Origin of the sequence: Halosimplex litoreum, from assembly GCF_016065055.1 — an archaeon.
Classification (GTDB): domain Archaea; phylum Halobacteriota; class Halobacteria; order Halobacteriales; family Haloarculaceae; genus Halosimplex; species Halosimplex litoreum.
In genome coordinates, this window is record NZ_CP065856.1 from 1,730,607 (window position 1) to 1,842,695 (window position 112,089).

Annotated in this window: 108 protein-coding genes and 1 tRNA gene (2 of these 109 running past the window's edge); 47 read left to right on the forward strand and 62 right to left on the reverse strand. The window is 70.0% G+C overall.

Annotation, left to right across the window (positions count from 1 at the left end):
• Positions 1-987, reverse strand: the 5' portion of a protein-coding gene (locus tag I7X12_RS08615; protein WP_198063416.1) for an inorganic phosphate transporter. 219 nt of this gene lie to the left of the window's left edge; only the first 987 of its 1,206 coding nucleotides appear in the window; its start codon is at positions 985-987; its stop codon lies beyond the left edge, outside the window.
• Positions 988-1,322: 335 nt separating this feature from the next.
• Here I7X12_RS08615 and I7X12_RS08620 point away from each other — a divergent pair, with 335 nt between their 5' ends.
• Positions 1,323-3,557 carry a hypothetical protein gene (locus I7X12_RS08620; RefSeq protein WP_198063417.1) on the forward strand — a complete coding sequence of 745 codons (2,235 nt, stop codon included), beginning with the start codon at positions 1,323-1,325 and terminating at the stop codon, positions 3,555-3,557.
• 18 nt (positions 3,558-3,575) lie between these two features.
• Here I7X12_RS08620 and I7X12_RS08625 read toward each other — a convergent pair whose 3' ends face one another.
• From I7X12_RS08625 to I7X12_RS08635, 3 genes are read right to left on the reverse strand one after another with little or no spacing between them, the layout of a single operon-like run.
• On the reverse strand, positions 3,576-4,889 hold the full coding sequence (locus I7X12_RS08625; RefSeq protein ID WP_198063418.1) for a DUF362 domain-containing protein: 1,314 nt from the start codon (positions 4,887-4,889) through the stop codon (positions 3,576-3,578).
• The gene (gene pdxA / locus I7X12_RS08630) at positions 4,889-5,983 is read right to left on the reverse strand and encodes a 4-hydroxythreonine-4-phosphate dehydrogenase PdxA (protein ID WP_198063419.1); all 1,095 of its coding nucleotides are present in this window, start codon (positions 5,981-5,983) and stop codon (positions 4,889-4,891) included. The genes I7X12_RS08625 and pdxA overlap by 1 nt, the downstream gene beginning before the upstream one ends.
• 1 nt (position 5,984) lies before the next feature.
• Positions 5,985-7,238 carry a four-carbon acid sugar kinase family protein gene (locus I7X12_RS08635; protein ID WP_198063420.1) on the reverse strand — a complete coding sequence of 418 codons (1,254 nt, stop codon included), beginning with the start codon at positions 7,236-7,238 and terminating at the stop codon, positions 5,985-5,987.
• A 135-nt stretch (positions 7,239-7,373) separates the two neighbouring features.
• Between I7X12_RS08635 and I7X12_RS08640 the strand changes: the two genes are divergently transcribed.
• Together I7X12_RS08640 and I7X12_RS08645 are read left to right on the forward strand one after the other, a co-directional pair.
• Positions 7,374-7,943 (forward strand): hypothetical protein, encoded by a 570-nt coding sequence (locus tag I7X12_RS08640; RefSeq protein WP_198063421.1) that lies wholly within the window; start codon positions 7,374-7,376, stop codon positions 7,941-7,943.
• 102 nt (positions 7,944-8,045) lie between these two features.
• Positions 8,046-9,002: a mannonate dehydratase gene (locus I7X12_RS08645; RefSeq protein ID WP_198063422.1), complete on the forward strand. Its 957-nt coding sequence runs from the start codon at positions 8,046-8,048 to the stop codon at positions 9,000-9,002.
• Between the two features lie 26 nt (positions 9,003-9,028).
• Here I7X12_RS08645 and I7X12_RS08650 read toward each other — a convergent pair whose 3' ends face one another.
• The 4 genes from I7X12_RS08650 to I7X12_RS08665 all read right to left on the reverse strand — a co-directional run bounded on the left by I7X12_RS08650 (position 9,029) and on the right by I7X12_RS08665 (position 11,567).
• Positions 9,029-9,505: a type II toxin-antitoxin system VapC family toxin gene (locus tag I7X12_RS08650; protein WP_198063423.1), complete on the reverse strand. Its 477-nt coding sequence runs from the start codon at positions 9,503-9,505 to the stop codon at positions 9,029-9,031.
• On the reverse strand, positions 9,502-9,801 hold the full coding sequence (locus I7X12_RS08655) for an AbrB/MazE/SpoVT family DNA-binding domain-containing protein (protein WP_198063424.1): 300 nt from the start codon (positions 9,799-9,801) through the stop codon (positions 9,502-9,504). The genes I7X12_RS08650 and I7X12_RS08655 overlap by 4 nt, the downstream gene beginning before the upstream one ends.
• 85 nt (positions 9,802-9,886) lie before the next feature.
• Positions 9,887-10,303, reverse strand: a complete 417-nt coding sequence (locus I7X12_RS08660) for a hypothetical protein (RefSeq protein WP_198063425.1) — start codon at positions 10,301-10,303, stop codon at positions 9,887-9,889.
• A 76-nt stretch (positions 10,304-10,379) separates the two neighbouring features.
• Positions 10,380-11,567 carry a mandelate racemase/muconate lactonizing enzyme family protein gene (locus tag I7X12_RS08665; RefSeq protein ID WP_198063426.1) on the reverse strand — a complete coding sequence of 396 codons (1,188 nt, stop codon included), beginning with the start codon at positions 11,565-11,567 and terminating at the stop codon, positions 10,380-10,382.
• A 509-nt stretch (positions 11,568-12,076) separates the two neighbouring features.
• On the opposite strand from I7X12_RS08665, the gene I7X12_RS08670 reads away from it, so the two are divergent.
• The 3 genes from I7X12_RS08670 to I7X12_RS08680 are packed head-to-tail and all read left to right on the forward strand — an operon-like array spanning position 12,077 to position 13,516.
• A complete protein-coding gene (locus I7X12_RS08670; RefSeq protein WP_006882236.1) occupies positions 12,077-12,256 on the forward strand; it encodes a DUF5786 family protein in 180 nt (59 codons plus the stop codon).
• Positions 12,253-12,867: an endonuclease dU gene (locus I7X12_RS08675; protein ID WP_198063427.1), complete on the forward strand. Its 615-nt coding sequence runs from the start codon at positions 12,253-12,255 to the stop codon at positions 12,865-12,867. Before I7X12_RS08670 ends, I7X12_RS08675 begins: the two co-directional genes overlap by 4 nt.
• 55 nt (positions 12,868-12,922) lie before the next feature.
• Positions 12,923-13,516, forward strand: a complete 594-nt coding sequence (locus tag I7X12_RS08680; protein ID WP_198063428.1) for a uracil-DNA glycosylase — start codon at positions 12,923-12,925, stop codon at positions 13,514-13,516.
• 12 nt (positions 13,517-13,528) lie between these two features.
• Here I7X12_RS08680 and I7X12_RS08685 read toward each other — a convergent pair whose 3' ends face one another.
• Positions 13,529-14,563, reverse strand: a complete 1,035-nt coding sequence (locus I7X12_RS08685) for a PhnD/SsuA/transferrin family substrate-binding protein (protein WP_198063429.1) — start codon at positions 14,561-14,563, stop codon at positions 13,529-13,531.
• A 145-nt stretch (positions 14,564-14,708) separates the two neighbouring features.
• Here I7X12_RS08685 and hisH point away from each other — a divergent pair, with 145 nt between their 5' ends.
• The 3 genes from hisH (at position 14,709) to I7X12_RS08700 (ending at position 16,437) form a co-directional block, all read left to right on the forward strand.
• A complete protein-coding gene (gene hisH, locus I7X12_RS08690; RefSeq protein WP_198063430.1) occupies positions 14,709-15,359 on the forward strand; it encodes an imidazole glycerol phosphate synthase subunit HisH in 651 nt (216 codons plus the stop codon).
• A gap of 88 nt (positions 15,360-15,447) precedes the next feature.
• Positions 15,448-15,957 (forward strand): hypothetical protein, encoded by a 510-nt coding sequence (locus I7X12_RS08695; RefSeq protein ID WP_198063431.1) that lies wholly within the window; start codon positions 15,448-15,450, stop codon positions 15,955-15,957.
• An 87-nt stretch (positions 15,958-16,044) separates the two neighbouring features.
• Entirely contained in the window at positions 16,045-16,437 is a 393-nt protein-coding gene (locus tag I7X12_RS08700) for a hypothetical protein (RefSeq protein ID WP_198063432.1), read from the forward strand.
• Here the strand turns inward: I7X12_RS08700 and I7X12_RS08705 are convergent.
• The 5 genes from I7X12_RS08705 to I7X12_RS08725 form a co-directional block, all read right to left on the reverse strand.
• A complete protein-coding gene (locus I7X12_RS08705) occupies positions 16,422-18,167 on the reverse strand; it encodes a histidine kinase N-terminal 7TM domain-containing protein (RefSeq protein ID WP_198063433.1) in 1,746 nt (581 codons plus the stop codon). The genes I7X12_RS08700 and I7X12_RS08705 overlap by 16 nt on opposite strands.
• Before the next feature lie 75 nt (positions 18,168-18,242).
• Positions 18,243-18,650 (reverse strand): pyridoxamine 5'-phosphate oxidase family protein, encoded by a 408-nt coding sequence (locus I7X12_RS08710; protein WP_198063434.1) that lies wholly within the window; start codon positions 18,648-18,650, stop codon positions 18,243-18,245.
• Between the two features lie 41 nt (positions 18,651-18,691).
• On the reverse strand, positions 18,692-19,303 hold the full coding sequence (locus I7X12_RS08715) for a zinc metalloprotease (protein WP_198063827.1): 612 nt from the start codon (positions 19,301-19,303) through the stop codon (positions 18,692-18,694).
• A gap of 77 nt (positions 19,304-19,380) precedes the next feature.
• Positions 19,381-21,180 (reverse strand): TraB/GumN family protein, encoded by a 1,800-nt coding sequence (locus I7X12_RS08720; protein ID WP_198063435.1) that lies wholly within the window; start codon positions 21,178-21,180, stop codon positions 19,381-19,383.
• A 98-nt stretch (positions 21,181-21,278) separates the two neighbouring features.
• Positions 21,279-22,022 (reverse strand): DNA polymerase sliding clamp, encoded by a 744-nt coding sequence (locus tag I7X12_RS08725; protein ID WP_198063436.1) that lies wholly within the window; start codon positions 22,020-22,022, stop codon positions 21,279-21,281.
• Between the two features lie 312 nt (positions 22,023-22,334).
• Between I7X12_RS08725 and I7X12_RS08730 the strand changes: the two genes are divergently transcribed.
• The gene (locus I7X12_RS08730; RefSeq protein ID WP_198063437.1) at positions 22,335-23,069 is read left to right on the forward strand and encodes a sporulation protein; all 735 of its coding nucleotides are present in this window, start codon (positions 22,335-22,337) and stop codon (positions 23,067-23,069) included.
• 32 nt (positions 23,070-23,101) lie between these two features.
• Here the strand turns inward: I7X12_RS08730 and I7X12_RS08735 are convergent, their stop codons facing one another.
• From I7X12_RS08735 to I7X12_RS08745, 3 genes are all read right to left on the reverse strand, one after another.
• Positions 23,102-23,881 (reverse strand): SDR family oxidoreductase, encoded by a 780-nt coding sequence (locus I7X12_RS08735; protein WP_198063438.1) that lies wholly within the window; start codon positions 23,879-23,881, stop codon positions 23,102-23,104.
• Complete coding sequence (locus tag I7X12_RS08740) at positions 23,878-24,585, reverse strand: NAD-dependent epimerase/dehydratase family protein (RefSeq protein ID WP_198063439.1); 708 nt, start codon at positions 24,583-24,585, stop codon at positions 23,878-23,880. The genes I7X12_RS08735 and I7X12_RS08740 overlap by 4 nt, the downstream gene beginning before the upstream one ends.
• Positions 24,586-24,679: 94 nt before the next feature.
• Positions 24,680-25,447, reverse strand: a complete 768-nt coding sequence (locus I7X12_RS08745) for a hypothetical protein (RefSeq protein WP_198063440.1) — start codon at positions 25,445-25,447, stop codon at positions 24,680-24,682.
• 110 nt (positions 25,448-25,557) lie between these two features.
• Between I7X12_RS08745 and I7X12_RS08750 the strand changes: the two genes are divergently transcribed.
• Together I7X12_RS08750 and I7X12_RS08755 are read left to right on the forward strand one after the other, a co-directional pair.
• On the forward strand, positions 25,558-25,938 hold the full coding sequence (locus tag I7X12_RS08750; RefSeq protein WP_232343127.1) for a hypothetical protein: 381 nt from the start codon (positions 25,558-25,560) through the stop codon (positions 25,936-25,938).
• A gap of 56 nt (positions 25,939-25,994) precedes the next feature.
• The gene (locus I7X12_RS08755) at positions 25,995-26,456 is read left to right on the forward strand and encodes a hypothetical protein (protein WP_198063441.1); all 462 of its coding nucleotides are present in this window, start codon (positions 25,995-25,997) and stop codon (positions 26,454-26,456) included.
• Between the two features lie 32 nt (positions 26,457-26,488).
• Here I7X12_RS08755 and I7X12_RS08760 read toward each other — a convergent pair whose 3' ends face one another.
• From I7X12_RS08760 to I7X12_RS20680, 3 genes are read right to left on the reverse strand one after another with little or no spacing between them, the layout of a single operon-like run.
• Positions 26,489-27,088, reverse strand: coding sequence for an SGNH/GDSL hydrolase family protein (locus tag I7X12_RS08760; RefSeq protein ID WP_198063442.1), 600 nt, complete (start codon positions 27,086-27,088; stop codon positions 26,489-26,491).
• A 26-nt stretch (positions 27,089-27,114) separates the two neighbouring features.
• Entirely contained in the window at positions 27,115-27,894 is a 780-nt protein-coding gene (locus I7X12_RS08765) for an NAD(P)-binding oxidoreductase (protein ID WP_198063443.1), read from the reverse strand.
• A gap of 44 nt (positions 27,895-27,938) precedes the next feature.
• Positions 27,939-28,067 carry a hypothetical protein gene (locus tag I7X12_RS20680; protein WP_269750356.1) on the reverse strand — a complete coding sequence of 43 codons (129 nt, stop codon included), beginning with the start codon at positions 28,065-28,067 and terminating at the stop codon, positions 27,939-27,941.
• Positions 28,068-28,081: 14 nt separating this feature from the next.
• Between I7X12_RS20680 and I7X12_RS08770 the strand changes: the two genes are divergently transcribed.
• Positions 28,082-28,732, forward strand: coding sequence for a hypothetical protein (locus tag I7X12_RS08770; protein ID WP_198063444.1), 651 nt, complete (start codon positions 28,082-28,084; stop codon positions 28,730-28,732).
• A 42-nt stretch (positions 28,733-28,774) separates the two neighbouring features.
• Here the strand turns inward: I7X12_RS08770 and I7X12_RS08775 are convergent, their stop codons facing one another.
• Positions 28,775-29,686 (reverse strand): NmrA/HSCARG family protein, encoded by a 912-nt coding sequence (locus tag I7X12_RS08775; RefSeq protein ID WP_198063445.1) that lies wholly within the window; start codon positions 29,684-29,686, stop codon positions 28,775-28,777.
• A 177-nt stretch (positions 29,687-29,863) separates the two neighbouring features.
• Here I7X12_RS08775 and I7X12_RS08780 point away from each other — a divergent pair, with 177 nt between their 5' ends.
• The 3 genes from I7X12_RS08780 to I7X12_RS08790 all read left to right on the forward strand — a co-directional run bounded on the left by I7X12_RS08780 (position 29,864) and on the right by I7X12_RS08790 (position 33,798).
• Positions 29,864-30,649, forward strand: a complete 786-nt coding sequence (locus tag I7X12_RS08780) for a 23S rRNA (uridine(2552)-2'-O)-methyltransferase (protein WP_198063829.1) — start codon at positions 29,864-29,866, stop codon at positions 30,647-30,649.
• An 87-nt stretch (positions 30,650-30,736) separates the two neighbouring features.
• Positions 30,737-32,011 carry an outer membrane protein assembly factor BamB family protein gene (locus I7X12_RS08785; RefSeq protein WP_198063446.1) on the forward strand — a complete coding sequence of 425 codons (1,275 nt, stop codon included), beginning with the start codon at positions 30,737-30,739 and terminating at the stop codon, positions 32,009-32,011.
• The gene (locus I7X12_RS08790; protein WP_198063447.1) at positions 32,008-33,798 is read left to right on the forward strand and encodes a PQQ-binding-like beta-propeller repeat protein; all 1,791 of its coding nucleotides are present in this window, start codon (positions 32,008-32,010) and stop codon (positions 33,796-33,798) included. The genes I7X12_RS08785 and I7X12_RS08790 overlap by 4 nt, the downstream gene beginning before the upstream one ends.
• 45 nt (positions 33,799-33,843) lie before the next feature.
• On the opposite strand, the gene I7X12_RS08795 is transcribed toward I7X12_RS08790, so the two are convergent.
• From I7X12_RS08795 to I7X12_RS08825, 7 genes are all read right to left on the reverse strand, one after another.
• Positions 33,844-37,113, reverse strand: coding sequence for a PKD domain-containing protein (locus I7X12_RS08795; protein WP_198063448.1), 3,270 nt, complete (start codon positions 37,111-37,113; stop codon positions 33,844-33,846).
• Between the two features lie 280 nt (positions 37,114-37,393).
• Positions 37,394-38,248 carry a serine/threonine-protein kinase Rio1 gene (gene rio1 / locus I7X12_RS08800; protein ID WP_198063449.1) on the reverse strand — a complete coding sequence of 285 codons (855 nt, stop codon included), beginning with the start codon at positions 38,246-38,248 and terminating at the stop codon, positions 37,394-37,396.
• A gap of 72 nt (positions 38,249-38,320) precedes the next feature.
• A complete protein-coding gene (eif1A, locus tag I7X12_RS08805; protein ID WP_135364749.1) occupies positions 38,321-38,608 on the reverse strand; it encodes a translation initiation factor eIF-1A in 288 nt (95 codons plus the stop codon).
• Between the two features lie 74 nt (positions 38,609-38,682).
• On the reverse strand, positions 38,683-39,603 hold the full coding sequence (locus tag I7X12_RS08810; RefSeq protein WP_198063450.1) for a metal-dependent hydrolase: 921 nt from the start codon (positions 39,601-39,603) through the stop codon (positions 38,683-38,685).
• 86 nt (positions 39,604-39,689) lie between these two features.
• Positions 39,690-40,022, reverse strand: a complete 333-nt coding sequence (locus I7X12_RS08815; RefSeq protein ID WP_198063451.1) for a DUF5783 family protein — start codon at positions 40,020-40,022, stop codon at positions 39,690-39,692.
• Positions 40,023-40,107: 85 nt separating this feature from the next.
• On the reverse strand, positions 40,108-40,389 hold the full coding sequence (locus I7X12_RS08820; RefSeq protein WP_198063452.1) for a hypothetical protein: 282 nt from the start codon (positions 40,387-40,389) through the stop codon (positions 40,108-40,110).
• A 181-nt stretch (positions 40,390-40,570) separates the two neighbouring features.
• Positions 40,571-40,792, reverse strand: a complete 222-nt coding sequence (locus tag I7X12_RS08825) for a hypothetical protein (protein WP_198063453.1) — start codon at positions 40,790-40,792, stop codon at positions 40,571-40,573.
• A gap of 104 nt (positions 40,793-40,896) precedes the next feature.
• On the opposite strand from I7X12_RS08825, the gene I7X12_RS08830 reads away from it, so the two are divergent.
• Entirely contained in the window at positions 40,897-41,757 is an 861-nt protein-coding gene (locus tag I7X12_RS08830; protein ID WP_198063454.1) for a DUF7551 domain-containing protein, read from the forward strand.
• A gap of 179 nt (positions 41,758-41,936) precedes the next feature.
• Here the strand turns inward: I7X12_RS08830 and I7X12_RS08835 are convergent, their stop codons facing one another.
• Positions 41,937-43,364: a single-stranded-DNA-specific exonuclease RecJ gene (locus tag I7X12_RS08835; protein WP_198063455.1), complete on the reverse strand. Its 1,428-nt coding sequence runs from the start codon at positions 43,362-43,364 to the stop codon at positions 41,937-41,939.
• A gap of 171 nt (positions 43,365-43,535) precedes the next feature.
• Here I7X12_RS08835 and I7X12_RS08840 point away from each other — a divergent pair, with 171 nt between their 5' ends.
• A complete protein-coding gene (locus tag I7X12_RS08840) occupies positions 43,536-43,883 on the forward strand; it encodes a hypothetical protein (protein WP_198063456.1) in 348 nt (115 codons plus the stop codon).
• Positions 43,884-44,231: 348 nt separating this feature from the next.
• Complete coding sequence (locus I7X12_RS08845) at positions 44,232-44,594, forward strand: hypothetical protein (protein ID WP_198063457.1); 363 nt, start codon at positions 44,232-44,234, stop codon at positions 44,592-44,594.
• Position 44,595: 1 nt separating this feature from the next.
• Here the strand turns inward: I7X12_RS08845 and I7X12_RS08850 are convergent, their stop codons facing one another.
• Together I7X12_RS08850 and I7X12_RS08855 are read right to left on the reverse strand one after the other, a co-directional pair.
• Entirely contained in the window at positions 44,596-45,573 is a 978-nt protein-coding gene (locus tag I7X12_RS08850) for a DUF7544 domain-containing protein (RefSeq protein ID WP_198063458.1), read from the reverse strand.
• A gap of 116 nt (positions 45,574-45,689) precedes the next feature.
• Complete coding sequence (locus I7X12_RS08855) at positions 45,690-46,076, reverse strand: hypothetical protein (protein WP_198063459.1); 387 nt, start codon at positions 46,074-46,076, stop codon at positions 45,690-45,692.
• A gap of 249 nt (positions 46,077-46,325) precedes the next feature.
• Here I7X12_RS08855 and I7X12_RS08860 point away from each other — a divergent pair, with 249 nt between their 5' ends.
• From I7X12_RS08860 to I7X12_RS08875, 4 genes are all read left to right on the forward strand, one after another.
• A complete protein-coding gene (locus I7X12_RS08860; protein ID WP_198063460.1) occupies positions 46,326-47,330 on the forward strand; it encodes a formylglycine-generating enzyme family protein in 1,005 nt (334 codons plus the stop codon).
• Between the two features lie 107 nt (positions 47,331-47,437).
• Entirely contained in the window at positions 47,438-48,952 is a 1,515-nt protein-coding gene (locus I7X12_RS08865) for an alpha/beta hydrolase (protein ID WP_198063461.1), read from the forward strand.
• A gap of 124 nt (positions 48,953-49,076) precedes the next feature.
• Positions 49,077-50,129 (forward strand): winged helix-turn-helix domain-containing protein, encoded by a 1,053-nt coding sequence (locus I7X12_RS08870; protein ID WP_232343128.1) that lies wholly within the window; start codon positions 49,077-49,079, stop codon positions 50,127-50,129.
• A gap of 63 nt (positions 50,130-50,192) precedes the next feature.
• Entirely contained in the window at positions 50,193-50,447 is a 255-nt protein-coding gene (locus tag I7X12_RS08875; protein WP_198063462.1) for a hypothetical protein, read from the forward strand.
• Between the two features lie 120 nt (positions 50,448-50,567).
• Here the strand turns inward: I7X12_RS08875 and lpdA are convergent, their stop codons facing one another.
• Positions 50,568-51,992 (reverse strand): dihydrolipoyl dehydrogenase, encoded by a 1,425-nt coding sequence (lpdA, locus tag I7X12_RS08880; protein ID WP_198063463.1) that lies wholly within the window; start codon positions 51,990-51,992, stop codon positions 50,568-50,570.
• 282 nt (positions 51,993-52,274) lie between these two features.
• Between lpdA and I7X12_RS08885 the strand changes: the two genes are divergently transcribed.
• On the forward strand, positions 52,275-52,907 hold the full coding sequence (locus tag I7X12_RS08885; protein ID WP_198063464.1) for a hypothetical protein: 633 nt from the start codon (positions 52,275-52,277) through the stop codon (positions 52,905-52,907).
• A gap of 1 nt (position 52,908) precedes the next feature.
• Here the strand turns inward: I7X12_RS08885 and I7X12_RS08890 are convergent, their stop codons facing one another.
• From I7X12_RS08890 to pdhA, 3 genes are read right to left on the reverse strand one after another with little or no spacing between them, the layout of a single operon-like run.
• The gene (locus tag I7X12_RS08890) at positions 52,909-54,582 is read right to left on the reverse strand and encodes a dihydrolipoamide acetyltransferase family protein (RefSeq protein WP_198063465.1); all 1,674 of its coding nucleotides are present in this window, start codon (positions 54,580-54,582) and stop codon (positions 52,909-52,911) included.
• A 3-nt stretch (positions 54,583-54,585) separates the two neighbouring features.
• Positions 54,586-55,623, reverse strand: coding sequence for an alpha-ketoacid dehydrogenase subunit beta (locus tag I7X12_RS08895; protein ID WP_198063466.1), 1,038 nt, complete (start codon positions 55,621-55,623; stop codon positions 54,586-54,588).
• A gap of 3 nt (positions 55,624-55,626) precedes the next feature.
• Complete coding sequence (pdhA, locus tag I7X12_RS08900; protein ID WP_198063467.1) at positions 55,627-56,730, reverse strand: pyruvate dehydrogenase (acetyl-transferring) E1 component subunit alpha; 1,104 nt, start codon at positions 56,728-56,730, stop codon at positions 55,627-55,629.
• A gap of 356 nt (positions 56,731-57,086) precedes the next feature.
• On the opposite strand from pdhA, the gene I7X12_RS08905 reads away from it, so the two are divergent.
• From I7X12_RS08905 to I7X12_RS08915, 3 genes are read left to right on the forward strand one after another with little or no spacing between them, the layout of a single operon-like run.
• On the forward strand, positions 57,087-57,950 hold the full coding sequence (locus I7X12_RS08905; protein WP_232343129.1) for a hypothetical protein: 864 nt from the start codon (positions 57,087-57,089) through the stop codon (positions 57,948-57,950).
• A gap of 18 nt (positions 57,951-57,968) precedes the next feature.
• Positions 57,969-59,774 carry an ABC transporter ATP-binding protein gene (locus I7X12_RS08910; protein WP_198063468.1) on the forward strand — a complete coding sequence of 602 codons (1,806 nt, stop codon included), beginning with the start codon at positions 57,969-57,971 and terminating at the stop codon, positions 59,772-59,774.
• Complete coding sequence (locus I7X12_RS08915; RefSeq protein WP_198063469.1) at positions 59,771-60,730, forward strand: energy-coupling factor transporter transmembrane component T family protein; 960 nt, start codon at positions 59,771-59,773, stop codon at positions 60,728-60,730. The genes I7X12_RS08910 and I7X12_RS08915 overlap by 4 nt, the downstream gene beginning before the upstream one ends.
• 39 nt (positions 60,731-60,769) lie before the next feature.
• On the opposite strand, the gene I7X12_RS08920 is transcribed toward I7X12_RS08915, so the two are convergent.
• The 5 genes from I7X12_RS08920 to I7X12_RS08940 all read right to left on the reverse strand — a co-directional run bounded on the left by I7X12_RS08920 (position 60,770) and on the right by I7X12_RS08940 (position 65,037).
• Complete coding sequence (locus I7X12_RS08920) at positions 60,770-61,546, reverse strand: PHP domain-containing protein (RefSeq protein ID WP_198063470.1); 777 nt, start codon at positions 61,544-61,546, stop codon at positions 60,770-60,772.
• The gene (locus I7X12_RS08925) at positions 61,546-62,283 is read right to left on the reverse strand and encodes a 2-phosphosulfolactate phosphatase (RefSeq protein ID WP_198063471.1); all 738 of its coding nucleotides are present in this window, start codon (positions 62,281-62,283) and stop codon (positions 61,546-61,548) included. Before I7X12_RS08925 ends, I7X12_RS08920 begins: the two co-directional genes overlap by 1 nt.
• A gap of 109 nt (positions 62,284-62,392) precedes the next feature.
• Positions 62,393-63,322, reverse strand: coding sequence for a lipoyl synthase (gene lipA, locus I7X12_RS08930; protein WP_198063472.1), 930 nt, complete (start codon positions 63,320-63,322; stop codon positions 62,393-62,395).
• Positions 63,323-63,396: 74 nt separating this feature from the next.
• Positions 63,397-64,230 (reverse strand): class I SAM-dependent methyltransferase, encoded by an 834-nt coding sequence (locus tag I7X12_RS08935; protein ID WP_198063473.1) that lies wholly within the window; start codon positions 64,228-64,230, stop codon positions 63,397-63,399.
• Between the two features lie 66 nt (positions 64,231-64,296).
• Entirely contained in the window at positions 64,297-65,037 is a 741-nt protein-coding gene (locus tag I7X12_RS08940; RefSeq protein WP_232343130.1) for a potassium channel family protein, read from the reverse strand.
• A gap of 529 nt (positions 65,038-65,566) precedes the next feature.
• On the opposite strand from I7X12_RS08940, the gene I7X12_RS08945 reads away from it, so the two are divergent.
• The 4 genes from I7X12_RS08945 (at position 65,567) to I7X12_RS08960 (ending at position 70,922) form a co-directional block, all read left to right on the forward strand.
• Positions 65,567-66,958 (forward strand): MATE family efflux transporter, encoded by a 1,392-nt coding sequence (locus I7X12_RS08945; protein WP_198063474.1) that lies wholly within the window; start codon positions 65,567-65,569, stop codon positions 66,956-66,958.
• Positions 66,959-67,100: 142 nt separating this feature from the next.
• Positions 67,101-69,449, forward strand: coding sequence for a DEAD/DEAH box helicase (locus I7X12_RS08950; protein WP_198063833.1), 2,349 nt, complete (start codon positions 67,101-67,103; stop codon positions 69,447-69,449).
• 311 nt (positions 69,450-69,760) lie between these two features.
• The gene (locus I7X12_RS08955; RefSeq protein ID WP_198063954.1) at positions 69,761-70,009 is read left to right on the forward strand and encodes a hypothetical protein; all 249 of its coding nucleotides are present in this window, start codon (positions 69,761-69,763) and stop codon (positions 70,007-70,009) included.
• A 193-nt stretch (positions 70,010-70,202) separates the two neighbouring features.
• Positions 70,203-70,922, forward strand: coding sequence for an endonuclease NucS domain-containing protein (locus I7X12_RS08960; protein WP_198063475.1), 720 nt, complete (start codon positions 70,203-70,205; stop codon positions 70,920-70,922).
• Positions 70,923-70,954: 32 nt separating this feature from the next.
• Here the strand turns inward: I7X12_RS08960 and I7X12_RS08965 are convergent, their stop codons facing one another.
• The gene (locus I7X12_RS08965) at positions 70,955-71,602 is read right to left on the reverse strand and encodes an HAD family hydrolase (RefSeq protein ID WP_198063476.1); all 648 of its coding nucleotides are present in this window, start codon (positions 71,600-71,602) and stop codon (positions 70,955-70,957) included.
• A gap of 93 nt (positions 71,603-71,695) precedes the next feature.
• On the opposite strand from I7X12_RS08965, the gene endA reads away from it, so the two are divergent.
• Positions 71,696-72,775: a tRNA-intron lyase gene (gene endA, locus I7X12_RS08970; protein WP_198063477.1), complete on the forward strand. Its 1,080-nt coding sequence runs from the start codon at positions 71,696-71,698 to the stop codon at positions 72,773-72,775.
• 362 nt (positions 72,776-73,137) lie between these two features.
• Here endA and I7X12_RS08975 read toward each other — a convergent pair whose 3' ends face one another.
• Positions 73,138-73,842, reverse strand: a complete 705-nt coding sequence (locus tag I7X12_RS08975; protein ID WP_198063478.1) for a class I SAM-dependent methyltransferase — start codon at positions 73,840-73,842, stop codon at positions 73,138-73,140.
• A 491-nt stretch (positions 73,843-74,333) separates the two neighbouring features.
• Here I7X12_RS08975 and I7X12_RS08980 point away from each other — a divergent pair, with 491 nt between their 5' ends.
• From I7X12_RS08980 to I7X12_RS08990, 3 genes are all read left to right on the forward strand, one after another.
• A complete protein-coding gene (locus tag I7X12_RS08980; protein WP_198063479.1) occupies positions 74,334-75,572 on the forward strand; it encodes a Gfo/Idh/MocA family protein in 1,239 nt (412 codons plus the stop codon).
• A gap of 88 nt (positions 75,573-75,660) precedes the next feature.
• The gene (locus I7X12_RS08985; RefSeq protein ID WP_198063480.1) at positions 75,661-77,286 is read left to right on the forward strand and encodes a tryptophan--tRNA ligase; all 1,626 of its coding nucleotides are present in this window, start codon (positions 75,661-75,663) and stop codon (positions 77,284-77,286) included.
• A 257-nt stretch (positions 77,287-77,543) separates the two neighbouring features.
• A complete protein-coding gene (locus tag I7X12_RS08990; protein ID WP_232343131.1) occupies positions 77,544-78,725 on the forward strand; it encodes a hypothetical protein in 1,182 nt (393 codons plus the stop codon).
• Positions 78,726-78,766: 41 nt separating this feature from the next.
• Here I7X12_RS08990 and I7X12_RS08995 read toward each other — a convergent pair whose 3' ends face one another.
• The gene (locus tag I7X12_RS08995) at positions 78,767-78,982 is read right to left on the reverse strand and encodes a hypothetical protein (RefSeq protein ID WP_198063482.1); all 216 of its coding nucleotides are present in this window, start codon (positions 78,980-78,982) and stop codon (positions 78,767-78,769) included.
• A gap of 511 nt (positions 78,983-79,493) precedes the next feature.
• Here I7X12_RS08995 and pheS point away from each other — a divergent pair.
• Positions 79,494-81,017, forward strand: coding sequence for a phenylalanine--tRNA ligase subunit alpha (pheS, locus tag I7X12_RS09000; protein ID WP_198063483.1), 1,524 nt, complete (start codon positions 79,494-79,496; stop codon positions 81,015-81,017).
• Complete coding sequence (locus I7X12_RS09005; protein WP_198063484.1) at positions 81,017-82,816, forward strand: phenylalanine--tRNA ligase beta subunit-related protein; 1,800 nt, start codon at positions 81,017-81,019, stop codon at positions 82,814-82,816. Before pheS ends, I7X12_RS09005 begins: the two co-directional genes overlap by 1 nt.
• A gap of 295 nt (positions 82,817-83,111) precedes the next feature.
• On the opposite strand, the gene I7X12_RS09010 is transcribed toward I7X12_RS09005, so the two are convergent.
• Together I7X12_RS09010 and I7X12_RS09015 are read right to left on the reverse strand one after the other, a co-directional pair.
• Positions 83,112-83,414 carry a MazG nucleotide pyrophosphohydrolase domain-containing protein gene (locus tag I7X12_RS09010; RefSeq protein WP_198063485.1) on the reverse strand — a complete coding sequence of 101 codons (303 nt, stop codon included), beginning with the start codon at positions 83,412-83,414 and terminating at the stop codon, positions 83,112-83,114.
• A gap of 86 nt (positions 83,415-83,500) precedes the next feature.
• Positions 83,501-83,932: a universal stress protein gene (locus tag I7X12_RS09015; RefSeq protein WP_198063486.1), complete on the reverse strand. Its 432-nt coding sequence runs from the start codon at positions 83,930-83,932 to the stop codon at positions 83,501-83,503.
• 128 nt (positions 83,933-84,060) lie between these two features.
• Here I7X12_RS09015 and I7X12_RS09020 point away from each other — a divergent pair, with 128 nt between their 5' ends.
• Positions 84,061-85,068 carry an alcohol dehydrogenase catalytic domain-containing protein gene (locus I7X12_RS09020; protein ID WP_198063487.1) on the forward strand — a complete coding sequence of 336 codons (1,008 nt, stop codon included), beginning with the start codon at positions 84,061-84,063 and terminating at the stop codon, positions 85,066-85,068.
• Positions 85,069-85,111: 43 nt separating this feature from the next.
• On the opposite strand, the gene I7X12_RS09025 is transcribed toward I7X12_RS09020, so the two are convergent.
• The 3 genes from I7X12_RS09025 to larE form a co-directional block, all read right to left on the reverse strand.
• Positions 85,112-85,184, reverse strand: a tRNA-Gln gene (locus I7X12_RS09025).
• Positions 85,185-85,240: 56 nt separating this feature from the next.
• A complete protein-coding gene (locus I7X12_RS09030; RefSeq protein ID WP_198063488.1) occupies positions 85,241-86,104 on the reverse strand; it encodes a homing endonuclease associated repeat-containing protein in 864 nt (287 codons plus the stop codon).
• A gap of 112 nt (positions 86,105-86,216) precedes the next feature.
• Positions 86,217-87,125, reverse strand: a complete 909-nt coding sequence (gene larE / locus I7X12_RS09035; RefSeq protein WP_198063489.1) for an ATP-dependent sacrificial sulfur transferase LarE — start codon at positions 87,123-87,125, stop codon at positions 86,217-86,219.
• 215 nt (positions 87,126-87,340) lie between these two features.
• Here larE and I7X12_RS09040 point away from each other — a divergent pair, with 215 nt between their 5' ends.
• Both I7X12_RS09040 and I7X12_RS09045 read left to right on the forward strand, forming a co-directional pair.
• Entirely contained in the window at positions 87,341-88,324 is a 984-nt protein-coding gene (locus I7X12_RS09040; protein WP_198063490.1) for a hypothetical protein, read from the forward strand.
• A 71-nt stretch (positions 88,325-88,395) separates the two neighbouring features.
• Entirely contained in the window at positions 88,396-90,378 is a 1,983-nt protein-coding gene (locus tag I7X12_RS09045; protein ID WP_198063491.1) for a MutS-related protein, read from the forward strand.
• A 105-nt stretch (positions 90,379-90,483) separates the two neighbouring features.
• On the opposite strand, the gene I7X12_RS09050 is transcribed toward I7X12_RS09045, so the two are convergent.
• Both I7X12_RS09050 and I7X12_RS09055 read right to left on the reverse strand, forming a co-directional pair.
• Positions 90,484-91,197 (reverse strand): queuosine precursor transporter, encoded by a 714-nt coding sequence (locus tag I7X12_RS09050; RefSeq protein ID WP_198063492.1) that lies wholly within the window; start codon positions 91,195-91,197, stop codon positions 90,484-90,486.
• Entirely contained in the window at positions 91,194-91,370 is a 177-nt protein-coding gene (locus tag I7X12_RS09055; RefSeq protein WP_006882309.1) for a ribbon-helix-helix domain-containing protein, read from the reverse strand. Before I7X12_RS09055 ends, I7X12_RS09050 begins: the two co-directional genes overlap by 4 nt.
• A gap of 122 nt (positions 91,371-91,492) precedes the next feature.
• Here I7X12_RS09055 and I7X12_RS09060 point away from each other — a divergent pair, with 122 nt between their 5' ends.
• A complete protein-coding gene (locus tag I7X12_RS09060; protein WP_198063493.1) occupies positions 91,493-93,361 on the forward strand; it encodes a sensor histidine kinase in 1,869 nt (622 codons plus the stop codon).
• Positions 93,362-93,478: 117 nt separating this feature from the next.
• Complete coding sequence (locus tag I7X12_RS09065; RefSeq protein WP_198063494.1) at positions 93,479-95,497, forward strand: sensor histidine kinase; 2,019 nt, start codon at positions 93,479-93,481, stop codon at positions 95,495-95,497.
• A 422-nt stretch (positions 95,498-95,919) separates the two neighbouring features.
• Here the strand turns inward: I7X12_RS09065 and I7X12_RS09070 are convergent, their stop codons facing one another.
• Positions 95,920-98,118 (reverse strand): twin-arginine translocase subunit TatC, encoded by a 2,199-nt coding sequence (locus I7X12_RS09070; RefSeq protein ID WP_198063495.1) that lies wholly within the window; start codon positions 98,116-98,118, stop codon positions 95,920-95,922.
• Between the two features lie 161 nt (positions 98,119-98,279).
• On the opposite strand from I7X12_RS09070, the gene I7X12_RS09075 reads away from it, so the two are divergent.
• A complete protein-coding gene (locus I7X12_RS09075) occupies positions 98,280-100,070 on the forward strand; it encodes a twin-arginine translocase subunit TatC (protein WP_232343132.1) in 1,791 nt (596 codons plus the stop codon).
• Positions 100,071-100,083: 13 nt separating this feature from the next.
• A complete protein-coding gene (locus I7X12_RS09080) occupies positions 100,084-100,704 on the forward strand; it encodes a histidine phosphatase family protein (RefSeq protein ID WP_198063496.1) in 621 nt (206 codons plus the stop codon).
• A 206-nt stretch (positions 100,705-100,910) separates the two neighbouring features.
• Here I7X12_RS09080 and I7X12_RS09085 read toward each other — a convergent pair whose 3' ends face one another.
• From I7X12_RS09085 to I7X12_RS09110, 6 genes are all read right to left on the reverse strand, one after another.
• Positions 100,911-101,462 (reverse strand): GTP-dependent dephospho-CoA kinase family protein, encoded by a 552-nt coding sequence (locus I7X12_RS09085; RefSeq protein WP_198063497.1) that lies wholly within the window; start codon positions 101,460-101,462, stop codon positions 100,911-100,913.
• A gap of 1 nt (position 101,463) precedes the next feature.
• Positions 101,464-101,664 carry a transcription elongation factor subunit Spt4 gene (gene spt4 / locus I7X12_RS09090; protein WP_049929968.1) on the reverse strand — a complete coding sequence of 67 codons (201 nt, stop codon included), beginning with the start codon at positions 101,662-101,664 and terminating at the stop codon, positions 101,464-101,466.
• Positions 101,661-102,239: a DNA-directed RNA polymerase gene (locus I7X12_RS09095; protein ID WP_198063498.1), complete on the reverse strand. Its 579-nt coding sequence runs from the start codon at positions 102,237-102,239 to the stop codon at positions 101,661-101,663. The genes spt4 and I7X12_RS09095 overlap by 4 nt, the downstream gene beginning before the upstream one ends.
• A gap of 1 nt (position 102,240) precedes the next feature.
• The gene (locus I7X12_RS09100) at positions 102,241-102,621 is read right to left on the reverse strand and encodes a twitching motility protein PilT (protein ID WP_198063499.1); all 381 of its coding nucleotides are present in this window, start codon (positions 102,619-102,621) and stop codon (positions 102,241-102,243) included.
• Complete coding sequence (locus I7X12_RS09105) at positions 102,618-103,850, reverse strand: translation initiation factor IF-2 subunit gamma (protein WP_198063500.1); 1,233 nt, start codon at positions 103,848-103,850, stop codon at positions 102,618-102,620. The genes I7X12_RS09100 and I7X12_RS09105 overlap by 4 nt, the downstream gene beginning before the upstream one ends.
• 107 nt (positions 103,851-103,957) lie before the next feature.
• Positions 103,958-104,377, reverse strand: coding sequence for a response regulator (locus I7X12_RS09110; RefSeq protein WP_198063501.1), 420 nt, complete (start codon positions 104,375-104,377; stop codon positions 103,958-103,960).
• A gap of 140 nt (positions 104,378-104,517) precedes the next feature.
• On the opposite strand from I7X12_RS09110, the gene I7X12_RS09115 reads away from it, so the two are divergent.
• On the forward strand, positions 104,518-105,417 hold the full coding sequence (locus I7X12_RS09115; RefSeq protein ID WP_198063502.1) for a winged helix-turn-helix domain-containing protein: 900 nt from the start codon (positions 104,518-104,520) through the stop codon (positions 105,415-105,417).
• A gap of 193 nt (positions 105,418-105,610) precedes the next feature.
• On the forward strand, positions 105,611-107,788 hold the full coding sequence (locus tag I7X12_RS09120; RefSeq protein ID WP_449272344.1) for a polymer-forming cytoskeletal protein: 2,178 nt from the start codon (positions 105,611-105,613) through the stop codon (positions 107,786-107,788).
• An 86-nt stretch (positions 107,789-107,874) separates the two neighbouring features.
• Here the strand turns inward: I7X12_RS09120 and I7X12_RS09125 are convergent, their stop codons facing one another.
• From I7X12_RS09125 to I7X12_RS09145, 5 genes are read right to left on the reverse strand one after another with little or no spacing between them, the layout of a single operon-like run.
• Positions 107,875-108,678 carry a DUF7289 family protein gene (locus I7X12_RS09125; protein WP_198063504.1) on the reverse strand — a complete coding sequence of 268 codons (804 nt, stop codon included), beginning with the start codon at positions 108,676-108,678 and terminating at the stop codon, positions 107,875-107,877.
• On the reverse strand, positions 108,671-109,129 hold the full coding sequence (locus tag I7X12_RS09130; RefSeq protein WP_198063505.1) for a DUF7266 family protein: 459 nt from the start codon (positions 109,127-109,129) through the stop codon (positions 108,671-108,673). Before I7X12_RS09130 ends, I7X12_RS09125 begins: the two co-directional genes overlap by 8 nt.
• A complete protein-coding gene (locus I7X12_RS09135; protein ID WP_198063506.1) occupies positions 109,129-110,115 on the reverse strand; it encodes a DUF7261 family protein in 987 nt (328 codons plus the stop codon). The genes I7X12_RS09130 and I7X12_RS09135 overlap by 1 nt, the downstream gene beginning before the upstream one ends.
• Positions 110,103-110,669, reverse strand: a complete 567-nt coding sequence (locus I7X12_RS09140) for a DUF7288 family protein (RefSeq protein ID WP_198063507.1) — start codon at positions 110,667-110,669, stop codon at positions 110,103-110,105. The genes I7X12_RS09135 and I7X12_RS09140 overlap by 13 nt, the downstream gene beginning before the upstream one ends.
• A gap of 1 nt (position 110,670) precedes the next feature.
• On the reverse strand, positions 110,671-111,228 hold the full coding sequence (locus I7X12_RS09145) for a DUF7287 family protein (protein WP_198063508.1): 558 nt from the start codon (positions 111,226-111,228) through the stop codon (positions 110,671-110,673).
• Positions 111,229-111,489: 261 nt separating this feature from the next.
• Here I7X12_RS09145 and I7X12_RS09150 point away from each other — a divergent pair, with 261 nt between their 5' ends.
• Positions 111,490-112,089, forward strand: the 5' portion of a protein-coding gene (locus I7X12_RS09150) for a DUF5787 family protein (protein ID WP_198063509.1). The gene runs 420 nt beyond the window's last position; 600 of the gene's 1,020 nt are visible here — the first part of the coding sequence; its start codon is at positions 111,490-111,492; its stop codon lies off the right edge, out of view.

A 112,089-nucleotide genomic window follows, 5' to 3' on the forward strand; every position in this document is an offset into this window, starting at 1 on the left:
GCCGGGAACGAGCGCGGCGATCGACCGGCGGATGCCCAGCGAGGCGTACTCGCGGGAGGTCGCCTGCAGCAGGCGCGGTGCGCCCATCCACGCCCCGCCGAGGATGCCGACAGCCCCGATGGCGAGCAGGACGATGCCCGGCAGGTTGAGTTGGGCGCTGTAGAGGTTCTCCAGGGGACCGGTGGCAAGCCCGACCTGACTCCCGCCGCTGGAGAAGGCGACGACGCTGCCGAGGACGACGAGGAACGTCCGGATCCCCTTGTCGACGGAGTCCTGCGTCCGCTGTCGGATGAACTGAAAGCTCAGCACGGCGAACGCGACCGTCACGACGGCGACCATCGGGTCGACGCCGGCGACGGGCGACAGGTCGACGATGTCCGCACCGAGCCCGGCCAGGGAGTTCTGCGTGGCGTCGGGGCCGGAGGGGATGACGCTCAGCTGGACGTTGGCGACGATGGCGCCGACGACGGCCGCCAGCAGGGGGACGCCGACGGTCTCGGGGATGTCGTCCCGGCGGAGCACCGTCGCGGTCAGGTAGGCGAGTCCACCCGAAACGGGGGGCACGAGCACCCAGAACGTCGCGATCCGGCGGTAGGTGTCGAAGGCGGGGTCGCCGCCCAGCGAGAGGCCGACCCCGACCATCGCGCCCGTCGTCGCGAAGGCGGCGGGGACGGGATAGCCGGAGTAGACTCCGAAGGCCATGAACGCGGTGGCGGTGAGCAGACCGGCCGTGGCGGCCTGCGACGTGATGACGACGCCGTCGATGAGGCCCGCGCCGACGGTCTCGGAGATGGACCCTCCTTGCGTGAGCGCGCCGGCGGCGGCGAGGATGCCGATGAGGAAGGCCGCCCGCATCGTCGAGATGGCGTTGGCGCCGATGGCGGGGGCGAACGGTGGGGAGTTGCTGTTGGCGCCCAGCGCCCACGCGGTGCCGAGGCTCACCAGCGTCGCGAGGACGACCAGCGCCCAGGAGCCGACGGCGACCACGCTACGACCCCCCGTCGACGCCGGACGGCCACTCGTCGACCGCGGACGACCACTCGTCCGCGCCGCACGGCCCGCTATCGGCGGGACGTCCCCCATCGTCGACGCGCGACTCGAACATGGGCGACACGTTGTATCGGCCGGCGAATAAACGTTCGCGCCGCGGGGGGGTCGGGCCGGTCGACGGACGTCGCGACCGACGGGCCTCGGGCGCGTCACAAGGCATTTCCGCCGACGCCCGAATACCCGGCAATGCGATTCTCGGATGGGGTTGGACCGAGCCGACGGGCGGTGAGGCGTCGACCGTCGACGGCCGGGCAGGTTCGGACGGTGAGACGGTGACGGGGGAACGACCGACCGGCGAGGGCTCGGAGCGGTCGCCGGGGGGCGGCCCCGCCGTGACTCGCCGGACGCTGCTGGGGTCGATCGCCGCCGGGGCTGCGCTGGCCGGCTGTGGCGCCTTCGAGCGCGGTGCCGACGGGACGACCACGCCGGTGGCCGACGACCGCGCCCGCGAGCTGGCCGAGCGGTTCGCGCCCGCGCTCTACTTCGACGCCGCCGAGCGGTGGTTCCCGACCGACCCCCGCCCGTACGAGCGCGAGCGCGACGGCGAGACGGTCGTCGACGGCTTCGCGGCGCTCGACGGCTACACCGACCGGTTCGACCCCGAGTCCCCGCCCGACCCCGCGGTCTTCTACAACGCCGTCGCCTACGAGGACTCCCCGCTGGCGGTCGTCCAGTACTGGTTCTACGGCGCCTTCGACCAGTTCACGACGAACTTCCACTGGCACGACTGGGAGGTGTTGCACGTCTACGTCGACACCGAGACCGGTGATCCACAGCTCTACGTCGCCAGCTCCCACTCGCGGTCGGTGCCGAACAACGAGTACCTCGACCCAGACCCCGACCGGCGGCCGGCGGTCCTCTCTGAGCTGGGCTCCCATTCCAGCGCGCTGTCGACCAACGACGCCGTCGACGAGTTCCAGCGCTTCTCGGTCGAGGATCTGCTCGCCGACATCACCAACAGCGCCATCGAGGGGATCGAGGACGTAGCGGAACTCCCGCTGGCCTACGGGCTCCCCCGCGACGAGGGCGGCCGACTCCCGTTCGTCGTCCCCGAACTCGACGGCGCCCCGATCTACGAACACGATCGGCTCCCTTCCGTCGAGCGGTCGGATCTGCTCCCGCCCGAACACACGATCCGGTCGTACGACGCGCTGTCGACGCCGCCCGGCGAGGTGCCCGAGCGCTCGACCGGCCTCGTGTTCGGGCCCGAGACCGAGGCCGACGTCCCGGGTCCCGCCGCCGACCCGGACGTGCCCTACGACCTCGCGCCGACCGCCGACCTCGAACACCTCGCGGCCTTTACCGGCCCGCAACTGAGCTTCGAGTTCGCGGTCCCGCAGGCCGTCGAGGACGCCGTCGCCAGCCACCTCACGGCGCCCGAGGCCCCCTGGGAGCAACCCCGCTACGAGAACCCCGCGAACGACATCTCCGACCCGACCCACCGGCGGGCGCTCGCCGACCGCTACGACGCCGTCGGCGACCCCGCACCGGTCAACACGCTGCTCGCGCGGGCCGTCGAGGCGGTGCCCGACCCCGACGCTCCCGACGGGAAGGGCGTGACCACCACCGAGTCCCGCGTCGAAGCGGTCGCGCTCGTCGAGAGCGACCCCGTCGCAGTCCCGACCTTCGGCGGCGTCGCCGCCGTGACCGACCTGCCCGCCGGCGAGCACCGACTCACCGTCAACGGCGCCGGTCTCGCGCCCCACAGCGAGACGGTCAGCGTGGGGGACGCGGCCACCGAGACCGCGACGACCGGGAGCGACGAGGTCGCCGCCTCCGGAACCGACGGGGCCGCCCCACCGGGTGTGACGCTGGCGGGCGCCGACGGTTCGGTCGCACTGGTCGCCCGCGAAGACGCGACGAAACTCGCCGTCGACCCGGCCGACAGCGAGGCGGAGCTGACGGACCTCGCCGTCGAAGACGACTTCGGGGGACGGCTCTACGACGCCCCGCTGTCCGGGTCCGACGCCGTCTACGTCCACCGCGGGGGCGCCTACACGGCGGAGGTCAGGGACGCCGACGACGCCGTCGGCGCCGTCCGGGTGGTCCCCGACGCCGCGGACGGGACCGACGAACGGGTCGGCGTCGAGGGCCCCGAGACCGGGAAGGCCTCGCTGGCTCGCTACGTCGCCGAAGTCGCCGCCGAGACCCGCGACGAAGTGGCCGCCGAACTCGACGACGACAGCGACGGCGACGACGATGCGCCGGGCAACGGCAACGGCGGCGGGAACGACGGCGGCGCGCCCGGCAACTCCCTGCGCGGGTTCGTCCAGGTCCTCGAAGCCATCGCCGATGGCGCCCGGAGAGCCGCCGAACAGGCGGAATCGGGCAACGGAGAGGGCGCCGACGCGCGGATCGACGCCGTCGCGATGCGGCTCGCGCGGGCGACCGAGCGGCTCGAAGCCGCTCGCGACGGCCTGCCGCCCGGCCTCGCCGACGCCGCCGAGAACCGCTTCGCACAGCTCGACCGGCGCGCGAAACAGGCCAGACGCTCCGAGAAGCTCTGAACCGGCCGCTGACCGCGGTCAGCGGTAGGGGTCCGCGGCCAGCGTCCGGTCGGACAGGTCCAGCGGTTCGAGCGGCCCGACGGTCACGTCGTCCCGCTCGCGCAGTTCGGCTGCGACCGGCTCGGAGACGACCAGCGAGTCGGGGTCCATCGTACTCGGAACGCGCGCGATCCGCAGCTCGGCGGGGTCGGCGACGCCCGTGGTCGAGGCGGCGAGCAGGAGTGCGGTCGCGTCGTCGGGCACCACGAACGGGAGCTTCGCTCGCCGGGGCTCGCCGCTGGTGACGATGTTCACGTAGGTGTCCGCGAAGTCCACGTCCGCGACGAGATCCCGGTGGACGAAGTCCGCCAGGCCGACCCCGAGGGCGTTGCCGTGGGAGGGGTCGGTCAGCGAGCGGGCGTAGACGCGAGTGATCGACGGCTCGTCGGGCTCGGCTTCGCCGTGGAAGTCGTAGCGGCCGAGGACGTTCGTGTCCATCCCGGTTCCGGACTTGTCCTTGCCCATCTCGTCGACGACCAGCAGGTCCAGGTCGTCGACGGGGAGCGTGGCGAGGTGCTCGCGAGCGAGCGCGAGCAGTTCGGGTTCGCGGTCGAGGACGGCGGCCGCCTCGACCCCCTCGATCCGCGCGGCGCGGTGGTGGGCGTTCTCGACGAGTGCGACCCCGCCGAGGATCGGCGCCTCGCGGCGCAACACCTCGTAGCGGTCGGCGATCACGTCGGAAAAGTCCGTGGCGATAGCGGCGTTGTGCAGCGATTCCGCGCCGCGGTGCTTGCCGAGGCCGACCACGGCCATCTTCGCCAGCCCGCTCTCCACGTCGCCCCTGAAGTCGGTGTGTGGCTTGACGCGGTTGGCCAGCAGGACCGCGTCCGCGTCGAGGGCGTCGACGGCGGCGTAGACGGGCCGACCCAGGTCGTCCTCGCCGACGGCCTCGACGGCCATCGACGAGCGGATCGGACAGCCGAGCGTCTCCTCGGTGATCCCCAGCGCCGCGAGCGTCTCCCGTTGCCCGTCGGCGGTCGCGCCGCCGTGGCTCCCCATCGCCGGGACCACGAACGGCTCGAACCCCCGCTCGGCCAGCCGGTCGACCGCCGCGGCGAGGACCGACGGCATCTCCTCGATCCCGCGACTGCCGGCGGTGACCGCGACCGACGACCCGGCGTCGAGGCCGTCGAATCCATCGATCGCGTCGACCGCTTCGCGAGCGGCCGCCGCCACGTTGGCGACGGTCTCGGGGTCGCGCTCGCGGCGCGCGACGGCGAACCGAGGGAGGTCGTCGACGGTGTGGTCGTTGGTCTCCGCGAGCGCCTCCGCGTCGGGGAACTCGATCTCCATCAGTCGCTCCCCGCGTCCGGAGCCGAGGAGTCGTCGGGGTCGGGGGCGCCCTCGCGGCGCGCGCGGTTGCGGGCGATCCGGGCGGCCAGGTCGACCGCGTCGACCATGCTGGCCTCGCTGGCGCACCCCTCGCCGGCGATGTCGAAGGCGGTGCCGTGGTCGACGCTCGTGCGGACGATCGGCAGGCCGACGGTGACGTTGACGCCGGAGACGGCGTCGTCGCTGGCGAACCCGAGCATCTTGATCGGGATGTGGCCCTGGTCGTGGTACATCGCGACGACGCAGTCGGAGGCGCCGCCCGCGGCCTGTGCGAAGACGGTGTCGGGCGATTCGGGGCCGTGTACGTCCAGTCCGTCCGCCTGGGCGTCCTCGACGGCTGGCTCGATCTCGCTGCCCTCGGCGATACCGAGGATACCGCCGTCGCTGGCGTGGGGGTTGAGCCCCGCGACGGCGATGGTCGGGTCGTCGATGCCCAGGTCGCGCAGCCCCTCGTGGGTCACGTCGATAGTCGTCCGGACACGGCCGCGACACACGCGGTTGCACGCCTCGGTCAGCGGGACGTGCGTGCTGACGTGCGTGACGATCAGGTCCGCGTCGACGCTCCCGTCGGCGTCGTCGGAGAGCCCCTCGACGAGCATCATCGCGTACTCGTCGGTATCGGTGTAGTCGGCGAGCATCCCCGTGTGGCCGGCGTGGGTGCTGCCGGCACAGCGGGTCGCCTGCTTGTTGATCGGCGCGGTCGCGATGGCGTCGACGGCCCCGTCGGTCGCCAGCTCGATGGCGCGCTCGACGTATTCGAGGCTGGCCGCGCCGTAGTCCTCGCGGACCTCGCCGTAGGTCAGGGCGTCGGCGTCGACGTTGTCCAGGTCGAGCACCGGGATCGTTCCGGGGTCCGCACTCGCCGCGTTCGGCGAGTCGACGCGCTCGACGGTCAGGTCGCTGTCGCAGATATCGACGGCCGCGGCCAGTACGTCGGCGTCGCCGACGACGAGCGGCGTCGCGGCGTCGCACAGGCTCGGGTACGCTTCGACGACCACCTCGGCGCCGACGCCGGCGGGGTCGCCCATCGTCACGGCGACGGTCGGTCGCTCCATGCTACCGACCCACCGCGTCCAGACAGTTGAGGATGGCCCTTTCCGTTCCGAAGCCGCCGGCCTTCGTGACCACCCGCGTCCCCGCCGCCGGCCCGGTCGCGACCCGACCCTCGGGGACGCCCGCGGCGACCGACTCGCCGGAAAGGCGGATCTCCTCGGCCGCCAGCGCGTCGAGGACCGCCCCCGCCACGTCGCCGCCCGTGAGAACGAGTCCGGCCGGCGGAGACGCGTCGACGGTCGCCCGCGCGGCCGCCGCGAGCGCCCCGGCGACCCGGTCGGCGGCCGCCACCGCTCCGTTCAGGCGCTCGGCCGCTCGCTCGGCCGCGGCCACGTCCTCGCGGCCGGTCGCGGCCGTGAGGACCGCCCGCCCGCGCCAGTCGAGCAGCGCCGAGAGCGACTCGGCGGCCGCGCGGCCCGCCGCCGCCGGGTCGCCGACGGCCGCGGCGGGATCGAGCGCGACGACCGCCTCGTCGTCGACCGCCGCCAGCTGGTCGAGCGTTCGCTCGTTGACGCTCCCGACGACGCCGAGGACGCCCGACCGACGGGGGTCGACCGACACGCCGGACGGCGCACCGGCCTCGCCCGGCACGGCCACCTGCGCCGCGAGCCCGCCGCTCCCCACGTAGAGCGGGGCCGTCTCGAGCGACGCCGCGCCGGCCGCGATCGCGCCGAGGTGCTCGTCGGTACGGGCGTCACAGACCACGAGCGTCGGCCGCCTGCCCGCGGCGCCGTCGGTCAGGCGCTCGGCGACGGCCGCCGGGCCCGCCTCGACGGTGGCGATGTCGAGGCGCACGACGGGGGACTCCGAAGCGGCGAAGTACTCGCCGAGGTCCGACTCGCCGACGCCGTAGCCCGCGTCGGCCAGCGGCGTCCCGTCGACGAGGTGGCGGCCGTCCTCCGTGGTCCGGCCGGTCGCCGGGAACGCCGGCGCGACGACCGCCAGATCCGCGCCGGTCGCCGCCAGGGCCGCGTCGACTTCGGCGACGACGTTCCCGCGCAGCGTGGAGTCCACCTTCTTGTACACCAGGTCGGCGGGCTCGGTCTCGACCGCACGGGCGACCGCCGTCGCGGCCGTCTCGGGGTCGGCGTCGCGACCGTCGGTGTCGACGACGAGCACGTCGGCGTCGGGTCCGCGGTCGGCGCCGTCGGTGTCGACCGACCGGCGAACTCGGACGCCCCGACCGCGTTCGGCGAAGCCGTGGCCCGTATCCATCGCTCCGGTGAGGTCGTCGGCGACGACCAGCGCGTTTCGCATTGCTTCCGGTTCCGCTCGCTCGGACTTAATACCGCCCGGCTGGCCCGCTCACGGCACCTCCCTCTCGCCCCCCGCATTCGACCGTCGTCGGGATGCAGTCCGGTGACTTATGCGACTGTCACCCCAACCACCCCCGTGACAGATCCCGATCCAGCGGTCGTCGACGAGATCGTACGCGAAGGGGCGACGGCGGGACCGCGCGACGTGATCGAGCGGGTCGAGCGCGCCCACGAGGGCCGCGGCGTGGAACGGGCGACCGTCGGGGCCTACGCCGGGGCGCTGGCCGACCGCGACGACTACGCCTTCGACGCCGAGGCGTTTCTGGAAGGGGTCGACGCCGAGACGACCGACGCCGACCGGTGGACCGGCGGCGTCTACTACGCCGTCGGCGACGGCCGGATCAGCCTGTTCCCGGCGGCGTGGCACGACGCGCTCGGCGGCTCGACCGACGTCACCGAGTACGTCGCGTTCGTGCAGGACGAAGAGCCCGCCTATCTGGAGGACCTGGACCGCGGCGGCCCGGGCGAGGGCGTGCCACAGCGAGCGGTCGTCGAGGCGCTGACGCTTCTGGGCGGCGTCGACCGGGGGTCCGCTCGCGGGCTGATCGCCCAGGCACGCGAGGAGGGCGACGTCGTCGAGGACGCCGACCAGAACCCCGACGCCGACGTCTACCTCGCCGACCGCGTCTCCGAGGACACGGCGTAGCGACGGGTCCGCCCGGAGTCACGCCCCGCAGCCGGAGCACCGAGCCCGGAGCGAACCGCGACCAACCGAACGGTTTTGCTCCGCCGGTCGCAGGCGAAGAGTATGGAGTACACCGTCTTCATGTCGACCGAGCCCACCGAGCGGTGGGACCTGGCGAGACAGATGGGGCTCTCGCGAGCCGTCTCGGGGCTCCCCCGAGACGCCGACGGCGACCCCTGGGAGTTCGAGGCGCTGCTGGAACTGAAAAATCGGTTCGCCGACGCCGGCCTGGACCTGGCCGTGATCGAGGACCGCCCGCCGCTCGACGACGCCATCCTCGGCCGCGAAGGCCGCGACGAGCAGATCGAGACCGTCAAGACGCTGCTGCGGAACATGGGCCGGGTCGGTATCGACGTGTGGTGTTACGTCTGGATGGCCCCGCTGAAAGTACTCCGCACGTCGCGGTCGGTACGCGGTCGCGGCGGCTCGCTCGTCACCCGTTACGACCACGCCCAGATGGACCGCGGTCCCGAGCTTCGGGGCGCCAGCGCCGAGGAGCTGTGGGCCAATCTCGAACAGTTCCTCGACGAGGTCGTCCCCGTCGCCGAGGAGGCCGGGGTCAAACTCGCGCTGCACCCCGACGACCCACCCCATTCCCCGATCCGCGGCGTCGAGCGGATCGTCACCAGTCCGGAGGCCTACCGGCGCGCGATGGATCTGCACGATTCGGAGCACAACGGGATCACGCTCTGCCAGGGCAACTTCGCGGCGATGGGCGCTGACGTGCCGGCGGCGATCCGCGAGTTCGGCGACCGGATCCACTTCGCACACTTCCGGGACGTGGCGGGGACGAGCGACGACTTCACCGAGGTGTGGCACGACGAGGGCCCGACCGACATGGCCGCGGCGATCCGCGCCTACGAGGAGATCGGCTTCGACGGGCCGCTGCGGCCGGACCACTGCCCGACGATGGCCGGCGAGGACAACGCCTCGCCGGGCTACCACGACAAGGGTCGGCTGTTCGCGGTGGGGTATCTGAAGGGTCTGCGCGACCAGTATCGCTCGATGAGCGGCGAGTAGAGGGGCAGGCAGCGACGGCCGTCCTCTCACTCCGGATAGACTGTCAACGACGGGAAATACGTTCCGTAGAATCCGCTGTCGAAACTCACGAGGGCGTCCGCGTCGGCGCTCGCGTGAGCGCCGATCAGGAAGTCCGCGGCGACGTGCTGGCGCGGCGCGAGCGAGCGGCCACAGTCGTCGCACTCGACCGCCCGCTCCGAGCCGCACGCGGGACACTGCAGGCCGTCCGGGCGTCGGTCGACGTATCGAGCGAACGCCTCACCCGCCGCGAACCGCGCCTCGGCCGAGGGTTCCGCGATTCGGATGCTGAAATCGGAGAGGAATCGGTCCAGCGCCGACCGGTCCGCGAACTGCCCGTCCGCGGCCAACTCGGCGGCGACGATGGGAGCGACGACGAGTCGGCTGTCGCGATAGGCGCGCCGGAGAGCCCGCTCACTCTCGTCGGCGTGCTCGTCCTCGTAGAGGAGCGCCAGTAGCGCGTTCGTATCGACCGCGGTCGTCACGGCTCGTCCTCACCGTCCGCTTCGCCCTCGGAGACGCTTTCCGCCGCGTCGCCGACCGTTCTGGGGAACTCGCCGCGAAGGCGAGTCATCCGGTCGGTCATCGTCTCGTCGCTCTCGGCCCGCCCGCGGTAGCGTTCGAACGGGTCCTCGCCCGCCTCGGTCGTCGGCGCCTCCTTGCGGATCACGTAGCCGCCGTCCGCGGGTTCGAACGTGATCTCGTCGCCGGGCTCGATCCCCAACTCCTCGCGGATCTCCTTCGGGATCGTCACCTGCCCCTTGGTCGTGACTCGCGGCATCGCTCTGATATTACGTCAGTCGTAATACCTGAAAAGTATTACCCGTGTCGCTCCGACGGAACAGCCCGCCGAACTGGCCGGACGATCAGTCGTCGGCCGGCTCGACGGCGCCGGACGACCCCTCGCGGGCGGCCTCGCGGTCGCTCCGGTCCAGCGCGTCGAGGCCGCCGAGGAAGTAGCCGACTATGTAGGTGGCGAGGAGGACGACGTGGAGGCCGATCTGGTCGGGCAGGCCGACGGACGCCGAGAAGACGGCCTGGAACGCGACGACGATGACGAAGAACTGCCCGGCCGCGGTCCACTTGCTGTCTTCCCAGCGTCCGGTCGAACTCGTGAACTCGGGGTGGGTCCGAACGGTTCGCGACAGCACGAGCGCGAGGACGAGCACGCTGACCCCCGCGGCTCCGGCGATGCCGGGGTTCGCGTCGAACCACCACAGTCCGCCGCCGGTGGCGACGCCCAGCGCGACCGCGAGCAGTCGATGGAGGGTCGTTCGGTTCATGCGCGGTCGCTACGACCGCCCGGGATAAAAGTCATGCGACTAACTGGACGGGCGCCGTTAGCCCCCGTGACTTCGGCTACGCTTCGTCGAGCAGCGTCTCGCCGTCTTTCATGTGTTCTTCGACGGCGTCGAGGTCGAGGGTGACGCCCAGGCCGGGCTCGTCGGAGACGGGGATCGACCCGCTCTCGATCACGTCCTCCTCGACGAAGGTGTCCCAGTCGGGGTCGTCGCGGCCGTGCCACTCCAGAGCGAGGAAGTTCGAGACGGAGACGCCGACGTGGGCGCCGGCCATCGTCCCCAGCGGCGAGGAGACGTTGTGCAGCGCCAGCGGGATGTAGTAGTCGTCGGCGAGGTTCGCGGCCTTGACCGTCTCGCGCATGCCGCCGAACTTCGGCATGTCCGGCTGGAGCACGTCGACGCCCTGCCGTTCGACCATGTCGCGCACGCCGTGGGTCCGGAAGACGTTCTCGCCGGCGCAGATGGTCGTGTCGGTGGCCTGGGTGACCTCCCGCTGGACTTCGAGGTTCTCCGGGGGGACCACGTCTTCGAGCCACCACACGTCGTAGTCCTCGACGGCGGCGGCCAGCCGCCGGGCGCTGTCGCCGGCGTAGTTCCAGTGACAGTCGAAGGCCACGTCGGCGTCGTGGCCGACGCGTTCGGTGACCGCCTCGACGACACTGGCCTTGTAGTCGATGGCCTCGGCGTTGAGGTGACGGTTGTGTCGGTCCTTCTCGTAGCGCTTGCTCGCGTCGAGGTCGAACTTGATGGCGTCGTGGCCCTCGTCGACGACCAGCTCGGCGGCGTCGGCGTAGCTCTCGGGCGCGTAGATGTCGCGGTCGAACTCGTCGGGCTTTGCGTTCTCGTGGGCGCCGCCCAGGTGCGCGCCGGCGTGACAGTCCACGTAGATCCGCGCCTCGTCACGGTAGGCTCCGCCCAGCAGTCGGTAAGCCGGCTGTTCCTCCAGTTTACCGGCCAGGTCGTGCAGCGCGATGTCGATGCCGGAGATGGCGCTGACGGTCGCGCCCGCCAGCGACCCCGTCGCCGAGTGGATCTCGTAGAGCTTGTGCACCAGCGGCTCGACGTCGCGAGGGTCTTCGCCCACGAGCCACTCCAGGGAGTCCTCGACGATGTCGGCCACGCCCGGCCCCCAGTAGCACTCACCGGTGCCAGTGGCGCCCGCGTCGGTGTAGATCCGGACGAACGTCCACGTCCAGTCCGCGTCGACCTGTGTCGCCTGTACGTCCGTGATCTCCACGTCTGTCATGGCGCCCCCTTTCGAGGCCTCCGTAATCAACGTCGGGGCGTCCCATCAACCGTCTGTCTGGTCGCCGCAGTCGCCCCCGGAGAGTCTTTCCGCCGTCCGCCGCCGCGTCCGACCTGTCCGCTCGACGCCCACCCCGTCCGCCCGCCGCCCGCCCCGCTCGCGACTGGGTCCCTGCTCGCCCGCACCCCCGTCCGAACCACCCCCGACGTGTCTCAGAGAGTACAACACCGATCGATCCGCGGATCGTCGAACGACGAACCCACGGTAACGACCCCCAGACGGTCGAGATCGAGGGTTTTCACGATCACTCAGCCGCGGCCAGTGCCACGATACCTAGTCACACGGGCGTTCAGTTTTTTCTGTGAATTGTTGACTACCGTTCGTGGGAGGGCGTACCGTCCGAGGATCGTTCCGTTTGTCCGGCGTTACTCGATGTTCGATCGGTTAATTGCCGGCTACTTCCCGGTGGGCGTATGATTTTTCACGATCAGTGTATAACGATCACCTGTATGGGGTTCGGGAGCTACGACGAATCAGAACAGGAGAACCAGGAGCTAGACGCCGACCTCGAGGACGACGACGGCGTCAACACAGCGGAGAACACACACGACGGCGACGTCGAGTACGAGTTCGACGCGTCGAACGACGAGCTGCTCGACAGGCTACAGGACATCAAAGAGAACACGTGAAACGCGGGGTTCGCGCCATCGGGGTGGCCGAATCCTACCGCACGGAGCACAGCACGCTGGCGGCGGCCGTCGTCCGCGCGAGTCGCGTCGTGGACGGGCTCGCGTTCGACACCTGCACGGTCGGCGGCACCGACGCCACCGAGACGGTCGTCTCGCTGGTCGACCGACTCGGCCGCGAGGACGCGCGATACCTGCTGCTGGCGGGCATCGCGCCCGCGTGGTTCAATTTCTTCGACCTGCCGACCGTCCGCGAGCGCGTCGACCGCCCCGTCCTCGCCGTCGCCTTCGAGGACAGCGACGGGCTCGAACCCGCGCTCCGGGAGGCCTTCGAGGGCGAGGCGCTCGACGAGCGACTGGCCGTCTACCGCCGCCAGCCCGAGCGCCACCCGGTCGACCTCGACGACGACACCGTCTACGTCCGCGCCGCGGGCCTCGGCCCCGACGAGGCCGCCGAGGTGGTTCGGGCGTTCACCCCCGAAGGCGGCCGACCAGAGCCGCTGCGGGTCGCTCGACTGGCCGCCCGCGCGGCCGACGAGCGGTTCGTCGGCGGCGACGGGAACCTCGACGACGGCGAGCGCGACGGCGACGACGGTGACGACGGCGGTCGGTGACCTGCCGGTCGGCGAGACCGACCCGATTATGGTCGTGCCGGTCGACCCGTGAGTCATGACCGAGGCCGAGATGGACGGACTCGACGTGGTCGCCTGCGAGCGCTGCCCCGACCTGGTCGAGTGTCGCAGCCGCATCGTCAACGGCGTGGGCCCGGCCGACGCGGATCTCCTGTTCGTCGGCGAGGCGCCCGGCCAGCACGAGGACGAGGGCGGCGAACCGTTCGTCGGCCGCTCCGGCGACGTGCTCGACGACGGCCTCCGCGACGCCGGACTCGACCGCGGCGACGTGCGCATCACCAACTGCGTCCGCTGTCGCCCGCCCGACAACCGCGACCCGACCGATTCGGAACTCGCGAACTGCCGCGGGTATCTGGAGACGGAGATCGACCGCGTCGACCCCGAGGTGGTCGTCACGCTGGGGAAGGTGCCCGCCGAACACCTGCTCGAACGGGACGTGGCCGTCACCGGCGAGGCCGGCGACGTGGTCGAGGCCGCGATCGGCGACGAGCGCCGGCGCGTGCTGGTCTGTGTCCACCCCGCAGCGACGCTGTACGACCCCTCACAGCGCGAGACGTTCGCCTCCACGCTGGAGCGGGCGGCGGAGTTCACCGACGAGTCGAGCGGCCAGTCCCGTCTCGGCGACTTCTGAGTGGCCGCCGCGCTATCCGAAGATCGCCGGCCCGACGTCGAGCTGGTCGACTACGTCCACCACCGGCTGGTAGGCGTCCACGCCGGCCTCGCGGACGGCGTCGAACCACAGGTCGTCGTCGGTGCCGTCACGACCGTCGGCGCCGTAGTAGATCCGGTCGGGCGCGTTCAGGAACGACCGCCGGAGCGCGTCCTTCGCGCCGTCGCTCAGTCCCGCCGCGACGACGAGGGGTGCGTGCGGGATCCCGGTGTCCTCGTGCAGCGTCCGGGCGGTCGCCTCGAACGCCGTCGGTGTCGGGCCGGTTCCGGTGTCGCGGACGAACCCCCCCATCGCCGCCGCGTCGACCTCCCTCGCCTCCAGTAGCGCGTACGACTGGACGTGTCCCCCGGCAAATCGCGTGTCGAACGCCGCCGTCGACCCGTCGCCCGCCGGGAGGTCGCCCACGTCCAGCCCGCCCGTCGTCGCCATGGCGGCGAGCGGATACAGACAGCCGCTCGTCGACAGGCGGTTCGAGAACGCGACCGTCTTCCCCGCCAACTCCGAGAGGCGCTCGACGTCGCTGTCGGTCGGCACCGCGACGATGCTCTCGTAGGTCCAGCTCCCGTAGCCCCTGCGCTGGAGGAGCACCTCGGCGTCGCCGGCGGCGACCCCGAGTGCCGCCGCGAACGCGCCCGTCTCGGCGATATCGGCCGTCCCGTCGCCCAGCGCCTCGATCACGGCGCCGTAGTCGCTCCCGATGTTCATATCGACGCTCGTCCCTTCGGGGACCGGGTACTCCGCTTCGAGGTTCGTCCCCAGGTAGTCCCGGACCGGCCCGTACTGCACGTAGAAGTTCCGCTGGGGGACGCTCGGCGACAGCCACAGGTCGACCTCGCGGTCGCCGCCGAACGCGAGCGCGTCCGCGTCCGTAGTCCCGGTCCCGGCCCGGGTCGTCGCCACGTCGCGACCGGGTGTCCCGGTCGTGGACCCGGCGTCGAGACACCCGCCGACGGCGCTCGCGCCCACGAGCGCGCTCGCACTCGCGAGAAACGTTCGTCTGTCGAACACATCCCGACTACCGAACGAGACGCGATTAAGTGTTCCCACTGCGCCCGTCGCCGCCCGAGCGGCGGGGCGCCGACGGCCGCCGTGGTCGCACTCGAAGCTTGCGCGGACGGAAAGCGACTTGACCGGGGTCGCCGTATCGGCGGGTATGAACACGCGAGCGACTGCGGCCGAGGTCGTCGTGGTCGACTACGGGCTGGGGAACCTCCGCAGCGTCACGCGCGGGCTCGAACGCGCGGGCGCCGCGGTCGAGCTCAGCGACGACCCCGGCGACTTCGCCGGCGCCGACGGGATCGTCCTCCCGGGCGTCGGCGCCTTCTCCGAGGGCATGGACAACGCCGGCCCCTTCCGCGACGCCCTGGTCGAACAGGCCGAGGCCGGAACCCCCCTGTTCGGCATCTGTCTCGGCATGCAGATGCTGCTCACCACCAGCGAGGAGGCCGAACGCGAGGGCCAGGGCGACGTCGAGGGGCTGGACCTCGTCCCGGGCCGCAACGTCCGCTTTCGGGGCGACCTGAAGGTGCCCCACATGGGCTGGAACGAACTCGACGTGACTCGCGAGCACCCGATCGTCGAAGGGGTAAACGGCGACCACGCCTACTTCGTCCACTCCTACTACGCCGAGCCCGACGACGACGCGGCGGTAGTCGCCACCACCGACTACGGGACCGACTTCGCCTCGATCGTCGCGAACGAACGGGGCACCGTCTTCGGCACCCAGTTCCACCCCGAGAAATCGGGCGAGACCGGGCTGGCCATCCTGCGCAACTTCGTCGACATCTGCGTCGACGGGCTCTGAACCGCTCGCGACTCGACGGCATCGAGCCGCCAGCAGAGCCCCGATCGTGCCGGTGGCTACTTACTGCCGGCGGCCGTCGTCGCCGGCTATGCTCGCAGCGCTCGCGGCGGTCGCCGACGCGTTGGTGCAGGTGAACGTCGACATCGATCTGAACCCCCTCGCCAACGTCGTCCGCGGCGCCCTCGGCTCGTTCCTGACGACGCTGGTCGTCGGCGCCATCCTCACCGCCGTCGCGCCGGAGTTCCTCGAAGACCGGATGGCCGCGGTCGTCGACGACCCCGTCGGCTCGTTCGTCTACGGCTTTCTCGTGCTGATCGCCCTCGCGCTCGTCACCGTCGTCCTCGTGATCACCGTCCTCGGCATCCTCGTCGCGATCCCGCTGGTCCTCCTGGCCTACGTCGTCTGGGCCGTCGGCGCGACCGTCGCCTTCCTCGCTATCGCCGACCGGCTCGTCGACCGCGAAGGCGACGACTGGACCGCCTCGCTCTTCGTCGCCGCCGCGCTCAACGGCGGGCTCGTCCTCACCGGCGTCGGCGGAATTCTCTCGTTCTGTATCGGCGCCGCCGGCTTCGGCGCCGTCCTCGAAGACCGTCTCTGAGTCGTTTCGGCGCGGTATTCGACGGTTTCGCCGACACCTAACGAGTAAGGCATTCCTACCATTGAGAATCGGACGGTACGTACTGGTATGTACGAGATAGAAGCAGACCCGCGGACGAACCGACTGTCCCTGAGTTTCAGCGGCCGGATGGACCGGGCGGAGATGGAGACCGCCGCCGACGAGACGGTCGAAGCTGCCGAGGGGCTGCGCGACGGGTTCGACATCGTCAACGACCTCTCCGGGTTCACCCCGCCGTCGCCCGAGGCCGCCAAACCGATCAAGCGTGCCCAGGCCGAACTGAAGGAGATGGGCGTCGACCGCGTCGTCCGCGTCACCGACGAGGAGACGAGCCAGGTCGTCGTCAACGCCTTCGAGCGCCGTTCCCGCGACGTGGGTTACAGCGGCGAGACCGCCGACTCCGTCGTCGAGGCCGAGCGCAAGCTCGAGGAGAAAGACGTCGCGGGCTACGCGAGCGCCTGACCGCGGTCGTCGCTCGAGGACTCGCCGGTCGGGCCCGCCTCCTCGGCGTCCGGCACGGTGACCGTCGCCCGCGTCCCGTCGCGGGTGTCGAACGAGAGGTCGCCGCCCAGCGCCGTCGCGCCCCAGTCGGCCAGCCACAGTCCCAGTCCCGACCCGTGTTCGAGCGCCGACTCCGCCCCCGCCGTCAGCACGTCGAGCTCGTGGTCGGGCACCCCCGGGCCGTCGTCGGCGACGGTGACCGCCACCGCGTCCCCACGGCGCTCGGCCGACAGCACCACCGTCGGCGCCTCGCCGGCGTGTTCCAGCGCGTTCTCCAGCAGCGTCCCGACGACGACCTGCAGGACCGCCGGGTCCGCGGTGACGGTCACGTCCGCCGCTTCGACGGTCACGGTCGCCCCGTCCCCGTCGGCCGCGGTGGCGCCATCGTCGGCCCCGGCGCCGACTCGCTCCGCCCGCACCGCCTCCAGTAGCTCGGCCACGTCCACCCGTTCGGCGCGCGGATCGCTGTCGAGGACGCGCTCGACGGTCCGGGCCTTCTCCCCGAGCGCGACCAGTTCCGTCGCCTTCGAATCGGCGCGGTCGAGCATGCCGCGGATCTCGGGGTCGTCGACCTCCCTCGCGGCGGCCTCGGTGAACCCCTGGACGACGGTCATGTCGTTGCGGAGGTTGTGCCGCAGGACCCGGTTGAGCACGCCGAGGCGCTGCTCGCGCCGGCGCTCCTCGGTCACGTCCTGGAAGACGACGGTGTAACCGACGTGGGTCCCGCCGGCGTCGGACAGCGGCGTCGTCGTCACCGTGAAGACCCGCCGCCGCCCGCCCGACTGCACCGCCACGGTCTCGGTCTCGGTCGGATCGCCGCAGTCCTCGCCGAGCAGCGCCGACAGCGGCCGCGTCAGCGCCGCCGTCTTCTCGACGCCGAACACCCGTTCCGCGGCACCGTTGAGCGTGACGACCCGGCGCTGTTCGTCGACGATGACCACCGGCGCGCCCAGGTCGTCGATCGCCGCCCGTTCGCCCACTCGCCGGGTCGCCGGGTGGAACTCGAACATGTCGCTGCCGACGAACGCGTAGGCGTCGAGCGCGACGTGCGGGAGGAAGGCGACGGTCACGAGGTTGACCGCCGTCACCGACCCGACGCCGTAGAGCCAGGCCAGCACCGCCGCGACCGGCGGGAACGTCGACAGCCCCACCGCGACCGCCTCCCGCCGGTACAGCGGCCCGTAGCTGACGACCGTGTCGAACAGCAGGAGGCTCCCGACGGTGATCAGCAGGACCCCGGCCGTCGCAGCGAGCAGCGCCCACAGCCGCATGTCGTAGGTCGCGCCCGCGACACCCAGCACCCGAACCACCTCGAAGTCCGCCCATGCGAGGCCGTGGACCGGGTTCGTCGCCCCGATCAGCCCGACGAGTATCGGGAACCCGGCGAACCCTTGCCACGCCCGGTCGACGACGCCACCGCGTCCCGTGTACGCCAGCGCGAACGCCAGGAAGTAGACGCCGGTGCCCGCCATCGCCGCCCACGAGACCACCTCCAGCGCCCACCGCACCGGCTCGGCGACGGTCACCAGTGCGACCCCGTACGCCAGGCTCCAGGTCGCCTGCGCGCCCAGACTCGCCAGGAACCAGTCCGCGCCCGGCTTGCCGCGGTAGCGCCACAGATAGCGGATCAACAGGAGTGTCCCCGCCGCCGCCACGAACGAGGCCGCCACCGGCCACGGGGGGAGTGCCATAGGTACTACAGCGAGTACAGTTACTTCGGGATTTGGGTCCGAACCGGCTCGTCCCCCGGCGGGGGAAGCGACGGGTCAGTAGGTCCGGTGCGACGCCGACCCGACGGCGACCCGGACGAGAGTGTTGTCCGACCAGTCGTCGGGGTCGGCGCCGTAGCGCTCGTTGATCCGCCGGTTGGCCCGCTCGGTCTCGGCGTCGTCCGCGACGACCGTCGCCGTGCCGCGGACGGTGACCGTCCACTCGGGGTGGCCGGCGTCGCTCTCCTGGATCGAGAGCGCGACGCGGGGGTTCTCGCGGACGTTCGCGAGCTTCCGGCCGGTCGTCATCACCTCGATCACCGGCCGGTCGTCGCCCTCGGCCGGTTCGTAGCGGAACCAGACCGGCGCGGCGTGGGGCCGGTCGTCGACGCAGGTCGCGAGGTGCGCCGCGACGGGGTCGCCGGTCAACAGCGCTTCGACCTCGGCGGGAACTGGCTGGGTCACGGCGGCGCTTGGGGCGCCAGCGAGAAGTGCGTTGTTCGCTCTCAGAGCCCGAGGCCGACCAGCGCGTACAGCGCGAGCGCGAGCATGGGGACGGCGGCGGCGACGTAGACGGGCTTGCTCCAGCCCAGGACCTTGCGGCCGTCCAGCGGGCCGTAGGGGATCATGTTGAACCCCGCCAGCAGGAGGTTGATGCTGAGGCCGCGCTGGCCGACGAGGCCGAGCAGGCCGGGGCCGAACAGGAACAGCGGCAGGAAGACGGCAGCGAGGCCGACGTTCGTGACCGGGCCGGCCAGCGCGATAAGGCCGTTCTCGCGGGCGGTGATGCGGCCGCGGTGGACGACGGCACCGGGCGCGGCGAACAGGAAGCCCGCCAGCGCCGACATCACCGCGAGAAAGAGCATGCCGTAGTCGGCCCGGAACGCGGCGACCTGGCCGAAGCGGACGGCGACGACCTTGTGCGCGAGTTCGTGCAGGAGGAAGGCGACACCGACGCTCGCCAACGAGACGGCCAGCGCGATCGCGATCGTCGACGGCGCGACCGTCCCTCGTGTGACCGCTTCGACCAGCGACCGATCGATGAACAGCATGAACGCGACGCCCAGCGCGAGCCACGCGATCCCCAGGTCCCGGAGTTCGCGCCGGCTGAAACTGATCCCGTGCCAGCCGCGGTCGCCACCCGGCGCTCGCCGACCGCCGCGAGGGGACCGACCGGCCGCCCCGCCGCGTCGGCTCACGAGACGACACCCCAGACGATCCCCCAGCCGTTGCGTGCGCCGTCGAGCAACAGCCCAGGGATGGCGTCGACGCCGCCGATCGGCGCCGACAGCATCGGCAGGATCAGCGGGAAGACGACGAGGCTCGCGATCATGCTCCCGACGTTGGTGAGCCCGGCGACCAGGATCAGTCGGAACAGCGGGACCTGTCGCATCCGCGCGAAGATCTCGCTCACCGGCGCCGTCTCGTCGTCCATGATCTCGTTGAGCCGCCCGATGTCGGAGACGTTCACGTCGACGTAGCGCAACTCGACGTAGCCGGCGAACCAGCCGGGCGCCAACAGCGGGTTGACGCTGGTGAGCCAGGCGACGCCGCCGCCGACGACCGCGCTGGGCCAGGTCGCGCCCGCGAGCTTCGCCAGCCCGCCCGCCAACAGTGCGTTGACGACGAACCACGCGACGAACAACTCGACCAGCCACGCGTTGCTCGCCCCGCCGAGCGCCAGCAGGACGAAAAAGACGAGGAAGCCGACGGTGAGCAGGTAGCCGACCGCCTTGTAGAGATACCCGGTGAGACTCGTCCCGGAGGCCTCGCCGACCAGCGACTCCATCGGCGGCAGGCTCTGCGGGTCCGCGAGGTAGCCCTCGATACCCTCGCGGTGGCCGGCGCCGACGACCGCGACGACGCTGTAGCCCGCCTCCCGCAGCGCGACGAGTCGGTGAGCGATGAAGGCGTCGCGTTCGTCGATGAGCGCCTCGGCGGCGCCGGGGGCGAACCGACGGAACTCCTCCATCATCGCCGTCACCACGTCCGCGTCGGTCAGCTCGTCGATGTCGATCTCCTCTAAGTCCTCCTCCTCCGGCAGGAACGTCGCGAGGACGGCGCCCCCGAGCGCTCCGAGGGCCGCGCCGCTCAGGGCACCGCCGAGGACGCCGGTCCCGGCCTGGAGGACGAACCCGCCCAGCCCGGTCAACCGGTCGCTGGACACCGAGAGCGGGCCGAACGCGAGTCCGCCGCCGGCGGCGACCGCGACGCCCGCCGCCGAGCCCACGATGACGCCGACCGCAGCTCTGACGTACGTGGTGTTCGGGACGGGCAGGGGTTCGAGCCACTCGACGAGCCACGGTTCGAGCAGGCTCCAGAGGACGACGCCACCGATCGCGCCGCCGACGAGGCCGCCCGCGAGTGCGACGGTCCCGGGCCCCAGCGCGGCGACGAAGTCGGCGCTCGCGAACCCGAGGGCGCCCGCGCCGACCATCGCGAGCGAGAAGCCGACGAACAGGCCCAGGGAGAGACCCAGGCCGGCACCGACGGCGATCGGCGACCCGACCGCGAGAGTGAGGTTGCCGAGCATCGAGACCTTGCGCAGCGGGCTGAGTCTGGCCCAGAAGCGCTGGACGGTCAGCTGGATGTCGCGGTCGACGAGGGCGACGCCGAGGCCGTGCTCCTCGGCGGAATCGACGGCGGCCAACATGTCGGCGCCGGGGTCGACGCCGAGCTTCTTGCCCATGCGGGTCTGAACGTACGAGAGCATCCAGTAGGCGAGAAACTGGAAGACGGTGTTGCCCCGGAGCATGTCGCCGGGGTCGATGTCGTCCGGGGTCTCGCCTTTGAGCTGGCGAAAGCGCCCCTCGTCGAGTTCGACGGCGACCACGTCGGGTCGCCGCTCGGCGATGGTCTCCTCGACCTCTTCGACGCTCTGCTCGGAGACGTGTGCGGTGCCGAGAACGTGAACCTCTCCCTCGCCGCGCTCGCGGGAGGGCGGGAGCGACAACTCCCCGTCGACCCCGAGGTCGTCGCCGGCGGGCTCGGTCATTCACCCGCGCTACACGGCCGTCCCGTTTACCGTTGTCGGGACGCGCCGCTGGCGGGAGCGGCGACGACCGGCTGAGAAATCGGAGCGCGGACGGTGGTTCAGTCGCTCTGGATGCGCGGTGCGAGCATGAACGTGACCTGACCCTCGCCTTCGGCGATGTCGAAGTGCATCTTGACGGGGAACTCCTCGCCGAGTTCCATCCGCACCTCGGCGTCCTTCGGGATGGCCTTGTTCATGTCTTTCAGGTAGTCCAGCGAGAACAGCGAGTGGGCCGTGCCCGCCGTCAGGTCGATGAGGTCGTCGCGGGTGAGTTCGAGGTGGACGTCGTCGGTGTCGCCCTCCGCGTCGACGTAGAAGTACTCGTCGGCGTCGTCCACGCCCAGGGCGATGTGGTCGCTCACCATGTCCGCGGCGGTGACCGCGCGGTCGATATCCCGCCCCTCGACGACGATCTCGGCCGCGAGGTCCAGGTCCGGCAGGTCGGGCTCCTGGCGGATGGAGTCGGGGTCGATGAGCGCCAGCGTGTACTCCAGGCCGTCGATGGCGATGTGGAGCTTGCGGGTCTCCTCGTCGAGTTCGAGGTGGACCAGCTGGTCGGCGTCGGCCATGCCCGCGATGTCCTCCAGCCGCGAGAGGTTGACGCCGATGACGCCGCCGTCGGTCTCGTAGGACTCGAAGGCCGACGCCGACAGTTCGAGGTCGACCATGCCGACGTTGGCGGGGTCGACCGCCCGGATCTCCAGGCCTTCCTCTTCGAGGTGGATCTTGCACTCGTCCACCAGCACGCTCACGGAGTCCAGTGTCGTCCGGAGCGTGTCCGCGCTCACGATAGCGTTGAACATCTTGCCCGCGGCTACGCCCCCATCCGTTAAAAAGTCCCTTCTTTGCCCGCGAGCCCGCGCGTGGCCGCGTAGCGCGGTTTCGGCGGATCCGAACCGTCCGTCCCGGGCGCCTACGGGCGTACCCACCTGTCCGCGCCGACGCACGTTCCAGCCGATCCCGCATGCCGACACCGCTACCGGCCGGAGCCCCGACGGGGCGAGCGCTGGCACTGCTCGTGTTCCGCGCCCTGCGGACTCGCCCCCCGCCCGACCACCGTTCCGTCTCCAGCGCACGTACATTTATCTGTCGAGCCGCACGAAATATCGGATCGGATGAAGAAGATTCTCGCATCAGTCGGCATCGGGAACGCGACCGTCGACACGGTTCTGGCGAAGGAGTCCGTCCGGCCGGGCGACTCGGTCGACGCCGTCGTGGAAGTCGAGGGCGGCGACGCCGAACAGACCGTCGACCGGATCGAGTTGGAAGTCGAGACCCGCTACCGCGGCGAGGAGGGCTACGAGGAAGCGACCGTCGACCGGCTGCATCTCACCGACGGGTTCACCGTCGAGCCCGACGAGTCGACGAGCTACGAGACGACCATGGATATCCCCTACGCGACGCCGCTGACGATGGGCGACGCCGGCGTCTGGGTCGACACCGACCTGGAGATCGGGATGGCCGTCGACCCCGAGGACGAGGACCGGCTGGACGTCCGGCCCACCGAGCGCATGCAGACGGTCTTCGACGCCGCCGAGGATCTGGGCCTGTCGTTCCGGACCGCCGACTGCGAGGCCGACCCGTACGCCCGCTACACCGACCGTCGCTTCGTCCAGGAGTTCGAGTTCCGCCCCGCGGGCGGCCCCTTCCGCGGCGACCTGGACGAACTCGAACTCGTGTTCGACCCGTCCCCGGAGGCGCTGACCGTCTACGCCGAGGTCGACCGCCGCGCGGGCCTGCTCAGCGAGCTCGCCGACGCCGACGAGCGAAAGACGAGCTTCGCGCTCCCCGAGGTCGACGCCGACGCCGCCCGCTCGCAACTCGAGGGGACGATCGAACGACTGGTGTGAGCGCGGCAGCCACGACTCTCTAGCGGCCCCGCTCAGAACCGCGCGAGGATATCGCGGCGGTTCAGGTCGAGTTCCGTCACGGTCGCCGGCGACTCCTGCCGGGCGGCGAAGGCGACGGCGTCGGCCACGTCGGTCGCGTCGAGTTCGGTCTCGGGGTCCAGTCGGTCGGCGTTGGTCGCGTCGCGGAATTCGCTTCCGAACCCCGTCGGCACGCCCGAGGGGTTGACGACCGTGACGCCGACGCCCTCGGGGCCGACCCGGGCCGCCACGCTCGCCGCGAAGCCGCGCAACCACCACTTCGAGGCGGCGTACACCGGCGTCGACGCGCTCGGGTACTTGCCCTTGAAACTCCCGACGAACACCAGCGACCCCTCGGTCGCCCGCAACGCCGGCAACGCCGCCCGTGCGGTGTGGAACGTACCGTCGACGTTGGTTCTGGTCACGCGCCGAAACTGCTCGACCGGGAGCGAGTCGAGAGACCGGTCGCGCTCCTCGCCGACGCCCGCCGCGACCACGACCACGTCGAGGCGGCCGAACCGCTCGGTCGTCGCGGCGACCAGCGCCTCGACGGCTCCGTCGTCGGTCACGTCGGTCGGGACCGCCAGCGCCGCGGCGTCGCGCTCGCGACAGGACTCGGCGACCGCGGTCAGCGGCTCCTCGCTCCGGGCCGCCAGCACTACCGACGCGCCGTCCGCGGCCAGCCGCCGAGCGGTCGCCGCGCCGATCCCGCCGCTGGCGCCGGTGACCAGCGCGACCCGTCCGGCGAACGCGCCGTCGTCGGGCTCACCGCCGCCGACGGGCTCGCCACTCACCCTCGCCTCCCCTCGGCGGCCGGCCCGGTCTCCGGGGACTGCGCCGCGGCCCCGACCCACTCCGGCCCCGTCACGACGCCCGTCGGCGGGTCTCCCGTCGCGGCGAGGCGGTAGGTCACGTCGGCGGCCCGGTCGACCGAGAGCGGCCGGTCGGCGCCCAGCAGCCGCGCGACCGGCTCGAACCGGCCCATCGCGGCGAACAGATGATTCGCGATCGCCGGGAAGTGGGGCTGGTCCGGGCCGTAGACCGGGCCGAACCGCGGGACCACGACCGTCGGGTCGAGGTCGGCGATAGCGGCCTCGGCGCGCCGTCTAGCGGTGATGTAGGCCTCGTCGACGAACGGCGGTTTCGCCGACGAGGAGACGTAGACGACGCGGTCGACGCCCGCGCGCTCGGCCTCCAGCGCCGCGACTATCGCCGAGTCGCCGTTGATCCGCTCGAAGGTCACGCCCGCGGCAGGGTCCTCGTCGATGGTGCCCACGGAGTGGACCAGCCGGTCGACCGACGCCAGGCGGTCGCGCCACTCGTGGGGCGCGAACACGTCCGCGGCGACCCACTCGACGGCGTCGGCCCACGGTCCCCGTCGTTCCGGAGCGGGTGGTCCGCTCCGAGCGACGCTCGTCACGCCGTGGCCGTCGGCGACCGCTCGTTCGCAGACCCGTCGGCCGATGAACCCGTTGCCGCCGGTGACCAGTAGGTGCATGGGGAATCACAGGTCCCCAGAGTGAAAAACGCCACTCGCTGCCCACCGGCGTGTCGTCGCTCGCCCTCCGCGACCGACGGGCGTCGGTCCCCGCTCAGACTCGCTCGACCGGCGTCGAACACCGCAGACAGAGGATATCGTCGCCGGCCCAGTTGACGTCCGACGAACCGCAGGCCGGACACTCGTGGTTAGCGTTGCCGTACTCGGTGGTCCCCCGCGGGGCGGCGAGGTGGCCGTCCGCGACCGCTCGCTCGACGAGCCCGGCGAACCGCTGGCGTTTGTACTCGGCCCGGTGGGCGAGGAAGTCGCCGGCCGCGCTCGGGTCGGCGCCGTGCAGGTCCTCCCAGTCGACGGCGATCTCGCCGTTCGCCCCGCCGCGAGCGACCTGTTTGATCGGTTCCGCCGCCGCCTGGAACAGCGGCGTGGTCCCCCAGTACTGCGGGTCGTCGACGGCGTCGTCGGCCTCGCGGTAGGCCGCCGCGGCCTCGTCGTAGGCCTCGGCTGCACCGTCGAGGCCGCCGACGACTCGGTAGTCGGCGACGAACTCCAGCAGGCAGGCCCGCTGTGGCTGGTGGTCGAGCGCGTTCCGCAGGTCGCGGGCGACGGCGACGCCCTCGACCGCGCGATGGGTGGCCCGGTCCGGGTGGTCGGCGACCCGGTAGGCCACCGCGGCGACGGCGTGATACTGGAGTCCCTGACCGACCCACCCCTTCTCGTCGGCCGCGAACGGATCGAGATCGGGCCGCGGGTCGGCGAGTACTCGCCGGCCCGCTCTGGTGTACTCGTCGCCCGCTCGCTCGTACTCGCGGGCCGCGAGCGCCGCGACCGCCTCGTCGACGTGGCCGCCGTCCTGTGTCGGCATACCCTCGCCAGGGACGCGACCGACTCCAACCTTCGTATTCCGCCCGCCGCTCCATCCCGTCGATCCGGCGTCGCCACCCCGTTTTTCACGCTGGAGGCCCTGTCTCCGGTATGGAAACGGTCCCGGACCGCTCGCGTACGTTCCTGACCGCCAGCGCGGTCGTCGTCGTGCTCGGTACCGTCCTCGCGGTCGTGACGCCGCTGGTCGCCGACGCGCCGCGCGCCTTCGTGGGGAGTATCGTCACCAGCGGCCTGCTCGGACTGGTGTTCACCGTCCGCGGGCTCCAGCTGTTCCGCGCGACCGGGCGCGTCCCGCTGCCGGCGACCACGCTGTCGATCGTCTTCGGGATCTGGTTCATGGGCGCGCCGCTGCTGTACGACACGTCGCGCGTCGGCTTCGTCGCGACCGCCGGCACGCAGTTCGCCGGTCTCCTCGTCGCGGCCTTCGGCACCTACCTCTTCGTCCACGGCGTGACCGCCACGACGGAGTAGCGGCCCGACTCGCCAGCCGTCCGTGGCTACTTCCGCGAGCGACCCTGCGATTCGACATGGACCTGGACCGGTTCGCGACGGACACCCCCGACGACGACGCGCCGGCCGACGCCCGGGTCTGCGTCGTCGCGACCCAGCCCGACACCTTCGAGCGGTGTCGCGACGGTGTCTACCCCTCGCCGACCGCCTACGACCGCACCGAGGAGCCGTTCGAATACACGGCCTTCTACCGAACCGCCCCGGTGTCGGCGGTCACCCACTACGCGCCCGTCGAGGCGCGGACGCCCCAGACCCGCGGTGACCCCGGGCCGATGGACGAGAGCGACTGGGCGGCGACTATCGACCCCTTCTCGGACACCGACGAGGTCGTCGTCTTCGAACTCGGCGACCTGGTGCCGCTCGATTCGCCCGTCGAGAACGACCGCAACGGCGTGCGAGGTGCCTGGTACTGCACGGTCGCGGATCTCCGCGCGGCGGCCTCCCTCTCGGCGCTCGCCGGTCGTGCGACGACGACCTGAGCGGGTCACCGCGACGACTGTGCCGTCCCCGTCTACGCCTCGCCGGCCAGCCACACGGCGACACGCGCCGCGACGTGCCCGTGACCGGCCTCGTTCGGGTGGACGCCGTCGGCGGTGCGGGCGCCCCAGTCCGTGACCGGCCGAGCGACCGGGATGTGGGTCCCGACGCACTCGGCGAGCGCGTCGTCGTAGTCCAGCGAGCGGTCGGGCTGTGCGTCGGCGAACGGGACGCCCCGGTCGGGCAGCAGCGGCACGAGGCCGACGAACGCGTGGCGGTCGACGGCCGCGTGGTCGGCGAGCGTCCGGTCGAGGCGCGCCGCTGCCGCACGGAACCGCTCTGTCTCGACCCGGGGCTCGCCGCCACTCAGCTGCGCGTCGTTGTGGCCCGCGTGGACGAGGACGACCGTCTCGCCGGCGGGACCAGTCTCGGGACAGCCCTCGCCGACCGCGTCGTCGACCGCCGTCGTCGCCTCGACCGCCAGGTCGGCCAGCGTCGTCGCCATCCCCCCGCGGACGGCGACCCGCGCGTCGGCGGCCCTCTCGACCAGGTCGGGGAGCCGATGCGGCCACGCCGTCGCGTCGGTCCGCTCGCCGGCCGGCACGCTGTCGCCGAGGACGAGAACGGTCGACACCGGGTCCGTCGCGGTCGCCGCCACCGTTACCCCCTCGACTCCGACCCGTCGCCGACCACGTCGACCGGCACCGCGCTGTCGCCGCCGTCTCCCGCTCCGTGGTCCGCGTCGCCGGGCAACCGCCAGTCCACGTCGACGGCGCGGGCGGGGAACGACGGCGTCGCGACGACCTCGAAGGTCGCGTCGGCCGCCCGCTCGGTGACCGGCGCGGCGACCAGCAGCCGGGCCACGTCGGCCCGCGAGACGCTCCCGTACAGCGTCGCGCCCGGTTCGGCGACGGTCACGTCGTCGGTCCGCGGCCCGTTCGTGAGCACGCCAGGTCGAAAGATCGTGTGGCGAACGGGTGCCGCCCGGAGCGCCGCCTCCGTCTCGGCTTTGGCCCGCTGGATCGGGCCGATCACCGCCTCGAAGGCGGTCGCCAGCGAGCTCGCGGGCTCGTCGCCGACGCCCAGCGCCGACTCCATGACGAACGCGTCCACCTCGGCGGCGACCATCGCGTCGAGCAGGGTCTGTGCACCCTCGCCGTCCACGAACGGCCCCGACGAGAACGCGTCCACGACGTCCGAGCCGACGGTACTCACGACCACGTCGACGTCCGCGAGCGCCTCGTCGAGGTGGCGCGGGTCGAGCAGGTCGTCGACGACCACCTCGTCGGCACCGGCCCGCCGGAGCGTGTCGCGCGTCCCCGGCGAGCGCGTCAGCGCCCGTACGGTCGGCACGCGCGGCCCGAGCAGTCGCAGGACCGCGCGGCCGGTCCCGCCGCTCGCCCCCGCGACGAACACCGTCCCCACCTCGTCCGATTCCATACTCACCACTCGGGGCTCGCGATACATGACTGGCTCGACGGGGGTCACGGGTCGCCGACCGACTGCGCGCGCGTCTCGAACGCGACGGCGAGCGCGCCCGTCGGCGCGCCGCAGGTGTACGCCCGCGCCCACTCGGGAGCGAGCGTCCGACCGATGGGTACAGGCGTGTCCACCCCCTGTCGCCGGCATGGTCGAGCGCTCGGGCCGATTTCGGGTGTATCGCGTCGTCGAGTCGGTCCGGCACGTCAACCTCCAGGCGGTCGACTCGGCGCAACTGTACACCGTCTACGAGTCCGGCTACGCCGACATCCAGCCCGCGGTCGACGACCTGACGACCGGCGACCTCGTCGCGGCCACACTCGCCGGCGACCCGGACGCCGACGAGGAGCCCTGGCGGCTGACCGACGTGGAGCGGGTCGGCGGCGTCGCGATGGACTTCGCCGTCGGCGTCGAGCCGCCGGACGTAGCCCGCGAGGCCTGGACGCCGGGGCTCACCGAGCCCGTGGTCACGGTCCTCGAAGAGGACGGCGAGCCCGTCGGCGCCTGCTGCGTCCAGCCGCGGGACCCCCTGCCCGGCGGCGCGTTCGTCCCGAACGTTCTCACCGGGGTGCTCCCGCTGGAGTCGACGCTGTCGGCCGTTCCGGGGGTGGGCGGACCGGCCACGGAGGTGCTCGTTCTCGACCCCGACCAGCCCGACGCGACGAGCTACTCACTCCCCTACGGCGTCCTCGTCTGTTTCACCGCGGCGGCCGACCGCCTCGTCGCGGAGTTCCGCCACCGATACGACTGTCCGCGACACGAAGACACGCGTCCAGAGTTCGACCCCTACGGGGTCTGATTCGGGCGCATTCGAGTTCGGTTGGCTGTCGAGCCGCCCTCGCTACATCGCCTTGACCCAGCCGGGGACGGTCGCCATGCCGTCCTTGTCGGCCCAGCCGTGCTCGTGGAGGTACCCCTCGAGGTCGTCGAAGGCGAAGCCGAACCGCTCCTCCAGGGCGTCGATGTCGGCGCTGTAGCCGACCTCGTTGAACCACTCGCACATGACGGTGAACTCCTCGCCGAAGCTCTCGTAGGCGTCCTCGATGGGGACGTGGACGGCTTCGACGTCGACGCCCGTCACCTCGGAGAGCACGTCGGCGGTCTCTTCGAGCGTCTTCGAGTCGCCCGCCAGGTCGATCGACTCGCCGACGAACACCTCGGGGTGTTCGAGGGCGACGGCGGCGGCGTGGCCGATGTCGTCGTTGCTCACCATCTGCAGCGAGACGCCCTCGGCGAGCGGGAGCGCGAGCTGGCCGTCGTCGACGATGTCCTCGGCGAACGCCTCGAGGTTCTCGAAGAAGAAGACGGGCTTGAGGATCGTCCAGTCGAGGTCCGTCGCGCGGACGTGCTCGTCGATCTCGCCGGCGGAGTCGAAGTGCGGGACGCCCGTGTCCTCGTCGTGGCTGCCGACGCCGCTGAAGACGAAGTGGTCGACGCCCTCCTCGTCGGCGACCGTCGCGAGGGTCTTGCCCTGCTCGACCTGCTGGTCGTAGCCGACCGCCCAGAAGTTCGTCACCGCGAACACCGCGTCGGCGTCACCGACCGGCCCGCGCAGCGAGTCGGTGTCGTTCAGGTCGCCCTCGACCATCGTCACGCCGCGCTCTTCGAGCGCCGCCGCCGCGTCGCTGCTCGCGTCGCGGGTCAGCCCCCGCACGTCGAAGGCCTCCTCGCTCGCCAGCAGGTGGTCGACGACCGCGCCGCCCTGGTTGCCTGTCGCTCCGGTTACGAGTACGCTGGTGGGTTCGTCGCTCATTGGTTCGTCGTCAGTCGGTACGGCCAGTGGACCCATAAGTCTCAGGCGACGTACACGATACCGGCTGACATCGGTGTCACCGGGAGCCACCGTGACGGTCGCGGACCGGTCGCGTCCGCCGACGGCTTCCTCCGAGCCAGTTATCCGTCTCGGTGGGGTATGCAGGGACAACTGACCATGTCCGGGAAAGACGACTACTACAACAGGGCCAAACAGCAGGGCTATCGCGCCCGCTCGGCGTACAAACTCAAACAGCTGGACGAGACCGCGGGGCTGTTCGGGCCGGGCAACACCGTCGTCGACCTCGGCGCGGCGCCGGGCGGCTGGCTCCAGGTCGCCGCCGAGGAAGTGAGCGACCGGGGGACCGTCGTCGGCGTCGACCGCCAGCGCATCGACCCGCTGGAGGACCACGACAGCGTCGAACTCGTCCGCGGCGACCTCACCGAGGACTCGACCATCGACGAGGTCGTCGAGCGCGTCGGCGCCGACACCGGCGAGCGGCCGGTCGACGTGGTGATCTCGGACATGGCGCCGAACATGACCGGCGACTACGATCTGGACCACGCCCGCTCGGTCCACCTCGCCCGGCAAGCGTTCGAGGTCGCCGACCGCGTCCTCGATTCCGGCGGCGACTTCGCGGTCAAGGTGTTCGACGGCAAGGATCTGGACGACCTGGAGGCCGACATCGCCGAGCAGTTCGAGTACGTCCGCCAGGTCCGCCCCGACGCCTCCCGGGATTCGTCCTCGGAGCTGTACCTGGTCGCAAAGGGCTACCTGACGGCGCCGGTCCGCGAGGGCGACACGGTCGAGGTCGAGATCGTCGACACCGGGAGCGAGGGCGACGGGATCGCCAAAGTAGAGGGGTTCACGCTGTTCGTCTCCGGTGTCACGGAGGGCGACGAGCTGACGGTGCGCGTCGACGACGTGAAGCCGAACTTCGGGTTCGCGCAGCCGGCCGAGTGACCGGGCGACGAATTTTTCGGACGTGAGTGGGGAACGAGCCGCGTTCTAGCCCGGGGGTTGATATCACACGGTAGCAACAGTGCTGACATGACGGGGCACGAGCGGGGCGATTCGGGTCGGTCGTGGGCGAGTCGGCGCCGATTTCTGTCGGCGATGGGTGCGACCGCGATCTCTGGATTCGCGGGCTGTAGTACCGGACTCCTCGACGACGTGGCCGGAACGGACGCGAGCGGGGACGGGACCGCGGGAGCCGTTTCGGACGACTCGACACCGACGGTCGACGGGATGGGCGGGCCGAAGGAGGAACACGCGGGCTGGCCACGCTATCACTACGACAGCTGGAACACGGGGCATCGGACGGCCCCGCTCGGGTTCGACGGTGCGCCGACGGTCGAGTGGGAGGTCGCGGTCGGCGGGGTCGGGACGATCGTCGCCGACGGCGGGACGCTCTACCTCGCGGAGGGCGAGAACGGCGCCGTCCGCGCGGTCGACGACGCGAGCGGCGAGGAGGAGTGGGTGTACGACGCGGTCGAGAAGCTCGAACTCGGCGTCGAGACGGTGGCGCTGGACGACGAGGCGGTGTACGTCGGCGGGACGACGGCGATCCACGCCATCGACAGGGCGAGCGGCGAGCGGCGCTGGACGTTCGACGTCTCGACGCCGGCGAGCGCGCCGGTCGTCGCCGACGGGACGATATACGTCGGTGGCGGCGAGCTGTTGTTCGCGATCGACGCCGCCAGCGGGGACAGGCAGTGGGCGCTCCGGACGGGCGTCAGGATCCGCAACCCGCCGGCGGTGGTCGACGACACGCTCTACCTGACCGCGCAGGCGTGGCTGATCGCCGTCGACCGCGCGAGCGGCGAGGAGCGCTGGAGCCTGAAACCCGAGGGCGCGACACCGCCGGTGACCGCCCCGGTGTACCGGGCCGGCAGGCTCTACGTCGGCGCGCCGACGCACGTCCACGCCTACGACCCCGCGGCCGAGGGCGACCACCTGTGGTCCACGGAGACGCTGAACCAGGTCGTCTACGACTCGCCCGCGGTCGCACACGGACAGGTGTTCACGGGCGTCGCCCTCGTCGACAAACTGCACGCCTTCGACGCCGGGAGCGGCGAGCGCACCTGGCAACGGGACGTCACCGTCGCCGGGAGCCCGGTCGTCGCCGGCGAGACGGTGTACTGCACCGACGAGAACTACGCGGAACTGCGCGCGCTCGACGCGAACGACGGGAGCGACCACTGGCGAGTCGCCTTCGACGGGCGACTCAACGTCCAGCCGACCGTCACCGACGACCGGATCTACGTCGCCGGCCTCGAACTCGGGAACACCGAGGGGACGCTGTACGCCCTGGGGGCGCGATGAGCGACGACGCTCCGAGCGTCGGGACGGTCGCCCTCGTCGCGGTCGCGGTGCTGCTCGTCGCGGCTCCGCTCGCCGGCGTCGCGGCCGCTGGGCTGGCCGGCGGCGACGACGGTGGCGCAGTGGGAGACGACGGCGACGCGGCGAGCGACGGAGTCGCGGCCGCCGCGGCGCTCCAGCCGGCCAGCGAGACGGTCGTCCACCGCGGCGAGAACGCGACGATCGTCCGCAGCGGCGTGTTCAGTATCGTGGACGCGACCGACCGAGCCTACTCCGAGATGGACGGCGAACCCGTCGTCGCGAACGGGCAGGTGTACGGCGTGTTCACCGGGAACAAGCTGGCCGGCGACGAGGGCGAGCAGCGCTTTTTCTCGGCGCTGTACGCGCTCGACGCGGAGACGCTCGACGCCGAGTGGCGCGTCGAGTTCGAGACGGCGGGACTCCACGGCCGCCCGGTCGTCGCCGACGGGACCGCCTACGTCGTGATGTACGAGCAGAACAACGGGACCGGCCCGGACACCTATTACCTCCACGCGTTCGACGCCGACAGCGGCGATCGCCTGTGGAAACACGAGCTCGGGTCGATCCCCTACGAGGAACGAGGGAAGGCGTCGGGCACCCACGGCCGCTATCACCCGATCTACGTCGTCGACGGCCGCGTCCACACGCTGACCGTCGACGCTGGCCTCCAGACGCTCGTCGCGCTCGACCCCGCCAGCGGCGACGTGGCCTGGCGCCAGGACGGGATCGCCGCCGGCGTCGGGACCGACGGCGAGCGGATCTACGCGGGCTACCGCGAGGGGCGAGACGAGTTCGACGCCGGCGCCGTCCTCGCGCTCGACCCGGCGACCGGCGAGACGGTCTGGACCCGGCCGAACGGCGACCTGTACGGCCAGCAGCGCGTCTCGCTGGTCGAGAACGGACGCGTCTACGCCACGCGACCGGCCCCGCTCGACAGCGACGCGGTCGCGAACGTCCACGCGATCGACGCCGCCACCGGCGAGGTGGCTTGGACGGAGACCGCCTCGGGCAACTCGCGGATCGCGATCACCGCCGTCTACCCCGCCTCGGAGACGGTCGTCGGCGAGACCTGGTCGCCAATCGACGAGACCGACGAGCCGAAGGTACAGGGGTTCGACGACGCCACCGGCGACACTCGCTGGGCAGTCTCCGACCGACGCCTCGGTCCGACCTGGACGGTCTACGCGGGCGAGCGCAACCTCTACGTCTACTCGGCGGGCGGGTTCTCGGCCTATCCCGGCGACACGCTCCACGGCCCGGACACGGACGGCTTCTTCCCGCAGGCCGCCTGGAGCCAGGCCTACGGCGACTTCGACGACGTCCGCGAGATCGCCGAATCCGACGGCAGCCTCTACGAACTCCGGACGACCACGACGCGCGTCGCGGTGTCGGCGTTCGACGCCAGCGAGGGCGACCGCCGCTACGAGTTCGACGTCGAGGGGCTCAGACCGTACATGACCGTCGCGAACGACACCGTCTACCTCGAAACGGCGGGCCTGATCCGCGCCTACGAGGCGGTCGACCCCGGGACGGTCCCCACCGACGCCTCGCCCTCGCAGTCGACCGGCGACGGCGACCCGGCCGGCGACACGGACGCACGCGAGCGCGTGGACTCCGGGACCGCCGCCGGCGACTCCTCGACCGCGCCCGCCCTGCCTGGCCCGCTCGCCGGACGCGGTCCGCTCGGCGCGCCGCTCGCGGTCTTCGCGGGGCTGGGGCTCGGCCTCGCGACGAGCGGCCTGCTGGTCGGGCGGCGCTACCGGTTCTGAGAGCGACTGAAAATCGATTCGCGACCGGAGCGGTGACGCTCGCGTTCAGGACTCCTTCCTGCGCAGGACGCCGAGGCTCGCGAGCCCGGCGACCAGGACGACACCGCCGGCGATACCGCCGACGAATCCGAGCCCGAGGCCCGGGAGACCGCCGGGGAGCGCCGAGAGTGGGCCGACGGCGGCCGGTCCGGCGACCGAAGCGTCGCCGTTCGACGAGGGATCGTCGACCGACTCCGCCCCGCCGTCGCCGCTCGACGCGTCGCCGTCGCCGCCATCGTCCGCGTTCGCCTCGCCGTCGGACGCCGCGACCGCGTCGACGGCCACCGACCGCTCGACGGTCGCGGTGTCGCCGTCGAAGTCTTCGACGGTGAGCGCCACGGAGTACTCCCCGGCCTCGGCGAAGGCGTGGGTCGGCGACTGGCCGAAACCGCTCGACTCGTCGCCGAAGTCCCAGGTGTAGGCGATCACGCCCCGTTGCTCCGGATCGGTCGAGTTCGACGCGTCGAAGCGGACCGCGGGCTCGCCGTCGACGGTCACCGCCTCGACGCCGAACTGCGGGACCGGCGCCTCGGTGTCGCGCGTGCAGGCGTCGCCCGTCCCGTCGCCGTTCCCGTCGGCCTGCCCGGCGTTGCCCAGCAGCGGGCAGTTGTCCCGGTAGTTCGAGACACCGTCGCCGTCGACGTCGGGCGAACCGAGCCCGGCGTCGAGGTGCGCGCGGAACGTCCACTCGCTGTGGAAGTCCGAGAACCTGGAGAACTGCTGTCTGAACCACCCCGTCTCGCGGAAGTCGTACTGGAGGTTCGACCAGTCCTCGTAGCCGGTGAGGGCGGTCCGCGCGCCGTCGTAGTTCACGTCCGCGCTCGTCGACCCGGCGATCCGGTCGTCGCGGTTCCAGTCGATCTCCCCCGACCCCGGAATCACGAACCGTCGGGGCCCCTCCCCACTCACGTTGCCGATGAAGATCGAGCGCTCGTCACCCGGTCCCCGCAGTCCCGCGCTCTCGGTGAGCGCCGTCTCGTCGAGCGGGGGGAGTCGCTCTCGGGAGAAGTCGAGGTCGGAGTTCGGGCGCGCCAACGCGTCGTCGTCCACGCCCGGGAGCGAGGTCGCCCGGCCCACGTAGTTGTGGGCGTACTGGTAGTTCATCAGGCTCAGGTAGTTCGGTTTGTTGTTCCGGTCGTCGCCGCCCCCGTGCCTGAGCCCGAGGTTGTGGCCGAGTTCGTGCATGATCGTCACCGCTTCCAGCCAGACGCGCTCCTCGTGGATGGTCCTGTCTTCGAGGGAGTCGTTCTGGTGAGTGCGCCGCGCCCGCTCGCGCACCAGATCGTCGGTTTGCGGGCCGCTCACGAACGACATGAGGTCGTTTCCGGGCGTTGGTGCGAGTCCGAGCGCCCCGACGGAGTTGTTGTGGCCGGACAGCAGGTAGTGATACGCGAGCAGCCGCGCTTCGAGTCGCTTCTCGCAGTCGTCGGACTCGCGGTCGTCGGTCGTGCCGAAGTGGCCGCCGTCGTCGCCGGTCGAACAGCGGTCGTCGCCGTACTTGATCGCGAAGTACTCGCTCATGTCGAACGAGCCGCCGAAGTCGAGCACCCGGTCCTCGGGGACGGCGTCGTCGACCTGCAGGTGGACGTTCACCCCCGTCTCGCCGTCGGGGTTGTCGACGGGTGCGTCGGCGAACGCGGCCTCGACGCGGTCGAGCGACTCGGCGGTCGGCTCGTGGTCGTGGGGGGTCGAACAGGACTCGCTGCCCCCGGCGCCACAGTCCATGTAGTCGACCTCGACGAGCACGTCCTTGTGCTCCCTGTCGGCGCCCATCCCGGGCAGATCCAGGTCGGGCTGTCCGTCGCCGTCCACGTCGATCCCCTCGTCCTCCCAGTTGTCACAGAGCGCGTCGTCGTCGTCGTCGGTGTCGCCGTCACCGTCCGTGTCGACGCAGCGCAGCGCCCGTGCTACCCAGCCGTCGCGCGACTCGACCGTCGATCGGTCGAGGCCCTGCGACTCCTTGACGCCCCCGGCCATCACGAACCCGTTGTCGGTCGTCTCGATTGCGGCGAAGCCGCCGACCTGGTCCTCGCGAGTGAAGTTCTTCTCCCAGCGCGCCTGCCCGCTTGCGTTGACCTTGAACAGCCAGCCGTCGCCGTACGGCGCGGCGAGGCTGTTCTGCGGTCGCGTCTCGGCGTTGGCGCCGGCGACGACGTAGCCGCCCGAGACCTCGACGAGGTCGACCCCAGACTGGTAGCCGTTGCCGCCGTAGGTCGTCGTCCAGTTGATCGCGCCGTCGGCGGTGGCCTCCCCGACGAGCGCGTCGAGGTCGCCGTTCCGCTCGGTCCAGCCAGCGTAGGCGTAACTCCCGTCCTCGGTCTCGACGACCCGCCGCAGGACGACCGACCCCGAACCGACGGACCGGGACCACACGACCGACCCGCTCGGGCCGATCTTCGCGACCGTCCCGGGGCCGTTCGGCCGGTGACCGACCGCGACGTAGCCGTCGTCGACCGCGATCACGTCGCTGAAGCCGATCCCGGAGTTCTGGAAGGCGGTCCACTGGGGTTCGGTGTCGCCCGCGCGGTACGAGGCGACGTGCATCCCGGCGACGACCGACCCCGTCGCTCCGGGCGCGACGCCGCTCGCGCCGCCGATCCAGGTCGTGCAGTCGCCGGCGCCGTCGGCGTTCGTGGCGCCCCCCGCGCTCACGCGCATGAGCAGGACGTTGTATCTGCAATCGCCTTCGCCCGTGCGTTTGACGTACCGCGCCGAGAGCGTCTCGGAGTAGCCGGTGACGAGGAAGCCCCCGTTACCGTCGGGCGCGATGTCGCCCGCCGTGTCGTCGGGGTACGACGTGGAGCAGGGCAGATCGTCCGGACACACCCTCGTCTCCCCGTCGCCCCACGCCGTCTGCCAGTCGAGGTCGCCGGTCAGCGAGTCGACGCGGCCGACCCACGCCTGCGTCGTCGGCGAGTCGTCCCACGCCAGCCTGGTCTCCCCGGCGAACACGACGCCGCCGTCGTCGGTCCCCTCGATGTCCGCGATCACGTCGCCGCGCTCCCCGTCGAACGTCTCGCTCCACTGCTCGACCAGCGGCGCTGGCCGCTCGTCGGCGTCGACGGTCGCACCCGTTACGCCGCCCGCGGTGCCGTTCCGAACCGCGTCCGGCGACCGCTCACCGACGGTCGAGGGCTCCGCGACCGCTCGGTCCTCCACCGCCGAGGGATCGTCCACCGTCGACGGACCGGTCGCCGCCCCCGCGACGGCGACGCTCCCGACGGTCAGCGATACGACGACGAGGGCCGCGAGAACCGTTGCGAGCGCTCGCCCCATTCACCTGTTCTCCCGATCGCCCCGCGGGACGATACCACGCGGCGCCGACCCGACGCCGACCAGCCGTCGTCCCTCGCCCGTCTCGCGCCCGTGTCTCCCGGCCCACAACATTGTCGCTCGCCGATACAGTGTTCTCGTACAAAAATTACGGGGCTCACTGCCCGTTCACGGCGAAAATTCTCGATCCGTTCGGGAAGACCCGTTCGAAATATACGGAAATCGACCGATCGCGGCGCGGTGACGAGGCCCGAACGTGCTTCGACGGGGCCCGTCGGTCACCTCACTCCTCGTCGCCCTCGTCGACGACGGAGGCTTTCAGCTCGTCGGCGGTCACGTCGTGGCCCTGGCGGCCGAAGAAGGCGGCGACGTTCTCGCAGTCCCGGTCGAGGAACTCCTCGGCGTTGGGGTGGTGGACCGTCACGGCCTGGCCGAGATCGATGACGTAGATGTGGTCGCCGTGGACGATCAGGTTGTACTCCGAGAGGTCGCCGTGGACGAGGCCGGCGTCGTGGAGTCGACGCATGTACTCGCGAACGACCTCGTAGGCGGTCTCGGGGTTCTCCAGGTCGACCTCCGAGAGGCGTTTGCCACGGCCCGCCTCGGTGCCCAGGTACTCCATGACGAGAACGTTGCGCTCGACGGCGATGGGCTCGGGGACGAGGACACCCGCTTTCCGGGCGCGCTTGAGGTTGGCGAACTCCTTGCGGACCCACGCGAGGACGACCTTCTTCTTGTCCGAGCCGATCCCACGGAAGCGCGGGTCGCCGTCGAGGTAGCCGCGCATATCGGTGAAATCGGATGCGTTGATGCGGTAGACCTTGACGGCGACTTCGGTGTCTTCGTCGCCCAGCGCGGTGTAGACGTTGGCCTCCTTGCCGGTGGAGATGGGGCCGCCGAAGGCGACGATGTAGTCGTCCTGGACGAGCTTGTAGAGGGCGGCGTAGGTGGCGTCGTCGAACACCGAGTCTTCGACTTTGAACTGCTCGGTGTCCTTGATGCGTTTGCGGAACTCGCTGAACTCCCGATCCCGTTGGCGGGCGATCGTGTCGGCTTCGGTGTCCTCGACGTCGATCTCTTCGAACTCGTCACCGGGGGCGTCGGCCTCGTCGGTGTCGAGCAGGCGGTACTCCGGCATGGTCAGCGGCGCCACCCGGCGCGCGAGGAGAAAGTAGGTGGTGCGCGCCCGGCGGTGGTGTGGTCCTCCATGTTACTCCTGGATGTGCCCCTCCTCGCGCAGTTGATCGGCTTGCTGTTTCTCGTAGCGCCACGTGATGTCGGCCTTCTCGTCCTGCCAGTCCCACGGCTCGACGAGCACCACGTCGTCCTCGCGGATCCAGATGCGCTTTTGCATCTTGCCCGGGATCCGCGCCGTTCGGTTGGTCCCGTCCATGCAGCGCACCTCCACCCGGTTGGCGCCGAGCATCTCCGTGACGACGGCGAACACCTCGTCGTCGTCCGGCATCCGCAAGTCGGTTCGGCCCTCGTTGTCGCTCATACGCGACCGTTGACTCGGGAGACGTTTTAAATTTTCCAGAATCGCCACCTCGCGTTCGCCGGCGGACCAGGGGCTCATCCGACGACCAGATACACCGCCGCGTAGGCGACGGCCGCGAGGCTGATGGCGGCGAGGGCGGTCACGGCGGCTCGCCAGGTCCGGAACCGGTCGAGCGACGGCGGCGCGACGCCGACGAACCCGACGGCGAGCACGCTGAAGACGAAGTGATACGACACCTCCAGCGTCGGCGCGGGGAGCGCGAGCGCGGCCCCCGCGTAGGCGACCCCCAGCACCGCCCGACGGTCGACGTGAGCGGTCGGCCGCTTGCCGCTGACCTGAAAGTAGGCGGCCAGCGCCAGCCAGACCGTCGCGAGTTCGACCCCGAACGCGCCGAGCAGGTGCAGCGTCGGGTCCGCCGAGAGGACGACCCGCTCGGCGACCAACGTCGGGTCGAAGGGGTACAGCAAGGCGGGCGGCTCGCCCGTCAGCAGGTCACCGAAGGGGTGGGTGAACAGACCCACGAACGCCGCGCTCGCCAGGGTTCGCGGCGACGCACCCCGACGACGGGCGAGGACGACGAGTCCGCCGACGCAGCAGACGAACACCGCCGTCACCGCACCGGCCAGTCCGCCGCTGACGGCGGCCACGACCGGGACGAGCGCCGCGAGCGTCGCGACACCAGCCGCGCGTCGGGCCGTCTCGGGCCGCCCGACCAGCCAGACCGCGACGGTGACGACCGCAGCGACGGGCAGGGCGTGGGTGACCCCGCGGTGGACGCGGTTGCCGGCGTCCCAGAACGACTCGACCGGGACGAGCCCCGCTCCCGTACCGGACCCGAGCAGTCCGACCAGACCGTACACGACGTCGACGTCCGGAAGCGCGGCGAACAGCGCGGCGAGGGCGGCCACCTGCAGTGAGCGCCCTCGTGACCACCCGAGGCGGTCGGCGCCGAGGGCGGCGACGGCGAACGCGAGGCAGGCGTGGCCGACGAACATCACGCCAGCTTCGGAGCGCGGAGAGATAAGTGTCTCGCGAGACGCGGTCGCACACCCCCGGGAACGCCGCGCTCTCCGGCCGGACGTTACGCGTCGCCGTCGTCGAGCCCGAACACCGACCGGATCTCGGCTTCGATCTCCTCGACGTAGCGCTCTAAGATCGTCTCGACCTTCTCGTCGTCGGCGACGACGACACCCGACAGCCGTTCGTGCGGGTTCTCGGGGAGGTCGATCCGAAACTGCCCGTCCCCTTCGTAGAACGGTTCGCTCTCGGCGAGGATCCGCTGGTCGATAGCGTGGATCAGCTCCGAGTCGTACCGGTCGTTCATCGTCTCGAAAGCGCCCTTGTACGCGCGCTGGAGTTCGGTGAAGTAGTTGGCGTACTTGTCCTCGAACTTCTCGGGGTCGAACTCGGCCATTGGTCCGAGACAGGGCCACCGCCGACAAAAGTCGTCCGTCTCGACCGTCTGTCACCCGGAGCGGTTCCGTTCGTCACGGCGGCGGTCACTCCTCGTCGCCGATCCCGAAGTCGATGTCCTCCACCGGAATCCGCGTGCGGTTCTCCGGGAACGCGAGCAGGAACAGGCCACTCCCGACGATACCCGCGAAGACGACTCCACCGACCACCGTCGCCAGGACCGTCGTCGGAATCGACCCCCCGTTCGACGCGGCGACCGCGACCACGACGGCCAGCAACACCAGCGTCACCATCACCCCGAAGACGAACCCCGCTCCGAACAGTAGCTTGCCGTCGTCCGTCAGTGGTTGTGCTGGTTTCGTAGCCATACGTGTCCCACGTACCGCTTCTCACATATATATCTGCTACCCGTCGTCGACCTCGCCCGCGACGACCGCTATTCGATATATCGAAATAAGATTTATCGAGCGGTCGGGTCCCGACCATCGATCGGCGTACGTGAGGCGAATAGAGCCGTCACGGCGGGAGATCCGTACGTCGAGACGAGCGTCACTGCGTGGTCGGCAGGTACAGTACGACGTAGGTCATGAACAGGAACCCACAGATACCGAACCCGACGAGATAGGCGACCGGGCCGAGCGACGCGACCGCACTCACCGCTCGACCGACGGCCGCGGCCGGGTTCGAGGCGCTGATCGGCGGTCCGACGACGAGCACCAGGGCGACGACGACGAGCGCTACGTCGAACGCGTCGCGCTCCGCGAGGGCCATCGACCGGACACTCGGCACCCGCCCCCATAGACCTCACGACCCGCCCGGTCGACCACCGGAAACCACCCGCCGTTATGTATCACCGCGTTTTAGGTATACCTAAAATGATCGGACGAACGCTGACGGACATCAGGGCGGAGCTGGAGGAGCTCGCCGACGCGTCGGGGGAGTACCACGTGCAGTGCGGGCGGACGGGCGAGCGACCGGTGCCCGTCGACGGTCGGCGGTTTCCCGACCGCGAGACGGCGGTCCAGGCGGTACGGGTGGCCCACGCCTACCGGGCGACGCTCCGGCGGTACGACCCGCGCGCGCCGTGGTACGACTTCGTGGTCTGCGAAGCCGACACGGGCCCGGCGGGCGACCGGGGGTGGTCGTTCCCGCCGACCGCGGCGGGCGAGTCCCCGTCCCAGCGCGCGCTGGTGGCCTACTGTCACGACCTGGCCGGCGCGGTGTTCGAAGCGCTGTCGGCAAGCGACCACGCCGGCGTCGAGCGCGCGGTGATGGACGAGTACCTCGCCGCCGCCGAGCGGACGTCCGACCGTGACCGCCTCTGTCTCCAGTTGCTCACGACGATGGCGACCGAACTGCAGTCGCGCCTGCCCGAGCAGGCCCGCGCCGAGACACTCCAGCGCGCCAGCGCGCACCTCCCCGCCACCGAGGGGAGCGCGCGTCCCGTCCGCGCAGCCCTCGCACACCTCCGGTCGGTCGGACTGATCGACGGGTTCGCCCTCGCCGACGGCCACTGGGACCGGCCCCGAGCGGTGACCGTCCGGGGCTACGAACTCCGCTCGTGCGGGGAGCGCCTGCCGACGCTCCCGCTCTCGACCGAGACGGTCCGACGCACCGCCGGCCGTCCCCGCGTCGCCACAGCCGCAACGCCCGTCGACGACGGCTGGCGCATCCGGGTCTCCCGAACCGACCCCGCCGCCGGCTCGCTCGACACCGCGACGCCGGTGGACAGTTGACGGCCGAAGTCGTCCATTTCAGGCCTCGACGACGCCCCTCTACCCGCTTTTTCGCTCCCCGCCGAGTACCGGCCGACCCGTGTCGGTAAACCGTATTCCGCGATACGGAACTGCCGTATCGGCGCCGAAGCGGCCGCTCCGTCGTGGTCGGATCGACGGCGAAAACGGGTCTCCGCGAATCAGCCGGTCTGGTCGGCGACGATGTCGTCGGCGGCGTCGACGAACGCTTGCTCCCTCCCGGCGGGGACGGTCGCGCCGGCGGCGATGTCGTGACCGCCGCCGTCGCCGCCGACCGACCGGGAGGCCTCGCCCATCACCGCCGACAGGTCCAGTCCCTCGCGAACGAGCGTTCCGGTCCCCCGGGCTGAGACCTTCGTCTCCTCGTCGTTCTTCCGGGCGAGCGCGACGATCGGCTTGCTCGCCGAGACGCCGTCGGTCCCCAGCGCCATCCCGGCGACGATGCCGACGATGGTCTCGCGGATCGCGTCGCCCGCGTCGAACCACTGGAGGTGGTCCTCGTGGGTGACGCCCTCCCGGCGGACGTACTCCAGGCCCTCGGAGAGATTCCGCCGATGGTTCGACAGGAGCGTCTGGGCGCGGTCGAGGGCGCCGTCGCGGTTGCCCAGGCAGACGCCCAGGCCCACGTCGGCGCGTTCGTACCGCGCAGTGGCGTTCAACAGCGTCGAGAACTCGCTGGCGTCGCGCAGCTCCGTCCCGCGGGGCTCGTCGACCAGTTCGTAGGTCGTCCCGACCAGCGTGTTGATCTTCTTCGCCGGCACGCCCCGCTGGACGGCGTGTTTCACCAGCGCGCTCGCGACCGTCTGGCGCTCGTCGTCGGTCAGATCGACCCACGTCCGCCACTCGCCGGCCTCCTTGAGGTCCACGTCCAGCCCCTCCAGAAAGCGGACCGACCCGGCTTCGTCGCCCGAGACGCCCGGGATCTGCACCTCCGTTGCGTACTCGAACAGCTTCGGCAGCGGCCGTGTCTGCTTGCCGTACAGCGACAGGTCCGTCCCCTCCGCGAGGACACCCGCCTCGACGCCCTCCTCGACGATCCCTCGGTTGGCGCCGACGAGTTCGCCGCCCACCGCCTGCATGTCGCCGACCGCGCCGACGACCGCCAGCGCCGCCAGATCGCAGTTGTCCGCCGACTGGTCGCCGCGTTCCGCGAGCGCACGCGCGAGAACGTACGCCGCGCCCGCCCCGGACAGCTCCGAGGCCCCGTCGAGCCCCTCCAGTAGCGGGTTGAGGTGGAACGCCGTCTCCGCGTCCGCGGGCTGGTGGTGGTCGGCGATGACGGGCTGGAAATCGCCCGCTCGTTCGTGGGCCGCGATGACGTCGAGCTGTCCGCTCCCGAAGTCGGTGAACAGGACGGTGTCGTACTCGTGAGCGGCGATCGTCGCGATCTCGGTCTCGTCGAGCTGTTTCTTGAACACCGTCTCGAAGTCGAAGCCAGCCCGTTCCAGCGCCGTCGACGCCACGGCCGCGCTCGTCAGCCCGTCGGCGTCGATGTGCGACGCCAGCAGCACCTCGCCGCTCTCCAGCAGTCTGTCGGCGCAGGCGGTCGCTCGCTCCGCCAGGTCGGGAACCGGCCCGGTCGTGCTCATCGACCGGTTCTTATCGCGGCTTCGGGTTTAAGCGTCCGGGTGTCCGTCCGGCGACTGCCGCGCGTCGGACGTGCAGCTGACGGGCGCACGACGCCCGCGTTCGGGCCCGAGACGGCGCGCTCCCGGCCGCACCGAACCTGTTTAGTTCGGGTATCTCCAACCGTCGGTATCGTGAACGCGGTCGACCGCTGGGAGGCCGCGCTCGCCGACCGGGGCGAACTCAGCCCCGAGGCCGTCGACCGGCTCCTCGACCTCCACGGCGAGCGCGGCGCCCGCGCTATCGACGCGGTCGCCGAGCGACGCGTCAAGGAGTACCGCGATTTCACCGTCGTCGTCGGCTTCGACGAAGAGTACGTCGTCGAAGACGACTCCTGTGACTGCAAGGACGCCGAGTACAACCTCGACGACGACGACCCCGAGGAGCTGTGCTGGCACGCCATCGCCGTCCGCATCGCCCGCGCCGTCGACGCGCTCGACCATCACGACATGTGGTACTCCGAAGTGCGGGAGTTTCTCTAGGACCATCTAGTTTCCATCTTTTTCCCGCCCGGGTTTCCTCGCGCGCCTCCGGCGCGCTGCGGGGAACCCGGGCGGCAAAAACATGGGTGAAAAAGCCGGACGACTCGCTCCCGTTGGTCGCTCGCGTCCGGTGAACCGGCGCTCCGCGCCGGACGTTCGACCGCACCACATCGCGACCGCCCCACACTGCCACTGCCCAGCAGACGCACCGCCCTGCCACCGCCCCGCCATACCGCTCCGCAATCGCCCAGCCCCCGCTCCGCCACCACACCGCCCAGCCACCTCGACCCCACCGTTTCCGGTCGAACCGCCCCGTAACTCTTGGATCGCCGGTCCACTGGGGACGCTATGCAGACGGCAGTCGAGTTCGTCGTCGGCCTCGCGACCGAGACGGTGAACGAACTCGGGGCCGCGCTCACGGAGGCGGTCCCGCGACTCGCGATGGCCGTCGTCTTCGTCTCGCTCGCGTACGTCGCCATCAGAGTCGTCCTCTCGGTCGTCCGGCGGTTCTTCCGCGGTATCTATCCCAGCGAACAGGACCTGATCGCCCGGCTGCGGGTGACCATCGTCGGCGTCTTCCTGTGGTTCGGCGCCGCACTCGTCCTGTTGAACATCCTCGGGCTAGACGCCATCGCGGCGAGTCTCGCCGATCGCGACGTGGAGAAACGCTGGACGAAAGAAGGCGGCGACGCCGGCCAAGCGAGCGCCTGAGTTAGTCGCTGGCCGCCGCTCGCTGCTCGGGGATCAGGTCGAACGCCTCGTTCGCGTCCCCGAGCACCAGCAGGGCGTAGTACCGCAGGTAGACGAAGACGGGCACCTGGACGACGGCGGCGACGGCGACGACCGCGAGGACGTAGACGAGGCCGACGACGACGAACGCGGCGATCCCGAGCGGCTCCGCGAGGAGGAAGAGCGCGAACGCCGGCGCCGCAAGCACCGCGGTCGGGAGCAACAGGACGGCGGCCAGCAGCGCGACGACGACGCCGACCGCCGCGGCGCCGACGGTCCCGAGGACGAACGCGAGGATGGCGTAGACGAGGAACTCCCGCCACTCGCGGGTGAGCGTCGGCCAGAAGCGCCGCCACCCCGCGAGCACTCCTCGGTCCTCGGCCAGCATCACCGGGACGACGAACGCGGTCGTGAAGCTCCCGACGACGCCAGCGACCAGCGCGACCACGAGCGCGACCGGGACCGCGACGACGACGAGAACGAGCGTCGCTGCGTCGCCCGCGGCCGCCAGCGACAGTACCACCGCTCCGACGAGGAGGGCGACGGTGAGCAGGACCGCGAGCCCGACGGCCAGGCGGAAGCCGAACAGCCGCACGCCCCGACCGAAGTGCCGGCGCCAGTAGGCGCGGACCCTGACGGACTCTCGCCGGAGCGACTCGTAGAGGACGAACTCCATGACCGACCCGACGAGGGTGAACGCGAGCGCGAGCGCGACGGCGACGACGACCGCGGCCGCCACCGCGATCCAGACCACGGGCGACACGTCGACCGGGCCGCCGGGCGTCGGCGCCGGGTCGCTCGCGGGCGTGCTCCACTGGACGCCGCTGCCGGCCGCGGTCGGCAAGCCGACGAACAGGCCGATCAGCGCCAGCCGGAGCCACCGACTCCGGTCGACGGGGCGGAGGAAGGCACCGGTGGCCCGATAGGCGTCGTCGAGCCGGTCGAGCGCGGCCAGCGTCATGGCTCGGAGCCACGCGAGAAGAAGTGAAAAGTATACGTCGGATAGCGGGCGCGTACGGCGACCGTACCCCGGTAGTCCGCGGTTAGTCCGGTCGAGACGCCGCTCGGGTCGAGGCGCTAGCTCGGGTCGAGACGGTAGCGGACGGTCGGCTGGCCCTCGAAGGTCGGGCCGGATCCGGTCCGCTCGAAGCCGGCGTCCTCGGCGGTGTCACGCGTGGCGTCTTCGTCCTCCGGGACGAGCAGTTCGACGGCCATCCCCTCCGAGTCGGCGAAGCGGACCGGCTCTCCGAGCAGGCGGTCGCGCACGCCGTCGGTGCCTTCGAGTTGCGTGACGTGGACTGTCTTCTCGCGCGCGTCGTAGCTGACGAACCCTTCGATGGTCTCCTCGTCGGCCGCGACGCGGACGGTCCGGTCGTGGACGAGGTTGCGCATCACGTCCTGGGGCGACCCCGTGAGTTCCGCCAGCCGCTCCGCGTCCGCCTCCACTGCGTCCCGGATGTCCATATCCGCCACCATGCCCCCTGCGCAATTAAATCCACGCCTGGGTGTGGACGAACCCGCTCGCAGAACACGGGCTTCGCTCTCCAGCATCCTCCGCGACGGCACGGAAACGCTGCCCGCGGTCGCCGTCTCGGTGCCGTCTGCCGTCGCGGTCGTCGGTCGACTCGCGCTGTCGCCGCTCCCGGTTCGATCCCCACCGTCGCTCTCGCGTCGCACCCAAACCGTTTCGTCGACGCCGCTCGAATCCCGAGCGTGAGCGACGACCGCGCGTGCTGTAGCCCCGACCGCGGAGCCGACGACACTCCCGAACCGGACGCCGACCCCGCGACTCCCGAGGCGACCGACGACGAGTGGCGCACAGAGCCGGCTACCGACGACGACCCGCGCACCGACCGGACGGTCCGCGTCGACGCCGGGACCTTCCGGATGGGCACCGACTCGGAGGTGGGCTTCCCCGAGGACGGCGAGGGGCCGGCCCGCGAGGTACGGACCGACGCCTACTACGTCGACCGCTACGCCGTCACGAACGCCGATTTCCTCGAATTCGTCCGCGAGACGGGTCACACGACCGACGCCGAGCACTTTGGCTGGTCGTTCGTCTTCGAGAACTTCGTCGCCGAAGCCGACCGCGAACACGTCCGCGACCGCGTCCCCGGCGCGGAGTGGTGGGTCGCCGTCGCGAGCGCCGACTGGTTCCACCCCCGGGGCCCGGGTTCGAGCGTCGTCGCCGACGACCTGTTGGCCCACCCGGTCACGCACGTCTCCTACCGCGACGCGGCGGCCTACGCCGACTGGGCGGGCAAGCGCCTGCCGACGGAAGCCGAGTGGGAGCGGGCCGCCCGCGGCGGTCGCGACGGGACGCGGTTCCCCTGGGGCGACGAGCTGGAGCCCGACGGCGAGCACCGCTGTAACGTCTGGCAGGGGGAGTTCCCCGAGCGCAACACGGCCGCCGACGGCTACCGCGCGACCGCGCCGGTCGACGCCTTCGACCCCAACGGGTCGGGCCTCTACAACGTCTGTGGCAACGTCTGGGAGTGGTGTCGCGACTGGTTCGACGCCGAGTATCACACGACTGCGGCCTACGACCCGGAGAACCCGACCGGGCCCGCCGAGGGCGACGAGCGGGTGATGCGCGGCGGCTCCCATCTCTGTCACGAGTCGTGGTGCAACCGCTATCGGCTGGCCGCCCGGTCGAAGAACGACTCCGACAGCTCGACGGGCAACATCGGCTTCCGGTGCGTCGTCGACGCGGCCTGACCGGCGGCGCCGTGATCCCCGGAGAGCGCGCACGAACCCTCGATTCGCAGATAGAAATCGCGTTCGCCACAGGCTGAAGTGGCTCCCGGCCATCGAGTCGAGTGACGATGCAGCCCGACCCTGATCCCTCCCCGGACGCCTCGCGCAGACGACTCCTCCGCGCGGTCGCCGGCCTCACCGTCGCCGGCGGTCTCGCCGGATGCAACCAGAGCGGCGACGGCACCGACGGCTCGCCCGCTCCAGCCGAGAGCGATACGTCCGCCCAGAGCGCGACGACCGCGGCGACGACCGCGCCGCCGACCGACCCCCCGACGGCGACAGTCACGCCGACCCCCACGCAGACCGCGACGGCCGCGCCGACGCCGGCCAGTCGGTCCGTCGCTCGCGAATTCGTCGCCCACCTCCGGGCCGGCGAGTTCGACGCCGCCCACGCCATGGGGACCGGCGAGCTCGCGTCGACTCTCCCGCAGTCGACCCTCGAACGGCTCTGGCTCGGCCTGCTGGCCCAGCACGGCGCCGTCGAGTCGACGGGGTCCGTCGAAACGACGACCCGTGACGGCTCGACGGTGTTCGTCGTCCCCGTCGACTGCGCGGAAGGGTCGGCACGGGTCGAACTCGGCGTCGACGCCGAGGGCCGCGTCGGTGGTCTGTGGTTCCCCGCCGAGTACCGCTCGCCCGACTACGTCGAGGACGCGGCGTTCACCGAGCGGACGCTGGCCCTCGAACCCGAGGGCTGTACGCTCCCGGCGACGCTGACGGTCCCCGCCGGCGCGGGCGGCGGTTCCGGGACGGCGACCGCGACGGACTCCAGTACGGTCCCGGGCGTCGTCCTCGTCCACGGCAGCGGCGCCCACGACCGCGACGAGACGATCGGCCCGAACAAACCGTTCCGCGACGTCGCCCAGGGACTCGCCACCCGCGGCGTCGCGGTGCTGCGCTACGCCAAGCGCACCTACGCCTGTGACGTGCCCCGCGACGAGTGGGCCATCGACGACATCGTCGTCGACGACGCCGTCCACGCACTGGGCGTCCTCCGCGAGCAACCCGAGGTCGACCCAGAGCGGACCGCCGTCGCGGGCCACAGCGTCGGCGCGGCCTGCGCGCCCCGGATCGCCGAGCGCGACGGACGGGTCGCCGGCGCGGCCGTCCTCGCCGGCAACGCCCGCCCGTTCACCGAGGTGTATCCCCCGCAAGTGCGACACATCTTCGAGGTGCAGGGCGGGCTCTCCGCCCGCGAGCAACAGCAGCTCGCCGCGGTGAAACAGCTGATGACTGCCGTCGAGAACGGGTCCGTCGCCGACGGCCGTCCCATCGGGCCACTGCCGGGGGTCTGGTGGAAGACCTTCTCCGAGTACGACCAGGTCGCGACCGCGAACCGGATCGACGCCGCCCTCCTGTTCGCCCACGGCGGGCGGGACTTCCAGGTCCCGATCGACCCGGCGATGACGGGCTGGCGGGACGGACTGGACGACTCCAGTGCGGCCCGCTTCGAGCGGTACCCCGACCTGTCGCACCTGTTCCAGCCCGGCGCCGAGCCGTCGCTGCAGACGGAGTACACCTTCGCCGACAACGTCGCCCGCGAACTGGTCGTCGACCTCGCCGACTGGACGACCGGACTGTAGCGGTCGCCGACGAGTCGACCCGTCTCCTCGACGGAACTCGCCCGACGGAGTTCCCCCGGCAGCGATCGTCGGTCCGACAGCGACCGGCGGCGGCCGATGGATTTGTGCTTGTCGACGCGGAACGGTGGCGTATGCATCGGGTCGCGACGGGGAGGGTGGGACCGTGACGGCGCCCCAGGACGGCGACACCGAGGAGTCGGACGAGACCGCGGACACCGACAGGACCGCCGGGGGCGACGGGACCGCCGCGGGCGACGTATCGGACGGGACCACCGATGCGGGCGAGCCGGAGGCGGTCGCCGAGCAGCGGGTCGACCCCTCCGAGGCGTTCGCGGCGCTGTCGGACCCGCTGCGGGTGGATATCCTCCGCGAACTCGCGACCGCCCACCGCGAGCGGACGGTCGAACCGGTGGGGTTCGCCGACCTGCGAAAGCGCGTCGGCGTCCGCGACTCCGGCCGGTTTCGCTACCACCTCAACGAGCTCCGGGACAACTTCGTCCGGAAAGACGAGGGCGGCTACCGCCTGACCGTCACCGGTATCGAGACGGTGGCGGCCATCCTCGCGGGCACCTACACTCACGGTGGGTCGCTCGGTCCGGAATCGATCGACAGCGACTGTTCCGAGTGCGGCGCCGACGCGGTCGCGGTCTACCGCGACGGTCGCTGCGGCGTCACCTGCGCGAACGACCACCTGCTGTTCGCCTGGAGCCTCCCGCCGGCCGCGGCCGCCGACGCGACGCTCCCGGAGGTCGTCTCGCTGGCCGAACTGTACGCCCGCCAGGCCATCGAGCGCGCCCTCGCCGGCGTCTGCCCGAAGTGTTCGGCACCGGTCGAGCCCCGGATCGTCACCGAGGACGACGACCCCGGACCCGACGGTACCGAACCGGTCGGCCCCCTGCCTGGCCTGCGGGTCCGCTGTGAGACCTGCGGCGGCCGCCTCGTCGGCCCCGTCGGCTTCTGCCTGCTCGTCGACTCCGCCGTCGCCGACTTCTACCGGCGTCACGACCGGTCGCTCGACGCGCTCCGCGTCTGGGAACCCGCCTTCGTCGCCGACGACGACACCGTCTCCGTCGCCGAACGCGACCCGCTCCGCGTCGCCGTCGACGTCACGCTCGACGGCGACCGACTCGCCGTCACCGTCGACGGGTCGGGCCGGGTGTCGGTCCGCGAGGAATGACAGCGTTCGAATAGAAGATCCGTTCGCCGAGCGCCCAAGTGGGCGCCAGCCGAAGGGATCGACATGGCAACGAACGATATCGAGTCCGCCTCGGGCGGGCTCGCGAGCCTGTACGCCGAGGCGAAGTCGATGGCCGCGTCGCCGCTGCTGTACGTCGGCGCGGTCACGGTCGTCGCCGGGACGGAACTCGCCGAGTGGCTCCCGCTGAGCGACTTCTACTCGACGCTGGCGCTGTTCCCGATCGCGGTGGTCCTGCTGTACGGACAGCTGACGCTGCTCGCGTATCTGCGCCGACGGGGCTACGGCGGGAGCTGTTGAGACGCGGCGCGGGTACGACGGACGGAGCCGTTCGCATCGAGACACCGGGCGCCTCGCACGGTTCGACGGCGCGCGCCGCGACGGAGGGCACGTCGACGAGACGGACGGACCGACCGGATATCACCGATTCAGCGTGTGGACGGCCTTCTCGAGCGCGTTTGCGCAGGCCTCGCCGACGGCCTCGGAGAGGGTGGGGTGGGTGTGGATGGTGGCGGCCACGTCTTCGAGCTGCGCGCCCATCTCGACGGCGAGGGCGAGTTCGGCGATCAGCTCGGAGGCCTCGGGCGCGACGACCTGGGCGCCGAGGAGGAAGCCGCTGTCGTCGTCGCCGACGACGCGGACGAACCCGTCGCTCTCGTCGAGCGTGAGCGCGCGGCCGTTGGCCCGGAGCGGGAACTGGCCGACGACGGGGTCGAAGCCGGCCTCCTCGGCCTCGCTCTCGGTCATCCCGACGGTGCCGATCTCGGGGTCGGTGAACACCGCGGCGGGGATGGCCTGGTGGTCCAGGGCGGCGGGTTCGCCGGCGATGACCTCGGCGGCGACTTCGCCCTCGGCGCTGGCCGTGTGGGCGAGCATCGGCTCGCCGGCCACGTCGCCGACGGCGAAGACGTGCTCCACGTCGGTCCGGGCCTCGTGGTCGGTTTCGAGGACGCCGTCCTCGTTCGGTTCGAGGCCGACGGCGTCGAGGTCGAGCGTGTCGGTGACCGGTTGGCGACCGACGGCGACGAGGCACTTCTCGGCGCCGAACTCCGCGATGTCGCCGTCCTCGTTCTCGGTGCGGACGGTGATGCCGTCGCCCGATTCCTCCCAGGAGTCGGCCGCCTGTCCGAAGTGGAAGTCGACGCCCAGATCCTCGGCGCGGTCGCGGACCACGCGGGCCACGTCGTCCTCGTAGCCCGGCAACGCGTCGTCGAGCATCTCCACGACGGTCACGTCGCAGCCGAGTTTCTGGTAGACGGTCGAGAGTTCCATCCCGATGTAGCCGGCGCCGACGACGACCATGCTCTGGGGGACCGCCTCGAGCGCGAGCGCGTCCCGCGAGGAGAGGATATGCTCACCGTCGAACTCGAAGCCCGGGACTTCGATGGGGCGCGAGCCCGTCGAGACGATGGCGTGGTCGAACTCGATCGTCTCCGAGCCTTGGCCGTCACCGCCGTGGACGACGCGGGCGGTGTCCTCGCCGGCGAACTCGGCCCGTCCGTCGACGAGGTTCACGCCCGAGGCTTTGCAGAGCTTCTCGACGCCGCCGGTGAGCTGGTCGACGACGCCGTCTTTCCACTCGACCATGCGCTGGAGGTCGACGGCCGGGTCGGCGTAGATGCCCATCTCCTCGGCGTCGCCGGCGTCGTGAGCGATATCCGTCGCGGAGATCAGCGCCTTCGAGGGGATACAGCCGTAGTTCAAGCAGGTGCCACCGTACGCGTCTTTCTCGACGAGCGTCACGTCGAGGCCGAGCTGTCCGGCGCGGATGGCGGCGACGTAGCCGCCCGGTCCCGCGCCGATGACCAGTACGTCAGTTCCGGTAGTCACGTCTCCGACGACCATTGTCGGAGGGTGGAGTGCCCGGGTAAAAAGAGGCGGGTTGACGGCGGCGTCCGTCGCGGCGCGCGCGCCGACCCGGCGCTCACGCCCTCGACGGGGTGTGCTTGCAGGTGCAAGCACGCGAAGGTAACCGGGTCGCGATCGGGTGTCGACCGCGACAGCGGACGAAATTCGCGCCGCCCAGACGGGCGGTAGCACGGCGTTCGGTCGCGAATTTTGCCGCCGGCTCGCACAACGAAACGGTCTTGTATCGGTACCGTCGACCGGGAGCAAACGGGTTCGCACATGACCGGCAACTCCACGGACGAATCGGACGACCTGCCCGAAGACCCCGTCCTCCGGCGGGTGCTGAGTGACTCGGCGTACGATCGCGTTCGGGTCGAGCGGTTCTCACACTTCACACAGCCGGTGCCGCGGAAGTTGCTGGTCCAGTCGCTGCTGGTGGGCGCGCTGGCGCTGGCACTGCCGCTGTATCTGCTCTACCCGGCGAGTGCGGCGTCGTACCTCCCGACGGTCGACCCGGCGGCGGCGTCGCCGATCGTCCTCGTCGTCGGGCTGTTCGCGCTCGCCCTCGAGCTCGGGACGGCGGCGCTTTTGGTCGGCGTCGTCGTCTACCGGGCGCGCAACGAACCGTTGACCGAGCGCGCGGCCGAGCGGCTGTTCACGACCGAGACGTTCGCCACCTACGTCGGGTTCGGCACCGGCGGGCTGGCGACGCTCGCGACCGTCGGCCTGCTCACCCTCGGGCTCGGCGGCGAACCGATGCTCGCGTCGTACGTCGAGACGGCCAGTACCGGACCCTTCCGGCAGAGCGACCTGGGCGTCTCCGTCCGGACGTTCACGACGGCTGCCGTCGTCGGCGCCGTCGCGGTCACCCTCGGCCACCGCTACACCGTGTCGCTGCTCGACGACCTCTGAGCTACTCCAGCAACAGCAGCGTCGGGTCTTCGATGTACTCGGCCAGCGTCTCGACGAACCGCGCGGCGTCGGCGCCGTCGATCACCCGGTGGTCGACCGACAGCGACAGGGGTAGCGTGTCCCGCGCGACGACCTCGCCGTCCTCGGCCACCGCCCGCTCCTCGATCGAACCGAGCCCCAGGATCGCGGTCTCGGGGTAGTTGACGATCGGCGTCGCGTACTCGCCGCCGATGGCGCCGAAGTTCGTGATCGTGAACGTGCCCCCCTGCATCTCCTCGCGGGCGATCGACCGCTCGCGGGCCTTCGCGACGAGTTCGTTCGTCTCCGAGGCCAGCTGGAGGAGGCCCTTCTCGTCCACGTCGTCGACGACCGGAACCATCAGGCCGGCGTCCGTGGCCGCGGCGACGCCGAGGTTCCGGTCGGACCTGAAGACGATCGCCTCGTCGTCCTCGTCGAGTTGCGTGTTGAGCACCGGGTGCTCGTCGAGCGCGGCCGCGACGGCTTTCATCACGAAGGGGACGTAGGTGAGCTTCACGCCGCGTTCGTCGGCGCGGGCCTTGAGCTTCTCGCGGGTCTCGACCAGCGCGGTGGCGTCGACTTTCTCGTGGTGGGTGACGTGGGGCGCGGTGAACTTCGAGCGCTCCATCGCCTCGCCGATGGTCCGGCGCATCCCCGAGTAGGGCTCGCGGCGGTCGCCCTCGGCGGTCTCGACCGGCGCGCCGGCGTCGTCCGCACCGGTCGCGGCCGCGGCGGACTCGGCTCCGCTGGCGTCCGCGGCGTCGGCGAGTGCCTCGGCGTCCGCTTCCTGCGCTCGCTGCTGGGCCGCGGCGTACTCGCGGACGGCCGCCTCGTCGACGAACGCCTGGCCGTCCCGGACCTCGTCGGTCGGCACGTCGTCGATATCGACGCCCAGGTCGTCGGCGACCTGCCGGGTGGCCGGCGCGGCCAGCGTCCGCTCGCGGCCCGCGGCCTCGACCGTCCTGCCGGCTCCGCCGCTGGCGCCGTCCGTGTCGCTGCCGTCGTCGTCGACGCGGGAGACGGCCGACTTCAGGCCGTCGCCGACGCTCGATTTACCGTCGCCTGCGTCGTCGTCGATCCGTGAGACGACGGATTTGAGCTGTTTCTCGTCGTCGCCGTCGTCCGCGTCGCTCCCGTCGCCCTCGGCGGCGGCGCGTACGTCCGATTCGGTGACGCGACCGCCGGGGCCCGAGCCGTCGACGGCGGCGACGTCCACGCCGAGTTCGCGGGCGAGCCGACGGGCGCTCGGCGCGGCAAAGACGCGCCCGGCCTCGCCGTTGCCCGTCGCCGAGTCGGCGGTCGAGCCCTCCTCGGCGGCCGTCGCGTCGCTCTCGGCGGCGTCCTGGCCGCTCTCGACGGACGCCGCCCCATCTCGCGGCTCCGCCGCTCGACTGTCGGAGGCGTCTGGCGACGTCTCCCCCTCCACGTCGAAGGTGACGATCACGTCGCCGACGGGGACCACGTCGCCGGGGTCGGCGAGCAACTCGCGGACGGTGCCGTTCACCGGTGATGGCACGTCGACGACGGCCTTGTCGGTCTCGACCTCGGCGACGACCTGATCCTCGGAGACGGTGTCGCCCACTTCGACGTGCCACTCCAGCAGTTCGCCCTCGGCGACACCCTCTCCCACGTCGGGGAGCGTGAACTCGCGGACCATGGCTCAGAACTCGAACGCGTCTCGTATGCCGTCTTCGATGCGCTCCGGTTCGGGCAGGTAGTAGTCTTCCAGGGCGTACAGCGGGTAGGGCACGTCGAAGCCCGTGATCCGCTCGATAGGGGCTTCCTGATACAACAGCGCCTCCTCCTGGATGGTCGCGGTGATCTCGCCGGCCAGGCCCCCGGTTCTGGGCGCCTCGTGAACGACGGCCGCGCGACCGGTCTTCTTGAACGACTCGACGATCGTCTCCTCGTCCATCGGCGAGAGCGTCCGCAGGTCCACCACTTCGACGTCGATCTCGTCCGCCAGGTTCTCTGCGGCCTCCATCGTCGGCCGGGTCATCGCGCCCCAGGTGAACACGGAGACGTCGGTGCCTTCCTTCCTGACCGCCGCCTCGCCGAGCGGGACGGTGTGCTCGCCCTCGGGGACGTCCTCGCGGAACGCCCGGTAGATGAGCTTCGGTTCGAGGAAGATCACCGGGTCGGGGTCCCGTATCGACGCGGCGAGCAGTCCCTTCGCGTCGGCGGGCGTGCTCGGAACGACGACCTTCAGGCCGGGCTCGTGGACGAAGAAGGCCTCCTTCGATTCGGAGTGGTGCTCGGGAGCGCGGATGCCGCCGCCGTAGGGGGCCCGGACGACGAGCGGGCAGGTGAACTCGCCGCGCGAGCGCGTCCGCAAGCGCGCCGCGTGTGAGACGATCTGGTCGAACGCGGGGTAGATGAAGCCCATGAACTGGATCTCGGGCACCGGGCGCAGGCCGTAGGCGGCCATACCGATCGCGGTGCCGACGATCCCCGATTCGGCGAGGGGGGTGTCGATCACGCGGTCGTCGCCGAACTCCTCGAGCAGGCCCTCGGTGGCGCGGAAGACGCCGCCGTTCCGGCCGACGTCCTCGCCCATCACGAGGACGCGCTCGTCGCGGCCCATCTCGGTCGCCAGGCCGTCGCGGACCGCCTGGACCAGCGTCAGGCTCTGGGAGTCGCCGCTCGATACCTCGTCGTCGGATCCGGTCGTCGCGTCTGATTCGGTGGTCTCGCTCATTGGTTACTCCAGTAGCGCCTCGTCGCCGTGTCGGTCGCGCAGCCGCCGCAGGTACGCGAGCTGTTCGTCCAGCCGGTCGGGCATGCCCTCGTAGACGTGCGCGAACAGCTCCGCCGGGTCGGGCCGCTTGACCGACTCCGCCGCCGTGATGGCGTCGGCCACGGCGTCCTCGACCTCGCGCTCGATAGCGTCGACCCGCTCGTCGTCGAGGATACCCCGGTCGCGCAGGAAGGTCTCCATCCGCGGGATGGGGTCTTTGGCTCGCCACCGCTCGACCTCCTCGTCGTCGCGATACACGGAGGGGTCGTCGGCGGTCGTGTGAGCGCCGTAGCGGTACTGGACCGCCTCGATCAGGGTGGGTCGCAGCTCGTCGGGGTTGGGATGTTTGGCCTTCTCGACGGCGGCCTTGGTCACCTGATAGACGGCGAGGGGATCCATCCCGTCGACCTGGACGCCTTCGAAGCCGTAGGCGTCGGCCTTCTGTGCCAGGGTGGCGCTCGCGGTCTGGCGTTCGCGGGGGACGGAGATGGCCCACTGGTTGTTGTTACAGAAGAAGACGGCGGGGGCGTCGAACACGCCCGCGAAGTTGAGCCCCTCGTGGAAGTCCCCCTCGGACGTGGCACCGTCGCCGAAGTAACAGAGGAAGGCCTTCTGTTCACCCTGCAGCTTCGACGCCCACGCCGCGCCCGTGGCGTGGGGGATCTGCGTGGCGATGGGGACCGCCACCGAGAAGACGTTCACGTCCTCGCGGACGTTGCCCTCCTCGTGACCCATCCAGTACAGCAGCGTCTGTTCCAGCGAGAGGCCCCGATGGAGCATCGCCGCGTGCTCGCGGTAGCTGGGGAACAGCCAGTCGTCGGCGGCCAACGCGTGGACGCTCCCGATCTGGGCGGCCTCCTGGCCGCTGAGCGGCGGGTAGGTCCCCATCCGTCCCTGGCGCTGGAGGCTCACCGCCCGCCGGTCGAAGTGGCGAGCGAGTGTCATCTCCCGATACATCTCGACGAGGGTCTCCTCGGACAGGTCCGGGACGGTCGCGCCCTCCCGTACCTGGCCGTCCTCGTCCAAGATTTGGACCCGGTCCCCCGGGTCGCGTTGTAAGGTACTCACGAGAACTCCCTCCTCGGGAACATACCCGAGCCAAGGGGGGCTGTCGGCTTAAGGATTTTCGTAAATAGCTTTCGCTGTGGTCTATTCTTGCCGCGCCGGCTGGGCGGTCCGGACCAGTCGGACTGGATGCGTAGTCGAATCTGCCAGGATATGGTGCGATAACTGACCGATCGTAAATCTAGATTACGGGGCCGCCGTCGGCGACGCGTCGACAGCCGGTCGAGTCCAGACGGGGATATGGTGGGCAATACCGAGGGGATCGTCTCCGGAGGTTGCCGTCCGGTACCGACCGTTCGGTTCGGCGATAGAGCCCTCATACCAGCCGTTAAGGGACGAGTCGGAGGATCGCTGCCCGTATGGCGACGACTACATCGACGGATTCGGGCGGAGTGTTCAGTTTCGACCACAGGGACATGATGGTGTTCATCCTCGTCATGTCGCTGCACGGTCTGCAGAGCATGATCACGGAGCTGCTGCCGGAGTTCTCGGTTGGCGGGCTCGGCGTCTCGATCGGACCGTTCTGGTTCGTCGCGATGTCGGTCGTCCTCCTGTTCCGGTCGTTCTGGGCGTGTCTCGCGATCCCGGTCGGCGGGATCGTCTTCGGTGAGATCCTCATCGGTGACTTCAGCGCGCTGGGCGCGGTCGAGGGACTCGTCGTCATCACCACGTCCTGGTTCTTCGCGATGTCGCTCGTCACCGATCCGTCGGACGTGAAGCAGATCGCCGCGGTCGGCTTCCTCGCGAAGGCCATGGAGGAGACCGCCGCGTGGTTCATCGACGTCGGGAAGTTCTACGTCGGCGTCGAGGAACTGGAGGCCATCTCCTGGCTCCCCGAGACGGTGTGGGCGACCGAGGGGATGGGCGCACTCATCCAGATCGTCGTCGCCGGTATCGTCTTCGGTGCGGTCCCGACGCTGTTCCTCTACCCGCGCCTGCGCGGGAAGATCGAGCCGCTGCTGGGGATGCGCTCCGCCGGGGGCCGCGACGGGCCGATGTTCACGCGCTCGTCGCTGAAGCGGCTCGTCGCGTGGGTCGGGCTGCTGCCTGTGGCGTTCGCCGTCGAGACGCTTAGCGAGACCAGCGGCGGCCTCATCACGTTTACGCCGGAGTTCGTCGAGACCTACGGCCAGACGTTCCTGTTCGTGCCGATCGCCGCCGCGGCCCTGATCGCGTTCGGCCTCGTCGCCTACCGACAGCGCAAGGTCGAGGGCGGAGTGTAACCCGGGCGGTCCCGTTCTATGAGTTCATCAGACATCGTCGTGGAGGGTCTGACGTTCCAGTATCCCGGGGGCGACGAGCCGGTGTTACGCGACGCGAACCTGCGGATCGAGCCGGGCGAGTTCACGGCCGTCGTCGGCGGCAACGGCAGCGGCAAGACCACGCTGTGCAAGACGTTCAACGGACTCATCCCCCACTTCTTCGAAGGTCGGTTCGACGGGCGCGTGTCCGTCGCGGGTACGGACACCCGCGAGTCGGACGTGGCGGACCTCTCCCGGACGGTGGGGTACGTCTTCCAGGACTTCGAGAACCAGCTCGTCCAAGAGACCGTCCGCGACGACGTGGAGTTCGCGCCCCTCAACTACGGCCTCGACGACTACGCCGAGCGGGCGACCCGCGCGCTCGAGCTCGTCGGGCTCGACCACCTCGACGACCGGTTCGTCTGGGAACTGTCGGGCGGCCAGCAACACCTCGTCGCACTCGCGGGCGTGCTCGCGATGGACCCCGAGTTCGTCTTCGTCGACGAGCCCGCCGCGCAGCTTGACCCCCAGAACGCCCGCGAGACGTACGAACAGCTCCGGCGGCTCCACGAAGACCACGACAAGACGGTGATCGTCATCGAGCACCACTCGGAGTTCATCGCCGACTACTGCGAGGAGATGGTCCTCGTGTCGGACGGCGGCGTCGCCTGGAAGGAACCGGTCGAGATCGGCCTCAACAGGCTCGACGACCTGGCGGCCCACGATATCCACCCGCCACAGGTCACGGGGATCGCCGCCGACCTGCCCACGGGGGCGGGCCGGCTGTCCGACGGACGCTACCCCGTCACCGTCGGCGAAGCGGCCGAGGCGTTCCCGTCGCCCGGCCGCGGTGAGCAACCGCGGGCGGCGGACGGCGGCTCCGACCGGGGGTCGTCACCGGGCGACGGCAGCGACGCCCCGCTGGTCACGCTCGACGGCGTCGGCCACGGCTACCCGACGCTCCGCGAGGGGTACAACCGCGTTCTCGACGGCGTCGACCTCGACCTCTACGCGGGCGACCGGGTGGCGCTGGTCGGTGCCAACGGCGCCGGCAAGTCGACGCTGTTGCGGCTGGTCACCGGCCTCGAATCCCCCGACGAGGGAACGGTGACGGTGCTCGGCCAGGACACGAGCGAGACGCTCCCCGAGACGCTGGCCGACGACACCGTCTACATCCACCAGAACCCCGAGGAGATGTTCGTCGAGGATACCGTCCGGAAGGACATCGGCTACTACCTGAAAAACCGCGGCGACCCGGACGTCGACGAGCGCGTCGACGAGATCGTCGACTACCTCGATCTCGAGGAGTTCGCGGACCGCGACGGCCGCCTGTTGAGCCTCGGCCAGCAGCGTCGCGCCTCGCTGGGGATCGGCCTGGCGACCGACCCGACGGTCGTCCTGCTGGACGAGCCGACCGGGAGCCTCGATCTACAGAGCCGCCGCGAGGTGACCGGGATGCTCCGGAAGGCCGAGAGCCGCGTCGAGACGGTCGTCATCGCCTCCCACGACCTGCAACTGGTCGCCGGCTGGGCCGACCGCGTGGTCGTCATGGGTGAGGGCGAGGTGCTCGCCGACGCCCCGCCCGGCGTCGTCTTCGACGACCCCGACCTACTGGCCCGGACCGGCCTGCGTCGCCCACAGGTCGTCGAACTGAGCGACCGGCTCGGCGTCGCTCCGGCGGCGCTGACCGCCGACGAACTGGTCGGTCGCCTCTCCGGCGACGCGCCGACCGAAGCCCGTGCCGACGGCAGGGGGGGCGGACGCCGCACCGACGGCGAGGCGACCGGGGGAGGCGACCGGCGATGAAGTACGTCGACGCGGTCACCGACATCTCGATCGCCGACATCAAGGTCGACCTGATGCGGACGGCCTACGACAACGACCGTGCGCTGTTGAACACGTTCGACCCCCGCGTGGTCCTGGTGTGGAGCGTCCTGTTTATGATCGTTCCGTGGCTGTTCTACGACCCGCTCCCGCTCGCGATCCTGCTCGGGGCGGCGTTCGTCCTCGCGGCGCTCTCGCAAGTCAGTAAGTACCTGCTCGCACTGCTGCTGTTCGGCCAGATCACCAACATCGGCTTCTTCGTCGTGATGGTGCCGGCGATGGGTGGGGCGATCCAGGCCGCCGGGTACCTCGGTGACAACACCGGACGCGTCACCGAGGCCATCGCGACGCTCGACCCAGCGGTGTTTGGCGAGGTCTGGTCGATCGTCGCGACCGCGACCGGCCGCGGGATCCGGACGGCGACGACCAGCCAGTCGGTCGGGATCGACGCCGTCGGGGCCGTCGTCCCGTTCTTCCTGAAGCTCACCATCATCTCGGTGATCAGTCTCGCCGTCTTCTCGGCGATGAGCCCGCAGAAGCTCTCGAAGGGGATGCTCCGGCTGGGCGTCCCCAGACAGCTCACCTTCGCCATCGCCTACGGCTACCGGATGATGCCGCTACTGGTCGAGGAGTACCACGCGCTGGTCAACTCCTTCCGCCTGCGCAGCGAGGTACCCGAGAAAACCGGGTTCCTGAAGTGGCGCTACTTCTACTATCTGCTCAAACTCTCCGTGAAGGCGTTTTACCCCCTCATCTTCAACGTCGCCAAGCGCGCGCGGGTCACCGTCGAGGCGATGGAGACGAAGGGGTTCTCCCGCTCGCTCGGCGACGAGCGGAGCCGCGCCCTCCGGACCGAGGGCATGATGGTTCGCACTCGGGACGTGTCGTTCGTCTTCGGGTCGCTCCTTTTCATCGCGGCCGTCTGGGCGTTCACCTGACGGTCGCCGTGCCGACTGTTTTCGAAGGAAGGGGCGCGCTCAGCGACCCAGCGGTGTGGGTTCGAACTCCGCCAGCGCCACGTCGCGGTCCTCGACCACCTCGCGGAGCGCGGGGACGCGCCGCTCGATCTCGGCCGGCGAGTGGCTGTCCGAGCCGAGGACGAACGCCACGTCGTGCTCCCGGAAGGCGTCGAGCATCGCGGGGTCGGGGTGAACGCGCCCGAGCGACCGGTGGACGCGGCCAGCGTTGATCTCGGGGACCGTCGCCGAGTCGGCCAGCGCCGCGGCCACGCGTTCGTAGTCAGACCTGCGGGAGTGACCGCGCAGGGCTTCCATCCGTTCGGGGAGGTCCAGGTGACCGAGCACGTCGAACAGTTCCGACTCGGCGGCGGCGACGACGGCGTCGTAATAGCGCTCGACGGCCGCGCGGCGGTCGCTCTCGCTCGCGTCGGCGTACGGCGCCGCCGTGGTGTAGTCGTACTCCCCGGCGAAGTGGACGCTCCCGATGGTGTAGTCGAACGCCGCCGCGTCGAGGACGGCGGCCGTCTCGCTCTCGGCGTCCTCGACGTAGCTCACCTCGGCGGCATCGTAGACGGTGAGGGCGGTCCGCGCGCGGACCCGCTCGATGGCCTCGCGGCGGCGCTCGTAGGTCTCGACGAGGTCGTAGCGCTCGCGGCGGCCGAACTCGTCGTCGACGACGATGCAGTGGTCGGTAAAGCCGATAGCGTCGAGGCCCGCCGCCTCGGCAGCACGGCACATCTCGGGGAGCGGCGACCCGTCGGAGTAGGTGGTGTGTGCGTGGTAGTCGGCGTCCATCACTCGTCGCTCACGTCGTAGAGCTTCTGCCCGTCGAGTTTCGGAACGACCGCGCTCTCGCTGAACCGGAGGTCGTACTCGATCAGGTCGTTCAGCCGGATGTCGGCCTTCTGCTCGTACTTGGGCGCCTTGCCGAGCTTAGCGACCTGCTGATAGAGATCGCGCTCGGCGTCGGTCGGCGCCTCGTCGTAGATATGGCGACCGATAACGACGGCGCCGACGGTGTCCTCCGGCGAGGGCTTGCCCTTCGAGCCCGCGGCGACCATGTAGGTCGGCTTCTCCGACCCGTCGAGGTGGTCGGCCACCGCGCGGGCGTTGGCGAGCGTCCCGACGTACACGTCGACGTCGTCGCCGCCGCCGAGTCGGAGGTCGGTCACCGCGGCGCCGCCGTTGGTCGAGGTGAGCGCAGCCGGACGGCCGGCCACGTCGGTGTCGTTGACCCACGTCGGCGAGTTGAAGAAGTCGTAGCCCTCGGTGGGGGTGTAGTCGTCGCTGGAGCCGCCGCCGATCCGCGCCTCGGGGTGGTCGTCCTTGAACGCGTGTTCGTCGCCGCGTTCCTCCGTGACGTGGACGTACTCGGCGCCGTTGTCGAACAGTTCGACGACGGTCGTCGAGAAGTGCGTCACGTCGATGACGACGTAGTTGCCCGCCGGCGGGTCGGTGGGGATCCGCGCCCGCGAGGGCAGGATGCGGTCGGTGAGTCGGTCCTCCAGGTCGGAGTTGGCCAGCGACGCCATACGCGAGCCGGCGCGGAGCGGACGGAAGCCCCTTGCTAAGATCCCTATTGTCGACCGATTTCGGGTCCCGACCGGTATTGAGTGGTCCGTACCGGTCCCGTCTACCCGATCAGTCGCCCGCCCGCGCTCGTTCGCGCGCACGCTCGACGCTCTCGCCGTCCCGCAGTACCGCGTCGACGAAGAGTTCGCCGGCGCGGTACGAGGAGCGGACCATCGGTCCCGACGCACAGTAGAGGAAGTCCAATTCACCCTCGGCCACTCGCCGCCAGGTGTCGAAGACGTCGGGATGGACGTACTCGGAGACTTCCAGGTGCGAGCGGGAAGGCTGGAGGTACTGGCCGAGCGTCACCACGTCGACGCCGACGCTCTTCAGGTCCGCGAGGGTCTGGTACACCTCGTGGTCGTACTCGCCGACGCCGAGCATCAGGCTCGTCTTGACGTACGACGCCGACTCGCGGGCGGCCTGGCGCAGCACGGACAGCGACTGCTCGTAGCCCGCTCGCCGGTCGCGTACCGGCCACTGCAATCGGTCGACCGTCTCGACGTTGTGGGCGAACACGTCCGGCTCGGCGTCGAGCACTCTCCGAACGAGCCGCTCCTCGCCCCGGAAGTCCGGCACGAGCGCCTCGACGAGGACGCCGGGGTCCCGGTCTTTGATCGCCTCGATGGTCCGGGCGAAGTGGCCGGCGCCCTGGTCGGGGAGGTCGTCCCGATCCACGGAGGTCAGGACGACGTAGTCCAGCCCGATCTCGGCGACGGCGTCGGCCACCTGCTCGGGTTCCTCGTCGTCGAGGGCGTCCATCCCGCCGGTCTCCACGTCGCAGAAGTTACAGCCCCGCGAGCAGTGGTCGCCCATCAGCATGAACGTGGCCGTGCCGGGACCGTCGCGGCCCGACCAGCACTCCCCGAGGTTCGGACAGTTGGCCTCCTCGCAGACCGTGTTGAGCCCGCGGTCGCGGAGGCTCTCCTTGATGTCCGTGAAGCGCTCGCCCGAGGGCGGCCGGGTCTTCAGCCACTCGGGCTTGCGGGCGCGACTCATTACCGGAGGTTGGGGTCGGTCGGGCAAAAGCCTGGGGAGTTTGGGCGGGCGTCGGGCGATGGCGACCGCTGGACTCACCCCGACGCCCGACAGACCGCGAGCATGTGTGCGGACATATCGGCGACCGTGCGGTCGTCGCGGAGTTCGTCTACGAGTCGGCGGATACCGGCGAGTCGGTCCTCCGACAGTTCGTCGGCCCGGTCCCGGAGCGGCCCGGCCGAGAGAACCGACGCCAGCCCCTCCAGTCCCACGAGTCGCTGCACGTCCAGCCCCGCCTCCGCCAGCAGGCCCTCGAACTCGTCGGCGCGGAAGAAGTGGGTCTCGGTGAACATCGACTCGTAGTCGAGCCGGTCGACGAACGCCCGGTCGTAGTCGCCCGTCTCGGCGAGTTCGTCGGCGCGGGTCAGGTGTTCCGTGCCGCTCACCAGGTAGAGCACCAGCCAGTTGAGCCGTCCCATCACCGAGACGAAGACGGGGCCACCGTCCGCGGTCACCCGCTTCAGTTCCCGGGCGGCGGTCGTCCGTTCGTCGGCGTCGAGGACGTGCGAGAGCGGGCCGCCGAGACACAGCGTCGCGTCGAAGGCCCCCGGGTCGAAGTCGAGCTCGCGCACGTCGCCGGGCGCGACGCTCACGCGCTCGTCCAGGCCCCGCTCGGCGACCTTCTCGCGTGCGAGGTCGCGCTGGCCCTCGCTGGGGTCGACGAGCGTCACGTCGTAGCCACGTTCGGCGAGCCAGACGGCGTAGCGGCCGGCGCCGCCACCGGCGTCGAGGACGCGACCGGACTCTGGCAACTCGTCGTCCAGCCGCTCGACGGTCCCCTCCCACTCCAGACGACCGTGGAGACTCGACGTGAGTCGGTCCCACTCGGCCTGGTCGTGGTCGTCGTAGTACGTTTCGGGGTCGTCCACGCGCGGGACGAAGTCCTGCGTGCCGGATATATTTTCTGCGACGACACGTCTCGCCCGGCGGCGCGGTCAGAGGTCGGCGACGACGTCGCTCCCGCTAACGACCTCGGGGATGACGACAGCGTCGGCGCCGACGCGGCGCGCGGTCGACTCGTACATCTCGTCGCCGACGCGGACGACTAACTTCGACTCGGGGGCGAGCTGGCTCGTGGCGACGCCGATCTGGATGTTCGCGTTGGAGTCGTCGATACCGGCGACGACGGCGCTCGCGCGGCTGACCCCGGCCCGTTCGAGGACCGCCTCGCGGCGGGCGTCGCCGGCGACGACGAGCGCGTCGTCGTCGATGCGTTCGCGCTCCTCGGCGTCGCGTTCGACGACGACCACGTCGCGGCCCCGCTCGCGGAGTCGGTTGGCGACTGTGCGACCGAACATGCCGTGGCCGCAGATGACGACGTGGTCGGTCAGGTCGGCGATGGCGCGTCGTGTCTGCATGCGTGTTAGCTCCCGGCCGAGCCGCCCGTCGAAGGCCGCGTCGAGCGCGGACTCGCCGACCCAGATGCCCGCGAGCACCAGCGCCACGAAGACGACGACGGCGAATGCCTTCGTCGCTCGCTCGGGCCCGCTGTGGTGCTCGAAGTACAGTTCGATGCTCGTCGGGTCGAGCAGCCAGAACGACGCGTCGACGACGGACACGCCGGTCAGGGCGACGAATCCAGCGACGCCGACACAGACGGTGGTGCCGAACGCCGCCAGCGGGACCGCCGCGGCCCGGACGCGGTCGCGCACCTGACCGACGGGTGTGGCTGGCACTGGTGATCGTTGGACCGCAGAAATAAAAACCCAGTGTCAGGTCGTCGACCTGACGCCCGCGGATCCGGTCGATCCGCTCGCCCGGCGGCCAGCGGTACGCGGACGGGCCCGGCAGCCCGCCACGCTTCTCGGCGATGTACCGCCGGTCGCCGAGTGTCTCCAGCGTGGCGGCGAGTGGCAGTTCGCCGGCGACTGCGGCGGCGTACCCGTCGGTCCAGGTGGTTCGAGCGAGCCCGGACGGGCGAGTGACGAGCGCGGTGGTCGCGGCAGCGCCGAGGACGCCGCGTCGTCGGAATCGTCCGAGTTCGACCGCCGTCTCGGCGTCGCCCGCCGGCCCCGGTAGACCGAATAGCCGCGCCACCCGACCGCAGCCACGACGGCCTGGAGAGCGACGGCGACCGCCGGAGAGCGGTCGGAACCCGCGCGCCGACCGACGGCCCCGACCGTCGAAGTGTCACCGAACAGCCCGGTGAACCACTCAACAAGTAGGTACAAATATTTAACATGTGTCGGGTATGGATAGTAGTGTATGTTCGACGTGACGCGCGACGACATCGTGGGTGGGTCGCTGTCACGCGCGCTCGTGGTGCTCGCGGCGCCGCTGGTCGCCCAGAACTTCGCGCTGGTGGCCCAGTCCGTCGTCGACCTGTTCTGGGTCGGGCGGCTCGGGGGGACCGCGGTCGCGGCGGTGGGGCTCGCGACCGTCGTCGTCGCGCTGTTGACGGTCCCCCTCCGTGCGTTTTTCACCGGGAGTCAGGTGGTCACCTCCCAGCGAGTGGGCGCCGACGAGACCGAGGCGGCGCGCCGAGTGCCGTTCACGGCGGCCGCGGCGGCGGTCGCCCTCGCGGCGGCGATCGGTGGGGTGCTCGTCGTCGGGGCGGACGCGGTCGCGGCGCTGTTCACCGACGACGCCGCGGTGGCCTCGGCGACCGCCAGCTACCTCACCGCCTACGCGCTGGCGCTCGTGACGACCGCAGCCAGCGACACGCTGGAGAGCGGGTTCACCGGCTGGGGTGACACTCGGGCGGCGCTGTACGTCAACCTCACCGCCATCGTCGTCAACGTCGTCCTCGATCCGCTGTTGATCCTCGGCTGGGGGGCGTTCCCGCGGCTGGAGCTGTTCGGCGCGGCGCTGGCGACGGCCGTCGGCTACGGTGCCGGGGCGGCGCTGGCCCTCGCGCTCGCCGCGCGCGGTCGCGAGGGGTTCCGGCTGACGCGCGACGCAGTCCGCCCGCGCCTCGAAACCGTTCGCGCCGTCGTCGACGTGGGGTCGCCGATCGCCGGGCAGTACGGCGGTCGCCAGGTCGCCCGTCTCGGGATGATCTGGATCGTCTCGGCCGTCGGCGGACCGGCCGCCCTCGCCGCCTACCACATCGGGTCGCAAGTCGCCACCGTCGCGTTCGTGCCCGCCCAGGGGCTCGCACAGGCCGCCACCAGCGTCGTCGGGCAGAACCTCGGCGCCGAGCGTCCCGCTCGCGCCCGCCGCGCGACCTGGGTCGGCGCCGCCATCGCGGCGGTCGGGCTCACCGTCTTCGGCGCGGTCCAGTGGGTCGTCCCCGCGCCCATCGCACACGTGTTCGTCCCCGATCTGTCGGGGCAAGCCCTGTCGTACACCGTCCTCTACCTCCAGATCCTCGCCTACGGCTACTGGGCGCTGGGAGTCGTCTACACGGTCGAGGCCGGCTTCAACGGCGCCGGCAACACGGACGTGAGCATGTACTCGACGCTCGCGCAGTACTGGGCCGTCCGCCTGCCGGTCGCGCTCGTCGGCGCGTACGTCCTCGATCTCGGCGTGGCGGCCGTCTTCTGGGGCGTCACGCTGTCGAACGTCGCCGCCGCCGTCTGGCTGTCCGGGTACTTCTACCGGTCGGCCGACGGCGGGATGCTCGACCGGGCGGCCGACGAGGCCGCGGCGGACTGACCGACCCAGGTCGGTGGACGCCACTTGTCGACCCCCGGGCGTCACCGCGGTCGCCGACCACTTCCGCTCCGCCATAGAAACGCATATGCCGACGGGGAACCCGGTTCCGTCCGTGTCACGGCACGCCGACGGCGAGACGGAGCTGGCGGTCTCGGAGGTGCTGCCCGACTACGCCGGGGCCTTTCCCTTCGAGCGGTTCAACGCCATGCAGTGCGAGGTGTTGCCCGCACTGCTCGACTCGACCGAGAACGTCGTCGTCAGCGCGCCGACCGCAAGCGGCAAGACCGCCCTCGCCGAGGTCGCCATCTGCGAGGCGCTCGAGGCCGACGGGACCGCCCTCTTCCTCGCCCCCTTGCGTGCGCTCACCAACGAGAAGGAGAGCGAGTGGGAACGGTTCGAGGATCTCGGGTATTCAGTCTACGTCGTCACCGGCGAGCGCGACCTGAACCCCCGCAGGGCCGAGCGGGCGGACATCCTCGTGATGACCCCGGAGAAGGCCGACTCGGCCACCCGGAAACACGACTCGCCCCGGTATTCGTTCATCACGGACGTCGACTGCTGCGTCATCGACGAGGTCCACCTGCTCGACTCGGAGAAACGCGGGTCGGTGCTGGAGGTGACGGTGTCGCGCATGCGCCGCCTGTGCGACCCGCGCGTGGTCGCGCTCTCGGCGACGATGCCGAACGTCGACGACGTGGCGGGGTGGCTCGACGCCCCCGCCGACAACACCTTCGAGTTCGGTGACGACTACCGGCCGGTCCCGCTGCACGCCGACGTACGCACCTACGCCCACGGCGACAACGCTTTCGCCGACAAGTACCGCCGCCTGTACCGCGCTCTGGACATCGCCGAGCCGCACGTCCGCGACGAGGGCCAGGCCCTCGTGTTCGTCTCCTCCCGGCAGGACACCGTCCAGGCCGCCAAGAAATCCAGGGACGAGATCGTCGAACGCGACATCCCGATGGGCGCGCGGGGCGACTACGACTTCCACAACGACGCCGCCGAGCTCTCGAACGACACCCTGCGCCAGTCGGTGCTCGACGGCGTCGGCTTCCACCACGCCGGGCTCTCGAAAGAGGACAAGGGCCTCGTCGAGCAGTGGTTCAAGGAGGGGAAACTCCAGTTGCTGTTCTCGACGTCGACGCTGGCGTGGGGTGTCAATCTGCCCGCCCGCTGCGTGGTGATTCGAGACACCAAGCTGCACGACCCGCTGGAGGGGGAGGTCGACATGAGCCCGCTGGACGTGCTCCAGATGCTCGGCCGAGCGGGTCGCCCGGGGTACGACGACAAGGGCTACGCCTGGGTGGTCTGTGACTCCTCGGACGCCGACAAGTACCGCGCGCTGCTCCGGGACGGCAAGGAGATCGAGTCCCGGCTCGCCGAGGACCTGGACGCCCACCTCAACGCCGAGATCGCGCTGGGAACTATCGGCGACATCGAGGACGTGATGGGCTGGCTGGAGACGACCTTCTACTACGTGCGCGCGGCGAGCGCCCCCGACGAGTACGCCTCCGAGAGCGCGCTGCGCGAGCGGGTCAGCGACACGCTGCGCTCGCTCGTGGCCCGGGGGTTCGTCGAACGGGAGGACATGCGCCTCGAACCGACGCCGCTGGGGCGGCTCGCCTCGAAGTTCTACCTGCGGCTCGACACCGCCAGGGAGTTTGCCGACCTCGCCGAGCAAGCCGAGGAAGCGGACGGTCGCCTCGACCAGGACGGTATCCTGCGAGCCATCGCGACCGCCGCGGAGTTCGACAGTGTCAGTGCCCGCTCGGACGAACGCGACGCCGTCGCCGCCGTCCTCGGAGAGACCGACGACCTCGACCCGGGCGGCCGGAAGGTGCTCGCGATCCTCGAATCGCGGATGCGCGGGACCACGCCCGGCGAGCTACAGAGCGACGCGTGGGTCATCACCCAGAACGTGTTGCGACTGCTCGCCGCCCTCCGCGCGTTCCTCGACCGACTGGCCGGCCCCGAGGCCGCGAACCTCGCCCGTCGGATCGAGGCGCGCATCGAGAACGGCATCAGCGACGACGCGGTCGGACTCACCGCCATCGACGGCGTCGGCTCCGGACGCGCGAGCAAGCTCGCCGCCGAGGGGATCACGACGCCCGCTGCGGTCCGCGAGGCGGGCGTCTCGGGGCTACACTCGGCCGGCCTCACCGAGGGCGTCGCCGAGCGCGTCGTCGACAGCGCGGGCGAACTCCCGAACGTCGTCGTCGAGTGGGGCGACTTTCCCGACAGCGTCGCGGCCGGCGAGAACGACATGCAGGAAGTCACCGTCCGCAACGTCGGCGGCGACGCCCGCGCGGGCCTGCGTGTCACGGTCAACGAGGTGGAGATGACGACCAAGAACCGCTATCTCGGCGAGGCGACGCTCCCAGTGGGCGTCTTCGGCGGGAACGCAGACGTCCTGGAGTACGCGATCGAAGTCGCCTTCCCCGAACTCCCGCTGCAGCCCGTCGTCGAGACGCGCTCGGTCCGCGTCGAGTGAGCCGAGACCGGCGACAGCCGAGCGCGCGCGCGCCGACGCACACGGACCCCACCGACCCTGCCGAACGACCGTAGATTCGACCCGAAACGACGCGTCTGTCGACACACGTCGAACGCATACTCGAAATGTCTACTTCCACCTTAGACACGGTTTTAAACGTTCTAGGCTGTTTTGGTCCGGTTGTAAAACGTTAGACTGGCAACTGAATCGTCGGTGAAATGGGGTCGATCGAGGGAAACGACGCGAAATCACGCTAGGGGTCGTTCCTTTATATGGGGTAGTCGATACAAGTGGGAGGTAGGTGACGAACAATGTCCAGCGCTTCCCCGTTCCGTCGGTCCGCCCCTGACCTCCCCTCGACCACCGGTGTCCAGCGCCTCCGAACGCTCGCGGTCGGCTCTGCTCAGTTCGCCGGCTTCTGGTCGGCTATCGCCCTCCCGTTCGCGATGCTCGCGCTGATCGTCTCCGGGTCGGTCGCCCAGCAGGCCCCGCTGTTCGTCTGGCTGTTGTTCGCCAACGTCGTCGCCCTCCGTGTCGGCCACGGTTACAACCAGAACTGACGCGCTCGCGGGCGACTCGCTCGCCCGATACCGCGCCCGTCCCCGCGGTCACCGCTCCCTCCCGCCGTCACCACTCCCTTCCCCCGTCGCCGTTCCCCCCGCCGACGCCCGCTTCTCGTCGTTCCACCCCGAATTCCCGCCGCTCCTCGTTCCGCCCCGAGCTTTAAATCCGAACACGCGACCAGGCCGGCCCATGCACGACGAGGTGCGCGTCGTCGCGGGCGACTGCACGACGACGATGGACGGCCGTAACGAGCGCGAACACCGCGGCGACGTGGTCACGGTGGTCAAGCCGGACAACACGGTGTTGGTCCACGACGCCGACGGCTACCAGCCGGTCGCCTGGCTCACGAGGGCCGACAGCGTCCAGTTCGTCGACGGCGTCCTCGACGCACGCGAGGGCGACCAGCACCTCCGCGTCGAGGTCCACGCCGAGCACGGTGCCGCCCGCCACCCCGTCTCCCGGGCGGGCGTCCCCGTCGGCGACTGTCCGACGTGCGACGAGTCGCTCGTGCTCGCCCGCGGGTCGGTGGTCTGTCGCGACTGCGACGACGAGTACTCGATTCCGCGGGACGGCGCGGTACTCGAGGAGTCGTGTCCGGTCTGTGGCCTCCCCGTGCTCCGGGTGGAGCGGGGCGCCCAGTTCGAGGTCTGTGTCGACCGCGACTGCGAGTCGATCGACGACCGGGTGACCGAACGCTTCGACCGCGAGTGGGACTGTCCGAACTGCGAGGGGGACCTGCGGATCCTCCGCCGCGGTGGGCTGATCGCGGGTTGCGAGCGCTACCCCGAGTGCGACACCGGGTTCGGCGTCCCGACCGGCGTCGTCGACGGGGCCTGCGACTGCGGGCTCCCCGTCTTCGAGACGCCGTCGGGGCGGCGCTGTCTGGATACGGAGTGTGAGAAGACCTGACCGGCGGTCCGCGTGGGCGACAACGGCGGTCGCTACACGCCGTCCGCGCGGGCGAGCAAGTGCTCGCGCAGGGCCGCCGGGGAGTCGGCCACGTAGTCGGCGCCGCTCCGGTCGGTCTCGTCGGCGCTCCCGTGGCGAAAGCCGACGACGTGCATACCTGCCCGCCCGGCCGACTCGATCCCGTGGACCGAATCCTCGACGGCGACGGCGTCGGTCGGGTCGACGCCGACTCGCTCGGCAGCGTGCTCGTAGACGCCCGGCTCTGGTTTCCCGGGCCCGTCGAAGGCGTCGGCGCTGACGACCGCGTCGAAGGTCAGCTCGAAGCGGTCGAGCACGGTGTCGATCCAGTCGTGGGGCGAGGAGGAGACCAGTGCGAGGGTCACCTCGCGCTCGCGGAGCGCCGCGAGCAACTCGTGGGTGCCGTCGAGCAGGCTGACCTCCTCGCCGTAGATCGACGTTGCGGTCTCCTCGTACCACCCGAGGAACGCCTCGCGGTCGGTCTCGATCTCGTAGGTCGCGTCGAGGTAGTCGTAGATCTCCCGGTAGTTCATACCGGTGATCTCGTCGAGATCGAGGTCCTCGAGGCCGACCAGCGGGAGGAGCTGCTCGCGTTCGTAGGGGTGCCAGTAGTCCTCGGAGTCGACGAGAACTCCGTCCATATCGAAACAGATAGCGTCCATGCACCGTGGTCTCCCGGTGGTGTGGTGTGTCTTTTGGCTGTCTTCCAACCCGTAATCGCAGGGGCTTTCCGCGGGGGCGGGTTGCTCTCACACATGCACGCGACGCTCTCGGGGGACGTGGTTCGAGCGGGCGAGCGGGCCCGCGAGCGCTTCTACGACTCCAGCGGCTACGGCCACCCCGTCGACGCCGGCGCGCTCGAACTCGCGCCCGTCGAGGCGGCCCACCTGCTCTACCGCGGCGACCTCGATTCCGTCGAGGGGCCGGACGGCACCGCGATGGACTTCCGTGCGTTCCTCGAATCCGCCGCGGTCTCGGAGATCGCCTTCCTCGTCTACAAGGACCTGCGCGACCGCGGGTTCTACCTCTCGCCCGCACGCGCGGGCTGGTCGGACTCGTCGGCCGCCCGGGCGGCGGTCGACGACCCCGCGGTCGACTTCGTGGTCTACCCCCGGGGCTCGGGCCCGTGGGACGACGAGGTAGCGTATCGCGTCGGCGTCGTCAGCGAGCGGGAGGCCGTTCCCGCGGGGGATCTGGGCGATCTGGTGCTGGCCGTCGTCGACGAGGAGAGCGCGCTCACCTACCTGGCGACCGAGCACCGCGAGGTCTCGGGGACGAGCGAAGCGGAGCTACCGACCGGGGTTTCGGGGGAGCTACTCTCGGACCGACTGTTGCTCTGGGACCCGCCGGCAGCCGTCTACGACCGGGGGTTCTACGGCCAGCCCCTCGACGACCGCGACGGCGACGTGATCCAGCTGTCGCTGCTCGAAGCCGCGTTCCTGGCTCGCGACGGCGTGCTCGACGTGGACGGCGGGGCCGAGGCCGTCGTCGAGCGCGGTCGCGAGGTCGAGGGCGAGCGCTTCGACCGCCGGCTCCGCGTGTACGCGGATCTGCGCGAGCGCGGCCTGGTGCCCAAGACCGGCTACAAGTTCGGCGCCGACTTCCGGACCTACGCCGACGTGGAGTCGGTCGACGATCTGGGCCATTCGGAGTTGCTGATCCGGGTGCTCGACGGTGGACATACGTTCTCGCCGCGGGATCTGGCGCTGGACGTGCGGCTCGCGCACGGGGTTCGCAAGGAGATGGTGTTCGCGCTCGTTGATGGGGATATCAATAGCGGGGGGCCGGACGACGACGGGATCGAGTGGCTGTCCGTGACGCGACTGACGCCGTAGGAGAGGTGGGTGCGTTTGTTTTGACCGCGTTCGACGGTGAGTGCTGCACGCTCTCGACTCGCTCGCTAGCGAACGATTCACTCGCACTTGACAGCGATCGGTGAAAGCCCTCGGCCCGCTCGCGCGGTCTGTGCGGGATATCTTCGCTCCCTGCGGTCGCTCAGATAGTTGCCCGCGCAGACCGCGCCACCGCGCCTCACCCTTTCAGTCCGCCAGGACCACCCCGTACAGCGCCACACCACGTACCTCCCCAGCCGACTCGTTCGCTCTCACTCACTCGTCCCTCGCACGGGACCGCCTCGCGACGAGACGCTCGGCGGCGCGCACCGAGGTGGTTGTTCCCGAGTCGAAACGTCGGGACGCTACTTCGGCACGAACACCAGCGGGTGGTGGCGCCAGGCCCACCGCGTGTCGGGCTTGTCGATCACCGACCAGACGCTCTGAGGCCACGTCCCCAGCGCGTCGTGGATGCGGTCGTACGACAGGAGGTTCTCGCCGTCGAGCAGGAGCCGAAAGCGGTCCTCGAAGCGGTCGGCGTCGAACTGCGAATCCTCGCCGAGGAACTCGTCGGGGTTCTCGGCCATCCGCCGCCAGTGAGCGCGGGCGAGGCGGTTCTGATAGTTGAACACGAGGTAGCCGCCGGGCGCGACGCCGTCGTACATCGCGCCCAGGGCGTCCTCGACCTCGCGGACGTAGCAGAGGGTGAAATACGAGAAGACCAGATCGAACTCCCGACCGGGGTCGAACTCGGGGAGGGTCGTCTGCTCGAAGTCCACGTTCACGCCTCGCTCGCGTGCGCGCTCGCGGTTCTCCGCGAGGACGGGCTCGGCGGCGTCGTAGCCGACCACGTCGGCCTCTGGGTAGCGCTCGGCGACCGCGAAGGCGACGTGACCGGGGCCACAGCCCACGTCGGCGACGGCGTCGGGGCGGCCGGTCTCGGCGAGGAAGTCGACGACGGCGTCGGTAGCGTGGTGGGCGCTCGGCGCCGCGTTGGCCCGGTCGCCCTCGTCGGCGTCGGTCCAGAAACTGTGCCAGTCGATGGTGTCTGGGTGGGTTGCGTCGGTCATGCGGTAGTCGGTCGCTGTCGTCCGTGTGTCGATGCCTCGCGGGTCCGCGACACCGGTCAGGTCTCCTCGCTCGCGGCGTCGCCGTCGCGCCCCGCGTCGGCCACTTCATCGTCGCAGTCGTCCGTCCCCGATCCGTCGGCGGTCGTGAGTCCGTATGGTTCGAGTACTGTCATGTGGGCGTAGCCGTGGCTGGTCGGCGAGCGGTGCGTCCGGGCCGGAACGGCCGAGAGACCTCGACGCTCTCGGGATACCAGTATAGTTGCGACTCCCGGATAAAAATTACTACTTCGGTTAACTTTACTTCTTACTTACAAATTCGCACGCCTGGTATTTATAGATTGCGGCGACCGGGTGCGGAGCCGTCCGACGGCCCGTCGGCAGGTCTATCCATGTCGAGGGTGGGTCCGGGTGGGTCCGGGTGGGTCCGGGCGGGTCCGGGTCGGTCGGTCTCGCCCCTGGTCTTTTTCGAGACCGAGTCCGACCAGGGATGTATGTCTCGAGAATCGCTCGGTATCGGGTTCGTCGGTGCGGGGTCCATCACCAGCGAGTTCCACGCGCCGTCGCTGAAGCGCATCCGGCGGGCGGAGGCCGCGGGCGTGATGAATCCGACTCGGGAGAAAGCCGAGACGGTCGCCGAGGACCTCCGCGAGGCCGACTGCGGGGACCCGATCGTCACCGACGACGTGCAGGAACTCGTCGCCGAACCCGCCGTCGACGCCGTCTGGGTGACGAGCCCGAACCACACCCGTGTCGAGACGGTCCGCGCCATCGTCGAAGCGGTCGAGCAGGGCGACGCCGAACTGGCCGGCGTCGCGATCGAGAAGCCGCTCGCGCGCACCGTCGCCGAGGCGCGGGAAGTCGTCGATCTGGTCGAACGTGCGGGGTTGGCCCACGCGTATCTGGAGAACCAGGTATACATGCCCGGCGTCGAGCGGCTGCGCGAGCTGCTGTGGGAGGGCGCCGAGTCGAGCGGTCGCCCCTACCTCGCACGCGCGGCCGAGGAACACGCCGGCCCGCACTCGGCGTGGTTCTGGGACGGCGAGAAACAGGGCGGCGGTGTCCTCAACGACATGGGCTGTCACTCCCACGAGGTCAACCGGCACCTCCTCTCGCCGCCGGGGGAAGACGACCTGACGCCGAAAGCGGTGACGGCCGACATCTCGACGCTGAAGTGGGACCGCGAGGAGTACGCCGACGAACTCGCCGAGGAGTACGGCGTCGACTTTCGCTCGGCGCCGACCGAGGACTACGCGCGGACGACGGTGTACTACGAGACGCCGGACGGCGAGGTGGTCGTCGGCGAGACGACCAACTCCTGGTCGTTCGTCGGCTCCGGCCTGCGCATCAGCATCGAGCTACTGGGGCCGGAGTACTCCGGCCGGGTCGACACGCTGGAGTCGGGGACGAACGTGTTCTTCTCGGACGCGGCGACCGACGAGGCGGGCTACGCCGTCGAGAAACAGCAGGCCAACCAGGGGCAGATGTCCGTCCTCCCCGACGAGGGCGGCGTCTACGGCTACCCCGCCCAGAACGAACACGTCGTCGAGTCGTTCCTCGCCGGCGAGAACGCCCGCGAGGACCTCTCGGACGGACTCACGGTCGTCAGGCTCTGCATGGCGTCGTACCTCGCGGCCGAGCGCGGCGAGCGGGTCGCCCTCGACGACGCGGAGCTGGCCGAGTACGTGCCTGAACCGGCTCGCGGCGAGTTCGACGGTGCGCCGGAGTTCTGACGGCCCCTGCCGCCGGCCTGCCGGAGCTGTGAGCGGGTGGGCAAAGCGAACGCTATTAGTGCGTGTCGGCGCGAGTACATCCCAATCGATGACATCCGATTCGCCCGATTCAGACGCGCCGGAGGGGGACGCGTTGCGTGCCGACGGCGGGGTCGACGCCGAAGGCGCCGACGACACGACGCTGGACCCGTGGGGCTCGGCGACCGTCTCGGACTACCGCAAGCTGTTCGCCGAGTTCGGTATCGAGGAGTTCGACGAGGTCCTGCCCGAGGTTCCGGACCCCCACTACTTGATGCGCCGCGGAGTCATCTTCGGCCACCGCGACTACCGCCCGGTCGCCCGCGCGATGCGCGACGGCGAAGACTTCGCCGCCCTGTCGGGCTTCATGCCCACCGGCGACCCGCACATCGGCCACAAACTCGTCTTCGACGAGATCGTCTGGCACCAGCAGCAGGGCGGCGACGCCTACGGTCTCATCGCCGACCTGGAGGCCCACAGCGCCCGCGGGCTCACCTGGGAGGAGATCGACACCCACGCCACCGACTACATCCTCTCGCTGCTCGCCCTGGGTTTCGACCCCGAGGACGGCGAGTTGTATCGCCAATCCACGAACCGGGAGGTCCAGGATCTCGCCTTCGAACTCGGCGTCGAGGCGAACTTCTCGGAGCTGCAGGCGATCTACGACTTCGACGGCGAGACGGACGTCTCGCACATGCAGAGCGTCGTCACGCAGATGGCCGACATCCTCTACCCGCAGACCAGCGAGCCCCGTCCCACCGTGATCCCGGTCGGGCCCGACCAGGACCCGCACATGCGCCTCGCTCGCGATCTGGCCGCGCGGATGCGGTACTTCCGCGTCACCGAAGCGTTCGCCGGCTTCGAGGTCGACGAGGACGAACGGGTTCTCCTCGGCGAAGTCTACGAGTCGCTGACGGCCCGGGAGGGCGACGCGACCAGCGGGGACGGCGATGGCGACGACACGCTGCGCTGTGAAGACGCCGCCGCCGCGCTGCGTGCCGACCGCGAATCCTACGAGGCGGCGGGCTACGACGGGGCGACCGTCGAGGCGGTCCTCGAAAAGCTGGAGAACGCCGGCATGGAGCCGATCCGCCGTCGGACTCGCTTCCTCGGGCGCAACGCGACCGACGCCACCTTCGACGCGCTGATCGAGGCGGTCGACGGCGAGAAGCGCGTCTACGACGAGCACGTCGACGCCTTCGAGCTCTCCCACGAGGCGGCGGAAGATCTCGCTCGCGAGGTCGAACTCGACCACGGCGGCTACGGCTTCGTCCCGCCCTCGTCGATCTACCACCGCTTCATGACCGGGCTCACCGGCGGCAAGATGTCGTCGTCGGTGCCCGCCTCGCACATCTCCCTGCTCGACGACCCCGACGAGGGCTACGACAAGGTGAAGGCGGCGACGACCGGCGGGCGCCAGTCCGCCGAAGAGCAGCGCGAACTCGGCGGCGAGGCCGACGAGTGCCCCGTCTACGAGCTGTACGCCTACCTGCTGGCCGGCGACGACGACGAACTCGCCACGGAGGTCTACGAGGAGTGTGTCGGCGGCGAGCGTCTCTGTGGCGGCTGCAAGGAGCAGGCCGCCGAGTTGATGGCCGAGTTCCTCGAGGACCACCAGGACAGACGCGCCGAGTGGGCCGACCGGCTGGACGAACTCGACGTCGACCTCGACGTGGCGGCCGACCGACGGGGCTAACGGGCCCGACCACAGCGAGGACCGCGGGAGGCGAACGGCCGACGGATCGGCGCGACCCCCGCGATCGTTCGGTACACCGCTCGTTCGGAGCGGCGCCGTCGTCCCGTCCGGCGCGTCTTCCGTAGGACTCCTGCACGCACGCTGGGTGATTTCCCAAGGATAATGTGGGTGAATGACATACGAACGGTCGGATGACTGACAGTGGCAGTGGACGGGGTGGTATCGATATCGAAGAGCGAGGCCGGACGGGTCGTGCGATGACGACGGTCCGGTCGCTCGCGATCGTCGCGCTGGTCGTCACGGCCGCCAGTCTCGCCGGATGTGGGATGCTCGGCGGAGGCGGTGGCGGCGGTGACGGCGGCGACAGCGAAGCGCAGGGGAACGTCGACGCGCCCCGCGAGGTCGCCGAACCCATGGACCCCTCGGCGACCGAGGTCTTCGATCGCGTCACCGAGATCATGGGCGTCGAGGCCGAGGCGCCGGGCGTCAGGGTGACGAACCTGCCGACCAGCCGCAACGTGTCGTCCCCGTTCGTGACCGCGATGGTGGGGCTACCCGACGACCCCCAACGGCTGACGAACCCCATCAACGCGACGTACGACCCCGAGGAGAACTCGGTCCTGTTCAACGACGAGGCCGTCTTCGACCTCAACGGCTCCCAGATCGAGTACCAGCTCGCCTACAACATCGCGCTCGGGCTCCACTACCAGAACGACTGGATCGACGACGAGGACTCCCAGAGTGCCGTCTTGCGGGGGACGCTGAACGCCGTCATGCGCGAGTACACCGACGAACACATGGACACGAACTACGTCGACGCGTACGACTCCGCGGAGGCGGCCTTCGAGTCGACCACCGCCTACGAGTGGGCCACTTACGAGGCGCTGAACTACTACGGCGCCGAGTACGTCGCCTCCCAGACCGACTCCGCCAGCGATATCCAGTCGATCTACGAGGGCGGCGTCCCCGAGACGACCGAGCAACTGCTCCACGACACCGACGAGGGGGCGACCGACCTCTCGGTGACGACCAACGTATCGAACTGGTGGATCGACGAGCGGATGCCACGTCTAGAGGCGACGCTCGGTGAGCTCGGGACTCGCGCGGTCCTCCGGAGCCAACTCTCGGCCTCGGAGGCCACCGCGGCGGCCGACGGCTGGGGCAACGACACCGGGATGGCGTTCACCTCGGCCCGCAACGAGTCGGCCGGCGCCGTCTGGGTCCACAGCTGGGATTCGGCGAGCGAGGCCGACGAGTTCGCGAACGCGACCGAGGCTTACGCCGAGGCCAGGGCCGACGGTACGTACGCCGTCAACGTCACGCGGCCCGCGGAGGACACGACCGTCGTGGTCGCTCACCGCGGGACGTTCATGCAGAACGCGGAGATCACGTACGCCGGCGGGACCGTCGAGGTCGTCGTCGGCGGCGGCTCGTCGTAGAATCGACTGCGACTCTCCGTTTTCCACGGTCGTAGCGACCGTTACTCTTCGATCTCGATTTCGATCGGTTCGGTGGCAGGCTCGACGGAGCCGGCCTCGAGGCGCTCGGCCAGCCGCCAGCTCGCGACGGCCCCGAGCGTCCCGAGGGCGACACCGGCTCGGACCCCGGTGTCCCGGTCGCGCAGGAGTCGACCGAGGACGTACCCCACGAGGAAGTTGATCGCGAAGTTGAGCACGGCGCTGCGAGTGCGGTCCATACGCGCCCTTTGTGACCCGAAGGCATAGACGTTGCCTCGCGGTCGCCGCCGGACGGCAGCCGCGGTCGCCGAGTCCGGAACCCTTTTGCGCGGCGCCGTGAATTGCTCTCACATGGCACCCGAACCCACGACGGGACGGCCCGCCTCGCGGTCGCGCCTCGCCTGCCAGCCTGCGGCCTCGCGGCCCGGGTTCGGGTTTTTCGCCGGTGCCTGACGGACGGCGGACGCCCGGACCCGACGGTTCGTGCCGAAACAAACCTCGGGGGTCCCGGCGGAAACCGTCCGCGTCGGCTCGCGGGGCGAGCGGAGACCGCTGCTCCGCGCTCGCTCGTTTCGGTGACGCGACCTCGCACCTCGCGGGTCGCTCCGCTCCCCGCTCGTATCGCCGAGGTCCTCGCTTCGTCTGCTCACGGCGCTTCGCGCCGTTCGCACGGCACGAGGGACCGACGGTCCCTCGCCGCTCGGACCTCGCAACCGTTAACTGACGACCACGCAGATTCACGACCAACGAATGAAACTTCCGGAAACGCAGGTCGCCGTGCTCGAAGCCGCGAGCGCGGACGACCCCACGCCAGTCGAACGGATCGCCGAGGAGACCGGCGAGCAAGCCCAGGCGGTGGCCGGCGCCGCCTTCGAACTCGAAGAGCAGGGCTTGCTCGCCGTCACCGAACGGACCGAGGCCGACCTCGTCCTGACCCAGGAGGGCGAACAGTACGCCTTCGAGGGCCTGCCCGAACACTCGCTGTGGGTCGGCGCCCTCTCCGGCGGCGCCGACGAGGAGCCGATGGAACTCGGCAAGGCCATCGGGCCCGCCGGCCTGCAGGGCGAGCAGGTCGACATCGCGCTGTCGAACTTCGCCCGGAAGGGGATGGGGACCATCGACAGCGGCACCATCACCGTCGACCCCGAGTTCGATCCCGACTCCGACTCCGAGTCCGACCTCCTCAAGCGGCTCCAGGACGAAGCGGTCGACCCCGACGAGGTCGACGAGGAACTCGTGGCCGCGCTCGAACGCCGCGGGCTCGTCGAGGTCGAGGAGTCGACGGTGCGTGAGGTCGCGCTGACCGACGAGGGCGTCACCGCGATGATGGAGGGCGTCGACGTCGCCGAGACCGTCGGCCAAGTCACGCCGGAACTGCTCACCTCCGGCGAGTGGGAGGAGGTCGAGTTCGCCGAGTACAACGTCCAGGCCGACGCGGAGACGGTCCACGGCGGCAAGCCCCACGCGCTGCGGGAGATGTCCGAGCGCGTCAAGGACGTGCTCGTCGGCATGGGATTCCAGGAGATGCAGGGGCCACACGTCGACGCCGACTTCTTCATCAACGACTGCCTGTTCATGCCCCAGGACCACCCGGCGCGCAACCACTGGGACCGGTTCGCCCTCGAAGAACCCGCCCAGATGGACCGGGAGAACCTCCCGCCGGACCTGGTGGATCGGGTCGAGGCCGCCCACCGCGACGGCGTCGGCCCCGACGGCGAGGGGTACCACTCCCCCTGGGACGAGGACTTCGCCCGCGCGCTCGCGCTCCGGGGCCACACGACGAACCTCTCGGTGCGCCACCTCGCCGGCCTCGCCGAGGGCGACCTCGAACCGCCCCAGCGATACTTCTCCATCGAGAAGGCCTACCGCAACGACACGCTCGACTCGACGCACCTGCTGGAGTTCTTCCAGATCGAGGGGTGGGTCATGGCCGAGGATCTCTCGGTGCGGGACCTGATGGGCACGTTCACCGAGTTCTACGAGCAGTTCGGCATCACCGACGTCCAGTTCAAACCCCACTACAACCCCTACACCGAGCCGAGCTTCGAACTGTTCGGCCGCCACCCTGAAACTGGGGAGCTCATCGAGATCGGGAACTCGGGTATCTTCCGCCCGGAGATGCTCGAACCGCTCGGCGTCGAGGCCGACGTGATGGCCTGGGGGCTGGCGCTCGAACGCCTGTTCATGCTCGCGACCGGCGCCGAAGACATCCGCGACGTGCACGGCACGCTCGTGGATCTCGACTTCCTGCGCAACGAGGAGGTGGTGTACTGATGCCAACAGTCGAAATCGACCCCGACGAACTCCGCGAGTTGACCGGCCACGACGAGAAGAGCGACGACGAACTCCGCGAGGACATGTTCGCCCTCGGCCTCGAGTACGAGGGCGAGACCGACGACGGCGAGTTCGAACTCGAGTTCGCGCCCGACCGACTGGACCGCCTCTCGGTCGAGGGCGTCGCCCGCTCGCTACGCTACCAGTACGGCGACGACCGTGGCGTCTACGTCCCGACGACCAACGACGCCGACTGGACCATCGAGGTCGATTCGGACGTGCCCGACGAGCGCCCGTACGTCACCGGCGCCGTCGTCCGCGGACTGGACATGGACGAGGCCGCCCTCGAGTCGCTCATCCAGCTCCAGGAGAAGCTCCACGCGACGATGGGCCGCCAGCGGGCCAAAGGCGCTATCGGTGTCCACGATCTGACCATGCTGAAAGGTCAGGTCGGCGCCCGCGGCGGCGAGGACACCCCCGAAGAGGAGGACGACCCCCGGACCGAAGTCGCCCCCTCCGGCGGCAAGTCCGTCCGCTACACCGGTATCGGCCGCCGAGGCGACCGATTCGTCCCTCTGGAGGAGAACCACGAGATGACCCCCCAGGAGGTGCTGATGGCTCACCACACCGCCAACAAGTTCGCCGACCTGGTCGACGACTACGAGTCGATGCCGGCCATCTACGACGACGTCGGGATGTTCTCGTTCCCGCCGATCATCAACGGCAAGCGCACGGAGGTCACCACCGACTCCCGCGATCTGTTCGTCGAGATGACCGGCACCGACCAGTGGACGATCGACCACATGCTCAACATCGTCTGCTACGCGCTCGATGCCCGCGGCGGTCGCGTCGAGGAAGTCGCGGTCGAATATACGGACGACGCCAGCGGCGACTACGCCGGCAACACGCTCGTCCGCCCGAACTTCGACACCAGGACCAAGACCGTCGACCACCCCGCCATCGAGTCGATGCTCGGCGTCGATCTGGACGGCGAGGAGGTCGTCGACCTGATGCAGCGGGCCGGCCTCGACGCGGAGGCCGAGGACTACGATGCTGGCGAGGACGCCCTCGCCTACGAGGTCGAGATCCCGCCCTACCGCGTCGACGTGCTCCACCCCGTCGACGTGATCGACGACGTGGGCCGAGCCTTCGGGTTCAACGAACTCGACCCGAAGTATCCCGACGTGTCGACCGTCGGCGGCCGTCACGAGCGTTCCCGACTGGAACGGGCCACCCGCGAGACGCTCGTCGGCCTCGGCTTCGAGGACCTGCTGAACTTCCACCTCGTCAGTGAGGAGGCCAACTACGACCGTATCGGGATCGAGCGCGGCAGCGCCGCGCTGGGCGGCGGCGAGCCCGCCGTCATCGGCGAACCGTACAGCGAGGACTACGAGATCGTCCGCACCTGGGCGCTGCCCTCGGTCATGCTCGTCCTGGAGAACAACACTCACCGCGCGTACCCTCAGCACCTCTCGGAGGTCGGCCTCGCCATCGAGCAGGACGAGACCCAGCCGACGCTGGTCGACGAGCGCCACACCGTCGCGGCCGCCGTCGCCGACCACGACGCATCCTACGAGGACGCCAAGGCTTCCTTGCAGGCGCTGTGTCGCGCCTTCGACGTCGACCTGGCCACCCCGCCGACCGACCACCCGACGTTCATCTCCGGGCGCACCGCCGACGTGATCATCGACGGCCGGAAGGCCGGTGTCATCGGCGAAGTTCACCCCAAGGTGCTCGTCGAGTACGACCTGGAAGTGCCCGTCGCCGCCTTCGAGTTCGACCTGGACGCGCTACGGTAGCACCGCGAGCGAACAGTGCGAGGCGCGAGGTTACCGAGCGCCTCGGTGTGAACGGGGAACGAAGTGACCCGTGAACTGAGCGAGCGTCTTTTTGCCCCATCTTTTTGCGGTGAGCAGTGCCCGCAGCCCGGCGTCGCCGGGCGAGGACACCCGAACCGGAAAAAGGTGGTCGCAGTACGACCTGGAAGTGCCCGTCGCCGCCTTCGAGTTCGACCTGGACGCGCTACGAAACGACTGAACGCGGATCCGCCCCCTCTCACGGGCCGCTTTCGGTGGTCCCCACTGCGGTCGGCAGTCACTCCGAGCCGGCCGACCCCGACTCGTCGAGCCGGCGCTCGTACTTCGCCAGCGAGGTCTCCAGAGCGTCCTCGGCGTCGATGTCCAGCGCGTCGGCGGTCGCCAGCAGCGCGAAGACGGCGTCGCCGAGTTCGTCTTCGCTGACCGTCAGCTCCTCCGGGGCGGCGCCGTACTCACTGGACGTGGCGGCGTCGCCGGCGATCTCGCCCACCTCGGCGGCCAGATCCAGCACCCGGTAGGCCGGGTCGGCGCCCATGTCGTGTTCGTCGACGAACGCGGCGACGCGGTCCTGTGCGTCCATGGGTCGAGATCGCCCCGTCCAAACAAAACGGTTCGGCGGCGAGTGCAGCGGTACGACCGTCCCGTCGGTCGCCGGTCACGACCGTCTCACCGAACGACGGTCACGGTCACGGGCGCTTCGCCGACGACGGTCGTCGCGACGGTGCCGAGGAGTCGGCGGCCGATATCGGAGCGGTCGCCGCCGTGACCGCCCATGACGACGTGGTCGACGCCGAGGTCGTCGACGGTCGCCAGGATTGTCTCGGCGGGGTCGCCCGTCTCGACGACGGGCTCGACGGTCCGGTCGGCCTCGGCGGCGGCCTCGCGAGCGCGCTCGACGAGCCGCTCGGCGCGCTCGCGGGCCTCGGCCTGCCGCTCGTCGCCGGGTTCGAGAACGCCGCCCTCGGTCATCGAGGCGTCGAGCGGCGTGACGACGTTCAGGACGGTGACGCGGCAGTCGAACGTCTCCAGCGCGTGGGCGAGCGCGTCGTCCGCGAGTGGAGACCCGTCCAGCGGAACGAGCACGTGCGATGGGGCCATACCCGGAGAGAGCAGGCCACGACACAAGTATCTACGGCGCCGCGTGCGGCGGGGACTCACCCGTCGGAGCGCCCGACGGACTCGCCGCCGCCGTCGAACTCTTGACCGTCGGCCACCGATCGCGACCCATGCAAGCCGCAGCGTTCACCGACCTCGTCGGCCCCGAAGGCGTAGGCGTGGTCGACCGCCCCGACCCCGAGCCCGACCGAGACGAGGCCGTCGTCGACGTCGAAGCCTGCTCGATCAACCGCCACGACCTGTGGATCCTGGAAGGCGACTCCGCGATGGTCGACGCCGACGACCTCCCGTTCGTCTCCGGGCTCGACGTGGCCGGGACCGTCCGCGAGGTGGGTCCCGACGTATCGACCGTCGAACCGGGCGACCGCGTCGTCCTCTGCCCCAACGAGACGTGCGGGCGGTGTCGATTCTGTCGTGAAGGCCCCGAAAACCTCTGTGAGAACTTCTCGCTGTATCACGGCGGGCTGGCCGAGCGAGCGCGCGTGAGCGCCGACCGACTCGTCGCCCTCCCCGACGGTATCGACGCGACGACCGCCGCCGCGCTCCCGACGGCGTACGTGACCGCCTACCGGATGCTCCAGCGCGCCGACGTGGAGGCGAGCGACCGCGTGTTCGTCCCCGGCGCGACCGGCGGCGTCGGCGTCGCCACCGTTCAACTGTGCGACGCCCTCGGCCTCGAATCCGTCGGGACCTCCCGCTCGGCCGCGAAACTCGACCGCGTTCGCGCGGTCGGCCTCGACCGAGGGATCGAATCGGGCGACGTCGACGAGATCGAGGCGGCGATCGACGAACCGGTCGACGCCGTACTCAACCACCTCGGCGGCGCGTACTCGAAGGTGGGCCAGTCGGTGCTGCGCCGCGGCGGGACCATGGTCGTCTGCGGACGTACGGCCGGCGGAACGTCCGAATTCGACGTGGCCGATCTGTTTCTGGCCCACAAGCGGATCGTCGGCTCGACGATGGGCACCCAGCCCGACCTACAGCGGCTGGTCGAACTCGTCGCCGACGAGGCGTTCTCGCCCGTGATCGACGAGACCTACCCGCTCGCCGAGACCGGCGCAGCGTTCGCCGCGATGCAAGAACGGGAGAGCGTCGGGAAGCTAGTGGTCGAGCCGTAGCGGCGGAGAAACTCGACGCTCGTCGACGAAGTGTCAGAAAACATAGTCCTGGGAGGATTCGAACCTCCGTCGTAGCCCCCAGAAGGCTACATGATTGGCCACTACACCACAGGACTTCACTCAGTTATACTGCGGTCCCGTATTTCAGTGTTGCGGACTCGTACGCGCCGTGTTACCGTGTTTCAGTCGCTTTCGCTCCGCCGTTTTCCTCGACGGTCGGAGGGGCGAAGTGCTCCCGTCGGTGGCAGTTCGCACAGAGAACGACACAGCGGTCGACTTCCGTTCGGACTTCGCTCTCCTCGGCGCCGTCGGAGATCAGTTGTCCCACCGATCCCGACTTCTCGTCGGGGTCCGAGTGATGGAACTGGAGACACACCGGGTCCGTCTCGGAGCAGCGGCGACAGCCGCGCTCGGCCCGACGCTCGTGGGACCACCGGCGCAGGCGCTCTCGTTTCGTCCGCGGTCCGTCCGCGCGGCCGACGACCGCCGGCCGCCGGTCGTGTCGTCTCCGATGGCAGTTGGCGCAGACCACGTCGCACTTCTCGAATTCTCTCCGGAGCGCCTCGCGGCCGTGGCCGTGCGTGATCAGGTCGGTAACGGCCATCTCCTTCTCGGCGCTGTCCCGGTGGTGGAAATCCAGACAGGCCGGGTCTGACTCGCCGCAGTCGACACACCCCCGTTCGCGCTTCCGGTCGTTGACCCACGCGCGAAGCCTCGCCCGCCGACGCAACGTCCGCTCGGTATTGTGCTCCGCGTTCCGATAGTGCCAGCGCTGATCCTGCGAGAGGTCTTCCCACGACATCTCGTCGGGGAGTTCGACTCCCTCGGGTTTCGGAGCGACCCGAGACCCGCGCGACGTGCTCGTCGACAACCCCGCCCGCTCTTTCGCGTCGTTCCACCCGCCGACGACTCGCAGAATCGTCGACGCCGCCGGCGTCAGTCCCAGTTCCTCGTACTGCGCCTTCGACGGTGACTCCCCCAGTCGTCGTGCGGCCTCCCGCAGCGACTCGATACACTCGGACTCCGTCGTCGCCATGGACACGGCGACTTGCCTCCGCTCTGTGTCAAAAAGTCTCGGACCACCCCGACCGACGCACTCGCTCGTACACCGGTCGGCGCCGATTCGACGTGCGGCACCCTCGGACCGCTCAGATCTCGTCGGCGGTCGGGTAGTCGGTGCCGAACACGTCCTCGACGACGGCGTCGTCGTCGGTCTCGGATTGGGTGTCTTCGTCGCCTTCCCCTTCCTCGGCGGGACTGACGCTCCCCGTCCGGTAGCCGTCGAGGTCCAGCGTCACGTGGTCGAAGCCGAGTTCGCCGATGTACTGGCGGGCGGCGCGGACGAACTCGGGGTCCAGCGCGTCTTCGAGTTCGTCCTCACCGACCTCGATGCGGGCGATACCGTCGTGGTCGCGGACGCGAAACTGCTCGAAGCCCCAAGTCCGCAGGACGGTCTCGGCCTGTTCGATGCGCCCGAGACGCTCCTCGGTGACCTCCAGACCGGTCGGGATCCGCGAGGAGAGACAGGCCATCGAGGGCTTGTCCGCCACCGAGAGGCCGTAGTCGTCGGCGATCTCACGGACCTCCGACTTGGCGATGTCGTGTTTCAGCAGGGGGGAGTAGGCGTCGAGTTCGTCGACGGCCTGCAGGCCGGGGCGGTGGCCCTCACCGGGGTCGGAGGCGTTGGTGCCGTCACAGACCACGTCGATGCCGAGCTCCTCGGCGTGGTCGAACATCGCGCCCAGCCGCATGGTGCGACAGTGATAGCAGCGGTCGTCGCCGTTCTCGACGAACGCCTGGCTGTCGAGTTCGGAGAACTCGACGACCTCGTGGCGGATACCGATCTCGTCGGCGACGCGGCGGGCGTCGTCGAGTTCGGCGTCGGGGAGCGTCTCGCTTTTGGCCGTGCAGGCGACGGCGTCGTCGCCGAGCGCGTCGTGGGCGATGGCGGCGACGGCGCTGGAGTCCACACCACCGGAGAAGGCGACGAGGACGCCGTCGCGGTCGGCCAGGTCGGCGCGCGCGGCGGCGAGCTTGTCGGCGACCGAAGTGCTCATCGCAGGCGATTCGGTGTGAACGGGCAAAAGCCCGTTGTTCGCCGTCGCCGCCGGCGAGTGCTTGCCTCGGCCCTTTCGGCGCGGCGGTCGACGGTCAGATATGAGGGTTCGTTCACGCGGTCGAACGCCGCGTCGGTGGGTCGAACTCGGGGCAGAGACGCGGTCGACGAGCCCGCAGCGGTCGGACAGTCGAGGCCCCGAGCCCACGGTGCATTATGAGTGACGCCGACGCGTCGGGGTCCACCGACGCCGGCGGGGGCGGCCTCCGTCACTGGTTGTTCCTGGACGGGAACCGCCTGCTGATAACGGCGCTGGTCAGTGTGGGCGTGTTCGCGGTCGTCCGCGTCGCCGTCGCCGCCGGCGTCCTCGCGGTCGGCCCGAGCGGCAACGTGCCGACGGTGTTCGGGAGCGGCATCACCGCCGGGGTGTTCACGCTCGTCACGCTGACGCTGACGGTCAACCAGCTCGTCTCCTCGCAGGTGTTCGGCAAGCCCGACTCGCTGCGACAGCGCTACGAGAAGGGCGCACAGTTGCGCGACCGCGTCGCGGCGCTGAGCGACCGGCCGGCGACCCCGGTCGACACCGCCGACTTCGTCGCGGTCGTCGGCGAGGCGCTGGACGAGCGCGCCGATTCGCTGCGCGGCTCACGGCTGGGGACGGCGAGCGCCGACGCCGACGGGGACCCGTCGTCGCTCGCGAGCGACCTCGACGACTTCGCCGACGAGATCACGCGCGTCTCCGGGGAGATGGAACCGGTCGAAGCGATCTCGGCGACCGCCGGGTCGGACTACGCTCGCCTCCGACGGCGCATCCGGGTCGTGACCGCGGACGCGGAACTCACCGAGTCCGTCGCCGACGACCTCGACGCGGTCGAGGAGCTGCTGGGCCACCTCTCGGTCGCTCGGCAGTACTTCAAGACGCTCACGCTCCACCAAGAACTGGCGAAACTCTCGCGGGAGATTATCTACCTGAGCGTCCCCTGTCTGCTCGTCGCGGTCGCCGTCCCGCTGCTGTATCGCTCGAACGGGGCGACGCTGTCGGCAGCGGCGCTGCCGTGGGCGGTCAGCACCGCGGTCGCGGTCGTGCTCGCGCCGCTGGTCCTGCTCGTGGTCCGGCTCCTGCGCGTCTCGACGGTGATGCGCTACACGATCTCGGCCGCCCCCTTCGCGCCGCCGGAGGACTGGCCCTGGAACGAGTGAGTCGGTGGTCCCCGTCACGGTCCCGTCACAGGCGCGGGATTTTTCTCCGCCGGTGGTAATGTGGCGGGTAGATGGACATCGAGACGATCCCCGGGGTCGGCGAGAAGACGGCCGCGGCGCTGTCGGAACTCGACGACCCCGAGCGGGCGCTGCGCGACGGGGACGTGGCCGCGCTCGCCCGCGCGCCGGGCATCAGCGACGGCCGCGCCGCCCGCATCGCCCGCGCAGCCATCCGCCGCGAACACGGCGATCCGGGCGGGTTCGCCGCCACGCCGCGCGCCCAGGAGATCTACCGCGACGCCCTCGATCTGGTCGCCGACCACGCCGTCACTCGCTACGCCGAACGCCGCCTGGAGACGTTCTACCCCTCACCCTCCGGTTCACGCGTCGAGGAGGCCCGCGAGTTCGCCGCCCGAGCGATGGATCGCGAGCCCGACGACGAGATCCGCGGCGCGCTGGCCGGCGTCGAACCGCTGGAATCGCCGCCGAGCGTCCGCGTGCGGGACCGCTGTCTCGCCACGACCGACGCCGAGACCTACGCCCGCGCCCAGGAGGCGCTGCCCGAGGTCAGCGTCGAGATCGTCGACGACGCCCGCGGCCTGGCCGATCTGGCTCGCGGCTACGCCACCGTCGTCGCGCTCGACGACGCCTTCACCGGCGTCGAGGTCGACGGCGACGTGCGCGTCGAGCCCGACGCGCTGGAGGACCCCGCGACCGTCGTCCCCGAGCGCACGCTGGCCTTCTTCGCCCACAACCGCAACCGCCTCCGCGCTGCCGTCGAGGTCCACCGCGTCGCCGGTCTGGATCCGCCCTGCGACCTGGACGAACTCGCCGACGCGCTGGCCCGCATCGACGACGACGGCAACGTCGCCGACGACGACCGGCTCCAGCAGTTGCAGACCGCCGTCGACGACCTCGACGCGGCCGTCTCGACCGCCGAGAGCGTCGCCAACGACCGCCTCCGGGGAGCTATCGAGGAACGGGACGTGACCATCGAGGGCGCCGACCTGCTCTCGCTGGTCGAGCAGGGCGCCGGCGTCGACTCGCTGTTGCAGCGCGAACTCGCCGACGAGTACGCAGAAGCGGTCGACGACGCCCGCGAGCACCTCGTCGACGCGCTCGGGCTGGACGACTACGCCGACGTGGCTCGTCGCGCCTTCCCCGACCAGCCGACCTTCCCCGTCGAGCGCGACGAGGAAGTCGTCTCCCGACTGCGCGAGGAACTCACCACCGCCCGCGACCGCCGGGCGACCACCCTCAAGCGGGCGGTGGCGACCGACCTCGCCGACGCCCGTGCGGACGCCGAGGCGCTGGCCGAGGCCGCCCTCGAACTCGACGTCGAACTCGCGATCGCCCGCTTCGCCCGCGCGTACGACGCCACGTTGCCCGAGATCGGCGGCGACGGGGTCGCCATCGAGGGCGGCCGCTCGCCGCTACTGGACGTGGCCGACGACGATATCGACCCCGTCGACTACGAGGTCGAAGGGGTAGCGCTCCTGACGGGCGTCAACAGCGGTGGGAAGACCTCCGTCCTCGATCTGGTGGCGCTGACGGTCACGCTCGCGCACATGGGCCTGCCCGTCCCCGCAGACTCGGCCCGCGTCGAGCACGTCGAGGAACTGCACTACCACGCCAAGACCCAGGGGACGCTGGACGCCGGCGCCTTCGAGTCCACCCTCCGGGAGTTCGGCGGCCTCGTCGACGACATCCGGTCGGGCGATGGCGACGACGTTGTCGTCCTCGTCGACGAACTCGAGAGCATCACCGAACCGGGCGCCAGCGCGAAGATCATGGCCGGCATCCTCGAGGCGTTCGACGCTACCGGCGCCACCGCCGTCTTCGTCACCCACCTGGCTCGGGAGATCCAGGACGCCGCACGCACCGAGTTAGCCGTCGACGGCATCGAGGCCGAAGGCTTGGTCGACGGCGAGCTGAAAGTCGACCGCTCGCCGGTCAAGGACGTGCTCGCGCGCTCGACGCCCGAACTCATCGTCGAGAAACTCGCCGACGAACGCGACGGCTTCTACGTGGAACTGCTGGAGAAGTTCGACTGAGCGGGCACGGTCGCGGATTCGAGTCGACCGGTGGCGATGTGACGCGGATTCAGATCGACGGTAGCGGTGGCGCGTGCGACGGACCCGCGCGAGGTCCGCTCGAACTCACTCGGGGCGGGAGTAGGCGGTCGCGGAGGCGGTCTTCCTGGAGCGGACGGCGCCGACGACGGCGTAGACGAAGGGCGTGTCGGCGACGGCGACGAACAGTTTGAAGAGGTACTGGCCGGCGATGAGGGTGACGGCGCCCGACAGCGAGGTCGAACCGAGGAGGACGAACCCGACGAGGATGAAGATGACCGTGTCGACGAGCTGGCTGGTCGCGGTCGAGCCGACGTTGCGCAGCCAGAGGTGGTCGCCGTCGGTGGCCTCGCGGATCCAGTGGAAGGCGAACACGTCCCAGTTCTGGCTGACGACGTACGCCGAGAGGCTGGCGACGACGATGGCGGTGCTGGAGCCGAGCACGCTCCGGAACGCGCCGAGGTCGATCTGGCCGGGTTCGGTCTGTGGGAGCGCCGGTGCCTCGATGGTGCTCCAGACCAGCACGAGCATGACGACGTTCATCAGGAAGCCGACGTTGACGACGACGGTGGCGGCCTTCCGGCCGTACAGCTCCGAGTAGCAGTCCGAGGCGAAGAACGTCACGGCGTAGGCCAGCGCCGCGCCCGGGAGGACGAGCGCGCCGCCGGCCAGCGGAAGCTGGAACGGGAGCTGGAACATCAGCAGCTTCGAGGCGGTCAGCTGCGCGGTGACGATGGCGGTGACGAACAGCCCGACGAGGCCGACCTGCACCGGCGAGAGGGCGGGACGGGGCTCGCTCATCGCTCCTCGTCGAGCCGGCCCTGGCGGGCGTCGATGTCGTCGAGCATATCGAGCGTCTTGCGCATCGACGCGCGGATCGCCTCGCTGCGGTTGACGAACTTGCCGTCCTCGCCGACGTGTTCGTCCATGTCGTCCAGTAACTCCTGGGGAACCTCCACGCTGATCTTCGGCATGATATTACTCGGAGGTTCCTCGACGAATATAGGCGGTTCGATCCCGACGACCGGATCACCTCGCTCGTACCGACGCGCCACCATGCAGCACGTTTATGAGAAGCTCCGGCATACACGGTTCCGTGCCTCGATCTACTGACAACTCGGCGCGGGTAGCGGTGGTCGCGGGGGATCCGGAGGTCCGCGACACCGCCGTCGACGCGCTGGCGTCGGACGCCTCGGTCTCGATGGTGGCGCCGTCTGCCGAGGGGGGCGAGACGGTCCGGGACGGCGTCGAATCGGGCGCGGACTGTCTGGTCTGCGGGACGGCCGCGGGCGGCTACGACGCGGTGCGGGCGGTCGACGGGACGGTCCCGGTGGTCGTCCTCGACCCCGGAGGAGAGCGTATCGACGAGTCCACGCTCGACCGGGTGCTCGACGACTCGGCAGCGGCGTACGTGGGCGCCGACGCGCACGCCGAGCGACTGCTCTCCGCGCGGGTCGGCGAGTTCGTCGAGCGCGAGCGCGACGAGGTGGGTTGGCGCCTCGCCGACCGCTCGGGCGCCGCTGTCGTCTCCTTCGACCTCGACAGCTACGCCGTCCGCGAAGCCAACGACGCCTTCTTCGAACACTGGGCACTGTCGGCGACGGACCTGGCGACGGCGACGCTGGCCGACCTCCGGGAGACGGACCTCACCCACGAACACCGCGGCCAGGGTCGGGGCGAACCCGGCGAATCGGACCTGGAGTGGATCGACGGGGACGACACCGACCCGGTCGAGACGCTCGTCGCGGGCGCGCTAGCCGGCGACTTCGAGCGCCGCGAGTGGCACTGTGCCGGCACCGACGGTGCGTTCAAGAGCGAGGTCGAGGTCGTCGCCGACCGCTCGACGGGGATCGGCTACCTGCTGGCGTCGGTGCCCGACCGCCCCGAGCCGGACACCGACCACGACGACGGCGCGATGTTGCGCTCGGTGATGGAACACGTTCCGATGTCGGTGTACTTCGAGGACCGACGTGGGCGCCACGTCCGCGTCAGCGAGGACCTTGTCGAGCCGTTCATCGAGGGGACCGACGGGAAGATCATGCACACCCCCGAGGACGTCCTCGGGAAGACGTACTTCGACCTGTACACCGTCGACATGGCCGAGCGGGCGACCGCCGACAACGAGCACATCATGGAGACGGGCGAGCCCCTCCGGGGGGAGGAGAAACACGTCCAGCCCCCCCACGGCCGCGACCTGTGGTTCTCCACGAACAAGGCGCCGTGGTACGACGACGCCGGCCGCCTGCAAGGCATCGTCGGCATCACCGTCGACATCACCGAGCAGAAGCGCCGCGAGCGCGAACTCGACCGCCAGAACGAACGGTTAGAGGAGTTCGCCGGCATCCTCAGCCACGACCTGCGCAACCCGCTCAACGTCGCCGAGGGGCGGCTCGACCTCTACCGGCAGACGGGCGAGGAATCGGAACTCGACGTGGTCGCCGAGATGCACGACCGGATGGGCGCCATCGTCACCGACGTGCTCGACTACGCCCGCGAGGGGAGTCGCGTCGAGGAGACCGAGTGGTTCGACGGTGCCGCGGTCGCAGCCCGCGCCTGGGGGAGCGTCGACACCGGCGCGGCGACGCTCGAACAGGACTGGACGTACGCCGTCGAGGCCGACCCCGATCGACTGGTCCGCCTGTTCGAGAACACCTTCCGGAACAGCGTGGAACACGGTTCCACGAGCAGTCGGCCAGGGGCCGACGACGCCGTCACCGTTCGCGTCGGCACGCTGGCCGATGATCCCGGCTTCTACGTCGAAGACGACGGTCCCGGGATCCGGATCGACGACCCGGAGACGGTCTTCGACCGCGGCGTGACGAGCGCCGACGAGGGGACCGGGTTCGGGCTCGCCATCGTCCGCGAGATCGCCGAGGCGCACGGCTGGACGGTGCGGGTGACCGAGAGCGACGAGGGCGGCGCCCGCTTCGAGTTCCGCGGCGTCCCCCGCGGCGACGCCCTCTGAGGTCGGGGCGTCGCCGGAGGTCGCGATATCGTCGAGCCGACCAGTGGCGATACGTTCCGATTCGATGAACACTCACTGTCGGGAGGTATTTCACGTGGCCGATCGAAGACGGGGCCAATGCAGGGGACGCGGGACGAACCAGTCAGAACCGCGGTGGTCGGGGCGCCCGACGACCGCGAGCGGCTCGCGGCGGTGTTGTCGGGGGACGACGCCGTCGCAGTCGTCGAACACGGGGGACTCGATACGCTCGTCGGCGGCTCGACGACCGAGGTCGATTGCATCGTCTGTCCGTCGAGCGCGGACTACGAGTGGACCAGAGAGGCCGACCGCACGGTCGCGCTCGTCGTCGTCGCCGAGGGCCTGGAGCGGCCGGTCGTCGAGCGGATCGTCGGCGACGCACGCGCCGCTCACGTCCGACCGGGCGAGGGCCTCGCGACGGTGCTCCCGGTGCAGATCGAACGGCTCGCCGACCGCGCCTCGTCGTCGACCGCGTGGCGGCTCGCCGACTTCGCCGACGAGGCTATCGTCGAGTTCGACCCCGAGACGCTCGCGCTCCGGGACGCCAACGAGCGGTTCTACGACCGATGGGGGTGGGACACGACCGACCTGACCGACGCGACCGTTCGGGATCTCCTCGTGACCGACATCACCGAGGAACTCCGAGGCCGGGGACGGGGCGCCGACGGCGAAGAGCACCTGGAGTGGATGGACTCGGAGGCGGACCCGGTCGAGACGATGGTCGAACGCGCCCGCGGCGGCAACTACGAGGCCCGCGAGTGGCACTGCACCGACGCCGACGGCGCCGCGTTCAAGACGGCGGTCGACCTCCTCGTCGACGAGCGCGCGGGCACCGGCTACCTCGTCGCCGACGTTCCCACGCCCGAACCGCCCGGACACCGAACCGACTCGCTCGCCCGCGACGAGGCCGCGATGTTGCGCTCGCTGGTCGAACACGTCCCGATGTCGGTGTACTTCAAGGACACCGAGAGCCGCCACGTCCTCGTCAGCGAGGACGTGGTCGAGCCGTTCATGGAGTCGCCTGAGGGGAAGATCCTCCACTCGCCCGAGGACGTAGTCGGCAAGACCGACTTCGACCTCTACGAGGGGGACAAGGCCGCCGAAGCGGTCGCCGACGACCGCGCGGTGATCGAGAGCGGCGAGCCGATCCGCGACCGGATCGAGCACGCTCAACCGCCCAACGGCCAGGATCTCTTCTTCCAGACCACCAAGGCGCCGTGGTACGACGAGGCGGGCCGCGCCCAGGGGATCGTCGGCGTCACCGTCGACGTGAGCGAGCAGAAACGCCGCGAACGCGAACTCGACCGCCAGAACGAACGGTTAGAGGAGTTCGCCGGCATCCTCAGCCACGACCTGCGCAACCCGCTCAACGTCGCCCAGAGCCGTCTCGAGCTGTACTGGCGGTCGGGCGACGAGTCGGAACTCGAAGAGGTCGCGGAGATGCACGACCGCATCGAGGCCATCGTCGACGAGGTGCTCACCTACGCCCGCGAGGGCAGCCACATCGACGAGCTGGCGTGGATCACCGGCGTGGACCAGGCCGAGGCCGCCTGGAACGCCGTCGATACCGGCGCGGCGACGCTCGTGACCGACTGGACGTACTCGATCCGCGGCGACGGCGACCGACTCGGCCGCCTGTTCGAGAACTGCTTCCGCAACGCCGTCGAGCACGGCTCGACGAGCCCTCGGTCGCAAGCTCCCGAGGACGCCGTGGAACACGGGTCCACGAGCCCTGCTTCGCAGGCTCAGCAGGACGCCGACGGAGCAAGCTCCGTCGAGCCGTCGGTCGCTGACGCGCCCGACGACGCCGTCGAGCACGGCTCGACGAGCAGTCGGCCGGAGACCGACGACGCCCTCACCGTCCGGGTCGGTACGTTGGCGGAGCACGATCCGGGCTTCTACGTCGAAGACGACGGCGCCGGCATCCCCGAAGACGTGCGCGAGCAGGTGTTCGACCGCGGCGTGTCGAGCGACGAGGGCGGTACCGGGTTCGGCCTCGCCATCGTCGCCGAGATCGCCGACGCCCACGGCTGGGCGGTGCGAGCGACCGAGAGTGACGAGGGCGGCGCCCGCTTCGAGTTCAGAGGCGTCACTCGTGGCGACGAACTGGCGTCGTGAGACTCCCGATCTAGCCGACTGCCAGTCGAACGAATCGGCCGAGGAGGCCTCCGTCTGCGGTGCCGTGGGGGGCGGTCGCTGTCACGGGGCGGTTACAGGGCGGTCGCTGGTGTCCGCGCGAGCGTGTGAGCACGGGCTCGGGAGAGCTTGCTCTCCTGGCGGACCGAACGGGCGAGGCGTGCGTGGCGGCGTAGTCGCCACGGCTTGCGGCGGTCGGCGGAGCCGACCGCCCTGCTCGCGCTCGTGTAGTCGCCCGAGCGGCCCCTCTCCACGCGAGTGCGGCGCGGTGCAGTTGTTCGACGCGTGGAAATATCGCTCGGCGACCGGGAGCGAGCCGAGGGCTTTCGTGACCTGTTGTCGCTGGCGGTCGCAGTTTCTCGTGGCGAGCCACCGCCCGCCGCCGAGTGCAGTCGAGCCAGCGTCTAGTCGGCGGCTTCGCCTTCGCGGCTGGGTGTGCGACGGCCGCCGAGGGTGTACACCCACAGCAGTCCCAGGCCGACCATGTAGGCGAAGGCGACGGGGAGGGCGAGCACGAGCATGGTCAGCAGGCTGGACGGGGTAATGAACGCGGCGAAGACGACGATGGCCATGACGACGGTCCGCCAGCGGTCGAACATGGTCTGGAAGGAGATGAGGTTGCCGCGGTGGAAGAGGAACATCGTGACGGGCACCTCGACGAGCAGGCCGAAGCCGACGGTCGTGAGCACGACCAGCCAGCCGAAGTTGTTGATCCGGTAGTAGATGACCATGCTCGACTGGATGGCGTCGGCGGCCAGCCAGGAGATGATCGCCGGCGCGACGTAGAGGAAGCCGACGACCGACCCGCCGACGATGCCGACGATAAGCGTCACGGCCCACAGGCCGAGCAGCCGGCGGTCGCCGCCGACGAGCCCGCGTTCTTTCAGCCGGGGCCAGACGTAGTAGAGGATCAGGGGGAACGTCGCGACCAGACCCAGCAGCGTCGCGAACTTGATCTCGAAGATGAGCGCCTCGGCGGGGTGCAGCGTCACGATGTTGGCCTGGACCTGCTGGCTTTCGGGCATCTGGCCGAAGAATGCCTTCCGCAGCGTGTTGATCCCGCCCTGATAGAGGAAGACGAAGGTAGCGGCCATGACGATCCCGAACAGGCCGACGATGCGGAAGGCCCGCGAGGTGAGGCTCTCGAGGATGAAGGCGATGTCGTAGTAGTAGCCGCCGATGTCGTCTTCGGTGGTCTCCTCTTCGGTGAACGAATCGACGACGCCCGCTGTCGTGGAGGTGAGGAGCCCGCCCTCGTCGTCGTCGGTCGCACCGTCACCACTGTCGGCGGCCGCGTCGCCGCCCTCGGCGGCTGCGGCCTCGGCGCGGGCCTCTTGGGCCTCCTGGACCTCGTCGAAGCGGTCGAGGATGGCCTGGGCCTTGTCGGGCTCGCCCTGTTCCTGGAGGGCTTCGCGGGCGAGTTCGGTCGCCTCGGCCTCGTCCATCTCCTCGAAGCGTTCCGGCGGCGCGGCGGGAATGGCCGCGGCCGACAGGGCGAGGAGATCGATGTCGGTCGGCGAACCGGTCGGTTCGGTGGGGTCGCGGGCCGCGTCGAGTTCCTTGATGGAGAAGTAGAAGCCGGCGGCGACGAGCGCGAGCAAGGCCAGTCCGAGTCCGACGACCGCGGCGACGACTTGCGCGTCCAGGCCGGTCAGTTCGACGAGCGTGGGGAACGGGCCGACGCTGTCCGATATCGAGGTGACGAGGTCGTTGACCGCGGCGACGCCGTAGCGGGTGACGAAGAGGTAGCCGGCGCCGAACGCGACCAACGCGACGGCCACGAGCTTGTTCCAGTAGCGGCGGGCGACCATCCCCGCGGAGACCTCGTCGGCCGACCGTCGCAGGAGTTCGGCGAAGCGGGCGAGCGCGAGGCTGAAGCCGTAGAGGCCGATCAGCGGGATGGCCCACATGAGCTGGGTGAGCGGGTCCGGCGGCGAGAAGAAGGCGCCGAACGTGACGATCCCGAGGACGGCGTATCGCCAGCGGTCACGCATCGCCTGGTAGCTCAGGATCCGCAGGTAGGCGAGCGAACTCATCGCCAGCGGCAGCTGCGCGGCGAGGCCAAAGGAGAGGCCGAGGAAGGCGATGAACTGCGTCCACTTGACGATCGACCAGGCGGGTTCGAAGCCGGCGTTGACGGCGTTGCCGGCGAGGAACCCGAGCATGAGCGGGAAAAAGAGGTAGTAGGCGTAGGCGAGGCCGGCGACGAACAGGACGACCGACAGCAGCGTCGGGACCGCGAGTTTCCACCTGGGCACGTCTTCGGCGGGCCACCAGCCCCGCGCTCGCAGGGCGTCGCGGCCGAAGTAGACCACGACTGGGAGCGCCATGAGCACCCCGACGAACATGCCGATCTTCGCCTGCAGGAGGATCACGTCGAAGGGCGTGGTCGCGACGATCTGGATGTCGGGGTTCTGGTTCAGGTCGGCCTTGAGCTGGTCCCAGACGTAGAGCCGCAACGCGTAGAACGTCCCCATGAATCCGATCACGAAGACCATGAACGCCTTCTGGAGGTCCTCGCGAGCGCTGCCGATCATGGACCCGAGGGTCGCGCGACCCTGTGCGACGGTCCGTTTCGTGTCCTCGTCGATCGCGGCAGCCATCTCGGGGAGTGGTAACCGAGTGACTGTTATCAATCTATTCATCACGAGAAGGTGCGCGGACCGGAACCGCCGTTCGCGGGCCCGAACGCGGGTCGGCTCACCCCGTCGACGGGGCGAGCGAAAAGAAGGCTTACAATAGGGGAGCGCAAACCCGGCCACGAATGACTGACGAGCGGCCCGGCGACGGCGACGACGAGGGGGGAGCCGCCGGTCCGCGCGACGACCAGGTGGACGACGCCTCGGACCGGGACGCGGACGGCTCGCCCGACGAGCACGCGGCGGACTCGACCGACGAGCACGCGGCGGACTCGACCGACGACGGATCGGGAGCGCCGCCCAAGGAGCCGGTCCCCGGCGGGCCGGACGACCCCGACCGCTACGACCCCGCAGCAGAGCGCCGGACCGACGCCAACCCATCGCCGCGTCCGGACAATCTCCCCGGCGACGACGAGCGGCCCGGAGCCGACGACGAGAACGGGTCCTCGGACTCACTGGGCCACCCCGGGGCCGAGGACGACGACGCGCCCGGCGACCCCTCCGAGTGGGTCGACGACGCGGACGGGGACGACGGTGACGGCGTCGACGATACCGATTCGGTCCCGGCCGACACGGTCGAGGGCACGGCGGCCGACGGCGGCTCGGACGCCACGGAGTTCGGCGGCGACATCAACCCCCACGCCAGCCCCACGACCGGCGGACCGGCGGAGGGCGCGCCGGCCGCGCCGGTCGACGAGGGCATCGGCGGCGCTCCGGACGACCAAGAGATGCCGCTGGCCCAGCACATCGAGGAGATGGTCCGTCGGCTCGGGGTCGTCTTCGTCGCGATGGCGCTGGTCAGCGGGCTCACGTTCCCCTTCGCCGACCGCCTCATCACCTTCCTGTGGTACTCGTTCCTCGAGGGGTCGCCGCAGGTCTGCCCGACGACCGCGCCCTCGGCCGACGCCGCCTGTCCGTACCTGTTCCACCCGCTCGCGCTGATGTTCGCTCGCCTGAAGGTCGCCTCGCTGGTCGGGCTGGTCATCGCCCTGCCCGTGACCGTCTACGAGTCCTACCTGTTCATGCGCCCCGGCCTCTACCCCCGCGAACGCCGCTACTACCTCGCCTCCGTGCCGACGAGCCTCGTCCTCGCGGGCGTCGGTATCCTCTTCGCGTACCTGCTCGTCCTCCCGACGCTGTTCGTCTACTTCACCGGCTACACCGCTCAGGCGGCCGAGGTCACCTTCAGCCTCACCGAGACGTTCAACCTCATCGTGATGATGCTCGGTTTCTTCGCTCTGGTCTTCCAGATCCCGCTGCTCATCATGCTCGCGGTGATGATGGGCGTCACCTCCCGCGAGTGGCTGGCCGCCCGCCGCATCTACTTCTGGGGCGGGTTCGCCACGGTCGCCTTCCTCTTTAGTCCGGACCCGACCGGGATGGCGCCCATCCTCGTCGCCGCGACGATGATCGTCCTCTTCGAGGGCACGCTGTTGCTGCTGTACTGGACCGGCGAGGCCGCCGGCGTCGAGGCCGAGGACCTGGCCGCTCGCCGGCCGTTCGTCTGGCTCGGCGCCGCTCTCGTCGGCTACGTCGTCTCCACCGCGCCGCTACCGGGCGGCTACTACGAGCAGCTGCCCGCCGCAGTCACGTCGGCGTTGGCCGACTTCGGCGTCACCCGCATGACGCCCCTGTTGATCGGCCTCGGCCTCATCGCCGTCTACGAGGCGGTGCTGTACGTCGACCGGAACGCCCTCGGTCGCTCGGGCGCCTACAGCTACCTCGCCCGCGGCCGCGTGGCCGTCTGGCCGCTGTCGCTGTTCGTCGGCTACCTCGGCAGCCCCGACCCCGCCCTGCTCGCCCGTATCGACGCCGTCGACCTCTCGACGGTCGAGTCGGCCGGCGTCGTCGTCGGCCTGATCGTCACCTACGAGTTCGTCCTCGTGGTCGTGGACTGGGTCGAGAACCGCGGATGACCGGGTGGACCTCGTGACCGGGCGCGTGTTGCTCGTCCGCCACGGCGAGACCACGTGGAACCGCGCCGGCCGCATCCAGGGGTGGGCCGACGCGACGCTCACCGAAGAGGGTCGCGAGCAGGCCCGCGCGGTCGGCTCGCATCTGGTCGACTCGCATAGCGTCGACCGGCTCGTCGTCTCGGATCTCAAGCGGACGCTGGAGACCGCCGAGGTGCTCCGAGCGGTCGGCATCGGAGCAGACTCCGAGCGTGCCCGCGCCTGGCGCGAGCGGGACTTCGGCGACCTCCAGGGGCTCACCCGGACCGCCATCGCGACTCGCCACCCCGAGTACCACCGCGGCGGCTCGCTGCTGAGCGTGCGCTCCGTGGCGGGCGGCGAGTCGCTCCCGGCGTTCGAGACGCGGGTTCGCGAGGGCTGGGAGCGACTGGTCGGCGAGGTGGCGGCCGGCGAAACCGTCGCCGTGGTGACCCACGGCGGGCCGATCCGGGCGGTGCTGGCCGAGGTAGCCGGTCGTGAACTGGCGTCGCTCGCCACGGAGTTCTCCCCCTCGAACTGCGGGATAACGGAGATCTCGGTGGACGGCTCGGGGAGTGACGTGGTCCTCCGGGACGGGACCGACCACCTTCCCGCCTAGCGGTTCAGGTCGCGGTCTCGACCCTCGAGAGCCGCCAGAGCCCGGACACCAGGAGAGTGGAAACCGAAACCGCGAGCAGCAGCCGGAGCCGTCCTCAGGACCGCGGCGTCGACGTTCGCGGGGCGACCCGCTGCCAGTTCGCGATCACTGTGGCCCGAAACACGACGACGCCGGTGAAGTCAGTTGCGACGACCGACGACGGGTCCTCACTCCCGGTCGATACCGAGCGCGTCGAAGGCGCGGGAGGGGGTGCCGTCCATCCGACCGAGGAGGTCGACGACGCGCTCGCGGACCTGGGGGTCGACGGTGACGTGGACGACGCCCTCGCCCGGCTGGCCGTAGAGCACGCTCGCGCCGGCGGGCGCGGTGGCGATAGCGGGCAGGGCAGCGAGGTCCTCCTCGCCGTCGACCCGGACGAGCGTCCGCTCGTCGGCCGCGAGCCCGTCGGCGAGCGCGTCGAAGAGCGCGGCGGTGAGCGTCCCGGGCGGGTTCTCGATAGCGCGGACGCGGTCGAAGCGGTCGTCCTCGATCCCGTCGCTGACCTCGTCGTCGACGGCGGCGCGCTCGGTGCGCTCGTCGACGAACGCGAGGTCGGGGACGGCGCCGGCCCCGAGCGTGTGGTAGGTGACGATGTCGCCGACGGTGACGAGGGGGTCGCCGGCGGCGGCGAGCACGGCGGCCGTGTCGGTGGAGACGGGGCCGAAGGGGTCTTTGAGATCTGCACGGAGCGCGGACTGCAGTTCGAGGACGACGGTCACGTTAGCGGACCTTCAGCGCGTAGCGGCCGGGCTCGGTGACGCCCATCTCCTCGGCGATCTCCGAGCGGTCGGGGTGGGTGATGACGACGAAGCCCGCCCAGTCCTCCGTGAGCGACGAGGAGCCACAGGAGACGCAGGTCTCGGCCTCCTCGGAGTCTTGCACGCGGTGGCACTCGCGACAGACCAGTCGGTCGGCCATCAGTCCTCACCCGCTTCCGTCGCCGGCTCGCGCTTCTGGCGCTCCTCTTCGAGCCAGCCGTGCTTGCCGAGGCCGACCTGTTTGGCGGTGAGGCCGATCTTCGAGTCCCGGGGGTTGCGCTCGTCGATGCTCTTGGTGACGATTCGCGCCCGGACGGCGTCGCCGACCCCCAGCGTCCGGTTGGAGTCCCGCGAGGAGAGCATCTGGCCCTCCTCGTCGTAGGCGAGATACTCGTCGGAGATCTGGGAGACGTGCAGCAGGCCGTCGACGGGACCGATCCCGACGAACGCGCCGAAGTTGACGACCTCGACGACCTCGCCGTCGACGACCTCCTGCATCTGGGGATCGAAGGTCAGCGCGTCGAACTCGGCGGTGAAGTAGACGCCTTCCTGTCCGGGGACGACCGCTCCTTCACCGATGTCGTGGACGTCGATCACCGAGACGACCGATCCAACGTCTTCGTCCATCCGTCCCTCGAGCTTGTCCTGCAGGAGCCGTTTGACCAGCCCCGGCGTCACCTCGGCCAGGTGCGCCGGCGGCACTTCGACCGTGTCGCGGAGTGTAACCCGTTTGTACATGTTATGGTTGAGTGACTGTGAGTTTGTTCTCGGCCCGTAAACTAACTACCGGAACACCGGCCTCGAGCAGCCGGCGCTTGAGCGGACCGTCGTTCGTGACCGCGTGCGAAACCGCTTCCCGCCCAGCGACCTCGACCACCGCGTCGTCGGCGTAGCCCTCCTCGTGACCGACCGACTCACAGCGGTCGGTCGCGAGGTCCAGCCCGACGCTGGCCGCGGTCGCCTCTTTGCCTCGCCCGTCGGCGAGCTTCGCGAGTTCGTCGCGGACCGCCTCGGGGACGAGCAGCGCCTCGTCCCCGAGCAGTCGCTCGAGCTCCTCGAACACGCGAACGTCGCATTCGACGGGCATCATCAGTGCGTTCGTGTCCATGACGACGCTCATTCCCGCAGCGTGCCGATCCCGATGAGCCGCCAGCGGCCGCCAAGCCGTCGGTTGATGGCGATCTTGGCGCCCTCGCGAGCACAGACCGGGCGCTGGAGCGCGACCTCGGCCTCGCCGCCGCGAGCGCTGGTGACCGAGCCGACCGTCGTGGCCGTGCCGATGGTCATCATCAACGGCTCGCCCGTCGAGATCTCCTCGACCTCGCCGGCGTTCTCGCCGACGATGCGGTCGAGCAGATCGACGTCCATCGTGAACTGCTCGTGGGTCGGCGGCAGCGTCCCCGGCGGTCCCGCGACCTGCCCGGCGAGCGCGTCGCCTTTCGTGATCGAGGGGTCGAGCCCGGTGCCGACGCCCAGCAGGCCGCCGGGCGTGGCCGTCTCGACGGTGTCGCCGCCGGCCTGCAGCGACCTGACGGTCGTCTCGACGGGCTGCCACTCGGACTGGCCGCCCTCGTCGACTTCGCGGCCGGGACGGAGTTCGATGTCGTCGTCGGCTTCGAGTTCGCCCTCGACGAGCGAGCCGCCGAGCACGCCACCCAGAAGCGAGTCCCAGGTCGTTCCCGGGCGGTTGATGTCGAAGCTGCGCGCGACGAGCATCTCCGCGTCGGCGTCGGGGTCCCGGTCCGGCGTCGGGATCTCCCGCTCGACGGCGTCGATGAGGAGATCCATGTTGACGCCTTGCCCGGCGCTGATCGGGACGATAGGTGCGTCCTCGGCGACGGTGCCCTCGACGAACTCCTGGATCTGCTCGTAGCTCTCGCGGGCCTGCTCGGCGTCGACCAGGTCGATCTTGTTCTGGGCGACGACGATGTTGTCGATGCCGATGATGTCCAGCGCCATCAGGTGTTCCTCGGTCTGTGCCTGCGGGACGTCCTCGTTGGCGCTCACGACGAGCACCGCGCCGTCCATGATCGCCGCGCCGGAGAGCATCGTCGCCATCAGCGTCTCGTGACCGGGCGCGTCGACGAACGAGACCGTGCGCAGTACGTCGGTCTCGGTGTCGTGGTCGCCACAGGTCTCCTCGACGGTGTAGGCGTCGGGCACCTCTCCCTCCGGACACTGCCGGAACGTCGCGTCGGCGTAGCCGAGGCGGATCGAGATCCCGCGTTTCATCTCCTCGGAGTGCTGGTCCGTCCATTCGCCCGACAGCGCTTGCACCAGCGTCGTCTTGCCGTGGTCGACGTGACCGACGAGTCCGATGTTCACCTCCGGTTGTGTGTTCGTCGTCATCTCGAGAGTAATCTTGCCGAATCTTCGCCCTCTGCGACTGATAAACCTACTGTTCCGTGGCGGGACTACCCCGGCACCGAGTCCCGGCCGGCGACGGTGCCGGGGGCTCAGCCGTCGAGCGCGCCCTCGACGGCGTCGGCGAGGTCGTCGAACCCGCCCGCCGAGGCGCCCTTCCGGACGTACTGCGCGCCCCGCTCGCGGGCTCGCTCGGCGAGCGCGTCTTCCTCGGCACCGGAAAACAGCACCAGTTCCACCTCCGGGTGGGCCGCGTCGAGGGCGTCGAGCAGCGCCAGTCCGTCCATGCCGGGCATCTCGTAGTCGCTCACCACGCAGTCGACCGAGTCGTCGACCCGAGCGAGCGCGTCGTCCGCGTCGGTCGCCGTTCGGACCGAGACGTCGTCGAGCCGACCCAGGTATGCGCCCGCCAGCGCCGTCAGGTCCGGGTCGTCGTCGACGACCAGCACCGTCCGCATCTCACAGCGCCCCGTCGACCGGTGGAGGGGACCCGAGTCACGCGATGCACACATCAAATCGAGATTGTTTTCGATCCGTGTTAATGACCGACGAGCGTTTTCTGTCACTGAAACTGCCGTCCGACGAGTGACAGTTAGACTACAAAAACCGGCTTCAGCGAACCGTTTAGGGGGTCGGCGCCGATCGGTGTGATATGAGCAGAGCCAGCGACGAGGCCGGCGAGGAGAGCGATGCCGCCGAGGTCGATCCGGCGGAAGCGTTCGGCGTCGTCGCCAACGAGACCCGTCTGGACATCCTCGAGGCGCTGTGGCGCGCCGAGGACCGGCCCGTGAGCTTCTCGGCGCTGCACGACGACGTGGCGATGCGCGACAGCGCCCAGTTCAACTACCACCTCCAGCAGCTCACCGACCAGTTCGTCGTCAAGACCGAGGCGGGCTACGACCTGCGCCACGCCGGCGCGCAGGTCGTCCGCGCGGTCCGCGCGGGCACGTTCACCCGCCAGCCCGACGTCGACCCCTTCGAAGTGGAGGGCGCCTGCACCCGCTGTGGCGGCGGGCTACAAGCCCGCTACGCCGACGAGCAGTTCCGCATCGACTGCGTCGACTGCGGCAAGTCCCACGGCGAGTACGAGTTCCCGCCCGGCGGGCTCGTCGACCGCACGAACGAGGAGGTCGCGACCGCCTTCGACGAGCGCGTCCGGCACCTCCACTGCCTGGCGGCCGACGGCGTCTGCCCGTCCTGCGCCGGCCGCATCCACACCGAGATCGTCCGCGGCGGCGACTGCTGTCTCGACGTCGCCCTGCGCGCCGAACACGTCTGCGAACGCTGTCGTAACGAACTCTGCTCGCCCGTCGGCCTCGTCCTGCTCGACGAGTCCGTCGTCTCGGCGTTCTACGACGACCACGGCATCGACCTGTCCGACCGGCGCTACTGGACGCTCCCGTGGTGCGTCGACGACGAGTACACCACCGTCGACGCCGTCGACCCCTGGCGGGTCACCGTCGAGATCCCGCTGGCCGACGACCGCCTGACCGTCACGCTCGACGGCGACCTCGACGTGGTCGACAGCGAGTGTCACTCCTGCGAGGGCTGAATCAGCGTCGGCTCCCGCCGGCCGTCGCTCGCTCGTCCGTCCGCAGTACCCGGGTTTTCCCGGACGGATGTCGGCGGCCTGGTACTCAGTTGACGGCCGGTAGTGGCGAGTAGACTGCCGCTCGCTCGCCGGTCGGTCGTGAAGTGTCGAAAGGATTATTTCGGCGTGGATGCACGTTACGTTGACTAAACTCATGCGTAGGGGTATCCGTCGGGACGAGGGGTCGCGGTCGGTCAGGGGACAATCGAACGTCATCGCGGTGGTGTTGCTCGCGGGGCTGGTCCTCGCGGGCGCGACGGTGGTGGTGGTGGCGGGGTCGACGGCGATCGATCAAGCTCAGGGCGAGTCGTCGTTCGCGACCGCCGAGCAGTCGATGCGGTCGCTCGGTGCGGAGATCGATCAGGTCTCCCAGGGTGAACGATCGGCGAGCGTCCGACTCGACGGGCTGCGATCAGGTGACGCGAAGGTCGAGCGTTCGGCGGGCAAGATGACGGTCACGATCGTCCACAAGAGCTCCGGTAAGACGAGTTCGCACACGGTACCGCTCGGTCGTATCCAGTATCAAAAGGACCAGCAGATGCTGACGTATCAGGGCGGCGGCCTGTTCGAACGCACCGGGAACGGGTCGACCGTCGTCTCGTCGCCGGAAGTGAGCTATCGACCGGACTCCGAAGGTGGGACGTTGACGATTCCGCTCGTCACCGTCACGGGCAAATCGGTCGACGACAAGGTGACAGTGGAACGGACGGGCTTCGAAGAGATACTCCCGAAGCTCGACGGGAACCCGGACACCTCATCTGACGACTCGGTGAATCCGCTCGAACGCGGGACCGAACTCCGGGTTACCGTCCAGAGCGAGGTCTATCAGGCGTGGGGATCCGTGTTCGAACAGCGGATCGGGACTGATGTCGATTACGACCCGAGCACCGAACGCGTCTCGTTTACCCTCGACGGCCCGCCGACTCGGGGACCGCCGATCACGCGGGCGGCGTTCTCCCCCCGTGGGACTGGCACGCACATCGGCAAGTTTGCGGGCACGACCTGTTACAGACCGACCGGCGGTAGTAGCTGTACAGCCGCCGACGTGTATCTGAAATCCGCCAACGACGGGTTCGCCAACTGTTTCACCATCGAAGGTGACCTGGTCGTCGAGCGGCTCCCGGATAGCGGGAGTCTGTACGGCTCACCCGGTTGTGGCGGCGCGGTCATCGAAGGCCAGTCGTTCTTTGGTGAACGCCTCTCGAGGAGTTCGGCGTACGAGATCAAAGGGGACGTGACCTTCGAGGGCTACACTAACATTCGCGACAGAGTCGAGTTGCTGGAAGCCGGCGGCGGCGTCCACTTCAAAGACGACGTCCGGATTGACGGCAAAGTGAAGAAGATGCGCGGGGTCACCGTCGATGGGTCGTTGTACTTCGATCAGGGCTCGAGCAGCAACGAGCTGAAAATCGGTGATGGAACCGTGATCAAAGGCGACCTCGTCGCCCACGGCCGTATCAAGGTGAGCGATACCGTAGAGGTCCACGGAGAAATTTACACGACCAACAGAAAGATAACCGAATCGGGAGGGGGTGATGGTCTGGTAGACGAGACCGGGAACTCGAAGCCGTCGTCGGAGATTCACAAGAGCCACCCGTTGTCGCAGGTCAGGGGGGAGATGCGGAGGGATCTTACGCACATGATCACGTCCGATAGACCCGGGAGAGTCGACATGTCCGCGAAAGAGCCCGCGACCGGTGATCCCGCGCCCGACCTCACCGGCGCGACGCTCGACTGCGACGCCGACGGAACGGCCGAGACGTGTCGACTCGGCGCCGGGACGTACAAACTCGATCACCTGATCCTAGGGCACGGCGACGAACTCGAACTCGACACCAGCGGCGGCAGCATCAAGATCTACGTCGAGGGCGGCGTCGAAGTCCCGAAGAACGCACATATTCAGGTGCTCGGGAACAACCCGAATCAGGTCGAGGTGTACGTCGAGGGACAGGGAGCCGGTAGTGACACGTTCCACATGTACAGCGGATCGGGTGCCGGTGGGAAGGTGACGACCCCACAGGACAAGGCGTCGAAGTTCTGGGTCTACATGGATCCGAGCGACGAAGTACGGCTCAAACAGGACACCTCGTTCACCGGTGTCATCTACGGGCCCGGTAACGCGCCGGACGGAGACGGCGTAGATATCTACCTCGACAAGCAGTCGACGGTCAAGGGCGCGGTCGTCGGGAATTTCGAGAAGTTCACGAACTTGGCAACCGTCAAGTACGACGCCACGCTACAGAACAAATACGCGCTCGCGGCCGGTGGGGCCGCGCGGGGGCAAGTGGCGTACCTCCGGACCTCCGCCCGCGTCGTCTCCGTGGACAGCTGAACGCGTTCGTTCCTTCTCGTCTCGTGCGGAAGCGCTGTCGGGACTTGTCTCCAGGAGACAGCGGTGGGCAACAGTGTAACTCCGACCTACCGCAGTTCGTAGGCGATCTCCGCGTGTGATATCACGACTCGATCGGTCTCGACGATGCAGGTCACGTGGCCCGACTCCGGCCGGCGACACGCTGGGTCGCCGGCGTACGGGACACCCGATGGGCGAGTCAAACCGCCGACGGTCTCGTTGAGTTGCCGTTCCCACGCGTCTATCCGGTCCGGAACGGACTGGACGGTAACGTTGAGGTGGACGCGCTGGGCCACGGGTCCGCGACTGAGTGAGATCGACTCCGCGGTCGTCTGGTTCAGTACAGAGTGGACCCGATGGGTGCCACCGCCGACGCTCTGGCTGGTCGCGTTCGTCTCCACGACGGGGACGACAGCCCGTCGATCAGATATTTTCAGCAGGGGGTCGTTCACCGCAACCGAGCCCCGGGACTGGTCGCGGACGACGAGCGTGTTCTCGTAGGCGATCGTGGTGTCTTCGACTCTGTAGACGAGTGGGTCGAGTTCGCGGTCGATCTCGACCGTTTCGCTCCCTCGTGTGGCGGTAACGTTGACGATCGCCGGCGGTCCGGTCTCGAGCGTGGCCGCTTCGAGCGTTAGCTCGGTGTTGCGTACCGTCCCCGTCCCGTAGTACAGCTCCTCGATGTCGGCCGCAACCGACTCCATGGCGAACTCGCCGTTGGCGGCGACGGTCGACGACTGGACCTGGTCGAGGGCCGAGACGCCGAAGGTCACGATGCCACCGACGGCGAGGACGACCGCGGAGAACACCAAGACGTAGCCGATGAGCTCACTCTGTGCTCGCCTCTCTCGACGCCGGCATGACTCACGCACTGCGGATCACCACCTCGGCGGTGGCGTCGACGTACGCCACTCGAACCGTTCCGCCGTTTACCCGTGTTGGACGTACGTCGGTGTCGGCCGCACGCACGGGAACGCTCACGTTCACGTCGGTGTCGACGGCGTCGAGGTAGATCGTGTACCGACCATCGCCCGGCGAGTCGGGAGCGACGGCTACTTGATACTGTGATCCAGCGATCCGCTCCGGAAACTGTCGGGTCACGACTGCCGTCTCCGGTACCGCTTCGGTCTCGTTGAACCGGTCGACGGTCATGACCGTTCCCGCCAGTTGCTGGCCGACGACCTCCAGCTGCTGGCGGATGGTATCCTCTCGCTGGTCCTCGATGAGCGACTCCGTGCCGAGGATCAGCCCAGTGGTCAACAGCAACGCCAACGAGACGATGAGAACGTACGAGACTGCCGTCGAGACTGCACGGTCGTCCATCATGCGATCTCCCTGTGTGCGATGTCGACGTTCGTCTCGTAGGACACAGTCCCGGAGTGGTACCTGTATCTGACGCGGGCGCCGTAGAGGACGCCGTCCGTCTGCGCGTCGATGCTACCGACACTGAACGTCGTCACGTCCGCGTCGGACGGGGGCTTGCTGACGATCATCCAGTACTTGCCACTGGCTCGCTGTCCCCGCGTGATGTTGATGTCGTACCTGTGCCGACCCGGGTCGATCGGCGCCAACGCTGTGCAAGGATTTCCGGCGGCAGTGCCCGCGTCAAGGTTGACGTAGAGATCCTGGCCTGCGACGTTCGGATCGGGCCGAGTACACGTCCGCTCGATCCCCTCGGGACTCCGTGATCTGATCACGAGCTCGATCGGGGACGTGTTGCTTCGGTGGAGTGTCACACTCCAGTTCCCCCCAGCGGACGCAGGGGTATCGAAACTGATGTTGATCGCATTCTGTGGATTTCTCGCCCGAATGTCGGTAATTTGGAACGTCGCGTTCCGAAGCTCGGTGTTCTCGGCGACGATCCAGTCTTTCGTGCTTGGCCCGACCCCGCCCGGGTTACTCAGCTCCGCGCTCTGCCCCTGTTTTATATGCGTCCCCTCGATGAACCCCGCACCGCTCGCGTCCATGGTCACGTTGACCAGTCGACCTTGCCGGGAGTAATGTCCCGCCGTCTCGTTCCCTACCGGAGCGACGACCGCCTCGAACGGTGCTCGCCGACTCCCGCGTGGATTGGTTTCGTAGACGTGCTCGAAATGCCGGGTCAGGTCGGCTTGGACGGCCTCCCGGACCGACACCGCGTCGGCACCACGGACGACCTCGTTCTCCTGATTCACGAGCGCGGTGGTGTAGCTGCTCGACGTGAAGACGATCGTCAACCCGATGAGCGCGACGGCGAGGATGAACGCGCCCGCGAGCAGCAGTTGCGCCCGGCGGTCGCGCCGTGTATCGCTGAAGGCTATCCCTGCCATGCGACCACCTCGACCTCCACTACGTTGTAGATCTGCCCGCTCGAACTCGTGTCGAGATCCGCGGCGAAAAACTGGTTCCGTGCGGTCGGTGTACAGGCTCCCGAGCAGACATCACGGTCGTACAGCGTTACAACCGTCGACGCGCGGACCGCGCCGTCCCCAGGCACTCCGTTGTAGACGAGCCTCGTCTGCTCGCGCCCGTTCGACGGCGTCCGATGGGAGACGACGACGTTGGCCGTCACCGTTTCGTCGAGACTCTGCCGTAGCGCCGATCCGAAATCGTTCGATGGGTAGGCGTTCGTATACCACCCCTCCCCCCCGCTGGTGAAGCCGCCTCCGTCCCAGTCGTTCACGAGCGCGTCTCTGAGGCTCCCGCTTTCGACCGCCGTCGTGAGAACGCTGTCGAGCGTCGCGCCCTCGACCGGCGACTCCGTCCCACCGCTCGTCGCCGGCGTGAGTACCGTCGCCTGGAGCGCGAACGCGATCCCCGCGAGTACCACTAACGCGGCCAGTACGCCTTCGAGCGCGAACATCTGTCCTCTGTCGCTTTCCATGTTACCACGTCCTCACTACGACGAACACGTCTTCCCCCTGCAACCGCGTGAAGCGGGTGGCTGCGACGTAGTTCTGATTCCGAACCGCGCTCGGTCCCGCTGTGAGTCGCGTGTCCCCTGTCCCACAACTGGCTGCTGGAACGACTGATCCCCCCTGATAACACAGAACTTCGCGTGCGTCCCCGCCCGTGAGGTCGGCCTCGACCGTCACGTTGAGCGGCTGTCTTTCCGCCCGGCCGGAGTCGGCCGCGAACGAGTCGTCGCTCGCGAACGCACACTCCGTTCCGTCACCGAAGTAGGCGAGTACACAGAGCGGATCCAGGCCGGGCGACGCGGCGGACCTGTCCAGCGCCGTCTCCACCAGATAGTCGGCGACGCGCTCGGCGGCGAGCGTGTCCTCGCTATCGATTCCGGTGTCGTCGCTCAGCGACCCGAACGCCGTCGGGACGAACACCAACACGGCGAGCACCACCACCAGAAAGAGGCTCACGCCGATCGAGAAGTCGAAGACTGACTGGCCGCGATCGTCGACTCCGACCCCGTGAGTGTCCCGATTCATCGGTCCCGTCACCCTGCGCGACGACCGGGAAGCGCCGGCCCCCCTGTGACCCGCACCCGCGAGCGACCCTCGCTCGCGGACGGCCCGAGTCGTCACCAGTGTCGTACGTCACATAGCATAACACGTTTAGATAAAACTTGCGCCATGCGTGAGAGTAGTTACAGGGTACTCTCTCGGTGAGTCGACGTCGATCAGGCATCGTTCGTCCCACGGGCGGGCCACCGTCGGCGTCCTTATGCCCGTTCGCCCCAACGCACGCCCGTGCAGGAGTTCGCGTTCGAACTCGCGCTGTGTGCCCGCCTCGAAGGGGCCGAGCGGGTGGTCGGTCGCCAGCTCGGTGCCGCGGTCCACGGCCGACGGGTCGCCGACGTGTGTCTGGTCGAGCCGGGGCCCGAGTTCGAGCGCCGGGCGGCGATCACGCCCGAGACGGTCCCGCCGCTCGCCATCGAGAGCACCGTCGGACCGGGCACCGCGCGGTCGGTCACCGACGCCTTCGACTGCCACCCCGACCGCGCCCGCGCGGTCGCCGAGCGGGCGGTCGAACTGGGCTACTTCGAGCGCGAGCGGACGGGTGCGAGCACGGCCGTCCGCGCGACGGTCCGCTACCCCGACGACTGGTTCGACTCACTGGTCGGTATCGAGAACAAGCCCGACCTGGACCGTCCGGGCGACCTGCGGGACCAGCTCCGCATCGACGCCTCGCTGGGGCTGTTCGACGAGGTGATACTGGCGACGGAGACGTACGTCACCGGCGCGCACCTGAATCGGCTGCCCGAGGCGGTCGGGGTCTGGCGGTTCGACCCCGAGACCGGCGACCGCGAGGTCGTCCGCGAGCCCGACCAACTCGACGCTGACGGACCG

Bases quoted from the DNA above. Each gene is read 5' to 3' on its own strand.
- I7X12_RS08625 (WP_198063418.1), bottom strand. From the start codon at position 4,889: ATGGAGATCGAGTTCCCCGACGCGGAGGCGCTCGCGGAGACCAACGAC.
- pdxA (WP_198063419.1), bottom strand. From the start codon at position 5,983: ATGGAGCGACCGACCGTCGCCGTGACGATGGGCGACCCCGCCGGCGTC.
- I7X12_RS08635 (WP_198063420.1), bottom strand. From the start codon at position 7,238: ATGCGAAACGCGCTGGTCGTCGCCGACGACCTCACCGGAGCGATGGAT.
- I7X12_RS08645 (WP_198063422.1), top strand. From the start codon at position 8,046: ATGGAGTACACCGTCTTCATGTCGACCGAGCCCACCGAGCGGTGGGAC.
- I7X12_RS08655 (WP_198063424.1), bottom strand. From the start codon at position 9,801: ATGCCGCGAGTCACGACCAAGGGGCAGGTGACGATCCCGAAGGAGATC.
- I7X12_RS08660 (WP_198063425.1), bottom strand. From the start codon at position 10,303: ATGAACCGAACGACCCTCCATCGACTGCTCGCGGTCGCGCTGGGCGTC.
- I7X12_RS08665 (WP_198063426.1), bottom strand. From the start codon at position 11,567: ATGACAGACGTGGAGATCACGGACGTACAGGCGACACAGGTCGACGCG.
- I7X12_RS08670 (WP_006882236.1), top strand. From the start codon at position 12,077: ATGGGGTTCGGGAGCTACGACGAATCAGAACAGGAGAACCAGGAGCTA.
- I7X12_RS08680 (WP_198063428.1), top strand. From the start codon at position 12,923: ATGACCGAGGCCGAGATGGACGGACTCGACGTGGTCGCCTGCGAGCGC.
- hisH (WP_198063430.1), top strand. From the start codon at position 14,709: ATGAACACGCGAGCGACTGCGGCCGAGGTCGTCGTGGTCGACTACGGG.
- I7X12_RS08695 (WP_198063431.1), top strand. From the start codon at position 15,448: ATGCTCGCAGCGCTCGCGGCGGTCGCCGACGCGTTGGTGCAGGTGAAC.
- I7X12_RS08700 (WP_198063432.1), top strand. From the start codon at position 16,045: ATGTACGAGATAGAAGCAGACCCGCGGACGAACCGACTGTCCCTGAGT.
- I7X12_RS08705 (WP_198063433.1), bottom strand. From the start codon at position 18,167: ATGGCACTCCCCCCGTGGCCGGTGGCGGCCTCGTTCGTGGCGGCGGCG.
- I7X12_RS08720 (WP_198063435.1), bottom strand. From the start codon at position 21,180: ATGACCGAGCCCGCCGGCGACGACCTCGGGGTCGACGGGGAGTTGTCG.
- I7X12_RS08725 (WP_198063436.1), bottom strand. From the start codon at position 22,022: ATGTTCAACGCTATCGTGAGCGCGGACACGCTCCGGACGACACTGGAC.
- I7X12_RS08730 (WP_198063437.1), top strand. From the start codon at position 22,335: ATGAAGAAGATTCTCGCATCAGTCGGCATCGGGAACGCGACCGTCGAC.
- I7X12_RS08740 (WP_198063439.1), bottom strand. From the start codon at position 24,585: ATGCACCTACTGGTCACCGGCGGCAACGGGTTCATCGGCCGACGGGTC.
- I7X12_RS08745 (WP_198063440.1), bottom strand. From the start codon at position 25,447: ATGCCGACACAGGACGGCGGCCACGTCGACGAGGCGGTCGCGGCGCTC.
- I7X12_RS08750 (WP_232343127.1), top strand. From the start codon at position 25,558: ATGGAAACGGTCCCGGACCGCTCGCGTACGTTCCTGACCGCCAGCGCG.
- I7X12_RS08755 (WP_198063441.1), top strand. From the start codon at position 25,995: ATGGACCTGGACCGGTTCGCGACGGACACCCCCGACGACGACGCGCCG.
- I7X12_RS08765 (WP_198063443.1), bottom strand. From the start codon at position 27,894: ATGGAATCGGACGAGGTGGGGACGGTGTTCGTCGCGGGGGCGAGCGGC.
- I7X12_RS08770 (WP_198063444.1), top strand. From the start codon at position 28,082: ATGGTCGAGCGCTCGGGCCGATTTCGGGTGTATCGCGTCGTCGAGTCG.
- I7X12_RS08775 (WP_198063445.1), bottom strand. From the start codon at position 29,686: ATGAGCGACGAACCCACCAGCGTACTCGTAACCGGAGCGACAGGCAAC.
- I7X12_RS08780 (WP_198063829.1), top strand. From the start codon at position 29,864: ATGTCCGGGAAAGACGACTACTACAACAGGGCCAAACAGCAGGGCTAT.
- I7X12_RS08785 (WP_198063446.1), top strand. From the start codon at position 30,737: ATGACGGGGCACGAGCGGGGCGATTCGGGTCGGTCGTGGGCGAGTCGG.
- I7X12_RS08790 (WP_198063447.1), top strand. From the start codon at position 32,008: ATGAGCGACGACGCTCCGAGCGTCGGGACGGTCGCCCTCGTCGCGGTC.
- I7X12_RS08795 (WP_198063448.1), bottom strand. From the start codon at position 37,113: ATGGGGCGAGCGCTCGCAACGGTTCTCGCGGCCCTCGTCGTCGTATCG.
- rio1 (WP_198063449.1), bottom strand. From the start codon at position 38,248: ATGCCGGAGTACCGCCTGCTCGACACCGACGAGGCCGACGCCCCCGGT.
- eif1A (WP_135364749.1), bottom strand. From the start codon at position 38,608: ATGAGCGACAACGAGGGCCGAACCGACTTGCGGATGCCGGACGACGAC.
- I7X12_RS08810 (WP_198063450.1), bottom strand. From the start codon at position 39,603: ATGTTCGTCGGCCACGCCTGCCTCGCGTTCGCCGTCGCCGCCCTCGGC.
- I7X12_RS08815 (WP_198063451.1), bottom strand. From the start codon at position 40,022: ATGGCCGAGTTCGACCCCGAGAAGTTCGAGGACAAGTACGCCAACTAC.
- I7X12_RS08820 (WP_198063452.1), bottom strand. From the start codon at position 40,389: ATGGCTACGAAACCAGCACAACCACTGACGGACGACGGCAAGCTACTG.
- I7X12_RS08825 (WP_198063453.1), bottom strand. From the start codon at position 40,792: ATGGCCCTCGCGGAGCGCGACGCGTTCGACGTAGCGCTCGTCGTCGTC.
- I7X12_RS08830 (WP_198063454.1), top strand. From the start codon at position 40,897: ATGATCGGACGAACGCTGACGGACATCAGGGCGGAGCTGGAGGAGCTC.
- I7X12_RS08835 (WP_198063455.1), bottom strand. From the start codon at position 43,364: ATGAGCACGACCGGGCCGGTTCCCGACCTGGCGGAGCGAGCGACCGCC.
- I7X12_RS08845 (WP_198063457.1), top strand. From the start codon at position 44,232: ATGCAGACGGCAGTCGAGTTCGTCGTCGGCCTCGCGACCGAGACGGTG.
- I7X12_RS08850 (WP_198063458.1), bottom strand. From the start codon at position 45,573: ATGACGCTGGCCGCGCTCGACCGGCTCGACGACGCCTATCGGGCCACC.
- I7X12_RS08855 (WP_198063459.1), bottom strand. From the start codon at position 46,076: ATGGACATCCGGGACGCAGTGGAGGCGGACGCGGAGCGGCTGGCGGAA.
- I7X12_RS08865 (WP_198063461.1), top strand. From the start codon at position 47,438: ATGCAGCCCGACCCTGATCCCTCCCCGGACGCCTCGCGCAGACGACTC.
- I7X12_RS08875 (WP_198063462.1), top strand. From the start codon at position 50,193: ATGGCAACGAACGATATCGAGTCCGCCTCGGGCGGGCTCGCGAGCCTG.
- lpdA (WP_198063463.1), bottom strand. From the start codon at position 51,992: ATGGTCGTCGGAGACGTGACTACCGGAACTGACGTACTGGTCATCGGC.
- I7X12_RS08885 (WP_198063464.1), top strand. From the start codon at position 52,275: ATGACCGGCAACTCCACGGACGAATCGGACGACCTGCCCGAAGACCCC.
- I7X12_RS08890 (WP_198063465.1), bottom strand. From the start codon at position 54,582: ATGGTCCGCGAGTTCACGCTCCCCGACGTGGGAGAGGGTGTCGCCGAG.
- I7X12_RS08895 (WP_198063466.1), bottom strand. From the start codon at position 55,623: ATGAGCGAGACCACCGAATCAGACGCGACGACCGGATCCGACGACGAG.
- I7X12_RS08905 (WP_232343129.1), top strand. From the start codon at position 57,087: ATGGCGACGACTACATCGACGGATTCGGGCGGAGTGTTCAGTTTCGAC.
- I7X12_RS08910 (WP_198063468.1), top strand. From the start codon at position 57,969: ATGAGTTCATCAGACATCGTCGTGGAGGGTCTGACGTTCCAGTATCCC.
- I7X12_RS08915 (WP_198063469.1), top strand. From the start codon at position 59,771: ATGAAGTACGTCGACGCGGTCACCGACATCTCGATCGCCGACATCAAG.
- I7X12_RS08920 (WP_198063470.1), bottom strand. From the start codon at position 61,546: ATGGACGCCGACTACCACGCACACACCACCTACTCCGACGGGTCGCCG.
- I7X12_RS08925 (WP_198063471.1), bottom strand. From the start codon at position 62,283: ATGGCGTCGCTGGCCAACTCCGACCTGGAGGACCGACTCACCGACCGC.
- lipA (WP_198063472.1), bottom strand. From the start codon at position 63,322: ATGAGTCGCGCCCGCAAGCCCGAGTGGCTGAAGACCCGGCCGCCCTCG.
- I7X12_RS08945 (WP_198063474.1), top strand. From the start codon at position 65,567: ATGTTCGACGTGACGCGCGACGACATCGTGGGTGGGTCGCTGTCACGC.
- I7X12_RS08955 (WP_198063954.1), top strand. From the start codon at position 69,761: ATGTCCAGCGCTTCCCCGTTCCGTCGGTCCGCCCCTGACCTCCCCTCG.
- I7X12_RS08960 (WP_198063475.1), top strand. From the start codon at position 70,203: ATGCACGACGAGGTGCGCGTCGTCGCGGGCGACTGCACGACGACGATG.
- I7X12_RS08965 (WP_198063476.1), bottom strand. From the start codon at position 71,602: ATGGACGCTATCTGTTTCGATATGGACGGAGTTCTCGTCGACTCCGAG.
- endA (WP_198063477.1), top strand. From the start codon at position 71,696: ATGCACGCGACGCTCTCGGGGGACGTGGTTCGAGCGGGCGAGCGGGCC.
- I7X12_RS08975 (WP_198063478.1), bottom strand. From the start codon at position 73,842: ATGACCGACGCAACCCACCCAGACACCATCGACTGGCACAGTTTCTGG.
- I7X12_RS08980 (WP_198063479.1), top strand. From the start codon at position 74,334: ATGTCTCGAGAATCGCTCGGTATCGGGTTCGTCGGTGCGGGGTCCATC.
- I7X12_RS08985 (WP_198063480.1), top strand. From the start codon at position 75,661: ATGACATCCGATTCGCCCGATTCAGACGCGCCGGAGGGGGACGCGTTG.
- I7X12_RS08990 (WP_232343131.1), top strand. From the start codon at position 77,544: ATGACGACGGTCCGGTCGCTCGCGATCGTCGCGCTGGTCGTCACGGCC.
- I7X12_RS08995 (WP_198063482.1), bottom strand. From the start codon at position 78,982: ATGGACCGCACTCGCAGCGCCGTGCTCAACTTCGCGATCAACTTCCTC.
- pheS (WP_198063483.1), top strand. From the start codon at position 79,494: ATGAAACTTCCGGAAACGCAGGTCGCCGTGCTCGAAGCCGCGAGCGCG.
- I7X12_RS09005 (WP_198063484.1), top strand. From the start codon at position 81,017: ATGCCAACAGTCGAAATCGACCCCGACGAACTCCGCGAGTTGACCGGC.
- I7X12_RS09010 (WP_198063485.1), bottom strand. From the start codon at position 83,414: ATGGACGCACAGGACCGCGTCGCCGCGTTCGTCGACGAACACGACATG.
- I7X12_RS09015 (WP_198063486.1), bottom strand. From the start codon at position 83,932: ATGGCCCCATCGCACGTGCTCGTTCCGCTGGACGGGTCTCCACTCGCG.
- I7X12_RS09020 (WP_198063487.1), top strand. From the start codon at position 84,061: ATGCAAGCCGCAGCGTTCACCGACCTCGTCGGCCCCGAAGGCGTAGGC.
- I7X12_RS09030 (WP_198063488.1), bottom strand. From the start codon at position 86,104: ATGGCGACGACGGAGTCCGAGTGTATCGAGTCGCTGCGGGAGGCCGCA.
- larE (WP_198063489.1), bottom strand. From the start codon at position 87,125: ATGAGCACTTCGGTCGCCGACAAGCTCGCCGCCGCGCGCGCCGACCTG.
- I7X12_RS09040 (WP_198063490.1), top strand. From the start codon at position 87,341: ATGAGTGACGCCGACGCGTCGGGGTCCACCGACGCCGGCGGGGGCGGC.
- I7X12_RS09045 (WP_198063491.1), top strand. From the start codon at position 88,396: ATGGACATCGAGACGATCCCCGGGGTCGGCGAGAAGACGGCCGCGGCG.
- I7X12_RS09050 (WP_198063492.1), bottom strand. From the start codon at position 91,197: ATGAGCGAGCCCCGTCCCGCCCTCTCGCCGGTGCAGGTCGGCCTCGTC.
- I7X12_RS09055 (WP_006882309.1), bottom strand. From the start codon at position 91,370: ATGCCGAAGATCAGCGTGGAGGTTCCCCAGGAGTTACTGGACGACATG.
- I7X12_RS09065 (WP_198063494.1), top strand. From the start codon at position 93,479: ATGCAGGGGACGCGGGACGAACCAGTCAGAACCGCGGTGGTCGGGGCG.
- I7X12_RS09070 (WP_198063495.1), bottom strand. From the start codon at position 98,118: ATGGCTGCCGCGATCGACGAGGACACGAAACGGACCGTCGCACAGGGT.
- I7X12_RS09075 (WP_232343132.1), top strand. From the start codon at position 98,280: ATGACTGACGAGCGGCCCGGCGACGGCGACGACGAGGGGGGAGCCGCC.
- I7X12_RS09095 (WP_198063498.1), bottom strand. From the start codon at position 102,239: ATGTACAAACGGGTTACACTCCGCGACACGGTCGAAGTGCCGCCGGCG.
- I7X12_RS09100 (WP_198063499.1), bottom strand. From the start codon at position 102,621: ATGAGCGTCGTCATGGACACGAACGCACTGATGATGCCCGTCGAATGC.
- I7X12_RS09105 (WP_198063500.1), bottom strand. From the start codon at position 103,850: ATGACGACGAACACACAACCGGAGGTGAACATCGGACTCGTCGGTCAC.
- I7X12_RS09110 (WP_198063501.1), bottom strand. From the start codon at position 104,377: ATGTGTGCATCGCGTGACTCGGGTCCCCTCCACCGGTCGACGGGGCGC.
- I7X12_RS09115 (WP_198063502.1), top strand. From the start codon at position 104,518: ATGAGCAGAGCCAGCGACGAGGCCGGCGAGGAGAGCGATGCCGCCGAG.
- I7X12_RS09120 (WP_449272344.1), top strand. From the start codon at position 105,611: ATGCGTAGGGGTATCCGTCGGGACGAGGGGTCGCGGTCGGTCAGGGGA.
- I7X12_RS09130 (WP_198063505.1), bottom strand. From the start codon at position 109,129: ATGGACGACCGTGCAGTCTCGACGGCAGTCTCGTACGTTCTCATCGTC.
- I7X12_RS09135 (WP_198063506.1), bottom strand. From the start codon at position 110,115: ATGGCAGGGATAGCCTTCAGCGATACACGGCGCGACCGCCGGGCGCAA.
- I7X12_RS09140 (WP_198063507.1), bottom strand. From the start codon at position 110,669: ATGGAAAGCGACAGAGGACAGATGTTCGCGCTCGAAGGCGTACTGGCC.
- I7X12_RS09145 (WP_198063508.1), bottom strand. From the start codon at position 111,228: ATGAATCGGGACACTCACGGGGTCGGAGTCGACGATCGCGGCCAGTCA.